General features: G+C 39.3%; 114 protein-coding genes, 1 tRNA gene and 1 riboswitch (1 of these 116 cut by a window edge). Of the genes, 15 read left to right on the top strand and 100 right to left on the bottom strand.

The genetic code is table 11. The features are described from left to right. Positions 1-90: 90 nt before the first annotated feature. Positions 91-180, top strand: a riboswitch (TPP riboswitch). A 144-nt stretch (positions 181-324) separates the two neighbouring features. The 4 genes from IAE53_RS02460 to IAE53_RS02445 are packed head-to-tail and all read left to right on the top strand — an operon-like array spanning position 325 to position 3,244. Beyond that, a complete protein-coding gene (locus tag IAE53_RS02460) occupies positions 325-903 on the top strand; it encodes an ECF transporter S component (RefSeq protein ID WP_200135897.1) in 579 nt (192 codons plus the stop codon). Beyond that, positions 900-1,193: a thiamine-binding protein gene (locus IAE53_RS02455; protein ID WP_010278420.1), complete on the top strand. Its 294-nt coding sequence runs from the start codon at positions 900-902 to the stop codon at positions 1,191-1,193. Before IAE53_RS02460 ends, IAE53_RS02455 begins: the two co-directional genes overlap by 4 nt. Before the next feature lie 36 nt (positions 1,194-1,229). Beyond that, positions 1,230-2,603: an ABC transporter ATP-binding protein gene (locus IAE53_RS02450; protein WP_148422897.1), complete on the top strand. Its 1,374-nt coding sequence runs from the start codon at positions 1,230-1,232 to the stop codon at positions 2,601-2,603. Then, complete coding sequence (locus IAE53_RS02445) at positions 2,603-3,244, top strand: energy-coupling factor transporter transmembrane protein EcfT (RefSeq protein WP_148422898.1); 642 nt, start codon at positions 2,603-2,605, stop codon at positions 3,242-3,244. The genes IAE53_RS02450 and IAE53_RS02445 overlap by 1 nt, the downstream gene beginning before the upstream one ends. Here the strand turns inward: IAE53_RS02445 and IAE53_RS02440 are convergent. From IAE53_RS02440 to IAE53_RS02370, 15 genes are all read right to left on the bottom strand, one after another. After that, positions 3,201-3,989: a ribonuclease HII gene (locus IAE53_RS02440; RefSeq protein ID WP_200135896.1), complete on the bottom strand. Its 789-nt coding sequence runs from the start codon at positions 3,987-3,989 to the stop codon at positions 3,201-3,203. The two genes, IAE53_RS02445 and IAE53_RS02440, sit on opposite strands and share 44 nt — an antisense overlap. Beyond that, positions 3,986-4,831: a ribosome biogenesis GTPase YlqF gene (ylqF, locus tag IAE53_RS02435; protein WP_139967958.1), complete on the bottom strand. Its 846-nt coding sequence runs from the start codon at positions 4,829-4,831 to the stop codon at positions 3,986-3,988. Before ylqF ends, IAE53_RS02440 begins: the two co-directional genes overlap by 4 nt. 18 nt (positions 4,832-4,849) lie before the next feature. Then, on the bottom strand, positions 4,850-5,077 hold the full coding sequence (locus tag IAE53_RS02430) for a YozE family protein (RefSeq protein WP_010278410.1): 228 nt from the start codon (positions 5,075-5,077) through the stop codon (positions 4,850-4,852). Then, positions 5,064-5,678: a YpmS family protein gene (locus IAE53_RS02425; protein WP_148422900.1), complete on the bottom strand. Its 615-nt coding sequence runs from the start codon at positions 5,676-5,678 to the stop codon at positions 5,064-5,066. The genes IAE53_RS02430 and IAE53_RS02425 overlap by 14 nt, the downstream gene beginning before the upstream one ends. Next, positions 5,660-6,565, bottom strand: coding sequence for an SGNH/GDSL hydrolase family protein (locus IAE53_RS02420; RefSeq protein WP_200135895.1), 906 nt, complete (start codon positions 6,563-6,565; stop codon positions 5,660-5,662). Before IAE53_RS02420 ends, IAE53_RS02425 begins: the two co-directional genes overlap by 19 nt. A gap of 98 nt (positions 6,566-6,663) precedes the next feature. Continuing rightward, on the bottom strand, positions 6,664-7,518 hold the full coding sequence (locus IAE53_RS02415) for a DegV family protein (protein ID WP_010278404.1): 855 nt from the start codon (positions 7,516-7,518) through the stop codon (positions 6,664-6,666). 9 nt (positions 7,519-7,527) lie between these two features. Then, positions 7,528-8,025, bottom strand: a complete 498-nt coding sequence (locus IAE53_RS02410) for a dihydrofolate reductase (protein WP_148422902.1) — start codon at positions 8,023-8,025, stop codon at positions 7,528-7,530. Then, positions 8,012-9,217, bottom strand: a complete 1,206-nt coding sequence (locus IAE53_RS02405; RefSeq protein ID WP_200135894.1) for a CCA tRNA nucleotidyltransferase — start codon at positions 9,215-9,217, stop codon at positions 8,012-8,014. The genes IAE53_RS02410 and IAE53_RS02405 overlap by 14 nt, the downstream gene beginning before the upstream one ends. A 37-nt stretch (positions 9,218-9,254) precedes the next feature. After that, complete coding sequence (locus IAE53_RS02400; protein WP_148422904.1) at positions 9,255-10,520, bottom strand: lipopolysaccharide assembly protein LapB; 1,266 nt, start codon at positions 10,518-10,520, stop codon at positions 9,255-9,257. Positions 10,521-10,534: 14 nt separating this feature from the next. Further along, the gene (locus IAE53_RS02395) at positions 10,535-11,635 is read right to left on the bottom strand and encodes an enolase C-terminal domain-like protein (protein ID WP_148422905.1); all 1,101 of its coding nucleotides are present in this window, start codon (positions 11,633-11,635) and stop codon (positions 10,535-10,537) included. Beyond that, positions 11,622-12,419, bottom strand: a complete 798-nt coding sequence (gene menH / locus IAE53_RS02390; RefSeq protein ID WP_148422906.1) for a 2-succinyl-6-hydroxy-2,4-cyclohexadiene-1-carboxylate synthase — start codon at positions 12,417-12,419, stop codon at positions 11,622-11,624. Before menH ends, IAE53_RS02395 begins: the two co-directional genes overlap by 14 nt. After that, entirely contained in the window at positions 12,413-14,047 is a 1,635-nt protein-coding gene (gene menD, locus IAE53_RS02385; RefSeq protein WP_148422907.1) for a 2-succinyl-5-enolpyruvyl-6-hydroxy-3-cyclohexene-1-carboxylic-acid synthase, read from the bottom strand. The genes menH and menD overlap by 7 nt, the downstream gene beginning before the upstream one ends. Next, positions 14,040-15,236 carry an isochorismate synthase MenF gene (locus IAE53_RS02380; RefSeq protein WP_148422908.1) on the bottom strand — a complete coding sequence of 399 codons (1,197 nt, stop codon included), beginning with the start codon at positions 15,234-15,236 and terminating at the stop codon, positions 14,040-14,042. Before IAE53_RS02380 ends, menD begins: the two co-directional genes overlap by 8 nt. 60 nt (positions 15,237-15,296) lie before the next feature. Further along, positions 15,297-16,097, bottom strand: coding sequence for a bifunctional hydroxymethylpyrimidine kinase/phosphomethylpyrimidine kinase (locus IAE53_RS02375; RefSeq protein ID WP_200135903.1), 801 nt, complete (start codon positions 16,095-16,097; stop codon positions 15,297-15,299). Further along, positions 16,097-16,567, bottom strand: coding sequence for a hypothetical protein (locus tag IAE53_RS02370; protein ID WP_148422910.1), 471 nt, complete (start codon positions 16,565-16,567; stop codon positions 16,097-16,099). Before IAE53_RS02370 ends, IAE53_RS02375 begins: the two co-directional genes overlap by 1 nt. Before the next feature lie 96 nt (positions 16,568-16,663). On the opposite strand from IAE53_RS02370, the gene IAE53_RS02365 reads away from it, so the two are divergent. Further along, positions 16,664-17,554: a YitT family protein gene (locus IAE53_RS02365; RefSeq protein ID WP_139967967.1), complete on the top strand. Its 891-nt coding sequence runs from the start codon at positions 16,664-16,666 to the stop codon at positions 17,552-17,554. A gap of 43 nt (positions 17,555-17,597) precedes the next feature. On the opposite strand, the gene topA is transcribed toward IAE53_RS02365, so the two are convergent. The 5 genes from topA to IAE53_RS02340 all read right to left on the bottom strand — a co-directional run bounded on the left by topA (position 17,598) and on the right by IAE53_RS02340 (position 25,782). Next, on the bottom strand, positions 17,598-19,706 hold the full coding sequence (topA, locus tag IAE53_RS02360) for a type I DNA topoisomerase (RefSeq protein WP_200135893.1): 2,109 nt from the start codon (positions 19,704-19,706) through the stop codon (positions 17,598-17,600). 42 nt (positions 19,707-19,748) lie between these two features. Beyond that, positions 19,749-20,618, bottom strand: a complete 870-nt coding sequence (gene dprA / locus IAE53_RS02355) for a DNA-processing protein DprA (RefSeq protein WP_148422912.1) — start codon at positions 20,616-20,618, stop codon at positions 19,749-19,751. A 54-nt stretch (positions 20,619-20,672) separates the two neighbouring features. Beyond that, positions 20,673-22,550, bottom strand: coding sequence for an ABC-F family ATP-binding cassette domain-containing protein (locus tag IAE53_RS02350; protein WP_148422913.1), 1,878 nt, complete (start codon positions 22,548-22,550; stop codon positions 20,673-20,675). A gap of 101 nt (positions 22,551-22,651) precedes the next feature. Further along, complete coding sequence (locus IAE53_RS02345; RefSeq protein WP_200135892.1) at positions 22,652-24,175, bottom strand: glycosyltransferase; 1,524 nt, start codon at positions 24,173-24,175, stop codon at positions 22,652-22,654. Between the two features lie 8 nt (positions 24,176-24,183). After that, positions 24,184-25,782 (bottom strand): glycosyltransferase, encoded by a 1,599-nt coding sequence (locus tag IAE53_RS02340; RefSeq protein ID WP_148422915.1) that lies wholly within the window; start codon positions 25,780-25,782, stop codon positions 24,184-24,186. Between the two features lie 266 nt (positions 25,783-26,048). Between IAE53_RS02340 and IAE53_RS02335 the strand changes: the two genes are divergently transcribed. Continuing rightward, complete coding sequence (locus IAE53_RS02335) at positions 26,049-26,987, top strand: dihydroorotate oxidase (RefSeq protein WP_200135891.1); 939 nt, start codon at positions 26,049-26,051, stop codon at positions 26,985-26,987. A gap of 30 nt (positions 26,988-27,017) precedes the next feature. Here IAE53_RS02335 and IAE53_RS02330 read toward each other — a convergent pair whose 3' ends face one another. Continuing rightward, complete coding sequence (locus IAE53_RS02330; RefSeq protein WP_148422917.1) at positions 27,018-28,274, bottom strand: acetate/propionate family kinase; 1,257 nt, start codon at positions 28,272-28,274, stop codon at positions 27,018-27,020. 250 nt (positions 28,275-28,524) lie between these two features. Between IAE53_RS02330 and IAE53_RS02325 the strand changes: the two genes are divergently transcribed. Then, a complete protein-coding gene (locus IAE53_RS02325) occupies positions 28,525-29,382 on the top strand; it encodes an N-acetylmuramoyl-L-alanine amidase (protein WP_148422918.1) in 858 nt (285 codons plus the stop codon). Further along, positions 29,382-29,681: a hypothetical protein gene (locus IAE53_RS02320; protein WP_010278267.1), complete on the top strand. Its 300-nt coding sequence runs from the start codon at positions 29,382-29,384 to the stop codon at positions 29,679-29,681. Before IAE53_RS02325 ends, IAE53_RS02320 begins: the two co-directional genes overlap by 1 nt. A 29-nt stretch (positions 29,682-29,710) precedes the next feature. Here IAE53_RS02320 and IAE53_RS02315 read toward each other — a convergent pair whose 3' ends face one another. Then, positions 29,711-31,894, bottom strand: coding sequence for a Tex family protein (locus IAE53_RS02315; protein ID WP_148422919.1), 2,184 nt, complete (start codon positions 31,892-31,894; stop codon positions 29,711-29,713). A gap of 161 nt (positions 31,895-32,055) precedes the next feature. Here IAE53_RS02315 and IAE53_RS02310 point away from each other — a divergent pair, with 161 nt between their 5' ends. Further along, complete coding sequence (locus IAE53_RS02310; RefSeq protein WP_200135890.1) at positions 32,056-32,631, top strand: phosphoribosyltransferase family protein; 576 nt, start codon at positions 32,056-32,058, stop codon at positions 32,629-32,631. Between the two features lie 2 nt (positions 32,632-32,633). Here the strand turns inward: IAE53_RS02310 and IAE53_RS02305 are convergent, their stop codons facing one another. From IAE53_RS02305 to xerC, 13 genes are all read right to left on the bottom strand, one after another. Continuing rightward, positions 32,634-33,809 (bottom strand): iron-containing alcohol dehydrogenase, encoded by a 1,176-nt coding sequence (locus IAE53_RS02305; RefSeq protein ID WP_148422921.1) that lies wholly within the window; start codon positions 33,807-33,809, stop codon positions 32,634-32,636. 153 nt (positions 33,810-33,962) lie between these two features. Beyond that, on the bottom strand, positions 33,963-34,850 hold the full coding sequence (gene aroD, locus IAE53_RS02300; RefSeq protein WP_148422922.1) for a type I 3-dehydroquinate dehydratase: 888 nt from the start codon (positions 34,848-34,850) through the stop codon (positions 33,963-33,965). 40 nt (positions 34,851-34,890) lie between these two features. Next, on the bottom strand, positions 34,891-35,445 hold the full coding sequence (locus tag IAE53_RS02295; RefSeq protein WP_148422923.1) for a hypothetical protein: 555 nt from the start codon (positions 35,443-35,445) through the stop codon (positions 34,891-34,893). A 4-nt stretch (positions 35,446-35,449) separates the two neighbouring features. Then, positions 35,450-36,250, bottom strand: a complete 801-nt coding sequence (locus IAE53_RS02290; protein ID WP_148422924.1) for a shikimate kinase — start codon at positions 36,248-36,250, stop codon at positions 35,450-35,452. A 13-nt stretch (positions 36,251-36,263) separates the two neighbouring features. After that, positions 36,264-37,115: a prephenate dehydrogenase/arogenate dehydrogenase family protein gene (locus IAE53_RS02285; protein WP_148422925.1), complete on the bottom strand. Its 852-nt coding sequence runs from the start codon at positions 37,113-37,115 to the stop codon at positions 36,264-36,266. Then, positions 37,112-38,416, bottom strand: coding sequence for a 3-phosphoshikimate 1-carboxyvinyltransferase (gene aroA, locus IAE53_RS02280; RefSeq protein ID WP_148422926.1), 1,305 nt, complete (start codon positions 38,414-38,416; stop codon positions 37,112-37,114). The genes IAE53_RS02285 and aroA overlap by 4 nt, the downstream gene beginning before the upstream one ends. A 45-nt stretch (positions 38,417-38,461) precedes the next feature. Beyond that, positions 38,462-39,640, bottom strand: coding sequence for a chorismate synthase (gene aroC, locus IAE53_RS02275; RefSeq protein ID WP_148422927.1), 1,179 nt, complete (start codon positions 39,638-39,640; stop codon positions 38,462-38,464). A gap of 1 nt (position 39,641) precedes the next feature. Next, complete coding sequence (gene aroB, locus IAE53_RS02270) at positions 39,642-40,706, bottom strand: 3-dehydroquinate synthase (protein ID WP_200135889.1); 1,065 nt, start codon at positions 40,704-40,706, stop codon at positions 39,642-39,644. After that, positions 40,703-41,695 carry a 3-deoxy-7-phosphoheptulonate synthase gene (aroF, locus tag IAE53_RS02265; RefSeq protein WP_200135888.1) on the bottom strand — a complete coding sequence of 331 codons (993 nt, stop codon included), beginning with the start codon at positions 41,693-41,695 and terminating at the stop codon, positions 40,703-40,705. The genes aroB and aroF overlap by 4 nt, the downstream gene beginning before the upstream one ends. Positions 41,696-41,726: 31 nt before the next feature. Then, positions 41,727-42,551, bottom strand: a complete 825-nt coding sequence (locus tag IAE53_RS02260; RefSeq protein WP_148422930.1) for a shikimate dehydrogenase — start codon at positions 42,549-42,551, stop codon at positions 41,727-41,729. Continuing rightward, positions 42,548-44,473 carry a transketolase gene (locus IAE53_RS02255; RefSeq protein WP_200135887.1) on the bottom strand — a complete coding sequence of 642 codons (1,926 nt, stop codon included), beginning with the start codon at positions 44,471-44,473 and terminating at the stop codon, positions 42,548-42,550. Before IAE53_RS02255 ends, IAE53_RS02260 begins: the two co-directional genes overlap by 4 nt. 357 nt (positions 44,474-44,830) lie before the next feature. Then, on the bottom strand, positions 44,831-45,709 hold the full coding sequence (locus tag IAE53_RS02250) for an aldose 1-epimerase family protein (RefSeq protein ID WP_010278297.1): 879 nt from the start codon (positions 45,707-45,709) through the stop codon (positions 44,831-44,833). 40 nt (positions 45,710-45,749) lie between these two features. Then, a complete protein-coding gene (gene xerC / locus IAE53_RS02245) occupies positions 45,750-46,652 on the bottom strand; it encodes a tyrosine recombinase XerC (protein ID WP_200135886.1) in 903 nt (300 codons plus the stop codon). A 155-nt stretch (positions 46,653-46,807) separates the two neighbouring features. Here xerC and IAE53_RS02240 point away from each other — a divergent pair, with 155 nt between their 5' ends. Beyond that, positions 46,808-47,248, top strand: a complete 441-nt coding sequence (locus tag IAE53_RS02240; protein ID WP_148422933.1) for a hypothetical protein — start codon at positions 46,808-46,810, stop codon at positions 47,246-47,248. Positions 47,249-47,280: 32 nt separating this feature from the next. Here the strand turns inward: IAE53_RS02240 and IAE53_RS02235 are convergent, their stop codons facing one another. The 23 genes from IAE53_RS02235 to IAE53_RS02125 form a co-directional block, all read right to left on the bottom strand. After that, a complete protein-coding gene (locus IAE53_RS02235) occupies positions 47,281-48,624 on the bottom strand; it encodes a PFL family protein (protein ID WP_010278305.1) in 1,344 nt (447 codons plus the stop codon). 44 nt (positions 48,625-48,668) lie between these two features. After that, positions 48,669-48,962, bottom strand: coding sequence for an ACT domain-containing protein (locus IAE53_RS02230; protein ID WP_148422935.1), 294 nt, complete (start codon positions 48,960-48,962; stop codon positions 48,669-48,671). A gap of 27 nt (positions 48,963-48,989) precedes the next feature. Beyond that, entirely contained in the window at positions 48,990-49,493 is a 504-nt protein-coding gene (locus IAE53_RS02225) for an ASCH domain-containing protein (protein ID WP_200135885.1), read from the bottom strand. 24 nt (positions 49,494-49,517) lie between these two features. Then, positions 49,518-49,961 carry a nucleoside 2-deoxyribosyltransferase gene (locus IAE53_RS02220; RefSeq protein ID WP_188352663.1) on the bottom strand — a complete coding sequence of 148 codons (444 nt, stop codon included), beginning with the start codon at positions 49,959-49,961 and terminating at the stop codon, positions 49,518-49,520. Positions 49,962-50,059: 98 nt separating this feature from the next. Next, positions 50,060-51,217, bottom strand: a complete 1,158-nt coding sequence (locus IAE53_RS02215) for a hydroxymethylglutaryl-CoA synthase (protein ID WP_200135884.1) — start codon at positions 51,215-51,217, stop codon at positions 50,060-50,062. 69 nt (positions 51,218-51,286) lie between these two features. Continuing rightward, a complete protein-coding gene (locus IAE53_RS02210) occupies positions 51,287-52,909 on the bottom strand; it encodes an ABC-F family ATP-binding cassette domain-containing protein (protein ID WP_139967569.1) in 1,623 nt (540 codons plus the stop codon). 141 nt (positions 52,910-53,050) lie between these two features. Then, the gene (locus tag IAE53_RS02205) at positions 53,051-53,488 is read right to left on the bottom strand and encodes a hypothetical protein (RefSeq protein ID WP_148422939.1); all 438 of its coding nucleotides are present in this window, start codon (positions 53,486-53,488) and stop codon (positions 53,051-53,053) included. Positions 53,489-53,538: 50 nt separating this feature from the next. Then, positions 53,539-54,279 carry a 16S rRNA (uracil(1498)-N(3))-methyltransferase gene (locus IAE53_RS02200; protein ID WP_188352665.1) on the bottom strand — a complete coding sequence of 247 codons (741 nt, stop codon included), beginning with the start codon at positions 54,277-54,279 and terminating at the stop codon, positions 53,539-53,541. Positions 54,280-54,430: 151 nt separating this feature from the next. Next, positions 54,431-54,504, bottom strand: a tRNA-Ile gene (locus IAE53_RS02195). A 228-nt stretch (positions 54,505-54,732) separates the two neighbouring features. Then, a complete protein-coding gene (gene prmA / locus IAE53_RS02190) occupies positions 54,733-55,623 on the bottom strand; it encodes a 50S ribosomal protein L11 methyltransferase (protein ID WP_148422941.1) in 891 nt (296 codons plus the stop codon). Beyond that, entirely contained in the window at positions 55,610-56,683 is a 1,074-nt protein-coding gene (locus IAE53_RS02185; RefSeq protein ID WP_200135883.1) for a zinc-binding alcohol dehydrogenase family protein, read from the bottom strand. The genes prmA and IAE53_RS02185 overlap by 14 nt, the downstream gene beginning before the upstream one ends. Next, positions 56,680-57,471, bottom strand: coding sequence for a GTP-binding protein (locus IAE53_RS02180; RefSeq protein ID WP_188352667.1), 792 nt, complete (start codon positions 57,469-57,471; stop codon positions 56,680-56,682). Before IAE53_RS02180 ends, IAE53_RS02185 begins: the two co-directional genes overlap by 4 nt. Then, on the bottom strand, positions 57,455-59,308 hold the full coding sequence (gene lepA / locus IAE53_RS02175; protein ID WP_188352668.1) for a translation elongation factor 4: 1,854 nt from the start codon (positions 59,306-59,308) through the stop codon (positions 57,455-57,457). The genes IAE53_RS02180 and lepA overlap by 17 nt, the downstream gene beginning before the upstream one ends. 145 nt (positions 59,309-59,453) lie before the next feature. Continuing rightward, a complete protein-coding gene (locus IAE53_RS02170; RefSeq protein WP_200135882.1) occupies positions 59,454-60,503 on the bottom strand; it encodes a Gfo/Idh/MocA family oxidoreductase in 1,050 nt (349 codons plus the stop codon). 51 nt (positions 60,504-60,554) lie between these two features. Next, positions 60,555-62,612 carry a glycine--tRNA ligase subunit beta gene (gene glyS / locus IAE53_RS02165; RefSeq protein ID WP_188352670.1) on the bottom strand — a complete coding sequence of 686 codons (2,058 nt, stop codon included), beginning with the start codon at positions 62,610-62,612 and terminating at the stop codon, positions 60,555-60,557. Positions 62,613-62,699: 87 nt separating this feature from the next. After that, positions 62,700-63,641, bottom strand: a complete 942-nt coding sequence (glyQ, locus tag IAE53_RS02160) for a glycine--tRNA ligase subunit alpha (protein ID WP_010278345.1) — start codon at positions 63,639-63,641, stop codon at positions 62,700-62,702. Positions 63,642-63,967: 326 nt separating this feature from the next. Further along, a complete protein-coding gene (locus IAE53_RS02155) occupies positions 63,968-65,086 on the bottom strand; it encodes a DUF805 domain-containing protein (RefSeq protein ID WP_200135881.1) in 1,119 nt (372 codons plus the stop codon). A gap of 67 nt (positions 65,087-65,153) precedes the next feature. Beyond that, entirely contained in the window at positions 65,154-65,699 is a 546-nt protein-coding gene (gene frr / locus IAE53_RS02150) for a ribosome recycling factor (RefSeq protein ID WP_148422947.1), read from the bottom strand. Continuing rightward, a complete protein-coding gene (gene pyrH / locus IAE53_RS02145) occupies positions 65,699-66,424 on the bottom strand; it encodes a UMP kinase (protein WP_004912275.1) in 726 nt (241 codons plus the stop codon). The genes frr and pyrH overlap by 1 nt, the downstream gene beginning before the upstream one ends. A gap of 154 nt (positions 66,425-66,578) precedes the next feature. After that, entirely contained in the window at positions 66,579-67,454 is an 876-nt protein-coding gene (gene tsf / locus IAE53_RS02140; protein WP_148422948.1) for a translation elongation factor Ts, read from the bottom strand. A gap of 107 nt (positions 67,455-67,561) precedes the next feature. Further along, entirely contained in the window at positions 67,562-68,338 is a 777-nt protein-coding gene (rpsB, locus tag IAE53_RS02135) for a 30S ribosomal protein S2 (RefSeq protein WP_004912281.1), read from the bottom strand. Positions 68,339-68,486: 148 nt separating this feature from the next. Beyond that, positions 68,487-68,759 (bottom strand): GIY-YIG nuclease family protein, encoded by a 273-nt coding sequence (locus IAE53_RS02130; protein WP_148422949.1) that lies wholly within the window; start codon positions 68,757-68,759, stop codon positions 68,487-68,489. Continuing rightward, positions 68,759-69,520, bottom strand: coding sequence for a tRNA1(Val) (adenine(37)-N6)-methyltransferase (locus IAE53_RS02125; protein ID WP_200135880.1), 762 nt, complete (start codon positions 69,518-69,520; stop codon positions 68,759-68,761). The genes IAE53_RS02130 and IAE53_RS02125 overlap by 1 nt, the downstream gene beginning before the upstream one ends. A gap of 61 nt (positions 69,521-69,581) precedes the next feature. Between IAE53_RS02125 and IAE53_RS02120 the strand changes: the two genes are divergently transcribed. Then, a complete protein-coding gene (locus IAE53_RS02120) occupies positions 69,582-70,220 on the top strand; it encodes a 1-acyl-sn-glycerol-3-phosphate acyltransferase (RefSeq protein WP_139967557.1) in 639 nt (212 codons plus the stop codon). A 9-nt stretch (positions 70,221-70,229) separates the two neighbouring features. On the opposite strand, the gene IAE53_RS02115 is transcribed toward IAE53_RS02120, so the two are convergent. Beyond that, complete coding sequence (locus IAE53_RS02115) at positions 70,230-70,463, bottom strand: YneF family protein (RefSeq protein WP_036067662.1); 234 nt, start codon at positions 70,461-70,463, stop codon at positions 70,230-70,232. Positions 70,464-70,721: 258 nt separating this feature from the next. On the opposite strand from IAE53_RS02115, the gene lexA reads away from it, so the two are divergent. After that, complete coding sequence (gene lexA / locus IAE53_RS02110) at positions 70,722-71,360, top strand: transcriptional repressor LexA (RefSeq protein ID WP_010280560.1); 639 nt, start codon at positions 70,722-70,724, stop codon at positions 71,358-71,360. A gap of 26 nt (positions 71,361-71,386) precedes the next feature. Here the strand turns inward: lexA and pyrE are convergent, their stop codons facing one another. The 24 genes from pyrE to IAE53_RS01985 all read right to left on the bottom strand — a co-directional run bounded on the left by pyrE (position 71,387) and on the right by IAE53_RS01985 (position 94,286). Further along, on the bottom strand, positions 71,387-72,022 hold the full coding sequence (gene pyrE / locus IAE53_RS02105; protein ID WP_148422951.1) for an orotate phosphoribosyltransferase: 636 nt from the start codon (positions 72,020-72,022) through the stop codon (positions 71,387-71,389). Next, positions 72,023-72,718, bottom strand: coding sequence for an orotidine-5'-phosphate decarboxylase (gene pyrF / locus IAE53_RS02100; protein ID WP_200135879.1), 696 nt, complete (start codon positions 72,716-72,718; stop codon positions 72,023-72,025). 18 nt (positions 72,719-72,736) lie between these two features. Then, complete coding sequence (locus IAE53_RS02095; RefSeq protein WP_200135878.1) at positions 72,737-73,654, bottom strand: dihydroorotate dehydrogenase; 918 nt, start codon at positions 73,652-73,654, stop codon at positions 72,737-72,739. Positions 73,655-73,703: 49 nt separating this feature from the next. After that, positions 73,704-76,883, bottom strand: a complete 3,180-nt coding sequence (carB, locus tag IAE53_RS02090; RefSeq protein WP_200135877.1) for a carbamoyl-phosphate synthase large subunit — start codon at positions 76,881-76,883, stop codon at positions 73,704-73,706. Further along, positions 76,876-77,964 carry a carbamoyl phosphate synthase small subunit gene (locus IAE53_RS02085; RefSeq protein ID WP_148422953.1) on the bottom strand — a complete coding sequence of 363 codons (1,089 nt, stop codon included), beginning with the start codon at positions 77,962-77,964 and terminating at the stop codon, positions 76,876-76,878. Before IAE53_RS02085 ends, carB begins: the two co-directional genes overlap by 8 nt. Continuing rightward, positions 77,961-79,238: a dihydroorotase gene (locus IAE53_RS02080; protein WP_148422954.1), complete on the bottom strand. Its 1,278-nt coding sequence runs from the start codon at positions 79,236-79,238 to the stop codon at positions 77,961-77,963. The genes IAE53_RS02085 and IAE53_RS02080 overlap by 4 nt, the downstream gene beginning before the upstream one ends. Beyond that, positions 79,238-80,137, bottom strand: a complete 900-nt coding sequence (locus IAE53_RS02075; protein WP_200135876.1) for an aspartate carbamoyltransferase catalytic subunit — start codon at positions 80,135-80,137, stop codon at positions 79,238-79,240. The genes IAE53_RS02080 and IAE53_RS02075 overlap by 1 nt, the downstream gene beginning before the upstream one ends. 176 nt (positions 80,138-80,313) lie before the next feature. Then, entirely contained in the window at positions 80,314-80,934 is a 621-nt protein-coding gene (gene lepB, locus IAE53_RS02070; RefSeq protein ID WP_139967549.1) for a signal peptidase I, read from the bottom strand. Positions 80,935-80,994: 60 nt separating this feature from the next. Continuing rightward, a complete protein-coding gene (locus IAE53_RS02060; RefSeq protein ID WP_200135875.1) occupies positions 80,995-81,345 on the bottom strand; it encodes a YlbF family regulator in 351 nt (116 codons plus the stop codon). Between the two features lie 25 nt (positions 81,346-81,370). Then, positions 81,371-83,446, bottom strand: coding sequence for a PBP1A family penicillin-binding protein (locus IAE53_RS02055; RefSeq protein ID WP_188352680.1), 2,076 nt, complete (start codon positions 83,444-83,446; stop codon positions 81,371-81,373). Between the two features lie 3 nt (positions 83,447-83,449). Beyond that, the gene (locus tag IAE53_RS02050; protein WP_010277521.1) at positions 83,450-83,920 is read right to left on the bottom strand and encodes an arginine repressor; all 471 of its coding nucleotides are present in this window, start codon (positions 83,918-83,920) and stop codon (positions 83,450-83,452) included. A gap of 36 nt (positions 83,921-83,956) precedes the next feature. After that, entirely contained in the window at positions 83,957-85,648 is a 1,692-nt protein-coding gene (gene argS / locus IAE53_RS02045) for an arginine--tRNA ligase (RefSeq protein WP_200135874.1), read from the bottom strand. 272 nt (positions 85,649-85,920) lie between these two features. Beyond that, complete coding sequence (locus IAE53_RS02040; RefSeq protein ID WP_148422959.1) at positions 85,921-86,187, bottom strand: hypothetical protein; 267 nt, start codon at positions 86,185-86,187, stop codon at positions 85,921-85,923. 53 nt (positions 86,188-86,240) lie between these two features. After that, positions 86,241-87,443, bottom strand: a complete 1,203-nt coding sequence (gene coaBC, locus IAE53_RS02035; RefSeq protein ID WP_200135873.1) for a bifunctional phosphopantothenoylcysteine decarboxylase/phosphopantothenate--cysteine ligase CoaBC — start codon at positions 87,441-87,443, stop codon at positions 86,241-86,243. 47 nt (positions 87,444-87,490) lie between these two features. After that, positions 87,491-88,111, bottom strand: coding sequence for an SdpI family protein (locus IAE53_RS02030; protein ID WP_200135872.1), 621 nt, complete (start codon positions 88,109-88,111; stop codon positions 87,491-87,493). Continuing rightward, positions 88,101-88,367: an autorepressor SdpR family transcription factor gene (locus IAE53_RS02025; protein ID WP_148422962.1), complete on the bottom strand. Its 267-nt coding sequence runs from the start codon at positions 88,365-88,367 to the stop codon at positions 88,101-88,103. Before IAE53_RS02025 ends, IAE53_RS02030 begins: the two co-directional genes overlap by 11 nt. Before the next feature lie 95 nt (positions 88,368-88,462). Beyond that, positions 88,463-88,963: an LURP-one-related/scramblase family protein gene (locus IAE53_RS02020; RefSeq protein WP_188352684.1), complete on the bottom strand. Its 501-nt coding sequence runs from the start codon at positions 88,961-88,963 to the stop codon at positions 88,463-88,465. After that, positions 88,960-89,775: an SPFH domain-containing protein gene (locus tag IAE53_RS02015; RefSeq protein ID WP_010277549.1), complete on the bottom strand. Its 816-nt coding sequence runs from the start codon at positions 89,773-89,775 to the stop codon at positions 88,960-88,962. The genes IAE53_RS02020 and IAE53_RS02015 overlap by 4 nt, the downstream gene beginning before the upstream one ends. A gap of 106 nt (positions 89,776-89,881) precedes the next feature. Continuing rightward, positions 89,882-90,235: a toxin-antitoxin system HicB family antitoxin gene (locus IAE53_RS02010; protein ID WP_080519032.1), complete on the bottom strand. Its 354-nt coding sequence runs from the start codon at positions 90,233-90,235 to the stop codon at positions 89,882-89,884. A 225-nt stretch (positions 90,236-90,460) separates the two neighbouring features. After that, the gene (locus IAE53_RS02005; protein ID WP_139967540.1) at positions 90,461-90,688 is read right to left on the bottom strand and encodes a CsbD family protein; all 228 of its coding nucleotides are present in this window, start codon (positions 90,686-90,688) and stop codon (positions 90,461-90,463) included. Between the two features lie 551 nt (positions 90,689-91,239). Then, positions 91,240-91,398 carry a hypothetical protein gene (locus IAE53_RS02000; protein ID WP_200135871.1) on the bottom strand — a complete coding sequence of 53 codons (159 nt, stop codon included), beginning with the start codon at positions 91,396-91,398 and terminating at the stop codon, positions 91,240-91,242. 202 nt (positions 91,399-91,600) lie between these two features. Beyond that, positions 91,601-92,260 (bottom strand): tRNA (guanosine(46)-N7)-methyltransferase TrmB, encoded by a 660-nt coding sequence (gene trmB, locus IAE53_RS01995; RefSeq protein WP_148422964.1) that lies wholly within the window; start codon positions 92,258-92,260, stop codon positions 91,601-91,603. A gap of 12 nt (positions 92,261-92,272) precedes the next feature. Continuing rightward, positions 92,273-93,556, bottom strand: coding sequence for an ABC transporter permease (locus IAE53_RS01990; protein WP_200135870.1), 1,284 nt, complete (start codon positions 93,554-93,556; stop codon positions 92,273-92,275). Further along, positions 93,546-94,286, bottom strand: a complete 741-nt coding sequence (locus tag IAE53_RS01985) for an ABC transporter ATP-binding protein (RefSeq protein WP_148422966.1) — start codon at positions 94,284-94,286, stop codon at positions 93,546-93,548. Before IAE53_RS01985 ends, IAE53_RS01990 begins: the two co-directional genes overlap by 11 nt. A 72-nt stretch (positions 94,287-94,358) precedes the next feature. On the opposite strand from IAE53_RS01985, the gene IAE53_RS01980 reads away from it, so the two are divergent. Genes IAE53_RS01980 through IAE53_RS01970 form a run of 3 tightly spaced genes read left to right on the top strand, consistent with a single transcriptional unit; the run spans position 94,359 to position 96,060 of the window. Next, positions 94,359-94,781 (top strand): HIT family protein, encoded by a 423-nt coding sequence (locus tag IAE53_RS01980; protein ID WP_188352686.1) that lies wholly within the window; start codon positions 94,359-94,361, stop codon positions 94,779-94,781. Between the two features lie 30 nt (positions 94,782-94,811). Next, a complete protein-coding gene (locus IAE53_RS01975) occupies positions 94,812-95,054 on the top strand; it encodes a hypothetical protein (RefSeq protein ID WP_148422968.1) in 243 nt (80 codons plus the stop codon). Positions 95,055-95,109: 55 nt separating this feature from the next. Then, positions 95,110-96,060, top strand: coding sequence for a peptidyl-prolyl cis-trans isomerase (locus IAE53_RS01970; protein ID WP_200135869.1), 951 nt, complete (start codon positions 95,110-95,112; stop codon positions 96,058-96,060). A gap of 47 nt (positions 96,061-96,107) precedes the next feature. Here the strand turns inward: IAE53_RS01970 and IAE53_RS01965 are convergent, their stop codons facing one another. The 17 genes from IAE53_RS01965 to polA all read right to left on the bottom strand — a co-directional run. After that, positions 96,108-97,070 carry a 3'-5' exoribonuclease YhaM family protein gene (locus tag IAE53_RS01965; RefSeq protein WP_188352688.1) on the bottom strand — a complete coding sequence of 321 codons (963 nt, stop codon included), beginning with the start codon at positions 97,068-97,070 and terminating at the stop codon, positions 96,108-96,110. A gap of 21 nt (positions 97,071-97,091) precedes the next feature. Further along, entirely contained in the window at positions 97,092-99,467 is a 2,376-nt protein-coding gene (locus IAE53_RS01960; protein WP_200135868.1) for an AAA family ATPase, read from the bottom strand. Next, on the bottom strand, positions 99,457-100,632 hold the full coding sequence (locus tag IAE53_RS01955) for a DNA repair exonuclease (protein WP_200135867.1): 1,176 nt from the start codon (positions 100,630-100,632) through the stop codon (positions 99,457-99,459). Before IAE53_RS01955 ends, IAE53_RS01960 begins: the two co-directional genes overlap by 11 nt. Before the next feature lie 95 nt (positions 100,633-100,727). After that, positions 100,728-102,254: a bifunctional phosphoribosylaminoimidazolecarboxamide formyltransferase/IMP cyclohydrolase gene (gene purH, locus IAE53_RS01950; protein WP_200135866.1), complete on the bottom strand. Its 1,527-nt coding sequence runs from the start codon at positions 102,252-102,254 to the stop codon at positions 100,728-100,730. After that, complete coding sequence (gene purN, locus IAE53_RS01945; RefSeq protein ID WP_188352692.1) at positions 102,251-102,841, bottom strand: phosphoribosylglycinamide formyltransferase; 591 nt, start codon at positions 102,839-102,841, stop codon at positions 102,251-102,253. Before purN ends, purH begins: the two co-directional genes overlap by 4 nt. Continuing rightward, positions 102,835-103,872, bottom strand: a complete 1,038-nt coding sequence (gene purM / locus IAE53_RS01940; protein ID WP_200135865.1) for a phosphoribosylformylglycinamidine cyclo-ligase — start codon at positions 103,870-103,872, stop codon at positions 102,835-102,837. Before purM ends, purN begins: the two co-directional genes overlap by 7 nt. Next, positions 103,869-105,476 (bottom strand): amidophosphoribosyltransferase, encoded by a 1,608-nt coding sequence (purF, locus tag IAE53_RS01935; protein ID WP_370568014.1) that lies wholly within the window; start codon positions 105,474-105,476, stop codon positions 103,869-103,871. Before purF ends, purM begins: the two co-directional genes overlap by 4 nt. Further along, a complete protein-coding gene (gene purL / locus IAE53_RS01930) occupies positions 105,476-107,692 on the bottom strand; it encodes a phosphoribosylformylglycinamidine synthase subunit PurL (protein ID WP_200135863.1) in 2,217 nt (738 codons plus the stop codon). Before purL ends, purF begins: the two co-directional genes overlap by 1 nt. Positions 107,693-107,695: 3 nt before the next feature. Further along, on the bottom strand, positions 107,696-108,361 hold the full coding sequence (purQ, locus tag IAE53_RS01925) for a phosphoribosylformylglycinamidine synthase subunit PurQ (RefSeq protein WP_200135862.1): 666 nt from the start codon (positions 108,359-108,361) through the stop codon (positions 107,696-107,698). Continuing rightward, positions 108,358-108,627 carry a phosphoribosylformylglycinamidine synthase subunit PurS gene (purS, locus tag IAE53_RS01920; protein ID WP_010277607.1) on the bottom strand — a complete coding sequence of 90 codons (270 nt, stop codon included), beginning with the start codon at positions 108,625-108,627 and terminating at the stop codon, positions 108,358-108,360. Before purS ends, purQ begins: the two co-directional genes overlap by 4 nt. A gap of 2 nt (positions 108,628-108,629) precedes the next feature. Then, positions 108,630-109,379 carry a phosphoribosylaminoimidazolesuccinocarboxamide synthase gene (locus IAE53_RS01915; RefSeq protein ID WP_148422979.1) on the bottom strand — a complete coding sequence of 250 codons (750 nt, stop codon included), beginning with the start codon at positions 109,377-109,379 and terminating at the stop codon, positions 108,630-108,632. Beyond that, positions 109,357-110,472 (bottom strand): 5-(carboxyamino)imidazole ribonucleotide synthase, encoded by a 1,116-nt coding sequence (gene purK, locus IAE53_RS01910; RefSeq protein WP_200135861.1) that lies wholly within the window; start codon positions 110,470-110,472, stop codon positions 109,357-109,359. Before purK ends, IAE53_RS01915 begins: the two co-directional genes overlap by 23 nt. Next, entirely contained in the window at positions 110,469-110,954 is a 486-nt protein-coding gene (purE, locus tag IAE53_RS01905; protein WP_148422981.1) for a 5-(carboxyamino)imidazole ribonucleotide mutase, read from the bottom strand. Before purE ends, purK begins: the two co-directional genes overlap by 4 nt. A gap of 244 nt (positions 110,955-111,198) precedes the next feature. Further along, entirely contained in the window at positions 111,199-112,545 is a 1,347-nt protein-coding gene (glnA, locus tag IAE53_RS01900) for a type I glutamate--ammonia ligase (RefSeq protein ID WP_148422982.1), read from the bottom strand. Positions 112,546-112,557: 12 nt separating this feature from the next. After that, positions 112,558-112,896 carry a MerR family transcriptional regulator gene (locus tag IAE53_RS01895; RefSeq protein ID WP_004915986.1) on the bottom strand — a complete coding sequence of 113 codons (339 nt, stop codon included), beginning with the start codon at positions 112,894-112,896 and terminating at the stop codon, positions 112,558-112,560. A gap of 154 nt (positions 112,897-113,050) precedes the next feature. Next, positions 113,051-114,043, bottom strand: coding sequence for a class A sortase (locus IAE53_RS01890; protein WP_200135860.1), 993 nt, complete (start codon positions 114,041-114,043; stop codon positions 113,051-113,053). A gap of 20 nt (positions 114,044-114,063) precedes the next feature. Beyond that, on the bottom strand, positions 114,064-115,343 hold the end of the coding sequence (gene polA / locus IAE53_RS01885) for a DNA polymerase I (protein ID WP_200135859.1). Its footprint extends 1,405 nt past the window's final position; 1,280 of the gene's 2,685 nt are visible here — the last part of the coding sequence; the start codon falls outside the window, past its right edge; the stop codon is at positions 114,064-114,066.

The following is a 115,343-nucleotide window of genomic DNA, read 5'->3' as shown; positions in this document are numbered from 1 at the left end:
ATTTTTGCAAGCCAAACGACTTTCACCGCTTGCAGGCAAAAATGGATTGTGGTACACTCTGTTTGTGAGTTAATCACAAACAATTGAAAACACCAAAATCTGGGGTGCCAAACGGCTGAGATAATACCCATATAACCTGATCTAGATTATACTAGCGTAGGGAGATTTACTTTAATATTGATTGTATACAGACAAACTACCAATTCAGTCTGTTGTAGTATTTTTAATTGATATGATATCAAAGCCAATCTTCCCACGAAGATTGGCTTTTTGTATGTCTAACCTCATGGCGGTGTTTTCACAACAAATTCGGAGGTGTGCAACATGCATACAAAATGGTCACTTCGTGACGTCATCTTTATCGCACTCATCGCGGTGTTTTTCGGCTTTATTTTCTGGGCTTGGGCATTTGCTTATAATGTTATTGCAGCAATATTAACACCTATGGGTTTAAGTCCATACGCTAACGATGGAACAATTGGTCCATGGCTAATGGCTGGTCCAATGGCGGGATACATTATTCGCCGTGCCGGAGCTTCGATTATTGGCGAAACACTTGCAGGTACTATTGAAATGATTTTTGGCTCACAATGGGGTGTCATGAATATCGTTGCTGGTGCCATTCAGGGGCTCGGAACTGAAATTGGATTTGCTATTTTTGGATATCGACGTTGGGATAAAACTAGCTTAACAGCTTCTGTCATTACCGTCACAATTGTCACCTTTGGTTGGGACTTGCTTCGCAATGGCTATGCCCAATATTCATTAGGTCTGTTAGTTGGTCTATTTATCACACGCCTGATTTCATCGGCAATTTTTGCTGGTGTCATTGTTTACTTCACACAGAAGCTAATTGCTAAATCAGGTATTTTGACAACGCATCAATCAGAGGTGATCTCATGATTTCAAGTATTGCAGTACAAGTTTTGCCAATGACTGCCAACGAAAATGATGTGATTAAAATTGTTGATCATGTCATTGCTTATATTGATGCTAGCGGTGTTAATTACCAAGTTGGTGCGTTTGAATCGACATTAGAAGGCGATTACGATCAATTGATGGCAATTTTAGCACAATTACCAAAAGTTGCGGCCGAAATCACAGACATACCTGTAATGGTTTATAGCAAAATCAATATGGCGACGACTAGCGATGTACTTACAATAGCAAAAAAAACAGATAAATACAGATAAAGCGGTTTTTTCCGCGTACATAGGATACCATAAACCATGATTGTTACTTTAGAACACCTTAATTTAAGCTATGGCAAAACAAAAATTTTTGACGACTTGACATTGACCATTCAAGAAAATAGTTTCAACCTTTTGATTGGACCATCGGGTATTGGTAAATCTACTTTGTTAAAAATTATTGCTGGCCTGTTTCCTCAACTTAAAGGCACTGTTTTGGTTGACAATACCGCCATCAGCCAGCTACCAGCTAATCAGAGAGCGCAGTATGTTGGTTTTTTATTTCAAGATCCCGACACACAGTTTGCGATGCCTACCCCTTTTGAGGAATTGACGTTTACACTAGAAAACTTGCAAATTCCGTCTGATGAAATAGCTGAACGTGCAACAGCGGCGCTTAAATTTGTCGGCATCAAACAACTAGCCAATCAACAAATGAACACACTATCAGGTGGTGAAAAACAAAAAGTTGCTTTGGCAATTATTGTTGCGATGAAAAGTAAATTGTTACTACTAGATGAACCTTTCGCTAATGTTGATATGACAGCACGGCAGGAAATTTTAAAAAAAATAAAAACATTGCAGGCTGATGGTGTTTCAATTCTTGTTGCGGATCACGATTTTTCAGGCTATTCAGATATTGTCAACAATGTGTGGGAAATTCATAATCATAAAATATCAGCACTTGATCATACTCAATTTATTCAACGACTTCCAAAGCCACAACATCATACTTTTAAAACAATCAGTGAAGGGGTTTTTGAACTAAATCATTTCAAGTTATTGAACGAAAAAAAGACTTTGATAACGGTGCCACAACTTCTTATTGGCGCACCCGGAATTACCCTCCTGACTGGCGCAAATGGTAGCGGCAAATCAACTTTATTTAATGCGTTAACTAAATTGAAATCTTTTGATGGGCAGATAACTTATCAATCAAAAAATATTCAAAAATTAAAAGTTGCACAATATGTTCAAGAAGTGGCACTATCGTTTCAAAGCCCAGAGCGCCAGTTCCTTAGAATGACTGTCGATGAGGAATTAACATTGAGTTATCAACATAGTCAACAACGCGCATTTTGGTCACCCCAAAAAATTGATCATTTTCTCACGCGTCTTAACCTCCTCCATCTGCGGCAACACGTTGTCTATCAACTGTCTGGCGGTCAGAAGAAAAAATTACAACTACTACTGATGCTAATAGTCGGCACGCCAATGTTGTTGCTTGACGAACCAATTGCTGGGCTAGATGTCGCCTCCGTACGTGTGGTCGCTGAAATATTACAAGAACTTTCAACTCAAGGTAAACAGCGTTTTATTATTATTAGTCACCAATTAGATGCCCTATTACCAGTTGTTAATTATCATCTACACCTTGATCATCAAACATTATACTATCAGGAGCAATTTTAATGAATTCCGGTGTTAAATTCGTCTTTATTTTAATCGTCAGTATTGAACTGACCTTTATATTGAATGCGCGTATTAATTTTATAGTAGCCATCATTGCGGCAGTTTATTTAATGTTATCAAGATTAACATGGCAACGCTATTTATTGCTCGTGCTAATGCCTATTTTGCCCGTTTTAGGGGCGTGGACATCATTTAGTACGTATGGCACTCACAACATGGCAATTGTTATGGCGACCCGTATTGTAGCTTACATTTATCTTGGTGCCGCCTTTTCATTTACAACTAATATGGTGGATTTATTAAATACCCTAGAGCAAAAGTGGCATTTACCAACGACCTTTGTCTACGGATTACGAGGTGCACTGACATTCGTCCCCCGCGTCAAACAAGAAATCAAAACAATCCATATCGCTGCTCTCATGAGAGGTGAACACTTATCATTTTATTCACCGCAATTATTTTTCAAAGCGATTTTGGTTTCTCTGCAATGGTCAACTCGACTATCAACAGCAATGGTTTCACATGGTTTTACAGAAAACGCACCACGCACTCATTTTCAGTCAGTGGTCATCCAAAAAAGAGACTGGCTAATAGCTGTCAGTCTCTTGGTGTTTTTGCAATTGATGATTGCATATCTTTAATGGGTGCAAACGTTTTGCGATGAATTGGCGTGATGCCATTCATTGCAATGGCTTGCAAATGTTCTTTTGTACCGTAACCGGCATTTCTTTCGAAACCATACCCAGGATATTTTAGACCATAGTCAGTCATTAAACGGTCCCTAGTGACTTTTGCCACGATACTAGCAGCGCCAATACTATTACTCCGTGCATCACCTTTAATGAGAAATTCTTGCGGGATATCAAGGTCCAACCGCATGGCATCAATCAATAGCACCTCGGCTTTCAGCTGTAATTTAGAAACAGCAATCGTCATCGCCATGCGAGCTGCTTCATAAATATTGATGTCATCGATGATGTTGGCATCAACCTCTCCAATGCCAACAGCCAGAGCCTGTGTCATGATTTTTTCATACAAATCTTCCCGCTTTTCAGCTGATAATTGTTTTGAGTCAATGACATCCATAACGTCGAAATGATGAGGTAAAATAACAGCTGCTGCAATTACTGGTCCTGCTAATGGACCACGACCTACTTCATCAATCCCTGCAATATTACGGTAACCTTGTGCCCAATATTGGCTTTCAATATCAAATCTGTGTAAAAATGCATCATGCTTTTCAGCCATCCTGTCTTGGTTTTTCTGCCAAGATTGGACGGCTTTTTGGACGCCCACACGTGAATCTTGCCGCCAAACTAATAACCGTTCATCATCAGGTAAAATTGTTTTAAGTTGTGTCTGAATTGCTTTTATTGTCTCACTCATACATCAATCAAATCCAGTGTAAATGCACCTAATTTATTTTTTCGCAAGTCGTTTAATAATCGTTCACTTGCCTTATCATAATCATCTTTGAAACCAAGTTTTGTCGTAATTGCTAGTAATACATCGACATTTTCTTGCTCGAAAATATCGGCCGACAAATGATAACGTTCAATCACGGCTTCAGGACGATACTGCCTGAAGAAAGCAATTAGAAAAAGCGCAGCGTCATCTTTGGCAAAAATTGTATCCTTGACAGCACCAGTTAAGGACAATTTCATACCGATTGTTTGATCTTCAAATTTTGGCCACAAAACACCTGGCGAGTCTAGTAATTCTAGCTTAGTTGGGGTTTTCAGCCAAGCCACTTTTTTGGTGACACCTGGTCGATCGGCAGTCGGTGCAACATTTTTCATCACTAAATGATTTAGCAACGTTGATTTACCAACATTGGGGACACCAGTAATCATTGCACGTATTGGTTGATCTTGGATACCACGTGCCAACTGGGCTTCTTTTTTTGCTTCAACAGCCCTTCTAGCCGCTTTAGTGACTAATTGCGGTGTGCGTGGATCACGCGTATCCAGCACCAAAACTGTATACCCCTGTTCTTCGAATCGCTTTTTCCAAGCCCGGGTTTGTTCTGGGTCAGCTAAGTCTGCCTTCGTCATAATCAACAATCGTGGTTTTTGACCAATGAGTTTATCAATCTCAGGGTTACGTGAGCTTTCTGGGATTCTTGCGTCAACCAGTTCAAAGACAACATCTACTAATTTTAAATTTTCTCGCATTAAACGGAAGGCCTTAGCCATATGACCAGGAAACCATTGAATAATTTGTGCCATTTTTGAGCGTGCTCCTCTTTATCGATCTGCAATATACATTGACCACGCTTCATCAAACGTCGTCATGCTCATCAAATAAGTCGTATTTTCTTCTAAATACTTAGAAATATCATCAAAATCTGTGCTTTGTTTAGGAAATGTAGAATCCAAAAAGGCGTTGTTAGCAAATTGCTGCACATCATCAGCAGCCACTGGATTACGATTGGTCATTAACCAATTATAAAAAGAGCGATCACTTTTTCTCATCTACTAAGCCTCCTTCAAATACAAATTGATCTGCTTTCATATCAATGATTTTGGCCCGAAATGTTAGCCCTTGTGTCGTTGGTAATTGACTCATATCAACAAATATTTCTTTTTTCTTAGGCATGATAGTCACATATTTTGGTGCATCATAACTTGACCGAACAAAGCTCATGACAGTTGATACAGGCAGCGATAAATTACCGATTGCTAATGATTTTGCTTTTAAAATAATATTCCCATTAGTGGTGACTTGCGGATCCAGCGCCATACCAAAGTTAAACTTTTGCCCTAAAAACTTGGTGCTGCCATACATCATAACTTGGTCTGAAACATCAAATGTGAAACCGCTATTGTCAGAATCGTTAAGGTAGTGGGCAACTAGGGCGTTAATTTGTTTTTTGTTTAATGTGATATCAAAGGTGGCATCCGATTTAGCAATTTTTGATTTACTATCAACATATTTAACCGGACCAGACGCTTGGTGAAAGAACCAAAGACTGGTCAGAACAAGCCCAGCTACTAATACCCAAAAGAGCCAAAACCAGATTGAACGGTTTTTTTTTGGTGTCATAACTGGTCGTTTTAGTGTTTGATTAACCAATGTTTTTCCTCTCGCTTCATAACATGAAATAATTGTGATGTCATATATTGATACCCTTTGTTATTCGGATGATAATTATCGTCCTTTGAAATCCAATTATTGTCAACGCCTGTTTGTCCCGTCAAAACAGCCGTCATGGTTTTCGTTGCATTTTTTTCTAAACTATCATTTTCAATTTGCTTAACAAGTTTTTGGCGTTGTGACTTTGTCTTGAATTGACCGTATGTCAAGTCAAACGAACTGACATAATAAGCATTACCATCTCGTGTTGCCAATTTAGCATTAATAGCATTGAATTTTTTAACATCATCATTGAAATCTTCACGATTAGCAAAGTGAACGTAGAGCGGATTATAGTTACCAAAAATAAAGATTGGCGCTTGTTTGTTATAACCACGAACCGTTTTTAGCAATTTTGCTAACCTGATTTGATAGTTCACTTTGCCTTTAATAACTGCTTCAGACAATGCTTTTGGCGAAGAAGCTGTTATATTTTTCAGTAACAATTGCTGTAAATCATTACCCCCCACTGTCATGACTAATACATCTGCATTTTTAAGACTGTTTTGAAAATCTGATTGTGACGCTAATCTTTTTTCAATTTGATCTGAGCGGTCACCTGCTTTGCCAAAATTTTTCATGGTCACAGAAATATCATATTTTTCACGAAGCTCTTTAGCAATTCTGCCAGAATAACCTTGCAATTTCTGTGTATCACCAACACCTTCTGTTAACGAGTCACCTAATGCTACCAAATTGATATGTGACACTTTTTTAGTTTTTGACAATGATTGATTGAGTGAATGATGTTGCCAGTTTTTAATACCAAAAAGTACGCCAGCACCAACAATCACGATGGCAATGAAGCTGATTAGTACCTTTCGCATTCGTAATTCTCCTGAAACTTTACTGGTAATTATTATAGACTAAAAAAGCGTTAGTTACAAAAAAAGCGAGTTAGACTCGCTTTTAAGATAATTATTCATCAACGGGCGCGATACAAAATTGCCAGTGCTCCTACACCTGTATGTGTTGATATAATTGGCGTCGTGTTCAAAACTGGAATTTCCAAATCCGGCCAAATTGCTTTTAATCTATCGGCTAATTGTGTCGCTTCCTCCGGAATACCAGCATGAGAAATACCAATGGCTACCATCTCTTTGTATTCTTGCATTTTTGCAATCACGTTATTATTGAATTTAGCAATAGTTTTCATGCCACGTCCCTTCAATAAAACGTCGACAGTGCCATCAGTATGTGTCACACCTGCACCGACCTTAATATTCAAGAGGTTACCAATAATACCTTGTGTTTTACTCAAGCGACCTCCGGCAACCATATTTGTCAAGGAAGTGAAGCTCAAATAAATATTAGACTCATCTCGAGCCTGCTCAATGGCTGGCACGATTTCTGCCATTGATGCCCCCTGTTTTGCCATCTCGGCAGCTTGCAACACAACGAATGCTTGCGCACGATCTGCAGCTAATGTATCAAATGTCGTAATTTTTGCACTTGTTAAAGCTGCTGCTTGTTCAGCGGCACGAACTGTCCCCGATAGTCCTGAAGACATGTGTATACTCAAAATTTCTGAATCGGGATATTTTTGGTGAATTTCATCGTAGGCGAGTTGAAACGCACCAATTGATGGTTGTGATGTCTGTGGCAAATTCTTGCTAACCGCCATTTTTTCTAAAAATTCATCACGTTGTATCGTCACGCCATCCTCATAAACGGTGCCGTCTATTTGGACGGAGAGCGGTACAATTTTGATATCATAAAAGGCTATTTCTTCAGGTGTCAATGCAACAGCTGAATCGGTTACTATTTTAATATTTGACATGTTCTTTCCTTACTTGCGTTTGTATCGTTCAACTACATACGCGTAATCATGATTGTTATCTTTGGGATGTGCCTCGCTAGCGGTCAGCTTAAATTGTGACAAATCAATTGGCGCAACAAATGTGTCACCGTCAATTATACCGTCAATTTTAGTGACGACGAGATCAGTAGCGTATGGCATAAATGCTTTGTAGACAACCGATCCACCAGCAATGGATATATCACGAGATTCTTTCTTAATGAGTGCTAACGCTTCATCAAGTGAACGCACAACCTTTACTTCAGAATAATTTGGCTGCCAACTTGGGTCCGTAGTCATCACAACACTCGTTCTGTTAGGAAGCGGCCGCCCAATACTCAACCAAGTTGGTCGTCCCATAATCATTAGTGTATTCATCGTTTCGTCACGGAAAAGTTTTAAATCATCAGGCATGTGCCATGGAATACTACCATTTTTGCCAATCGCATTTTTTTTATCCTGTGCCCAAACCATTTTAATTGTCGTCATTTACCTGCTCCTTGGCGTATTGTATCAGCGATTCACGGGTATTTTGCAGGTCACCATTGACCACTGCGTACTCAATTTTTTTCAGACATTGACCTAACTTAGGACCGGGTGTCATAACACCTTCACGAATTAAATCGCCGCCTTGAATAGCTAATTCTGACGAATTTGTAATCGGTAACATATCTATTATATGCCTTATCTGCCCAATTGTCCCGTTTGAAACACCCAGCATTGTTAAAAGTTCAAACAACGTTTTTTTGTAGGGAAATGATTGGTACAAATCAAAAGTGGAAACCTTATCGATTTGGCGAGCTAGTGGCACAACAGTCATTACCGTCACTATTGTTTCTCGGCTCAATTTCCAATTTCTTAAAAAACGATTGATTTGAGATGAAGTCAAATCTGTTTCAACCAATACCAGCGACCAAACTGCGAAAGCATCAGCAGGTTGATGTGTTGCTAAATGTTGAATGATGTTATCCCAAATTTTCAATGGATCACCTGGCAGGTAGTTGATAACATCATCATCTAAAGCCAATTTTAAGCTTTCAGCGGCATTGAAGCCCATTAACATTTTTTCAAATTCCACCCGAATACGCTCTACGGCAATTTTAGTTAGATTAGGTGCCAAATCACGTAGCGCTTGACGTGTATCATCTGCTATACGAAAGCCTAGTTGGGCACTAAATCTTAGCGCTCTCATCATTCTTAACGCGTCTTCAGTAAAACGTGTTTCTGCATCACCAACAGCGCGAATAATACCGTTTTTCATATCAGATAAGCCATCAAATAAATCGACAACTTCACCATCATGACGCATTGCCAAAGCATTAATCGTAAAATCACGACGCTTCAAATCTTCGGATAAACTACGCACGAATGTCACACTATCCGGCCGCCTGAAATCAGTATAGGTTGACTCCGTCCGAAATGTCGTAATTTCATAGCCTTCACCATGGTCAAGCACCATCACAGTGCCATGCTGAATACCTGTATCAACCGTCCGGTTGAACAAGGTTTTAACTTCTTCGGGAAAAGCACTACTGGCAATATCAACATCATGTATTGGCGCACCTAAAAGTGTATCTCTAACAGAACCACCAACAAAATAAGCCTCATAGCCAGCTTGCTCTAAGGTAGCTAAAATAGGTTGCGCTTGTACAAATTCTTGTGGTAATTTATCAATTTTCATATCATCTTATTTTATCAAATAAAAGACAATTGTGGGTTTAATATTCGACACTTTCAAGGCGCATTTGCATGTCGTCATCATCAGGTGCAATCTTTAAATATTGTTTCATTGTGACTAATTCTTGTTCACGCATCCCTTGCTCATGATACCAGTCAACCAAATCGTGCAAAAATGCTACGTCATCGTCATAAAACGGTGCTGCTTCTTGCCAGTATTTATTAGCCTTATCATCTTGACCTAAGGCTTGATACGCCCTTGCCAAATCCCAGTAAAACTGTGGGTCAACAACGTCCTCAGCAATATATTTCTCAATTAATTGGACATCTTCTTCATACAAATGCTGTGACAAGAGTAACTCAGAATACGCAATAATAGTCATCACATCATTTTCATCTAATGCTAGTGCTTTTTGATAATAGGATTGTGCAGCCGCTAAATCCCCTTGCTTGTCTGCCGCCAACCCAGCCAAACGGTACAAAAGTGTATTCGTCTCATCTTGGGCTATACCAGCTTGATATGTACGATATGCATGATCTAAATCTTGCTGATGTTCATACGCTTGTCCCAATAATGGGTATATAGAGGTATATTTAGGATCAGATTCCAAGATACTGTTAAACAGCTTAATTGCATCATTTTCACGATCGTTTTCTTGATATAGTACGCCTAACTGGAACTGTGTGTCTAACGTCATTTGCTCAGGTTTAATTTGTTCCAAATAACCCACTGCGTTTTCATAATTTCCAATTTGTGCATACGCAACCCCAATCCGAGCAACCAAATCAACGCGACTAATTTCACGTTCACCTTTCAGTAACAACGACCGATAGCGTGGAATGGCTTGATGATAACTCTGATTAGCAAAATAAAATTCGGCTAATGCAAATTGAATAATTACTTCATCTGGTGCGATTTTTTCTGCCTGCAACAGGCTTAACTCAGCCGATTCATTCAATCCCTCAGTTTGATAAATATCGGCTTTCACAAGAAGCGCTTGTAAATAAGACGGTGATGAGGGTCTGATTTGCGCTAAGTAGTCTTGGGCTTCATCAATTTGACCATCTTCAATGGCGATGTCAGCCAAAGCAGTACGAATGTCATCCTCATCGGGAAATTTATCTAATAATTTTTTGTAGGCTCTGCGCGACTGATTCAAAAATCCTAACGCGTATAATTCTTCGGCCAAACTATAAATCATTTCATCACTATCATGACGCAATGATTGTGCAAATAATTTTTGCGCCGTGTCTAGCTGTCCACTAGATAAGGCATCCAACATCTTTTCTGCATAATTTTCTGTCATAAGCGTTCTTCCTTTTAATATTGTACGTTAATTGTGTTGGCAGACTGCATATCAGCAATGGCATCAAAATCCATTGTCACACCAATGCCAAATCCTGTTGGCACTGTGATATAACCACGATCAACAACTAACTTTTCTTTAATGATGTCCCGTTCAAAATAGCGACTACTGTCGGATATATCGCTTGGAAAAGCAATGTTTGGCAAACTTGCTAGCGCCAAATCAACACTTCGTCCTAACCCACTCGTTAACATACCGCCAATCCAAGGCTTATCAACCATTTTGATCGCCATAATAGCATTTGAAATGCCCCCTATTTTGCCCTGCTTAACAGTTAGCGCGTCGGCGGCGTGTAAGTCAAGCATTGTGGCGATATCATCTATATTATTGACGGATTCATCTAGACTCAAGTGTTGTTGAATACGGGCTTGTAGTTGCGCATGTTTAACAAAATCGTTAGCGCTATAAGGCTGCTCAATAAAATCAACATTATCAGGCAACGCGGCTAAAAAGGAAAAGTCTTCATCACGAAAGCTACAATTGGCATCAATAGAAAAATGTTGATTGGGGTAATCAAGCAATAAATCAATCAACTTTTGCCAATCATTCGTAGCGCCATCAATTTTCAACTTATGACGTTGGTACTGCGCTTGCATCATAGCCTTAAAATCATCTGACAATCCAATTGCGACACTGACTGGTACTTTTGTTCCTGTGCCACCAATGAGCCTTTGCAAAGATTTCTTTTTCAAATGACCAACAGCATCCCAGATTGCCATTTCAAGTCCTGATTTAGCAAATGACCCGTACGCTGTTAGCGTATTTAAACGACCAGCAAACTCCTCGGGCGACTTAAACTGATAGTCCTGCAGCTGAGGCAATAAAATATTTTGGACAATTGACAAGCTCATGATTTGATTTTCTGGCGCATAAGTGAAATCATCAAACGATTGTATTTCGCCATATCCCATAACGTCTTGCTGTGTCAGATGATCAAATAATGTCACTTGTACAATCGTTAATGGTCGCCGTTTTGTTTCTGTATGGGCCGTTTTAAATGACTGTTTTAAGGTCAAAATAACCGGCGTGAGTGTCACACTTTTAATTTGATACATTTAATGCCTCAACAAATAACTTTGGTTGCTCAACATGAGTGTTATGTCCGGAATTAGGAATGACTGTTTTTTGAACGTGGGGAATTAATTGGACCATTTGATTGGCGATAGCATTAAATTTATTATCTAATTCGCCAATAATCACTTGCGTTGGTATTTCTAAATCCGACAGCTTCGACCAAAAATCAGGCTGTGACCCTGTTCCCATTTTTCGTAATGAATTAGCGACATTTGTTGGGTTTTGTGACAAGCGTTGTTGCCGAATATGGTCTTTTTTTGATGATGATAACAATTGTTGCGTTTCAAATAATGGGAGTTGAGACCACTCATCAACAAACTTTGCAAAATCCTCTAAAATAGCTTGCGCCTTAATCTCGTCCGCAGTTATTCTTGCTTGTCTTTCTGATACAGTTTTGAGTCCCGCTGTGGTGCTTTCTAAATAAAGATTTTTTACCAAATCGGGGTACATTAAAGCAAATCCTAACGCCAAGCGACCACCCATTGAATAGCCTAGCAAATTAACATTTTGCCAATGAAGTGAAACCAAAATTGATCTTAAATCATCAATTTGATTAGCCAGCTCAAAACGACTCACATCGACGACTTCTGGCACCCGACTACCAAAACCAAGTAAATCAACTGTCAAAACTTCACCGGGCAAATCCGATTTGATATCATCAAAGTCATGATGTGATCCCATAAAGCCATGCAATAGTAGCCACTGACATGGACGTGCATCATTTTTAGTTAGAAAAATCTGATAGGGATAGTTGTTGATCACCATAGGCTTTCTCCAATATATTTTTGATGATCACGCACATTTTGAGTGCGATTACTTGGATAAACAATTATTCTCGTGCCGTCTGTTGGTTGGTTAAGCACCTTTTGCAGATCTTCCGGTTGCTTTAATAATACGTACGACAGCTGATACAATGATGCAATTTTACTGATGTCTAATTCTAACGGTGTCCCAAAAAGTGTTTCAAAGTATTCTGTTGCTTCAGCCTGTGGCAAAAATGAAAAAATACCGCCACCATTATTATCAATGACGATAATATCAAGCGGTAACTGATAATTTCGGGCCATCATTAAACCGTTCATATCATGAAAAAGTGTCAAATCGCCTGTCAATAATAGACTACGTTGTTTTGTCGTAGCACTCATCCCCAAAGCTGTTGAAATAACACCATCAATACCATTTGCCCCACGATTAGCATAGATTGTTTGTGTATTAAAACCCGTAAAAAAATCATCCATATCGCGAATGGGCATACTATTGGCAACAAAAATCGGTGTTTTTGGCGATACAGCACGATCTAATACTGACACAATCGCCATTTCATGTACTAATTGTTTATCATTTTGGTTGATTAATTGCCAGTTTGTTTCGAACGCTTGTTGTTCTTCACTAAGCACCACTTTTGCTTGCCTCAAAAAGTCACATGGTTGCATTAAAATTGCACGAGAAACATGTCGTGAATGATCAGTTCCAGCATTTAAATCAACATGCCAAGTCTCAATATTGTCATGCTTTAGCCATTGCAAAACTTTCGCAGAAACTGGCGTTTTACCAAATCTAATGACTAAATCTGGTTTTAACTCGTCGGTCACTTGATCAAATTTCAACAAATAATCAATACCATGAATCGTTTCTGGGGTACGGACACGACTTAAAATATCCGCAATCACTGGCACATGGTAGGGTTGCGAAAATGTCAATAAAGCATCGCTATATGATTCTGCAACATTTGGACCGGCAAGAATTAACACACGCTTTGCTGTGATTGGTGGTATGTCAATTTTAATCTGAGATGGTTTTGAAAAGGATAGTTGCTTAACTAACACGTTATCCTGATTTCCTAATGTTGGCATCAAAGGTTTGCGTAACGGTAAATTAAATTGCACTGGCCCACAAGGTGCCGTATTCGCCAAATGAACAAACTTTTGTGTTGCAAAATCAATATATTCAGTTATGTCTTGGTGTGTCTCCTGCAAATTAAAAGCGAGATCTGCTTTCGTTAATTTTCCAAATATATTTTGCTGTGGTAATGTTTGTGGCGCACCATTATATTGTAATTCCTGTGGCCGGTCAGTTGACAAAATAATCAGTGGTACTTCTGACACTGATGCCTCTGCTACTGCCGGTGTATATTCTGTAATAGCAGTCCCTGAAGTACCTAGTAGAACCACGGGTGATAATGTCGTTTTAGCAATTCCTAGCGCAAAAAAGCCTGCTGATCGTTCATCAACATCAACATAGAGTTTCACATTTGGATGATACTTGACATACTCAGCAATTAATAATGCAACTGGCGTACTACGTGACCCCGGAGAAAGGACAAAATATTTAACACCTCCAGCTACTAAAGCGCCAATTAAGTGTTTGGTATTGTATGTTAAAGCATCAATCATGCGTTAATTCTCCTAACAATTGTAGCATTGGCTTAAATTTCAACGCCGTTTCGTCATATTCTTTTTGTGCTTCTGAACCGGCAACAATACCGGCGCCAGCAAATAAACGTGCACGGGTCTGTTCACAATACATTGAACGAATACCCACTACTAACTCACCCGTATTATCGGCTGTGACATAACCAATTGGTCCTGCAAATAAGCCACGAGGTTGTTGCTCATGCTGCGCAATGTATTGTAAAGCTTCTTTTTGTGGTACACCACCTAAAGCTGGCGTTGGATGTAAATTATCAACTAGGTCTTTGACAGACATATTTGCAGACAATGTGCCACTAATCGGCGTGTAAAGATGCTGAACCTGTTTATTTTGTAACAGTATTGGATTAGATGGTACATTTAACTGCGTTGTTATCGCTTCTAATTTCATTTTGATACTATCAACAACAAACTGATGTTCACGCTGATTTTTTAAACTATGTAATAATTTGTTGCCGAATTCGTGATCACGTTTTGGATCAGGATCGCGAGGTGCAGTACCGGCAACAGCCGCTGTTTGTATTTCACCCTGAGAGACGAATACGAGACGTTCAGGTGTGGCAGTGACAAAAACTTCATTTTCCCGCTTCAAGATGACATGATATACGCCGTGTTCCTTTTTTAGTGCTTCTAGCAGAGAAGAGATGCGAATTTGTTCGGACAATTCAATCATTTCCTGACGACCAAACACTACTTTATCCATCGGACATCCTATATCGTTGAGATTTTTAATTAAGTCAGCTACACGCCCAACCCAATCTGTTTCAGACACGATATTTTTAATTTTCACCCTTTTCGTAGTGCTGATTTGCTGGTAATTTACTAAGATATTATCCAGATTCAAATCGTTGGATTGTATACGACCATTACTGATTGAGACAATAATCTCAGGTTCAAACCAAAAACCATTCATTAGTTCGCCCTTTGAATGCTGACCATCAAAAGTATTAGCACCGAACACCAACGTATTAACTTTTTGAGGCAATGTTTGCCACGAATTTTTTGATCCAAAAGCGTAAAAAATTTCTGTCCCTGTGTTATTTTCGAAAAAAGCGCTCACTTGAAAATGATCAAGCATTTGGTTTAACACTTGATAATCATTTGAAGTTGCTTCACGTTCAAATTTAAAAAAATGATTCTCGCTCTTTTGCATGTTACTTCCTTACAACTAGATTAAAAAGCAACAGACACTCGTCTGTCGCTTAGCTATACCTTATCCCAAACGTCTTGCCGCTTGCCAAACATTGCCAACATTGAATTCATCATTCAACGCAACACCATTTTTGATACCCGCCAAAACAAATGCTTTAGCATCTTGTATCGTCTCTCGCATATCGTTTCCTATCATATTGGCAGCGATACTAGCCGAAAACGTACAGCCAGCACCATTATTATAAGGTAGTGATGTTATAACTTTCTCATTCTGGAAAATTGTAAATTCTTCACCGTCAAATAAAACGTCAACCGCAACATCCCCAGACAATCTCGCACCACCTTTAATAACAACATTTTTAGCCCCTTCGCCAACTAAACGACGCGCAGCCTGCTTCATATCATCGACGTTATGGATTTCAGTATTGGTGAGTAGCCCTGCTTCGTTTAAATTAGGCGTCAGAACTGTTGCCAATGGCAATAATCGATCACGAATTACCTGAGTTAATTCACTTTTACCATCTTTTAAGGCAGTCTCTTTAAAAATCATCACTGGATCAATGATGATAGGAATACTAATTGTCGATAAACAATCGGCAACCACATTGATAATGTCTACTGTAGGTAAAAGACCAACCTTAATCGCAACAATTTGATTCAATGACATAACAGAAGCCAATTGAGCTTTTATTACATTAATGTCAATTGGAAAAATTTGAAAACTATCAGCTTGTACAGTGACAATACTTGTAATGACACTCAATCCAACTACACCATACTCTTCAAAAGTAGCCAAATCAGCCTGAATACCACCGCCTGATAAAGAATCCGAACCGGCAATCGTTAAAACCTTGTTCACCATCATTGAGTGCTCGACGCTACAAAACTGATGTTATGACCATCATCAGTTACTTTCGTAACAATATCACTATCACTGCCAACCCATGAATAATAGCGATTATGGGCAATTGCCCATTTTTTTGCCTCAGCTAGCGTTTTTCCTTTCAGTTTGGCTGATTCCTTTATTTCGGCAGCAGTATCTTGGCTACTCGATGAAGCACTTGACGACGATGAAGATTCGCTCGACGTTTCACTGCTACTACTTGAATCATCTGAAGAACTACTGTTAGAATCCACTGTTTCCTCAACCGTACTGCTCTTTGACACTTTTTGTTGAATGGGTGTTGTCGTTTTCTGAGAATCAGAATAACCAATATAAACAAAAGCGCCTAAAGCAACAACAATTAATAAGGCTAACACAATAAAAAAATTGCGAATAGGATGCTTTTTTTTATAAAATCTTGGTCTTTGATAATAATTATAATCTGCCATATCCACCTCTTACTATTCTATATTATACCAAACATAACAATGTTTTTACTAGCAATATGTTATCATGGAAATTGAACAAATTAGCGAGGTTTTACGATGAATGTTACAAATTTAGAACGCATTTCTGTTCGTGATCTTGGTATGATTGCACTGGGAACAGCCCTTTATGGTTGGGGATTAATCAACATCAATATTCCAAATCAACTTGCAGAAGGTGGCGTGTCTGGTATCACGTTAATCCTACGCGCACTTTTTGGTTGGAACCCAGCCTACACCACACTATTGCTTAATGTTCCGCTTGTATTTATTGGTTATCGTGTGCTTGGTAGACGGTCTTTAATTTATACAATTTGGGGCATTTCTTCGCTTTCATTTTGGTTGTGGTTATGGCAAGTTGTTCCTACCCCACCGGCGCTTGATCACGACATGCTAATCGCTGGTCTGTTGGCAGGTTTTGTTTCTGGTTTAGGATTAGGAATCGTCTTTCGATTCGGCGGCACATCGGGCGGTACAGACATCGTTGCAAGAATTACAGAACAAAAACTAGGCATCCAAATTGGTCGAACAATGTTTGCGCTCGACGCAGTTGTTCTGATTATTTCTTTAATTTATATCGACATAGTACACATGATGTATACTTTGATAGCCTCATTTGTATTTGCGCAAGTGGTTAATTTTACACAACAAGGCGCTGCATACTCAGCAAGATCATTTATGATTTTCACACAATATCCTGAAGAAATTTCCCATGCGATTATGTCTGAACTCGACCGTGGCACAAGCCTGTTAAAAGCAGAGGGTGGCTACTCACACATTGATCAGCGCGTTGTTTACGCTGTTGTCGATCCTTCCGAAGTCAACATGGTCAGACATATCATTAATCAAATTGATCCGAAAGCATTTGTTTCCGTATTTGACACCCAAGAACAACTAGGTGAAGGCTTTTCCTACTTGCGCCCCAAAAAATCAATATTTAAGTTCAAATAAAAAGCGACCAATTTTTTGAAATAACGCACGTATTTCAAAAAAATTATTCGGTCGCTTTTTGTTTTGCCGTTGATTTGTTCGTCTTATCAGTTGATTCTTTAGGGGTTGTACCATCAGCCAACGTTTTCTCTGTTGGTTTATCCCATGTCACAAAATCACAATCAGGATAACGAGAGCAACCATAGAACGTCCGACCACGCTTTGTCTTTCGAGAAACGACCTGACCTTTGTGACACTTAGGACATGTCAAACCAATTTCTTGCACAATTGTTTTGGTATTTCGGCAATCAGGAAAACGAGAACAAGCATAAAATTTGCCATATCTGCCCATCTTAATCACCATCGGAGCACCACAAATTTCACAGTCCATACCTGCTAGTTCATCATGCATAATGACTTTTTCAAGAGATTTTTCGGCAGTTTCAACTTCTTTTTGGAAAGGTTTAAAGAAAGAATCAATTACCGGCACCCATTTTTTATCGCCTGTCTCTACTTCATCTAGTTCATGTTCAACAGCGGCCGTAAATTTGGTATTAGTAACATCTGGGAAGCTATCTTCTACAATCGTCTGAACGATCTCACCTAGTTCGGTCGGCACAAACTTTCGTGCATCAATACGCACATAGTTTCTTCGTTGGATTGTATCTAATGTTGGTGCATAGGTTGAAGGACGACCAACACCATTTTCTTCTAATGCTTTAATTAACGCGGCTTCCGTATATCTTGCTGGTGGCAATGTGAAATGCTGTTGCGGATCAGTTTTCGCTAATTTAACTTTGTCTCCTGAATTTAAGTCAGGCAAAGCATTATCCTTAACTTTGGCAGCTGGATAAGCTTTCGTAAAGCCCTGAAATTTGGTCTTTGACCCATTAGCTCTAAATATCACACCATTTTGCTCAATCGTGACCGCCATTGTATCCAAAATTTCTGGCGTCATTTGACTGGCTACAAAGCGTGACCAAATCAATGAATATAACTTAAATTGATCAGGTGTGAGTTTGTCCTTAATCAATTCTGGTGTTCGCGTTACATCAGAAGGTCTAATGGCTTCATGGGCATCTTGTGCGCCTTCAGGTAATTTACCTTGAATTGGTTTATGTTGAGAGTATTCCTCGCCCCATGTATCATGAATAAATTGCGCCGTAGCATTTTTAGCAACAGAAGAAATTCGGGTTGAATCAGTACGCATATAGGTAATTAAACCGACTTGTCCCAATCCGCGCCCTAAATTAATACCTTCATACAACTGTTGAGCAGCCATCATTGTCTTACGTGTTCTAAAATTAAGCTGTGTATTGGCGGTTTGTTGCATCGTTGACGTTGTAAATGGCGGTTGTGGTTGACGTTTCCGCTCCTTTGCATCAACTTTAACAATATCAAAATCACCATTTTTATCAATGCGTTTCAAAATTGACTGAACACTGTCGTTATCTGGTAATGGTTGCTTTTTACCATCGAATCCATAAAAAACTGACTTAAACTTACTTCGTGCTTTTTTAAACTCGGAATCCAGGGTCCAATATTCTTCTGGCTCAAAAGCTTGAATCTCACGCTCACGTGCAATAATCAAACCTAAAGCAACTGATTGCACACGTCCGGCCGACAGTCCCCGTTTCACAGTTTTCCAGAGAATTGGTGAAATTGAATAGCCAACTAACCGATCCAAGATGCGGCGTGCTTGTTGCGCATCCACCAAATCTTGGTTAATTGTACGTGGTGTCTTAAAAGCGTTCTTAATTGTATCTTTCGTAATTTCATTGAAGACAACTCTGTTAGGCTTTTCCGGATCAAGGTCTAAAATATGTTGCAAATGCCACGCAATTGCTTCACCTTCACGATCCGGATCGGAAGCCAGATAAACGGCTTTCGCAGCCTTGGCTTCTTTGCGCAAGCCTTTAATAATATCACCCTTACCACGAATGTTGATATATTTAGGATCATAGTCATGTTCAACATCAACGCCTAAAGTTGATTTTGGCAAATCCCGAATATGCCCTAAACTGGCAACAACTTTGTAAGTGCTGCCCAAATACTTTTCAATTGTCTTAGCTTTTGATGGGCTTTCCACAATAACTAAATTTTTTTTAACTTTTGATGTTTTTCGTTTTGTTGTTTTTTTCTTTGATGTTGTCTTTGTTTTTGTATCTGCCAATGAGATATGCCTCACAATTTGTTTTCTATAGTATATAGTGTATCAAATTGTGTCAAATAATTGTATGCTTTCCATGATATCAGTTGATTTTGTGACCATTTTTGCACCAAATCTTAATAGTTCATTTGCACCTAAGGAATTTTCAGAAAAAATTGAACCTGGCACAACCATCACTTCTCGATTATTTTGAAGGGCAAGGTTTGCAGTAATCAAACTACCTGATTTTTGTTGTGCCTCAATGACAAGTGTCGCTGATGATAGCCCTGCAATAATACGATTTCTCGCTGGGAAATGTGACCGTTGTGGACCAGTGCCAGGTGGATATTCACTCAATAACAGTCCTTGTTGCCCTATTTGATGTTGCAGTGACTGATTTTGTGCCGGATATGTCATATCAATTCCTGTACCAATAACTGCAATTGGTACACCTGAATTGGCAAAAGTGATTTGATGTGCCATCACGTCAATACCTTTAGCCAGACCAGAAACCACTGCAATACCTGATTTGACTACTTCGGGTAATAGATGCCTCATTACTGCTAAACCGTATGGTGTCGCTGTTCTCGTACCAACAACAGCAACATTAGGCAACCTTAAAGCTGCTAAATTCCCGACGTAAAACAATATTAATGGCGGCTCATAGATTTCTCTCAATTGCGGTGGATATTCATCATCAAAATATGTCAAAAAGTCAGATGCCATTGTCTCGGCTTGATTACAAGCCAGATGATAACTAGATTTGATATTATCAGCTTGCTGATAATTTTCAATAACTGAAAAGACCTCATCCAAAGACCAAGGGTAATGAGTGGATGCTAAATCATTCGCAATTGCATATATAATTTTTGCTTCTGCAGCACGCCCTATACCACGAGTTAAGTGTATTGCTAATAAAAATTGTTTTAACTGCATTTTGTCTCCCTCTTTTTTATGATACGAAATACAAAAAGAAAGCTCATAAATTAATTATGAACTTTCTACGATATCACTTAAATATTCCCAACGATCCATTTTGTTTTCAAGAGCCTTGTTCAATTGATCTAATTCTTGTTGTAGATCACCAAGCTTGACATAATCCGTGCCAAATGTTGCCATTTCATCAGGAATTTCGTTAATACGATTTTCTAATTTTTCAATATCTGTTTCAATCGTTTCCCACTCTTTTTTTTCATTATATGTGAGCTTTTTTTTGTTGCTTTGGTTGACTATTATTGGCTTTGGCTTGTTAACTTTAACTTGATTTACCGTTTCGTGAGTTGCTAGGTAGGCACTGAATAGGCCATCAAATCTGTTGACCACACCATTACCCTCAAACATGTACAATTGATTAGCCACTTTATCTAGAAAATAGCGATCATGAGAAACTGTGATAACTGCGCCATCAAAATTTGACAAGAAATCTTCTAGTACTGTTAACGTTCCAATGTCTAAATCATTCGTTGGTTCATCAAGCAATAACACATTAGGCTGCTGTAATAATAGTTTAAGTAGGTATAATCGGCGCTTTTCTCCCCCAGATAATTTACGAATTAAAGTGCCATGCATAAAGGGTGGGAACAAAAATTGTTCCAGCAATTCAGAAACACTGATTTGATTGCCATCTTTATCTTTAACCGAACCAGCAACATCTGTCAAATAGGCAATCACACGTTTGTCATCTGGAATTTTTTCAGTCATTTGTGTGTAATAAGCCATTTTTACCGTATCACCAAGCTCAATCACACCACTCGTCAATGGTACAAGACCAGCTATCGCATTTAAAAATGTTGATTTACCAGCGCCGTTAGCCCCTGTAATTCCGATGCGATCACCAGCAGACACACGCAAATTAAAATCATTCAAAATAGTTTTATCGCCAAACTGAATACCAGCGTGTTCTATAACAATCACTTTTTTACCAAGGCGCTGTTGCCCTAGATTGACGGTTACATCTTCGTCAGTTTGTAATGTTCCCACTTGTGACGCCAATTCGGCAAACGCGTTTTCACGTCCTTTTTGCTTCGTTGTTCTTGCCCGAGCTGACTTTCTCATCCATGCTAATTCTTGTTTATATAATTGTTGTTGCTTGTGTTCTGCCAATTGATTTTGGGCAACTCGCTCAGCTTTTTTTTCCATGTAATCTTGATAGTTGCCTTGATATTCAAACAAATCGCCAAATGATAGCTCAAATATTCTTGTGGCAACTGCGTCTAGAAAATACCGGTCATGCGTAACAGTTAAAACTGCCCCTTTGTATGAACTTAAGTACTTCTCTAACCAAGCAATTGAATCAAAGTCTAAGTGATTGGTTGGTTCATCTAAAATTAACAAATCAGGTTCTTCAATGAGCACTTGCGCCAATCCAACACGTTTGCGCTGACCACCGGATAAATCACTAATTTTATGATGTAAATCTGGCATGTGCAATTGTGTTAGAATGGTCTTAATTTGTGACTCGGTTGTCCAAGCATCATCACGATCCATAGCATCCTGTGCTTTTTCAAAATTTTGCGCAATTACTTCGTCAGTCGGTTGATTGCTAAATTTCCGCAAAGCAGTTTCATAATCGCGAATAGTCTGAAAAACAGGCTGTTCGCCCGATAAAATAGCATCCATTACTAAAGCATTATCGTCTAAAATTGGACTTTGAGTTAAATAACCAATGCGATAATCATTTTGGGTTGTAATAGTACCAGAATCTGCCGGCATCACGCCAGATATCGCGTTCAATAATGATGTTTTACCACTGCCATTAACGCCAATCAATCCAATTCTATCACCCGCCGTTATTAAAAAAGAGATATCTTTGAATAAGACTTTTTCGCCATACGTACTGTTTAAATTTTCTACTCTAAATTGTTTCATGGTACTATTTTACCTTTTTTACCCAAAATAAACTGATCAAATAGTGACAAGCGCGTTAAAAAATTATTGGCACTAGAAAGATCAGAGTAATTAGGTGTTCGTTAGTTTTTAAACACTTGTTGCCAAACATTGTAAATTTTTTCGGCTGAAAAGAACTTGGCTTTTTGATATGAAGCAGTGCTCATACTTGCCCATTTTGATGGATCATTCAAAATGCTTGCTACTCGCTGAGCCATAATATTTGCCGACGCAGTTGGTACCACATAACCATTACGATTATTCTCGACAATTTCATGAGTGGTCGTTGTATAATTTATCCGATATGAAACAATTGGCAAACCAAAAGCCAGCGCTTCAACCAAGTTCATCCCGAATCCCTCACCATGAGACGTTTCAATAATGACCTGCGCTCGCGACAGAGCTTCTTTTACGGCTTCGTAATTACCATACGGTGTAAAAATAACTGATGATTCAACTCCCAAATCACGCGCTAATTGTTGTAATTTTTGCACGATCTCTGTATTTGCGGGATAACCCATGAATTCTAAGGTTGCATCGTTGACATAACGTCTTGTCACTGACAAAACTTGTACCGCCGCTTCAGGATTTTTTTCTGGACTTAGGCGTCCTAAAAACAAAATACGATGATTCACGCGATCTCTAATACTTGTCTGAGATTGTGTCAGCATTGACTGCGATATGAAAGTATCGGGTGCAGTTTTCACATTAAGATTAGGATAACGTGCTTTAATGTCATGACGTTGTGCGTCAGTTGGGACTAAAATTGCATCAAACAACTGATTTTTTTGGGACAAAGCTATTTCATAAACTGGATAAGGCTCTCCGAGACGTGGCTGAACAACGTCCGGTGTATGTATATCATGAAAATAAGCAAATTTTTGTTTAGCACCACTCACTTTACCAACAGCTTCATCAAGCGTACGTCGATCAGAAATCAGTGTCGCCTCTTGATATTTTTTCACAATTTCATTGAGAAAAAATGTCAATAATTCATTTTCTGAATTGAATCGATAATGATGCCCTCGATAATTTAATAGTTGCCACATTGTTGGTTGAACGAGGCCATTTATAGCCATGTGTGTTATCTCAAGGACCACATCACCATTTAAGTTCAAAAAACGTTGTGTGGCTAAACTACCATCCGGATGGAAAGTATCCACACTAGACTTAAATCCACGCCAATCCCAATTTTCGCGAATGGTAGGATTGCCAGCACGATCTTCAAAAATGACTTCATTAACTAATCCCACTGTCTCAGGCATTACAGTAATGGTGGCAATTCGACGTCCATTATGATTTAAAAAGCTTTGATTAGGCCCATCAGCTACAATGTGATATGTATCCAAAGGTAACATTTTGAGCAAACGCAAGTTTTGCTCTACTCTTTTAATATCAGTCGTACCTTGAAAAAAATCATACATATTTAACACCACATCTGGTGTCAAGCCAACCGCTTTAAGATCGCGATCAAGTAGGCGATTATAGTTACGAGTCACATATTTGGCAGCATCATTAAATGCATTGAATAGCTTCGTTCGTTTAATTTGGGCGTGCTCAGTGCCAGAGTTAAATGAAAAGATATTTTCACTAATAAAAAAGTTCATGTTGTCACCTACCTCCCTAAATTAGTCGCCGCTATTTTGTGCTGCCATTTTTGATTAGCATCATCAATTAATTTTTGCCAGGCAGCCATAACATTGGTTTCACTATATCGTTCAGCCGATTGATAAGCACCGTCAGAATAGCGTTGTGCCAATCTGGGGTCGCGTAGCACAGTTAGCACAGCATTGGCCATAGCTTGATAATCACCATAAGGCACAATTTTGCCATTAATATTATCTTGGACAATTTCATTTGGTCCGTAATTGACATCATAAGTCAATGCAATCAAGCCATGAGCAATACCCTCCATGATTGCCAAATTAAAGCCTTCCATTCTTGAAGTTAAGCCATAAATCATGGCTTGATTTTCAACTGCATCAATATTGGTTGTATAGCCTCTCATTGTGACAGAATCACCGAGATGGTATTTGTCAATCACTGCTTCAACAGCACGCTTTGCTCGGAAATCATCTGTCGGATCGGCATAACCATACAAGTCCAAACTGACCTCAGGAATTTCTTCTTTTACAATTCCGACAGCTCTTACTAAGTCATCCAAATGCTTTTCCCAAGCGATTCTTGCAAATGCGACAACCTTACCAAATTGCCGCTCTCCAACACGTACTCTTTTGGCATGTAGTAGCGTATCTTTAACAATACCGACAGGAATTGTGAATAATGGGACACTAGGTTGAAAACGTAATTTAATATCACGCGTTTGTTGCGGCGTAGCTGAAACGACCGCATCGTATTGATTCAAAGCATTCATGGCAAATTCATAATTGTTATTCAAAACAGATTGCATTGGTTCCTGTGCATCACCAGCATGTGAATTGTGTAAGTGCAAAACTGTATAGGCCGGATTTTTAAGGTGTAACAGGCCATAATCAGCTAAATGACTGCGGTCTAAAATAAAGATATTAGGCTCTAAAGTATTAAAAAAAGTTTGATTAATTGCGTCTAAAAAATAGATAGTTAAGTCTTCTATTGTATCAAAGTCATAACTAATTTCGTTAAAAGTCAAATGCCAATTGGTTCGAATCAATTCCGACTGATGATTAACTGTCTTAGTGGTTTTAAAAAAGCTTTCCAAAACTGGCTGTCCATGAACGTCTAACCATGTTTCTGATTCAATTTTGTTATCCGGGGTATACCATTGTTGTAGCGACTTAAAGCCTCGAATATCATAGTGATCAACACGGTACAAATTACCAAAACCATCAAAAAGCTCGACGGATTTCACTCGCTGTGTTTCTGCGTTATTATAGTTAACACGAGCCACCAGCTTTTTACTGTTATCAACTACTAAATATCGATTATTTTGTGGCTCATCATTAAATTCTAAGTCAACAACACCAAAATCAAGATCTTTAATGGTCAACTTTTGCGTTGCAACAATCGTCGCTTTTTGAAAATAATCAAACATATTGATTAAGTCATCATCATCAATGCCGGCTGCTCTGGTTTGCCGGTGACATTCAGGATCCCAATCTCGTAAAATTAGTTTTTGAGCGATATGATTTTTTTTGAATAACATAAATCGCTGAATTTCAGCATGCTCAATGCCTGATTTTTGTTCTGGCATGGTCGCATTAATGTGAAAAATCATGATTCACTCTCCTTTTCTGGGCACCTATTTTAAACAGAAATGTCAATTCATTGTGCCTTTCAACGAACTAAAAAGTCACAGATCGTTCAAATTGTATCTTTATTTGATATCAAATATCTATTCTTAAGTTTAGCAAAATCAACCTTAAATTGCGAATAACTGCCATTAATCATTACAAAAATATCATTATATTGAGGGTTTATATTTTTGATATTTTCAGCTATAATTAAATAAATATTTCACAAGGAATGAAGGGATTTTCTACTATGAACTTAACTGCTACAATTGCTGGTTTTAACTTTGAACACGTTATGCTAAACGCCGCTGGTGTGATGTGTCAAACCGCCGAAGAATTAGACAGCGTGCTGGCATCAGCTCATACAGGTGCTGTGGTGACCAAATCGGCTACCTCTAACTTACGTCCCGGAAATCCCGCACCGCGCTATTATGAATTGCCCAACACACTAGGCACTATCAATTCAATGGGACTTCCTAACGAAGGCTTTAACTACTATATGGACTATGTCACAAAAAAGCAGAGCCAAAAGCCTATTTTCTTTTCAATTGCTGGATTATCAAAGCAAAAAAATCTTGATATGTTGCATCAATTACAAGATTCAGAATTTAGTGGTTTAGTTGAACTCAATCTTTCTTGCCCAAATGTTCCTGGAAAACCACAAACTGCCTATGACTTTGAAGCTACTCAAGCGATTCTGACTGAGGCGTTCGCATTTTTCAAAAAACCTTTAGGTGTTAAGTTACCTCCCTATTTTGATATCGTGCATTTCGATGACATCGCCAACATTTTAAATCAATTCCCATTGGCATTTGTCAATACAATCAATTCAATTGGTAATGGTTTGGTAATCGACGATGATACCGACACTGTTGTCATCAAGCCAAAAGGCGGATTTGGTGGTATAGGCGGAACGCTGGTCAAAGCGACTGCGCTTGCGAATGTTCGCGCTCTTCGATTGCGTTTAAATCCTGAAATCAAAATTATTGGGACAGGTGGCGTTACTTCTGGGCGTGATGTTTATGATCATATTTTATGTGGTGCTGATTTAGTAGAAGTTGGCTCACAGCTAGCCATTGAGGGTGTTGCCGTCTTTGAGCGACTCGAACATGAATTGGCCGACATCATAACCAAAAAAGGTTATTCATCCCTTGCGGAATTCCGCGGTCAACTAAAAGTGATTGCATAAAAAAAGTTGCCATTCATTTGGCAACTTTTTTTATGAGTTATTTTTTAAATGTTCAACATCACGTGCAATCATTAATTCTTCATTTGTTGGAATCAACAAGCCAGTAACCGTCGACTCGGGCTTTGTTATGACTGTTTCCTTACCACGAACATTGTTTGCCGTCTCATCCAAGACAACACCAGCAAATTGCAAGGCATTCAAAACTTTCGCACGAGTGACTGGATCATTCTCACCAATACCAGCAGTAAATATGATAGCGTCAACACGTCCTAATTCAGCAAAATATTGACCAGCATATCGAATCACGCGATCATAAAACATATCCAATGCCAATTTGGCGTGAATGTTTGTTTCTTGAACGTCTTCCAAATCACGCATATCGCTAGAAATTGTTGAGATGCCAAGTAATCCAGATTTTGTGTTTAGCACTTTCAACATTTCCTCGTTAGAAAGACCTTCACGTTCTTGAATGTAATAAATCAAAGATGGATCAACATCTCCTGAGCGAGTTGCCATTGTTAATCCAGCTAATGGCGTGAAGCCCATCGACGTATCAAATGATTTACCATTTTTGATAGCTGTTACAGACGCACCGGCACCAAGATGAAGTGAGATGGCGTTGAATTCTTTCAAAGGTATACCTAATTTTTCAGCCGCACGTTCCATGACATATCGATGTGAAGTCCCATGAGCACCATATTTTCTTGCGCCATAACGCGCATAGTATTCATAAGGTATGCTGTACAAATAATTCTTTTCAGGCATAGTCTGATGGAAAGATGTATCAAACACGGCCACAGAGGTGGCGTGAGGTAATAGCTTTTGGAATGCTCTAATCCCCATTGCGTTGGCTGGATTGTGCAATGGTGCATAAGCTGCCAAACGATCAATTTTAGCCAAAACTTCTTCTGTCACCACTACCGACTGATTAAACCACTCACCACCAGCAACTACCCGATGGCCAACCCCAGTGATTTCCTGAAAATCTTTAATAATACCCAGATCAGACAACTTTTGTAACATGATATCAATGGCTTCATGATGATCTTTAATAGCCAAAACATGCTCGTATTTTTGACCACCATTTTTAGTGAGCGAAATCTGTCCTTCTTCGGCGCCAATCAAACGAACAGGTTCAATATCTGCACCATACTTAATAGTAATAACGGCATCAGGCATTCCAATCCGTTCAACCATACCTTGTGTAATTACTTTTTCTTCGGGCATTTCTAATAATTGAAATTTCAGTGAAGAACTACCGGCGTTTACTGCCATTGTTTTTGACATCTGCGTCTACTCTTTTAATCCTTTGTTTATACTATTGTTCCTAATTTAGGAATTATGCTTATTTATTGTAACATATTTCAACAATAATGAAAACGTTTACACAAAACTTTCTTAGCAAAGATTTTTTATGTGTCAAATTAGTTTGTAGTGGTGCTACTACCTACATGAGATTTTAAAACTTCTTGGTACGTTTAAAAAGAAATATGATACAATTATTAGCGCAAGCAAAGAAGCATATTTTAGGATAATTATGGTAAAAAAGTGGCTACTTAGTAATTTAATTGGTGTGATTATCACCACAGTTGTCCTATTAACGACGGTGGGATTAATTGTATCGCTTATCTCAAAAACTGAAACTTTCACACGACCCGATAATGTACAATTACGAACCGGCCCCGGTCGTCAATATCGTTCAACTGCTTCGCTCAAGCGTGGCACAAAATTGATTATCTTGGACAAACAAAACGGTTGGTGGCACGTCCGACGCTCTGATAATGAAAAAACTGGCTGGGTAGCGAGTTGGGTTGCAAATGCCGTTAACCTGAAACGTGCTACGGCATTGAGTGAAGCTACCATTGTGTTAGATCCTGGTCACGGCGGCACAGATACCGGCGCCTTATCTAAGAATGGCAAGTATAAAGAAAAAACTTATACATTAAAAACGGCTAGACTAGTCCGTTCCGCCTTAGCGCCAAGTGGTGCTCGCGTTTTGATGACCCGAGACAGTGACAATATTGTGCCTCTACTCAAAATTCCCTTGGTTGGTGAAAAATATAAGGCAGATGCACAAATTTCGTTTCATTTTGATTCCTCCACAGTGAGTGCTTCAGGTATTTCTCAATTTTATTATCATAAAAATGGTCAAAGCCTAGCTCAAGCATTAAGTGACAGTCTCAACAATATGCCTCTGACTAACCGTGGTGTTGACACAGCACCATATATTGTCCTCAAAGATACGACCCAACCTGCCGTTTTGTTGGAAAATGGTTTTATCAATAATAACAAAGATCTCAAGTACATTCGCAAAACCAGTTATCAAAAGAAAATCGCAAAAAATGTTGTTGCTGGACTCACGACCTACTTCACCAAAAATACGGAGATGAAATAATGGCCCTATTCAAAAAAACACAAACAAAAATCGAACAAAATGCAACTACTCAGGCAACGGAACATGTCGAAGAAAAGCTTGAAGGCATGATTGTACAACCATTCGCCTATAAAAAGCTATTGATTATTTATCGTATTGAACAATACCCAAGCACTAGTAATCACATCGACAACAAAATTTTAACTTTCGATCAAAAAGAACCGCTATCCGAGCGCCGCTATAACGAAATTATCGAACGATTGAAGAACGATGAAAGTGATCGTATTTCAATCGTCAACATTTTACCTCTAGTTGACTAAAAAAATCGCATCAAAATGATGCGATTTTTTTATTTGGGTGCTAACATCGTCAGTGCTATCCTTTGACGTTTTTCATCAACAGATAGTACCCAAACATCAACTATATCACCAACTGAAACAACTTCTGCCGGATGTTTAATACGTCTCTTGCTCAAATGAGAAATATGAACCAAACCGTCCTGTTTTACTCCTAGATCCACAAATGCACCAAAATCAACCACATTGCGCACTGTCCCTTGTAGTTTCATGCCAGATTTTAAGTCTGCTATATGTAATACATCGGACTTTAATAACGCACTAACCATTTCAGATCGGCCATCACGACCTGACTTTTGCAAACTGATAATAATGTCATGTAGTGTTTGAACACCAACACCTAATTTAGCAGCAGTGTCTGAGTTATCCAAAAGACTTAAAGTTTTATTGGCTGTTGAAGATGATAATTCATGAATTGACAACCGCCCCATATCAATGATTTGAGTCGCAATGTGATAACTTTCAGGATGTATATCTGTATTATCCAATATGTTTTTGCCATCAACAATTCGCAAAAATCCTGCCGCCTGCTCATAAGCCTTAGGTCCCAAACGCGGCACGTCCTTTAACTGTGTACGCAACGTAAATGGTCGACCGTTTTGACGATAAGCCACGATATTTTCTGCTAATTTTTGATTAAGCCCAGCTATATGCGTCAATAATTTTGCTGAAGCTGTATTTAAGTTAACACCCACTTGATTAACCGCTGTTTCAACAACAGCGTCAACTTGCTCATCAAGTGCTTTCGCATTCAAATCATGTTGATATTGACCAACACCGACGGATTTCGGATCAATTTTGATTAGTTCTGCCAGGGGATCTTGAACTCTTCGAGCGATTGAAATCGCGCTTCGTTCTTCAACATGTAGATCTGGAAATTCTGCTCTGGCGGCCTCAGAAGCCGAATAAACAGATGCTCCAGCTTCATTAACAATTGTGTACTGAACACCCCTTATCAGGTTTTCAGCAACAAATTCTTCCGATTCACGAGATGCTGTGCCGTTGCCAATGGCTACCAATTCAACATTGAAATCTTTTAACAATTTTTTAAATGTTGTCGCGGCTTGATCTCGTTCGTGTTTACTTGCAGGTAAGTGAGGAAAAATCACTTGCTTAACCAAAAAATTGCCATTACCATCTATAATGGCTAATTTTGATCCAGTTCGAAAGCCCGGATCAAATCCCATCACAATTTTATTTTTCAACGGTGCTTGCATCAATAAATGATACAAATTATTACCAAAAACTTGAATGGCTTGTTGCTGCGCAATTTGTGTTAATTCTTGTCGAATTTCCCGTTCAATGGCTGGCTGAATAAAGCGCTTGTAGGCATCCTCAATAGCAAAATTGATTAGCTCAACATTTTCCTTGTCAATCTGTTGATGACCAATAATTTTAATTTTCATAAAATGCAATAATCGAGCGGCTGGGAAATCAATTTTAATAGATAATACGCCAACCTTTTCGCCACGATCAATTGCCAAAATTCTAAATTTATTTTCTTTCAACGATTGAATTGATTCATCAAAATCATAGTATTGTTCGTAAATTTTTGTATCATCTTTTGCCTCACCACCTCTTTTCAAAGTTGACAAGACATGCCCATCACGCATCATTCTAGTCCGAAGCCATTGACGATAACTCTGATCTTCACCAAACTGTTCCGCCAAAATTTCATGTATACCAGCAATTGCATCCGCGTCACGCTTTATAGTTTCATTAAAGTATGCGTGTAAGCGTTCATTCACAGACGTACCTAAATGGTTCAATAACCAGTCAGCCAGCGGCTGTAACCCATTTTCACGAGCAACCATTGCTTTTGTGCGTCGCTTTTGCTTATACGGTAAATAAATATCATCAACTTCACGTATATTTTCTGCAGCAATGATACTTTTAGACAGTACTGGCGTGAGCTTATCTTGCTCATCTATCGCACGTAAGACTGTATTTTTTCGTTCGGACAGTTCTTGAATTTTTTTGCTTGTAACCTGTATTTGACGAAGTTGCACTTCATCTAAGTTACCAGTCATTTCCTTACGGTATCTTGCAATAAATGGTACGGTTGCCGCATCATTCAACAAGGTCAACGTTGCGCTAATTTGCCTAGGTTTAATGTTTGGTAATGCGTTATTAATTTGTCGAACTAATTCTTTCTCTGTTAATTCATATCTTGTCATGCACTTGTGGATAGATCTCTTGGATCTAATCTGTTCTCCTCAAAAAATTGTCTAAAATTGTTATTATTGCCCAATGGTTCGTAAAATGATAAAATTTGAATATTAAAAATATAAAATTTTTTTCGTAAAAACGAACATTAATAGGATTGGACCGATATATTATGTCTGAAAGCTATCAAATCAGCATCTCTAAGCTAAAACGTGACCTCCCAATTGTTCCTATCAAATCAGACCTAGCAATTGCGTCTTTTGTGCTGCTAGGTGACGCTGAATTAGCACACGTAGCTGCCGTTGAATTGTCTAAAGCAATTGATTTTGAATTTGACTATATTGTGACCCCTGAAACTAAAGGTATCCCACTTGCTCAAGAAATGTCTAGGCAAACAGGAAATAGCCACTACATTGTCATACGCAAAAATCTGAAGTCATATATGACTTCACCACTCGTCGTTAAATCGTCAGCAATCACCACAGCCACACCCCAGACACTAGTTTTGGATGGTAAAGATGCTAAAATAATACACAACAAAAAAGTGTTGGTGGTTGACGATGTGATTTCAACTGGCGGTTCTTTAAAAGCTGTTGAAAAGATATTATTTCAAGCAGGTGCTCACATTGTTGGCAAATTTGCGATTCTAGCTGAAGGTCAAGCTGAGCAGCGTGATGACATTACTTTTTTAGCAACGCTGCCGCTATTCAAATTAGATGGTGATGGTCATTGGTCAGTTTCTAATTAGAGTTAAAAGCCATCATTATTCATTGAAGCTTCAAATAAAGCAACAACATCTTCACTATTAAGGCTAACATAACCATTCGTTGTTAGGTTACCAACGGCAACAGCACTATCTGCCATTGCTTTGAAATTTGTCGTGTCGGTAATGCCAACACCAGGTAATGTCGTTGGCACTTCTAGTGATTTAATCCAATCAAATGTGGCCTGGATTGCCTCGCCTGCAACTGATTCATCATCTCCCGACAATCCCCAAACATGGCGCCCAAATGCTGCAAAACGAGGAAGCGTCTTCGCAGAAAGCGCTTTTTTCATCCAGCGCGGTGTTAATATGCCTAATCCGACACCGTGTGTAATGTCATAGTACGCTGACAATTCATGCTCAATTGGGTGTACTGTCCAGCCATTAACATTACCAAGTCCAACTGTGCCATTCAATGCCATGGTTGACGCCCACATCAAGTTAGCGCGTGCCTCATAATTTTCAGGTTCTGTCAGCGCAACAGGTGCCCATTTGATAACAGCACGGTAAATACCTTCAATCATGCCACGTGAAATGTCACTATCTTCCGACTGATCAAAGTATTGTTCTGATAAATGACTAAAAATATCAATCGCTCCAGCGGCAGTCTGCCATTTTGAAACTGAAAATGTCAAACTTGGATCTAAAAATGATACATCGGGCTGGCGTAATGTTCGCGTACCCAATTTTTGCTTTGTTTCAGGGTTACTAATCACAGCATTTTTATTCATTTCTGTTCCGGTAGCAGAAAGCGTTAAAATATCAATTATCGGCATTTGCGCTGTCGCTTTTTTGGAATCTAGCACCAAATCCCATGCATCCCCATCATAACTTTTGGCGATAGAAATAACTTTGGCTGCATCAATCACTGACCCACCACCAACTGCGATAATCACATCAATATCATTTTCTTGGACCAGTTGTTGACCCTCACGTACTGAGTCAATTTTAGGATTAGGTGCAATGCCTGAAAGTTCGAAAATCTCGTAATCTTTCAGCGCACGCTTAACACGGTCATACAGACCATTCTTTTTAATTGAGCCGCCACCATAAGCCAGTAGTACTTTTTTACCAAAAGGTGCGACTACACCTGCTAACTCAGTGTCCAGTCTATTTTCTCCAAAACGGATATCTGTCACATTTTTAAAAGTAAAATTATTCATGATTTTCAAATCCTTTACTATTTTGTACATCAATTATACCACGCGATTCACGTGCCAATAATGCTATCAATTGACACAAAAAAACGCCGCTTCCGGAGAAGCGGCGGGTAGGTAGATAGATACTACCCAGTTGGTCAAGACAATTATAGCAAATTACTGCCAAGCTTGCAACAATTTGCTTATCGATATCTGTCCTGGTGCACTAATTGGCGTCCCGTCTAACGTAGCAAACGTTAATTCAGAGCCAAATTGATAACCAATAATCCGAGTTTTTTCACCTAATTGGCCCATACTCATTGTAATCAATGGCTTATCTTGTGATTCTGAGAAAGCCCGCGTTGCCAACAGTAGGCGATCAACGTCGTTGGCATTTTGTGGCATCACTGCTAATTTGATAATATCAATGTCAGGCTTAGCCATATCTAACAGCTGCGCGTGCAAATCATCAGGAGTTTGATTCATGTCATGATACGACAAAATCACGGGTACCTGCTGTTGTCGTGCAGTCGTAATCACCTTCGCGCGCAGTTCTTCAGGCATTGTATATTCAATATCCACGGCAGCAAAAGGGTAACCAGATTGTAAAGCAAAAGTTAAAAATGTGGCTACTTCAACTGGTGACATTTCACCTTTTCCACCTTGAGACTGAGTGCGATAAGTTAACAATACTGGAAACTCACCAACACTGTTAAATACGGCAGCAGTCAGTTCCTTGATTACTTGCTGATTCATCATCGGCCAATTTGCCAAAAATTCTTGTTTAGCGTTGTCAATTTCTGCCAGCATTTTAGCTTCAGTCATTGTCGAGACATTTTTTTGATTCAGTTCCGCCTGCGCACCAGCTTTTACCTGCTGCCACATCACTGCTTGACTGAAATCATCAGCAATATAATCAGCTCGCCATTCAACAATATCTGGGTTCTGTGCCTGCAATTTTTGGGCAAAAGGTGTTAGTTTGCCAGTTGGTCCCAACATCAATGGGACTGCAATGAGTGGTTTGTCAGTAGTTGCTGGAATATGTAGTAGTTGTCTTAGTGTCATGCCTTCAATCCTTTTTTGAGTCATTATTCAAAATGACTTACTAATTAATATGATACACCACCCAAATCATCGGTGGTTTTAAAGTTTGTCGCACGACGTAACGTGAATCACGACTCTCAGGTAATTTATTAAACTGATCGGCAGAAATAATAGTCAAACGGTCTTGGTCATGGATAAAATCAGTCATCGCCACCATTTTACTAGGAGAAAAGATAACTGATGGTCCCCAAGCATCATCTAACCTAACATTAGTTAAATAGCGCTTCATCAAACCTTCCGTTGCTGCGTGTGTTAAGGCGATATTTCGCTGATACGCCAAATTTTCCACAACAATTAATGGCATCAATGGTAATGAAAATGTGGCTTTTATTGTTATATTTTCCCATGATAGATAATTGAAATCAACCCAGTTTAGATTTTGCTCCTGATTGGACCTAAAAGCCACTGGCATGATGAGTTCGTCCCCACTAAAATCGGATAAATGTGTCAATATTTCTTCAAAAGTATCATGCAAAACTAGAGTTTGATTCGTCATATAATGTGTTGCAGCAACTTGTGAATCTGTGCCAATTGGTCCCAAAGTATGTAGTTTCATATTTTTACCTATCTAATTGACGATTTTCTTTGTCAATAGCCGCCTGCATGAGAATCGCCATCACAGCGTCAATCATATCATCCGTAATGTCCTCTGATAATGCGAAATCTGCTTTTAAATCATTTCGCAAGCGAACCATTCGATTTGTTTGAATAGTTGCTAATCCAAATTTTTCTTTATATCGTGCTACTGACGAGACTACCTCTAATCTCTGGGCAATGATTTTAAAAATTTGACGATCAAAGGCATCAATTTGTGAGCGAAGTTCCAGCAGAGCTAACTCATCCTCATTTGCACTAAATAATGCAATGATTTCAGCTGCAATTCGTGCTGGTGTTTTTCCAACCGTTTCTACCGTCATGTTGGCAACACTTTGATATTTTGGATCACGTTCTTTCCAGAGTGCAAAGAATTCTGCGGTGGACTTTTCTTGCAGTAATGGCCTCTGTCCTTCAATGATGAGCCGACCAATTGTACTCTCTAAGTTACCATGTAAATAAATAATCGTTGCGGGTGAATTTTTTAAAACAGCTATATTTTCAGGTCGTTCAACGATACCGCCACCCGTTGCCACCACGCCATTAAAAGTCTGAACTGACGCCAAAACCTGCGTCTCAAGCGCTCGAAAGCCAATCTCGCCACGTTCTATAAAGATTTCAGGAATTGTCTGTCCTGCAACACGTTCGATTTCTGAATCAATATCGATAAATCGTGAGTGATGTTGACGCGCGATTTCCTTGCCAACAGTCGTTTTACCGGCACCCATAAATCCCACTAACATCAGTGTATCTGGTTCTTTAATCATGATTTTTCCCTAATTATCTGTCTAATAATGTTTCTCGTGACGCTTTTGCTTCAGTAATCATTGCCATCAGTTTAGAACGATCATTAGCAATAATGGCCGTATTAAACTTTTCTAATTCAACTATTAGTTGTTTTTGACTAGCTAAAACAGCAGCACTATTACTTAATAAAGCATCTGTCCATAATTCTGGATCGCTGGCAGCAATCCGTGTTGTATCCTTGAAGCCCCCCGCCACATATTGTCCGAACATGTTTGCTGCGCCCAAACGGTTAGTGGCGGCGTTAACTAATGAAAAAGCAACAATATGTGGCACATCACTGATCATAGCCATTAAATCATCGTGTTCATCAACTGACATCGTTTTAAAATTTGCGCCTAGTGGCTTGAATAAATCAATTAAGGGCTCACTTGTGCTAATGGTACTTGCCATCAAAAAGTAAGTAACATGATGATATAGCTTTATATCTGCCGCGTACACACCACTTTTATGCGTGCCAGCCATGGCATGACCCCCAATAAAAGTGATATTTTGTGGCGTTAATAATTTTTCTGCTAACGCCATAATCTCACGTTTTGTTGACCCCGTATCAGTAATAATCACGCGCTTTTTCAACGTCAAATGACTCAACTGAACGATTAGTTGGCTAATAATATTCACTGGTGTTGCTAGAATAATAACGTCCATTTGCGATGCTATTTGTTCGATATTTGACGCTTTTTTAGTTATAATCCCTGTTTTTAAAGCGAAGTCTACTGCTTTAGTATCTGAATCAACACCAGTTACTTCGTGATTAGCATTTTGAGATAATACAGCCGCTATTGAGGCGCCCATCTCACCTAAACCGATTATTGCTATTTTTGTCATTTTTTCTCTCTCATTAAGGCGTTCATATCTTCCAAAAAACCTGGATATGACACGCTCATCGCATCCTCACCCATCAATACAACGTCACCTTTAGTAATTAAGGCAGCAATGACATTCATCATACCAATGCGGTGATCGCCGTGAGAGTCAAGCAATGCCGACTCATTAAGCGCGTGTAATGGTGTTTTACCATGTATAATCATGCCATCTGGCGTTTCTTCAATATCTGCACCGATTTTGCTTAGCTCCGCTACCACTGTGGCAATTCGATCCGTTTCTTTGACACGAAGTTCTTCAGCCCCAGTAATAACGGTGTCACCAATCGCTTGCGTAGCAGCCAATGCTAAAATTGGCAATTCATCCACAGCGCCGGGAACATCTTCAGCTGTGATTTCAATCCCATGGAGTGTTTGTGCTTTAACCATGATATCAGCCATTGGTTCGCCTTGATTTTGTATCTGATTCACGTTGATGCTCGCACCCATGCGTTTTAGCAGTTTCAATACACCATCTCTCGTTGGATTAACACCAACATTTTTAAGGATTATGTCTGAATTAGGCGTAATTAGACCCGCCACCATGAAAAACGCCGCACTTGAAATATCGCTCGGCACGATGACGTTTTGCCCGAATAACTCTGGTTGTTTTGTCACTTCAATAACACCATTTTTACTGTTAATTACACCACCAAATTGTTTTAACATTCGCTCTGTGTGGTCACGAGTTGGCAACTTTTCAATCACTCTAGTCACACCGTCAGCCTGCATACCCGCAAGTAATATAGCACTTTTTACTTGCGCAGAAGCAATCGGCATGTCGTAGGTTATCCCTTTTAATGTCTTGTTCGAATGAAGTGTAGCTGGCAAAGTGCCATTCTCAGCTAACTCGATGTTGGCATTCATTTGTAGTAGAGGGGTTGCGACGCGCTTCATAGGTCGCTGACTAAGAGAATCATCCCCAAATAATTTGATATCAAAAGGCTGGCGACTGAGTAGTCCCATTAACAATCGTGTTGATGTCCCCGAGTTTCCCATATCAAGTGCTTGTTTTGGTGCCTTAAATTGCTTACTCCCGCGTCCAACAACATGCAATTGTCGGCCATTTTGTGTAATCGAAACACCCAAATGTTGAAAAGCTCTCATTGTATGCATCACGTCATCAGACGGCAAGAAATTTTCAATACTTGTTTCACCAGTTGCGATTGCGCCAAACATCAACGCGCGATGAGAGATAGATTTATCGCCAGGCACGATAATTTCACCATGAAGGCCAGATTTAGGGGCTTGTGTCAATTTAATCATTGTTATGTCTCCAATTTTTATGTACGCGGTGAAAACCGCTTATTTTTAAAATGATCTGATTTCGTCGCGATAGCGCTCAACTTGTTCTTTCATTCGATCAATATTATCTGCATCAAACTTTTCTAACACCGCTTTGGCCAATTCAATAGCAACCATCGCCTCAGCAATAACTGCTGCAGCTGTCACGGCCGTCGTATCTGAACGTTCAATTGACGCCTTGTGGTCTTGATGTGTATCAATGTCAACTGATTGCATAGGACGATAAAGTGTTGGAATTGGTTTCACCACACCTCGCACAATAATCGCCTCACCAGTCGTCATGCCGCCTTCAAAACCACCCAGATTATCAGAACCACGATAGAAGCCACGCTTTTCATCCCAAAAAATTTCATCCATAACTTGGTCGCCAAATTTTTCAGCATTATCAAAACCACCACCAAATTGAACACCCTTAAAGGCATTGATACCCACAATTGCGCGCGCAATTTTAGCATCTAATTTAGTGTCAGCCGATACATATGATCCTAAGCCGACTGGCATGCCAGTGGCAATTACCTGAACTTGACCACCCACCGTGTTAGCGTTACGTTTTGTTTGGTCGATTACTTCGCGAATCGCCGCGTCAGCTTCAGCAGATAACGCTCGTGTTGGAAAACTCTCTGTTACTACGCGTAATTCGTTTAAATCATGGTACTTTGTTAAGTCATTCAAATCCGATTTAGCGGGTCCAACATTAACCACAAAGCCATGAACATCGACACCAATTTCTGATAGTAACTTTTTGGCGACTGCACCTACTGCGACTCGCATTGTTGTTTCTCTGGCAGATGATCGTTCTAATACATTACGCAAATCATCATGATGCCGATACTTCATGCCACCGACTAAATCAGCATGACCAGGACGTGGACGTAAAACTTTTCGCAGTGTATTTTCTGATGTTGCTGGATCATCTGGCGCCATAATTTTGGACCAATTATTATGGTCGTCGTTATGAACGTTTAATGTGATTGGCGAACCTAAGGTCAGTTGATGGCGAACACCGGTGAGAAAAGTAACGGTGTCTGTTTCAATTTTTTGTCGTTCACCACGACCATATCCCTGTTGGCGGCGCGCCAGTTGCTCATCAATATCAGCTTGTGTAATATGTAATCCAGCCGGAATACCTTCAATGACGGCAATTTCTTCCGGTCCATGGCTTTCGCCAGCAGTTGTATAACGCATATTAATTCTCCATAAATGCCGGCATATCGGCTATATTTTTCTTAACAATAATTGGTTCACCAATCTTAGCAAGTGCAACTAAATTTAACATACCGCCATGATTTTTTTTATCGTTCACTAAATGTTTGAAAAAATTAGGTGTGCCAATCAACGGTGAGGTTGTTGGTAATCCTACTGCTATCAAACGCTCACGCAATGAATCAGTCAGTCCAACGCGGGTTATTCCGTCGCGCTCAAATCGTTGACTAATGGCAATCATACCAATGGCTACTGCTTCACCATGACGGAGTTGACCATGTGCCAGTAACTCAATCGCATGCCCTAACGTATGACCAAAATTCAAAAACTGACGTTGCCCAGATTCTTTTTCATCAGCCATTACCACTGATGCTTTGTAAGTAATTGCTCTCTCAGACAAAGTCTGTGCTTGATCACGTATGTCTGAAACACTCTTGAGTGTACCGGTCAATTGATAAAAATCACCACCAGACAGCGCTGATGTTTTGACCACTTCCCCATATCCTTCGACTAAATCACGATCAGACAACGTGTCCAAATAAGTCGCATCAACTAATACAAGATCTGGCTGGTAAAATGATCCCACAATATTTTTTGTGTCACCTAAATTAACAGCTGTTTTGCCACCAACAGACGAATCAACTTGCGCGGTGAGCGATGTGGCAATTTGTACAAAGGCAATGCCTCGCATATATAAGGAAGCGACCACACCACCCAAATCACCAATGACACCACCGCCCAGAGCAATGACACCATCGCCACGTGTGAAGCCTGCCACAGCCATTTTTGAAATCAATTCACCAACAACAGGCAATGATTTTGATGATTCTCCAGCTGGAACAGTCAGCGAAAATACTTCATAACCTGCAGAACGTAATTGCGTTTCAGTGTCTGATAAGTAAAGCGGTCCAACATTACTATCTGTCAGCAATGCTATTTTACGTTTGCTCCAAACTTGACTCAGTTCTTCACCAATGTGCTTGTGTAGTTGTTTATCAATCTTAACTTTGTAAGTTTTTGTTGCTAATTCAACAATTACTTGACTCATTTAATTGCCTCCCGAATTTGACGTATCCTGTCTGCTAACAGCTTAAATTCATCTGGCGTCAAAGCTTGCGCACCGTCAACAAAGGCATGTGCAGGATCATCATGAATTTCTGTCATAAGGCCTTGAGCACCGGCAGCCACAGCAGCTAATGCTAGGGGTGCCACAAATTTAGAGACACCAGCCGCATGAGAAGCATCAGCTACAATCGGATAGTGCGTCAACGATTGCAAAACAGGAATTGCAGAGACGTCTAAGGTATTGCGTGTGTATTTATTATCATAAGTACGGATACCGCGCTCCATCAAGATAATTTGATCATTGCCACCTGCAGCAATGTATTCTGCAGCGTTTAACAAATCGTCAATCGTAGCTGACATACCACGTTTTAAGACAACTGGTTTCTGCTTCTTTCCTAATGCTTTTAACAATGCAAAGTTTTGCATATTGCGTGTACCAACTTGGAAAATATCAGTATATGAATCTACCAAATCAACATCTCGGGTATCCAAAATCTCGGTCACCATATCCATCTCGAGGGCATCAGCGGCAGCGCGATGGGCTTTCAACCCTGCTTCACCATTACCTTGGAAAGAATATGGCGAGGTTCTAGGCTTAAATGCGCCACCGCGTAGCACGGTAGCCCCAGCTGCTTTAACTGCTTTTCCCATCGCCTCAACGTGAGCTGGAGACTCAATTGAATCAGGTCCTGCCATGAATGTGAAATGTTGTCCACCAATGACACTGTGAGGTGTTTTAATGATTGTATCTTCGGGATGAAAGTCACGTGACGACTTAATTGCTGAATGATGGTTGGTAATAATCTCCACAATTTCTGATTTTACCTCCTTTAACTCAGTTTCAGGTAAAGTCTTGACACCTGCTAAAGCAACACGGTTATCATGAACAAACACTGGTTTAATTGGATTTTGATGATCTAACACCTGAGCAATATGTTGAGCAGCTACTGTTGATTTTGCAATAATTATCATGTTTTATTCTCCACTTTTTATAATAATGTTTTTAAGATGTAATGGCTTTTGCCATTAAGAGGCGATCGGCTGGCTGGTCAAACCAATATTCAAAACTTAGTGCGCCTTGATTAACTAACATCGGTATGCCATTCATCGTTAGTAATCCACGTTGCGACGCTGATTTTAAAAGAACAGTCTGCTGATTGCGGTAAATGATGTCAACTACCAGACTATGCAAAGGCATGAGTGATAATTGATAATCTGTCAGCAAAGTTCGCGCATCATTCATGCCAACAGTTGTTGCATTGACCAACATATCTGTTTGAAGTAATGCTTGCGTTAAAGCCTGATTGTCAGCCAAATCTTCCAAGTGTCCGATGCCTTGACTCAAATAAGCAATTTCAGTCTCGCGTTGCGACCAATTTTGATGCGCACGATTGAAAACAGATATATTTCTGACCCCATATTCTCGTGCACTGGCAATAATGGCACGAGCAGCACCACCAGTACCGATGACTACAATATTTTCTTTAGGCTGTTGACGCTTAATACTTTGCCAAAAACCATCACCATCAGTATTTGTGCCCACTAGTCTGTTTTTTATACGTTTCACGGTATTAACAGCCTGTAATCTTTGTGCCAACGGTGAAATATCATCCAAGTAGTTGATAATTTGATTTTTATATGGCGTTGAAACATTAAATCCATTGATTTGTAACGTTTTTAAACCAACAATCGCCTGCTCAAATAATTGTGGTGCTACATCAAACGCTTGATAATAGGCATCAATCTGAGCTGCATTTATCATTGTATTTTGCATTTTTGGTGATAATGAGTGTCCTGCTGGATAAGCCAATAAACCATATAAAGTCATTTTACGTCCTCAATAATTCGTGCACTGATTGCGTGAGCGTCAAATCCCAATTCGCGTAACGCAATGTCTGGTGCAGCGCTCATACCAAAATCATCAAGCCCAAAAATCAGCCCATTATCCTGCGCAATTTCACGCCACCCCAGACAAGTTCCTGCTTCTATTATGACATTTTTTGCAGTATATTCGTCGACAATGTTATTTCTTTTAGATTTTTCTAATGACTGAAATTTCCTTAAATTGGGCATACTGATGACATTTGCAGGAAATGGCAATAATTCTTTGACTTTTATGGCAATTTGAACTTCTGATCCCGTAGCTATCAAATTGATTTTGGCCTGTTCGTTATGAATAATTTCTGATGCGCCATATTTCTGAGCATTACTGGCTTGTACTTCATTACCTTGGGTGCCTAAATTACCACGACTCAAAATCAAGATTGTTGGTTTGTCAATTGAAGTCAAAGCTTGTTGCCAAGCTAATGCTATTTCATTGGCCGTCCCTGGTCGAAGAACCTCGACATTTGGAATAGAACGTAACGCCATTAGTTGTTCGACAGGTTGATGTGTGGGACCGTCCTCGCCAACCGTTATGCTATCATGAGTGAAAACATAAATCACAGGTACTTTTTGAAGTGCACTCAATCTGATTGCGGCCTTCATATAATCAGAAAAAGCTAAAAATGTTGCGCCAAATATTTTTGTGCCACCATGTAACGCAATACCATTCATCACTGCGCCCATCGCAAACTCCCGAACACCAAACGCAATATTACGACCGGCACGATTTTGTGCATTAAACAAATCTGCTCCAACAATTTCAGCGTTCGTGGAAGCTACTAAATCAGCTGAACCGCCCCACAAATTGGGTAGTTGCTTGGCAAATTGTTGCAAGACATGCTTAGAAATTTTACGACCAGCTTGTTGTTTCAAATCATCATCAATTGTTGGTACTTTTAATTTATTAGTTGCTGTTGTCGCCTCATAAACTTGCATGGCCGAAAGAGATGGTTGTTTCTCTCGATTTAAACGTCTCATTATTCTGTCTTTCATATCAGCCAGTAGGTTAGCTGATACGTTAAAGTTATCAATGTCCACATTCAAATTATGAGCCAAATCCAGCAATTCACTTGATTTAAGCGGTGTGCCGTGCGCTTTATTGGAACCAGCAAATGGTCCAAAATCACCAATAACTGTCTGAACTGCAATTAAGGACGGTTTGTCACTTTTTTTTGCCATTTCAATTGCGTCATGGATTGCGTTTAAATCATTGCCATCATCAACTAGTAACGTTTGCCAACCATAGCTTTGAAATCGGACAATGTTATCAGTCACATCAGCACGGTTTTTTGGTCCATCTAAGCTGACGTTATTGTCATCGTACAAAACAATTAAGCGTTCTAACTGTTGTTGTCCGGCTAGTGACGCTGCTTCATGACTAACACCCTCCATCAAATCACCATCACCAACCAAAGCATAAGTATAATGATTAATTACCTCAGGGTGATTAGCCCGCAAATGTTCCTCCGCCATCGCCATGCCAACGGCCATTCCAAGACCTTGCCCCAAGGGACCAGTTGTTGCTTCCACACCTGGCGTTACGCCAACTTCTGGATGCCCCGGAGTTATTGAATAAGGTTGCCTAAAAGACTGAAGATCATCACTAGAAATATTAAAACCGGCGACATGCAGGGTTGCATACAGTAATGCGGCACCATGTCCAGCAGAGAGGACAAAACGATCTCGATTAATCATCTTCGGATTCTGTGGATTAATGACGAGTTGATTAGCATACAATTCATATAAAATAGGTGCTGCTCCAAGCGCTATACCAGGGTGCCCTGATCCAGCCTTGCTAATCATTTGATTCGACAATAGCCGTAGCGTGTTAATTGTCTGCGTTTCAATGCTATTATTTGTTGTCATATTATTCTCCGTATTATAAAAAACCGAACTAAGTGCATAACACTTAGTTCGGTTTAACAGAAAATTCATTATCTGAAAAAATAGAACGTCACTAAGTGTTTATTACAACTTAGTGACTCAACCTTCAAAAGCTTCTGGTCGCTAAGTGCGTCGTTCCCGACACACTAGGCGTGCGACGGGTTTACATAAACCAGAAGTAAAAATAGCTATTGTTATTTAAGATTGTATTGTTCATTTTTTCCTAACCTTTAATATTTGATGTTATTTATCATAACGGAATTTAATAAAGTTGTCAACAACTAATTAAATTCTCATAAAAAAATAAATTAACTCTACCTGCTAAAACGTCTTGATTTTTTAAAAGAATTGTAGACTGTAGGTACCTTCAAAAGTATCACCTGCTGCCAAAACATTAACGCCAAACTTTTCTTTGAAGTTACCACTAGCGTCAACAGTATCAGCAATACCCCACCATGGTTCAAGTGCAATGAACGGTGCTTGTTTGCCGGCTGGTGTCCACACACCAATATATTGTGCATTATCCAAAACCATGCGTAAACCGTGCTGATTAGCCAATCGCGCTAACAAAAATGATGTTTTCTGACGATCTAGCTTCAAAATAATCGCGTCATCATGATAATCCTCTTGTCTTAAACGAAGCGGAATACTTGCATTAAACGGCGTTGGATTATTAGGATTTGAATATGGTCCCACAAGTCGAACACGATCATATGTGACTTCCGGTTCAATTGACAAATAATAGTCGGAAAATTTACCGCCGTCAAGTGGTAAATTGAAAGCTGGATGTCCACCAACACTGAAGAACAACGATTCCTCAGTGTCTGGATTGTGAACAATATAAGCAACATGTAATGTATCATCATCGCTTAATTCATAGCTAATATCTAACTGAAATTTGAAAGGAAAAACACGATGCGTTGTTTCCGTATCTACAATCCGGAAAACAACTTTATTCTCGCTTTGCTCAACAACGTCAAACACCATGTTACGGGCAAAACCATGTTGATTCATGTAATAAGTTTCACCTGCCACTTTAAATTGATCGCCACGCAGGCGACCAACAATTGGAAATAAATTAGAAGCGTGACGCCCCCAATATTTAGGATCAGCAATCCAAATATATTCCAACTCAGCATCTTTATGCCAAACACTAGTTAGTTCGGCACCTTCTTCATTGATTTTTACAATTAGGTTTTTATTTTCAAGAGTTATCATAACTATAATTCTACCTTGTTTTTTGTCATTTGTGAAGCGTTTACTTTTTTGCGCGCGGAAAAAAATTTTGATAATTTTTCTGCAAACTTTCTCGAGTAACGTGTGTATACATTTGCGTCGTAGAAAGATTAACGTGACCTAATAATTCTTGCACTGTACGCATGTCCGCACCGTGATTTAACAGATGTGTCGCAAAAGTGTGTCGCAACATGTGAGGATGAATTTTGCCGGTTAATGATGATTGTTTCATGAGTTGTTCAAGAATATAAGTGATGCCTGCGGTTGTGATGGGTTGTCCACGATGATTAACAAAAACGACACGGTGGTCCATGCCTGCTGTTAACTCTGATCTTAAACCATCAATATAAGCTGAAAGCGCTATTGCTGCAAAATGACCAAAAGGTACATATCTGTCTTTATTACCTTTTCCATGAATTAGAACTAACCGTTGTGAAAAATCGACTTGTTCCAGTTGCAAATTAGCAATTTCAGCCACGCGAGCACCCGTGGCATATAAAAATTCCAATAAAGCGGCATTTCGTTGCCAAAGCTTATCTGAATGGTCATAGGCCACATCAAACAACTCCTGCATTTCATTTTCATAAAAAAACTCAGGTAAATGATTTTGATGCTTTTTTAAAGCCACATTATCAAATGGATTATCCAAAGCAAACTTATTTGCAATCAAAAATTGATAAAACATACGAAGACTACTAATCTTACGCGAAATGGTTGTTCGTGCTAAATTATGTTCGTAAAGATCATTTAAAAAAACACGGACATCGAGTCCCTGAACTTCTTTGAATTTTGTAAATCCGCCATTTTCAGACAAATATGTTTCAAATTCAGTGATGTCAGTAAGATATGCTTTTAAGGTTTGCGGTGAGTATTGCCTTTCCGCTTGTAAATAATCATGATAAAGTTCTATTTCTCTAGTTGTCATACCTCAATTATACCCGCCTTTGAATGTTTAAGAACATTTTAATTTGTTTAGGATATACAAAAATTACCCAAACTCTAAATGAAATATCGTATAGTGAAAATAGAAAACTATAAATACTAATCATCTAACTATACTTTGTGAACGGAGACTTGCTGATGAAAGTACCAATGACAACCCCATTAGAACAGTTACGTAGCGGCTTAATGGCTTTACAAAACAAGACACTTATTGTGATTGCTAATTTTCGCAACAACATTTTGCACAACCGTGACTTGCGCCGTGAGCGTCCTACCAAAATGTCAGATACACGAGAATTGACAATTGTCCCTTATGAAGAAAAATCTAAAGTAGTTGATAATGCAAGTTTTGCTTATGCACTTGAAGCTTCTATCACAGAAAGCAACCAAACACAAAATCGACCTCATAGTAAACTACTGCGTGGCATAAAAAACTTTTTCTATCATCCCTTGCGTGTCTTAGCGGCACTAATTATCATCATCTTATCCGTCTATATTGCGTTAATGTTTGTGAAAGCAACAGATACTAATCAAAATCCAATTTCAAATTCTCAACCGCAATACAAAACCAAAAATTAAAAAGATGAGAACCAATTAAGGTTCTCATCTTTTTAGTTTTTAAACGAATGAATTGGCGCGGGAATATGCCCACCGCGATTAATAAAATCGGCACTTGATTTTTCAACAACTGGCATAACTGGTGCCGTACCTAAAAGACCACCATAGTCGACCATGTCACCAACGTCCTTGCCCAACGTTGGCAGGATCCGAACGGCCGTTGTTTTATTATTTTGTACGCCAATTGCCGCTTCATCAGCAATCATAGCACTAATCGTCGTAGCAGGTGTGTTTCCTGGAATAGCAATCATATCCAAGCCGACAGAACAAACTGAAGTCATAGCTTCAAGTTTGGCCAATGATAATACCCCCGCTTTAGCAGCATCAATCATGCCAGCATCTTCAGAAACCGGAATAAAAGCACCTGAAAGACCACCAACGCGCTGTGAAGCCATCACACCGCCCTTTTTGACAGCATCATTAAGTAACATCAATGCCGCCGTTGTGCCATGGGCACCTACTTGCTCAAGACCAATTTCTTCCAGTACTTCTGCCACAGAATCCCCGCGCGCTGGGGTCGGTGCTAGACTTAGATCTACGATCCCAAATTCAACACCAAGACGTTGGGCAGCCAAAGCACCAACCATCTGACCAACACGTGTAATTTTAAACGCGGTCTGTTTGACAGTTTCAGCAACAACTTGAATCGACTCACCCTTAACTTTTTCGATGGCACGTTTAACAACACCAGGGCCTGAAACACCCACATTAATGACTACATCAGGCTCGCTGACGCCATGAAAAGCACCTGCCATAAACGGATTATCTTCAACCGCATTGGCAAAAATAACCAACTTAGCATTGGCGGTATCCGACTTCTCCGCGATTGCCATCACCGTTTCACCCATTAATTTAATAGCATCTAAATTAATACCAGCTTTGGTTGAGCCAATGTTAACACTTGACATGACCAAATCAGTTTCAGTTAAAGCACGTGGCATTGACTGAATAAGGGCTAAGTCACCGTTAGCAAATCCCTTTTGAACCAATGCCGAATATCCGCCAATAAAATCAACCCCGACAGCTTTGGCCGCATCATCCATGGCATGAGCATAGTACAGCATCTCATCAGGTGTTGCGTGACCAGCAATCAAAGCAATTGGCGTGACACTGATTCGTTTATTAGTAATTGGTATGCCGAATTCACGTTCAATTTGTTCAGCTACTGACACCAAATTTTTAGCGTAAGTTGTAATTTTATTATAAATATTTTGGGCGGTAGCCTTCGGGTCACCCGCCACAGTATCTAATAAAGAAATGCCCATCGTGATAGTACGAATATCAAGATGTTCTTCTTCAACCATCTGAATTGTTTCCAGTATTTGCTTTGTTTCCATTTTTTCTCCAGTAAACTGTGCTGAGATAGACGCAACTATCGTACTCAGAAAGATTGGTCTTGCGTCGAAACACGTGACATTGTTTCAAATATTTCTTCACGTTGTGTATGGATTGTCACACCCAATTCATCACCCAGTTGATTTAACTCGTCTTGTAAGGCGTTGAATTGTTCATCCAATGTTTCCAAATTGACTAACATACTCATGGTAAAAATATTTTGCATGATAGTTTGAGAAACATCTAAAATATTAATATGATGTTTTGATAAATTGCTAGCCACAGCTGCAATAATACCTGGCTTGTCTTGCCCCACAACTGTTATAACCGCTTTACTCATAATGATTCTCCATTTCATATAATTATTCTAATAACGATGTTGATGGCGAGTTTGCCATAGCTTATAAAGCTCGTCTAATCCTGAATCCGCCAAAACTTTAGCATAAGTTTTTGGCATCTGTGACATGGCGATTGCAGATAGTTGTTTCTCAAATGGTGCAATCCGACTTGATACGATTTTATCACATCGATAGGATTTCAAATCCGCTAGCACAGCGGTATTTCGATAAATTAAACGATCATCAATTGACAACCAACCTAGTTTACCTTTGACCAAAAACGGCTTAACCCAAGATGTCACTGTTAAATGCCAAGCATAAATATCGCCATCCTGACTAACTCGATCAATATGTACCGTTGCTAATGCAGTACGTTTTGGCAACATCAAGTCAAAGGTTCCTTTTTGTGATTTTGCAGATGAAACAACTAGAAAATCTGTGACGTTACCAGGATGCCAAGAGCGATATTCTATTTTTTTGGAACCAACCATAATTTGTGAAGCGTATGGCTGTCGGATAACTAATGCTTTCATTTGTATTCTATGTCAAGACCAAATCTAAAAAATTTCACCAGTAAAAGGAATCTCTGTTACGGCATCAAAATCATAAGTGGCTAAGTCGTCAACACTTGTCAAGTAAGCAGTTAATGGAATACCCATCATCAAATTGACCGCTCCTTCTTTTTCTTTAACAACAATTACCGGAATATTGTTCGCAACTGCATATCCGAATTCCCATGCTGTTCCAGGATCTACTTCCTGCCCAACATAGTCAATCACAGCCACCATGATATCAGCATCATTAATAGCGTCAACATCACCATCATACGTAGCGATTCGCCATTCATGAGAAAACATTTCAAATTCTTCATGTTGATGTTCTCTAGGTGAAAATACTGAGGATGCTGTCTCATTTTTGGCTAAAGCAGATTCAGCTCGCGATACACGATCAATTTGTTCTTCATCGAAAAAGGGACTCGCCAAGTAGATTTTTTTTGCCATTTTTTTGCTCCATTTTTATTGATAATACTAGTCTAACAGATAGCTAAGTATTCGACTAGTAATTCTTTTAACAAAAAAACGTGTTCAAAAACACGTTTTTAGCTATATTGTCGTTCACCGTTTTGCCAGCCCAGGAATTGAAAATGATGCTTTTTGGTAGCTGAACTTATCACGTCGACATGAGAATCGAATAGCTGTGATTGGAATATTTTTTCATATTGTGCCACAGACACTTGTTGTCTTTCAGACAATTGTTTTGCAACTGATGCTGCAGAAATCGAAGACCTGAAATCTGATTGCAGTGTCATTGAATATAACTCAGCTTCAGCCCCAGAACCATAACTAAAAATGGCAATTTTTTCACCTGGCTTCAAATCTTTCGAATGACTGAGCAGAGACAAAAAGCTGAGATAAACTGAACCAGTATACAAATTACCAACATGCCGGCTGAATTGTTGACTCGCAATTAGGTTATTGAGCAAACGCTTCTGTTGTAACTCATCAGCCTCTAAAATAATTTGATCTAAAGCTTTTTTACCCATTTTAGTGTAAGGCAAATGGAATGCAAATCCAGCAAAATCATTCAAACTATGCTTTGTTTGATTTTTATAACGCTGCCAAAGGGTCAAAAACATTTCTTTGTATACTTCAGTAGACAGATGACCATCGACAAGTGCTTCAGTCCTGTCAACGGGTCGCCAAAAATCCGCTACTTCTCGACTCATGTAGACAGAGTCACCGTTAATCAACGTAATATTCGGATTAGTAGCCACGATCATTGCCACAGCGCCGGCACCTTGTGTGACTTCTCCAGCAGTTGCTAAGCCATATCGCGCGATGTCTGAGGCAATAACAAGAACTCTTTTATCTGGATGAGCAGCTACATAATCACGTGCTTGCATCAAGCCAAAGGTTCCAGCATAACAAGCCTGTTTAAGTTCAATCGTTCGTACAAACTCAGATAAATGTAGTAATTTTTGAACATAAACAGCACTCGACTTTGAATTATCAATACCCGATTCTGTGGCAAAAATAACCATATCAATAGTTTTTCTTTCTTGATCGTCAACGATTTGTCTCGCTGCATTAGCTCCCATTGTAACGACATCTTCATCATTAGGTATGATAGCTTGTTCATCTTGACCGATACCAATCGTATATTTATCCGGTTCGTCACCTCTTGCTTTCGCCAATGTTACTAAATCTAGCACATATTCTGGTGTATAAAAAGCAATTTTGTCAATTCCAATATTCACTTTAAATTACCTCGATTACAATTTTAACGACTACATTCTTTTTAACAATGATTCTTCAACAGAGATACCTTAGTACAAGGCTTTGACTTTATCTTGAATGCTATCGTTATTAATAAATTCATCATAAGTTGTGTCCACGCGATCAACAGCACCTTTTGAAGATACTTCAATCACATGGTTAGCGGTTGTTGCCAAGAACTCATGATCGTGTGATGTCATAATGATTGAACCCTTAAAAGCAACGACCGCATCGTTAAGTGACTGAATTGATTCCAAATCTAAATGATTTGTCGGATCATCCATCAGCAAAACATTTGCTTTAAGCAACATCATTTTGGCTAAGACAATGCGAACCTTTTCACCACCAGACAAAACATTAATTTGCTTCAATGAATCATCTCCTCGGAACAACATCTGCCCTAACATGCCACGTAGACTTGTATTATCTTTTTGTTCTTCTTCGGCGAAATCACGTAACCAATCTAAAATGGTTAAGTCTTGATTTTCAAAATTATCGTTCAAATCTTTCGCAATGTAGGACTGAGATGTGGTCACACCCCAAGTAACAGTTCCCGCATCCGGTTCTAAAGTGCCTGCAATGATTTGCATCAAAGTCGTGGTTGCTAAATCAGAGCGAGACAAAATAGCAATTTTATCTCCCGGGCGACCAATGAAAGAAATATTATCTAATACTTTTTCGCCATCAATTGTCTTGGAAACATTTTCAACACGAACCATATCATTTCCCAATTCTCGATTTAATGGGAAATTGATGAACGGATATTTTCGTGATGAGGGCTTGATATCATCCAGAGTTATCTTGTCCAGTTGCTTCTTTCGAGCAGTCGCTTGTTTAGACTTTGAAGCATTCGCAGAGAAGCGCGCTACGAATTCTTGTAGCTGCTTAATCTGTTCTTCTTTTTTTGCATTCTGTTGTGAGGCTAGGCGTTGTGCTAATTCAGAAGACTCGCGCCAGAAATCATAGTTACCAACAAATGGTGTGATTTTACCAAAATCAACATCCAAAATATTAGTAGAGACCGCATTCAGGAAATGACGATCATGGGATACAACGATGACCAGATTAGGAAAATCAGCCAAAAAATCCTCTAACCAATTAATTGTTTGAACATCTAGTCCATTAGTTGGCTCATCTAAAACTAGGATATCCGGATTACCAAACAACGCTTGCGCCAATAATACCTTGACTTTATCGTTTTCAGTCAGCTCACCCATTAATGTGTACTGCATGTCATCGCCGATGCCTAATTTACTGAGTAATTGTCCGGCTTCTACTTCAGCATTCCAGCCATCTAGCTCTTCAAATTCCGCACCTAAATCAGCCACTCGAACACCATCTTCATCGTTAAAATCGGGTTTGGCATAAATAGCGTCCATCTCGGTTTTAATTTGATAAAGTCTTTCATGACCCTGAATAACAGTATCTAATACTGTAAAGTCATCAAAAGCGAAGTGATCCTGCTGTAAAGAAGACATTCTTTCGCCATCACCAATTGTAATAGTTCCTTCGGTAGGCTGTAACTCACCTTGAAGTAACTTTAAGAAAGTTGATTTTCCAGCACCATTAGCACCAATAATGCCGTATGTATTGCCAGGCGTCAACTTCAAGTTAACATCTTGATATAATTTTGGTCCTGAAAAACTAAAACTCATATTTGCGACTGTAATCACGTTAAGATCCTCCAATTTAAAAACTTGATAAATCACATGCTCTTGCATGATCTTTACCAAATTACCTTATTTTAGTGTAACAGAAAAAGCGCTAATTATCGCGCTTTTTCTAAATATCATATGAAAAATGTCTCTAACCAATTAGGATTTAAAACCGCCGTCAACGGGTAATTGAATATCATCCCCTGAATCATCAGTCAAATTGTGGAAGCCAGCCTCAACAGGAATTTGGTTTTCATCAGGGTCGTCACGAGTATCTCCAAAGAAAGTGAATAAACTAAGGACAATATACATTAATCCAAAGTAAAAACCGTACTCATGTGATACTAAGTCCAACAACAATGTCGAAATCGCTGTAAATAGCACCGGTAAAAACAGCAATACAAGCGGTGAGTATCCGCGTTTGCGAACTTGATAGCCTAAATACAAAGTGTAAATACTATTAAGTATCAGGTAGAAAAATATCACTTTGTGCAGACCACTCATACTAGTAACTTTGCCTAAAAAAGGTATTACAATGCCCAACACAATTGCTGCGAGCCATTGATAGCCATAATATTTTATAAATTTTTCCATCATTATTGCACCCGCCTTAAAATAGTCTCATCTGTTTATTATATTGTACGCTATTACTGCAACTCACGCAAGACACTAATAGCGGACAGAGCGTAGAGTGGTGCAGTTTCAGCGCGCAGTATCCGCGGACCTAATCCAGCAGAAACAAAATCTAGCTGAGTTAACGTCAGAATTTCATCTATTGTCAATCCACCTTCTGGTCCAAATACCAAAACGACGTGACCACTATTGGGCACATGCTTAACCGAATTGATAAAAGCAGCTGTTTCCCCCTCTTTTGCCGATTCTTCCCAAGCCACTATACCTACATCTTTTTGCAAATGAGCTGCCGTTTGCCATGTCAAAAAATCAATTTTGGGGATGCACAGGCGGTGTGACTGCTCGGCAGCCGCTTGCGCAATTTTTTGCAACCGAGACATCTTTTTGTCCCGTTGCTTGCCCCAATCAACAACAGTGCGCGACATCTTTGTAAAAATAATGCGCGCAACACCTAATTCTGTAATTTTTTGAACGAACCATTCTGAGCGATCATTTTTTAATGGCGATACAATTACTGTCACATTAATCGGCAATTCAACAGTTTGATTAGGATGTGCAATTACCTCAAGGGCAATATGATTTGTATCAATATCTGTCACTTGACCAATGACAAGTTGTTGATTATTATCCACAAACTCAGCTTTTGTGCCAATACGTGCCCGTAACACACGACCAAAATGATTAAATGCGGCATCCTCACGAGTCAATTTAATTATCTCGTCATTGATAGAACGTTTTAGAAAATATCGCTGCATTAATAATTCCTTTTTAGATTTAATCGTCTTGAATGTCTCGCGCTTTGTACCGCCACAACAAAATATGTACCGAGTTAGGTCACCCCTATTATCTGAATAACCAACTTATTCAAAAGAACAAGCTAAAGCCTATGTTGACACTTGCTTACAATGGACCATGTTGGACTCGAACCAACGACCGGACGGTTATGAGCCATCTGCTCTAACCAACTGAGCTAATGGTCCAATATAATTATTGTACCAAAATTCTACCAAATCTGCCATCCTGATTAGGCAACAAAAAAAGCGCCGTGTGGCGCCTCTTCGCTGCATTTTGACTCGTGTTCTACTTATAGTTTGTAAGTTAAAGTATGTGATTATCACGGGAGAATAATTATGAGTGTCAAAATACATTATTGTACATCAATCCAATCGTACAATAATAGTATAACACTAAATAGTAATGATTACTCTTTAATTTGTTTGTTGGGTGGCAATAAAGGCATGCCATTTTCCCATAATCATATGCTCACAAATCTCAAAATGAGAGATATGTAATTGGTCAATGATCTGGGGTGCTATATCATCATAGATACCTGAAACTAAAAAGTAGCCATCTTTTGTTAAATGGTTAGCGACTTGCGGTATCAGTCTCTCAATGACATCTGCCAAAATATTAGCCACCACTAAATCAACTTTTACAGTACTATCGACAGACTCAAGTAAATCACTCACCGTGACTGTCACATTTTTAGCCACTGGATTTAAGATCAAGTTGGCTTGTGCAACCTCGACGGCAGATTCATCAATATCAGTGGCTAACACAGTATCTGCCCCCAATTGCTTGGCTGCTACGGCTAAAACACCTGATCCTGTACCCACGTCAATCATGCTTTCACCACCACGAATGACTGTTTCCAATGCCTGAAGCATTAATCGTGTTGTCTCATGCGTGCCCGTGCCAAAAGCCAATTTTGGATCCATAATAATTGGATATTCATCTTGTTGTTCTGGTAAATACTGTTCCCATGATGGCACAACCGTCAAATGGCGTGTAATACGTGTCGCGTGGTAATAGCTTTTCCATTCATTTTCCCATTCAGATTGCGCAACACCCGCAACAGTAACAGTGCCTGGTGTTGCATCAATATCATAACGTTGTAACTCATTTAGCTGAGACTGAATTTTATTTAAGGTCGCCGACAACTGCTCGTTATTCTCAAAATAAGCGATAACTTTGACAGGTACTTGATCATCAACGATTTGTACACCATCAGCACCAACAGTCCTCAAAATATCTGCAACAGATTCGACTGCTTCATTTTGGGTGGCAATTGTGACTGCTTGCCAATTATTTTTCGTCATCGTATACTACCACAACTTTCCCAATTGTACGGCCTTCCTCGACGGTTCGAGTAGCAGTTCGTATATTTTCTACTGTAAAGCCATGGTAAGTGGTTGTAAGTGTTGGCTTGAGTTCTCCATTATCAAGTAGTGCAGCAATTTTTTCAAGTGCCAAACCTTGAGACAACATGTCCACATGATAGTTACCTTTAGCAAACATGAATACCCAGCTAAATTGGGCACCAATATTTTTTAACGGTCCCATATCAATTGGCGCTGTTGTTTCAACAATTGAAGCAATCGTACCAAATGGCTTAATAATCTGTGTTACTGTCGACCAATAGGCATCAGTACTTTGTAAAATTGCAACATGATCAACTTTTGGATATTGAATATGCTTTAATTGCTCAGCCAAATCCTGATGGTAATCTAAAATAAAGTCGGCCCCTAATGATTTTACCCAAGCAACTGATTCTGGTCTTGAAGCTGTTGTAATGACTGTCAAGCCAATGTACTTTGCTAATTGAATCAAAATTGATCCAACCCCTCCGGCACCGTTGATAATTAAGATAGAACGATTAGAAACACTATCTTTTTCTAAGTCGTAACCAAACGCATCATGTAAAATTTCAAAAGCGGTAATAGAAGTCAACGGCATTGCCCCAATTTCAGCGATTGATAAATGATGTGGTGCATGACCTACTAAATCAGCTTCAACAACTTGAAATGCCGCGTTTGATCCTTGTTTCATTTGTGAACCAGCGTAATAAACACGGTCCCCAACATTAAATCTTGATACTGCCGTACCAACCTTAACCACCTCACCAACTGCGTCAAATCCTAAAATTCGAAATTGTCCTTCGTTGGTGTAACCAGCTCGCATTTTTGTGTCAACTGGATTAACAGAAGTTGCCAGAACTTTCACTAAAATTTCTGAGTCATTTGGAGTGGGCTGTTTGACTTGTTTGGATATGAAGACTTGAGGATCCTCAATACTTCTTGCACGATCAAAACCAATCGCCGTCATTTTACTTTGACGCCCAATTGCCCATATACTTTTAATTTTATCTAATATATTCATTCAGCTAACCCACTATTCAAAATATTATTTAAAGTGTCTTTGGTGATTTGATATTCTGGCTTGAAATTTTTTGTGCGATACAATAAATCAATCGTCGCAATTTTGTCTGATGAAGTCGGCATCTTATCCTTTAAGACGCGATCCCAATTATTGGCGACCATCGCATATTCAACCAATCGCAACTCTTCCTGTGTTAATTTGCTAGCAGCTGTTTCATTCTTTTTAATTTGTTCATCCACATACTTTTGTACCAAAGCTTGACCTGCTGGTAAGTCAATGGGCTTTACCTGATAAGTCACTTTGGCGTTGTGATACTTATCAAATTTTACTGAGGTTACCTTAAAATCACGATCACGTTGTAAGGTTTCCAAGTAGCGTTGCGATAGGTCTTTCATAACCGATGATTTTTTGTACTGAGTACCAGAAAAAGTCACTGAACCTGCTACTTTTTGATCTGATTGTAATGCCGTTTGAATACTACTTGCAATTTCAGCTTGCCATTTTTTTGTCGTTAAGTTAACGATACTTTGTGTATTACTAGCAGATGAATCACCTGTTAGTCCAAATTCTAAAGCCGTTTTTGCATCTTTTTTAACTAACTTTTGACGTGTCGATTGTGAAACACCATCGACACCAAAAGCGATTCTAGCCACCACACCACTCACAACTAAAATCATCACGACAATTGACATCGCTGCCAAAATTATATTGGGTTTTAATAGTCGACGCTTTTTGGTAGACCAATTACGCTCGACACGCGAACGCTTTTGTTTAGTTTCCTCTGGCATATTGGGCATCGTCCTCCGTTTTGAGTACGGCCATGAAGGCTTCTTGTGGTACATCTACCGTACCAACAGATTTCATTCGTGCCTTTCCACGTTTTTGCTTATCGAGCAATTTAGCACGTCGGTCTGGATCACCAGTGTGGATTTTGGCAGTAACATCTTTACGATAAGCCTTAATATTAGTTCTAGCTAAAATTTTGGCGCCAATGGCCGCTTGAACAGGAATTTCAAAATTCTGACGCGGAATAATACCTTTTAGCTTTGAAGTGATGATTCGTCCACGCTCAGCCGCAAAATCACGATGAACAATGAAACTCAAAGCATCCACTTTCTCACTATTTAACAAAATATCAATTTTAACCAAATCAGATTGGCGATACGCTGATAGCTCGTAGTCTAATGAGGCATACCCTCGTGTACTTGACTTTAGTTTGTCAAAAAAATTAAAGATAATCTCAGACAATGGCATGTAGTATTTAACATTCACACGAGTCTCATCTAGATACTCCATCGTGTCAAATTCACCACGTTTTCGCTGGGCCAACTCCATGACTGCACCAACGTAGTCATTGGGTACCATGATTTGAGCGTGCACATAGGGCTCTTCAATCGTTTTGATCTTTGAAGCCTCTGGCATTTCAGAAGGGTTTTCAATAGCCACCGTTTCGCCTTCTGTGGTGGTGACTTTATAAGTTACTGACGGTGCAGTCGTAACAAGATCAAGTCCAAATTCTCGCTCCAGCCGCTCTTGAATAACGTCCATGTGTAATAGCCCAAGAAAACCAACACGATAACCAAACCCCAAAGCCTGTGATGTTTCTGGTTCAAACGTCAATGCGGCGTCATTCAGTTGGAGTTTTTCCAGCGCTTCTCGTAAATCAGTGTACTTTGCATTATCTGAAGGATACAACCCTGAATAGACCATTGGCGTCATTGGTTTATAACCGGCCAATGGTTCGCTTGCCGGATGGTCAACTAACGTAATCGTATCACCTGAATGTGTCGTATGAATATCTTTAATTGCAGCAGTCAAGTATCCCACATCACCTGCCATCAAATAATCACGCTTTTGCGCATTTGGCGACATGACACCGACCTCTGTGACCTCATATTCAGCCCCAGTATTCATCATCCGAATTTTGTCGCCTGGCTTAACGATTCCCTCACGAACACGCATGTTGACTACCACTCCGCGATAAGCGTCATATGCAGAATCAAAAATTAAAGCCCGAAGTGGTGCATCAATTTCACCTTCTGGCGCTGGTAAGTCTGTCACAATTTTTTCCAATAATTCTGGAATGCCAATACCTTGCTTTGCTGAAGCTAAAACTGCATCAGAGGCATCAATACCAATGACATCTTCAATTTCTTGTCGCACTTTTTCAGGATCAGCAGCAGGCAAATCGATTTTGTTAATAACCGGTAGAATTTCTAAATCATTTTCCAACGCTAAATAGACATTAGCAAGCGTTTGTGCTTCCACGCCTTGTGCTGCATCAACTACCAAAATGGCGCCTTCAGCAGCAGCCAAAGCACGCGAAACTTCATAAGAAAAATCGACATGCCCTGGCGTATCAATCAAGTGAAAAATATAAGTCTCACCGTCGTTAGCATCATAATGAACTTCAACGGCATTTAATTTAATCGTAATGCCGCGTTCACGTTCCAAGTCCATTGTATCTAACAATTGATTTTGCATATCACGTTCTGCTACTGTGTGTGTTTGCTCTAAAATCCGATCGGCAATGGTTGATTTGCCATGATCAATGTGCGCAACAATCGAAAAATTACGGATATGTTTTTGTCGTTCTTTTAGTTGTATTAAATCTAATTCTGTCATAATTGGCATTTTTCTTTCAGTTTTATGTCTATTTAATTTTACCATAAAGGTTGCAATTACTTTCGACTCACCTTTGATATCTTTAGTGCAATACAACCAATTGTAATGAAAAAAGACTCAATTTAATTAAGTCTTTGCTCATATATTAAAATTTTAAAATATGTGGTCCAACAGTCTGGACACCACCGGATAACAGCCTCATAACAGTAATCATTGTTTCATCGGATACTAGCTTTGGTTTGCCACTAACTAGTGTTTCATAGACCGTGTCATAAATACGACCATAATCGCCTTGAACGCTAGGTAGATACTTATCAATGCGATCGCCACTCTGATTATAATATACCAAGTGACCAAAGTTTTGTGGTGCATCACTACCAAACCTTGGACTACCAGGCATAATGCCTGTCTTTAGATCGTTTTCTTGTTCATCAACGGTATATTTAATGAATGTACCTTGCGTACCTCTTAATTGCCACTTTGGATATTGAACCGTAGCTAATTCAGTCGTTTGAATTGTTGCTTTAAAGGCTTCTGGGTAAAACAAATTGACTTCAATTTGATCATCTAAATGACTTTCAAGCACACGTGTTGCGCGTAAATCATATACAGCCGCTTGTGGCGACCCAAACAAACTTACGACTTGGTCAATTAAGTGAACGCCATGACCAAACAAAGAGCCGTCAATCGCAGCACCTTCCAATTGACCATCTAAAGGACGGTAGTGATCCATGTGAACTTCTAGGTCCGTCAATCGCCCCAAGTAACCGTTAGATATTACTTGCTGTACCGTCAAAAAATCGCTATCAAATCTTCGGCTTTGAAAAGGCATTAAAAATAAATTATTTTCTGTTGCCAGTTTTACAAGTTCCTCTGCCTCTTCAACACTAGCAGCCATTGGTTTATCAACTAATACGTTTTTGCCTGCTTGTAATAACTGTTTTGTAACTTGATAATGACTTTGTGATGGTGTCACAACAACCACTAAATCCAAACTATCATCAGTCACAATGTCTTCAATATCTGTCGTAAATATTGTGCCAGTTGCTTCAAGTTCAGCTTGTTCAGTTGGCCTTTTTCCAAGCGTTGGCGTTACGACACGTGTAACCCTAAATTTATCTTGTCGTAACTTTAAATAAGGTAAATGGTAGCGATTGGTACTTTTTCCGAAGCCTACAAAAGCAATATTTATCATCATGAACCTCCAGTCATTTTATACTTCACTATAACACATAACAAAATATATTTACTTGATGACGATTTGCGTTAAATCTCCTAATCCGTTGGTTAGTCGTTGTATGACGTTCAGCTGCGCATATCGATTATCTTTAACAGATTCATCTTCAGCGTTAACCATGGTTTCATCAAAATAAGCCGCAATTGGTTGTTGCAAATTTGCCAAGGCCATGTAGAGATTTTCTGCACCGTCATGCATCAAAGTATTTAAATCAAGCGTTAACGTTGCTTGATATAGGTCCTTTTCAGATTGATTTTCAAACTTAGTAGGATCAACCGTTGTATTAGTTACTTGCTTTACGGCTAAGCGGTCCACACGAGTCAGCGCCTCAATTACATCTCGGAAATTACCATCACCACTATGTTGGGACAAAACTTCGACTCGCTGACTAATATATACGATATCAGCCATATCAACGTTGCCTAATCCAGCAGTGACAATATCTTGACGTATTCCAGCATCCAACGATAATTTACGAACACGATCCAACATGAAATCAACAACTGTCGTTAAATCGGTGTCAGTTACTTTACCTTGCTGTTGCACAAAATCAGCTAACAAAGGCAGCAAATCAATATGCCATTTTTTATCTACCAATGTACGCACGATGCCAGTAGCCGCACGTCGTAAGCCATAAGGATCATTAGAACCACTTGGTATTAATCCAGCAGCAAAAAAAGTCACAATGCTATCAAGTTTATCCGCAACGGCCAACAAAGCACCAATTTCAGATCGCGCAACCTCACCATTAGCTGAAGTTGGCATATAATGCTCTCGAATGGCTGTTGCAACCGCATCATCTTCGCCAAAAAGCTTAGCATAATGCTCACCCATAATGCCTTGAAGTTCATCAAACTCACCAACCATACCGGTCATCAAATCAAATTTATAAATTTCTGATGCACGGCTCAAATCAGCCTGTTGTGTTTCATCAAACATCAAGGCAGCCGCCATTGCTGAAGCCAAAGCACCAGTGCGTTGCATGTGTTCATACACCGTACCGATTTTTTCATGGAAGACTAACTTTTTAACTTTAGTCATGTAATCGGAAATTGATTTAGTCTGATCCTCGTGATAGAAGAATTCGGCATCTTCTAACCTTGCTACCAATACTTTTTCATTTCCAGCAATAACGTTGTTTAGATGCTCACGATTACCATTTCTTATTGACAAAAAGTGTGGCAATAATTGTCCTTTTTCATTCGTCACAAAGAAGAAACGCTGATGTTCGCGCATTGATGTAACCAAAACTTCATCTGGTATTTCTAAATATTTCTCATCGAAACTGCCAGCAAATGCTGTGGGCCACTCAACAATATTATTAACTTCTTCCAACAAATCTTGCGCCGCATCGGTCTCAAGTTGCAGAACCCAACCATTAGCTTCAGCAATTGCATTCAACTGCGATCGAATTTCATTTTTGCGCACTGTAGCATCAACAACCACGTTAGCACCCTGCAAAGTCGTTACATAATTATCTGCAGAAGCGATTTCAACATGTTCTGAAGACAAAAAACGATGACCACGTGTGAAACGATCTGTGGTAATATCTAACACATTGAAAGAAATAACTTCACTATCAAGAAGTGCTACAAGCCAACGAATAGGTCGAACATACAAAAAGCTGTGATTAGCCCACTTCATATAAGTTGAAAATTTCATTTGGGCGACAACTTCATCACCAATTTTAGCTAAAATTTCATTTGCTGCTACACCAGCAGTATGTTTTGTTAGCCAAACATATCCATCTTTAATTTCAAATGCTTCAGGATTAGCACCTTGACCACGTGCAAAACCTAATGCTGCCTTTGTCCAATTACCGTTTTCGTCTTGTGCACGGTCAACAGACGGTCCGCGCTTTTCTTCGCTCAAACTTTCTGATGTTTCAGCAACATCTGTCAAAACGACAGCCAGACGTCGAGGTGTTGAATATGGTTTAATATCACCTACTGTTAAACGATGCTCTGATAAGAACTTTTTAGTTCTTTCAATTAACTGATTCTCTGAACTGGTTACCAAATGAGCTGGTATTTCTTCAAGTCCAATTTCTAATAAAAATGTTGACATTAATTATTCTCCAATTTAAATTGTACGACAACCATCTTTGATAAAAGTTTTAGGATGGGAGTACATGGTTTTCAACACTAACTTTCGTTAAGCTTTTTTGATTGCATACTTACCATTTTCACCTAAGTACTTGTCACGCAGCTGCTCATCTTTAAGCAATGGAAAGCCCAATTTTGCACGCTCTTCAATAAATACTTTTGAAACCTTACGAGCCATAGTCCTAATTCTGTGTAAATAACCAGCACGTTCAGTAACGGATACCGTACCTCGCGCATCTAACAAATTAAACGTATGCGATGATTTTAAGATATAATCATAGGCTGGATGAACAAGTCCTAACGCAAGTAAACGAGTGGCTTCCGCTTCAAATTCATCGAAATGCCTGAGTAACATAGCTTGATCAGATTCCTCAAAAGCGTACTTTGAGTGTTCATATTCGGGTTCTTTAAAAATATCCCCGTACAAAACGCCATTTCCCCATTCTAAATCATAAACTGTTGGCACATCTTGAATGTACGATGCTAACCGTTCCAACCCATAAGTGACTTCTGCAGTAACAGAATCAACTTCAATACCACCAACTTGTTGGAAATAAGTAAATTGGGTCACTTCCATGCCATCTAACCAAACTTCCCAGCCAATTCCAGCAGCACCCATTGACGGATTTTCCCAGTTATCTTCAACGAAACGAATGTCATGTTCCAATGGTTTAATGCCAAGTGCCTCCAATGATCCCAAATAAAGCTCTTGAATGTTTGCAGGTGAAGGCTTCATCACAACTTGAAATTGATGATGTTGAAAAAGACGATTTGGATTGTCACCATAACGTCCATCAGCCGGTCGCCGTGATGGTTGTACATAAGCAGCATGCCATGGCTCTGGACCATTTGCGCGCAAAAAAGTATAAGGCGACTGTGTTCCTGCACCCACCTCATTATCATAGGCCTGCATTAAATTTGCACCCTGTTTTGCCCAATATTGTTGCAATGTCAAAATAATATCTTGTAATGATAACTTTGTATCTGTCATGTCTTAATCCTTTGTAATTTTCAATATGAAATGCTGTCTAACACATTATACGAGTCAAATCGGTGTTTTACTTTTATATTTTGAAGAACCAGCTAAATTAATTCTTCCTGTGAACCTCTTTCTGATCAGGACACAAAAAGCGTCCTAATGCCAAAATTAATTGACATCAGGACGCTTACGCGCGGTTCCACCTGATTTCCGAGTTATAACTCGACTCTCGATAGTTATTGTCGCTCCACCAACGCCACTTGGTTTCCTCACGACTCAAACTTAATACTGTTATTATGACACGTCGCGAGAGTATTCGTCAAGTGAATTTCAAAACATTATTGTGATTGATATGTTTCACCAATTGTTTTAACAATCAGATTAAGCAATGCCTGACTTGGCGCAATCACGTATACGACGCGAATATGTCCATCAGACATATGCCATTCAAGATATGCCATATTCTTGACCGTATCACTATTATTCGACTTATAGGTCCCATCAATACGCAAAGCACTGATAGCCGGAAAATTAGACAATGTTAGCTGTGATTGCCCTATGATTTTTTGAAATGAAAAACTTGAAAAGTCAACACCCCATCCTTGACCCTGAGTGCTGGTTAAAATCATAATTTGTTGGGTTAGCTGTAGCCATTGTAATGATGACGTGTCTTGTTGCCAATTACCCTTGACCTGAAAATGTCCAAAATCCGAATCTCCTATGACATCAACAGACAATTGTCGATAGGCCTTAGTAACAGAATCATCCGGCACATCCACTATTGATTTATCAGGAATTTCAGATGAGGCTGATGACGACGATGACGGTATGCGCTCTGCAGATGAGGATAATTCGGAACTACTACTAGTGTCAGATTCTGTGGTTTGCACTGTATCTTTTTCGATTTTCTGCTGTTTAAACACAGCATGCACTAATACTTTTTTAACATCCTGCCTAATCACAGAGCCAGCAGCCAATTGCAAACCAAAGGACAAACTAACCATAACGGCAAACCCAATACCATAACCTATTTTTTCTTTTCTCGATAACCATGGTGTCCAATAAGCTGAACGCCTAGAAACCAGAAATAAGAGCCATCCAAAATATATCAAGATGACAAGTAAAGCTAATACTATGCTACGTAATTCAGCTGAAATATCAATGGCAATCCAAAGTAACGACGGACTTAGCAGAACAAACATAACCTGATTAATTGAAAACCCTGTATCGCGTAAACGTCTAATGAACAACGAAAGGCTTGGGACAAACAGCACAATAAAGACGGCTGCATCAACTTTCAGCACAAACCAAAAAGAGTTGCTGACTGTTAGTGTTGCGAAACCGATAATCGCTAATATTAAATCGTTAACGACATGAATCCAAAAAAAATCTAATCGATAGGCACCACTATGAAAATCAAGTGCCTCTCGCCAAAATTTAAAATAACGCCTAAACATTTTCCCTCCAAACAAAAAAACTTGGTAAGCTACCAAGTTTAAAAGTTATTTTAGTATAACATAAGAATTAAATTGTTAATAATTCTTTTTCTTTTTCAGCTGCAATGCCATCAATTGCTTTGATATTTTCGTCAGTCAGCTTTTGCGTTTGATCTTCTGCCTTGCGAGCATCGTCCTCAGGCATTTCTTTATCCTTTTTAATGTCATCCATGATGTCACGGCGAACATTGCGGACTGAAACCTTGGCTTTTTCTGCTTCAGCTTTAACTTCTTTAGCTAATTCTTTACGGCGCTCTTCTGTCATTTGCGGAATCGCCAAACGCACAATGTTGCCATCTGACGCAGGATTCAACCCCAAATCTGACACGTTAATTGCATGAACAATTGCTTCCAAAGCACTTTTATCGAAAGGTGTAATCAGCAAAATGCGCGCTTCTGGCACCGAAATTGACGCCACTTGATTTAGGGGTGTCATGGCACCATAATACTCAACTTCAATACGATTTAAAATATTTGGATTAGCTCGACCTGTACGGATATTAGCCAATTCACGTTGTAAAGCTTCCTGTGCCCCTTGCATCCGCTCTTGAGCATTTGTTAAATCAAAAGTCATTATTTTTCTCCTGTTACTGTGGTTCCAATTGGTTCACCAAGCACAACACGCTTGAGATTACCAGGTGTATTAAGATTGAACACGACCAATGGCATATTATTATCCATTGAAAGAGAACTTGCCGTTGAATCCATTACCTTCAAACCTTTTTGCAAAATTTCCAAGTGAGTCAATTCTGTAAATTTAACAGCATCAGCGTTTTTATTAGGATCTGAATCATAGATACCATCAACGCCATTTTTACCCATCAAAATAGCATCAGCATTGATTTCGTTAGCACGCAATGCTGCGGTAGTGTCGGTAGAGAAGTATGGTGATCCAGTACCAGCGGCAAAAATAACAATGCGTCCCTTTTCTAAGTGACGTATGGCACGCCCACGGATATATGGTTCTGCAATTTGTTGCATTGTAATTGCTGTTTGAACACGTGTTTGAACGCCAGAACGTTCTAAGGCATCTTGCAACACTAGGGCGTTCATCGTAGTGCCCAGCATACCCGTGTAATCAGCCCGTGAGCGTTCCATACCAACCTTAGAAGCTGGTTCGCCGCGCCACAAGTTACCACCACCAACAACAATTGCTATTTGAGTTCCCAAATCGTGAACTTCTTTCAGCTCTTCGGCAATAGCTGACACAACGGCAAGATCAATGCCCTGTCCCTTTTCACCAGCCAAAGCCTCACCTGACAACTTAATCAAAACACGTTTGTACTTAATATCAGTCATGTCTAACCTCTTTTATTTGCTTATACAATTATATCAAAAATCAGGCAAAAATTCCGAAAAAAAAGTGCGTTATCAACAATAACGCGCTTTTCATAGAAATAATGGTACAGATTAATCAATACTAGATAACAATCATCCCACACTGAAAAATCAATTATCCTAGTTGCTTAGCAACTTCTTCAGCCAAATCTGTCACTTTTTTCTCAAGACCATCACCGACTTGATAACGGACAAATGACTTGACTGAACCATTTTGTGAAGCAATAAATTGTGCAACTGTTTGATCACCATTTTTAACAAATGGTTGATCCAACAATGAAATTTCTGCCAAGAACTTTTTGATACGACCATCAACCATCTTTTCTTTGATGTTGTCTGGCTTGCCTGCCAAATCTTCAGAAGCCAATTGCACTTCTTTTTCCTTAGCCACAACTTCTGCAGGTACTTGATCATCTGAAACATATTGTGGTGCAATAGCAGCAACATGCATTGCAATGTCTTTAGCAGCTGCTTCCGAAGCACCATCAACGACAACTAATGCAGAAATTGAACCAGCCAAATGTGAATATGAGCCAAAGTTTTCAGAGTCAGACTTTTCCACAACTGTAAAACGACGCAAAGTGATTTTTTCACCAGTAATTTGTGTCGTACCAACAATCTTGTCGTTCAAAGTTTGACCAGCTTCAACTTCAAGCGCCAAAGCAGCTTCGACATCAGCTGGTGCAAATTCAACAATCGCATTAGCAACAGCACTCAACAATTCGTTAAATTCTGCGTTGCCAGCAACAAAATCTGTTTCTGAGTTCAATTCAATAATTGCAGCACGATTACCTTTAACGGCAACAGCTGTCATACCCTCTGCAGCGACACGATCGCCCTTTTTAGCAGCTTTAGCCATCCCTTTTTCGCGCAACAAATCAATTGCCTTATCTAGGTCGCCATCAGCTTCGACCAATGCTTTCTTAGCATCCATCATACCAACAGATGTCTTATCACGTAGTTCTTTTACTTGTGCAGCAGTAATTGCCATTATAGTGCTCCTCTAAAATAATTTAATGTATTTTAATTATAACATACTAAAATACCATTCCGCGCCCCAAACAGGTCCGCAAGGAACGGTATTTTTAAATCAAATAATTAGTTATTGCCTTCTTCAACAATGTTAGCAATTTCTTCGATTGATTCTGTATTTTCATCACCTTCGACAAACGCATCTTCTGGTGCTGAATCTTGACCTTGACGACCTTCGATAACCGCGTCAGCCATCTTCGCAGTAATCAAACGAACGGCACGAATAGCATCATCATTAGCTGGGATTTTAACATCAACAACATCAGGATTAGCGTTTGTGTCAATCATTGCTACTACAGGAATGTTCAACATGTTGGCTTCCTTAACAGCGATTTCTTCCTTCTTAGGGTCAACGACAAACAAAACATCTGGCAATCCAGGCATGTCTTGAATACCACCCAAGAACTTTTCCAACTTTTCACGTTGCTTGTTTAACAAAACAACTTCTTTTTTAGGTAATTGCTCGAATGTGCCATCTTCGGCCATTGCTTGCAAATCCTTCAAACGTTGGATACGTGTCTTAATCGTGTTCCAGTTAGTCAAAGTACCACCCAACCAACGGTGGTTGATGTAATATTGACCGGCACGTGTTGCTTCTTCAGCAATAGCATCAGAAGCTTGCTTCTTTGTACCAACAAACAAAACATTTGCGCCGTCAGTTGAAGCGTTACGGATGAAGTTATAGGCTTCATCAACCAACTTAACTGTCTTTTGCAAATCGATGATGTGAATACCATTACGTTCTGTAAAGATGTATTCGTCCATCTTTGGGTCCCAACGACGTGTTTGGTGACCGAAGTGTACTCCTGCTTCGAGGAGTTCTTTCATTGAAATAACTGCCATGATATGGCCTCCTAGGTTTTTCCGCCGACAAATTCGTGGTTCACGCTGACATCACTGCACCTACGCGTTCTCGTTTGTCGTGTGTATTTGTTGTTTTCCACAACAAGTTAAATTATACGGTATTTTTATATGTTTAGCAAGGACTTTATTACCATACTTTGGTTACTTTGTGTGCCAATAGAAACGTTTCTTTTTGAGGTCGCGTCAGCTTTTTAAAAGCTGCCTCTGCCTTTAATGCATCACTTTTAGTTTCAAATGATTCCTGATAAATCAATTGAAGTGGATGACGAGATTTAACACGTGTAAATTTAGCTCCCTTTCCTGATTCGTGTGTCGCTAAACGACGCAAGACATCATCTGTAAAACCACCATAAAAATAGCCGTCAGCAGTATATAAAACGTAAAAAAAATATGCTTTCATTATGACCAAGCCTTGCCATACAAAATGTTATTCATTTCGGGTGTGTAATCATTTTTTTCATCATAAGCAATTAAAGCTGGTAAAATTCGTACGCCACCCGGACGTCCTGATTTAATCGCTTCGACCAAAACCATATTTGCCTCACGATCTGCCTTACCATAGACGAATTGAATCCGCTTAATCATAAGTTTGCGGTTAGCAAAAGCTGCAAAAATATCTGCCAAACGGTCTGGTCGATGGACCATATAGAATTTACCGTTATTTTTCAACAGTTTATTAGCAATTTGAGCTAAATTTGGTAAGTTGATTGTTAATTCGTGGCGCGCTAATTCATAGTGATGATCATGATTAGTTTTAGTGGTGTCATTTAAAGGAAAATAAGGTGGGTTACTCAACACGGTCTCGACCGATCCCGGTTTGATGTCCTCAAAAATATTTTTCATATCCTTTTGCAGTACACTAACACGATCAGACATCCCATTCAAATCAATACTGCGCTGTGCCATGGCTGCCAATTCAGGCTGGATTTCGACTAATGTGACGCGGCCACTCACTTTTGGCGCATAAAATAACCCCACCGCCCCGGTGCCGGCACCCAAATCAACAGCATGTCCCCGTCCTTTACCTTTAACATCTGCAAAATGTGCTAGTAAAATGGCATCAAGTGAATAAGAAAACATATCTGGACTTTGAATAATTCTAATATTTTGAGATGGTAAACCATCAATCCGTTCGCCTGCTGTTAAACTTGGCTCTGTCATTTGCGTTTCTTCCCTTTTCTCGGTAAAATTAAATTTGATTTCGTTTATGAGGTGAATAAATATGAAATTTTACGACTTTCTTCGTGGTGTTGCCGTGGCTATTATTTGGACAATCAACGGTCGCATTACATATATGAACCGTGACAAACTACCTAAAGATGATAATTATGTCTTAGTTGGCCCACATCGTACTTGGTGGGACCCTGTATGGTACGCTGTGGCTGCGTATCCCAAACATTTTATTTTTATGGCCAAGATTGAACTTTTTAAATTTAAACCACTGGCCTGGCTTATTAAATCAGCAGGTGCTTTCCCTGTTGATCGTGAAAACGTTGGTCCTAGTGTCATCAAATATCCAGTTCGTGAGCTGAAAAGTGGTCAAAGATCATTAATCATGTTCCCGTCTGGTTCGCGCCACAGCGATGATTTGAAGTCCGGATCATTGCTAATTGCGCGTATGGCCGGAAAACCAATTGTACCGGCGGTATACCAAGGCCCAGTGAAGTTTAGCCACCTCTTTAAACGCCATAATACCACAATTAATTTTGGAGAGCCAATCTACATTGATCGCGCCGATAAATTGAATGCTGAAAACATCGCCAAATATACAGACATCATGCAATCAGCGTTCGATAAATTAGATGATGAAATTAATCCTGATTGGCACTACATTGATCCTAAAAGAATACAAAAAAAATAAGCGCTAAGCTTATTTTTTTTGCGCATTTGCACTTTGTTGTTTCATTTGAGCCATCATTTGATTCAACTTTTTTTGTGATGGCTTTTGACCCATTGACATCATCATTGACTTCATCATTTCTTCAGAAATTGGTGGATTCTTAGCCAAATAGTTTTTCATTGAACTACGTGCCAAAAAGAAACCACCAGCCAAACCAATCGCCAAGGCCAAAACCGCAATCAAGATTACAAGTCCTGTACTCATGTTTTTTCTCCTCATCGAATGTCTGATAACAATTATATCACAGCCGGTTAGTGCATGCCATCAAAAAAGTGAAGTTAATAAGTTCAAAATTCCAGTTCTTTATACACAGAAAACAAACAGAAATCACGTGGTTTCTACAGAATTTATAAATATTCTTGAATACTTATTTGGTATTTTATAAAATCACGAACACGTGTTTGATTTGTTCGTGTTTTTTGGGTATAATTGAGTTACTAATTATTAAGTAGGAACCCCATCATGGCAATTATTCAAGAAAGCAAACAAATACAAGTCTTAAGATTTATACATGAGGCCCAATCAACTAACGGTTTTCCTCCCACAGTCAGGGAAATTGGTGAGGCCGTTGGATTATCTTCGTCATCTACCATTCATGGCCATATTGAGCGTTTGGTTAAAAAAGGATATCTCTTAAAAGATGCTTCAAAACCAAGAGCACGCGCCATTGAAATCACAGACGCTGGGTTAGAAATGCTAGGTGTTTCAATTACGCCTGGTAAGATTCCTGTTCTCGGTGTTGTGACAGCAGGAACACCAATTTTGGCCGTTGAAGAAGAGGCAACAGAATTTTTCCCCATTCCTGACAATCTAATGCAATTTGATGGTGATTTGTTCATGCTTAATGTTCATGGCGAATCAATGATCAATATTGGTATTTTGGATGGTGACAAAGTCATTGTTCGTCGTCAAGAAAATGCTGATAATGGTGACGTCGTTGTCGCAATGAATGACAATGATGAGGCAACTGTAAAACGCTTTTTCCGTGAAGCAGATCATTATCGATTGCAACCTGAAAATGATGCAATGGCGCCAATTATTTTAAAGCAAGTTACCATTCTCGGTAAAGTTATTGGTCTTTATCGAGACGCAATCTATTAAAAAAATCGACAATATTGTCGATTTTTTTAGTTTACTTGCCATTTTTCAGGTTGCTTTTTCCATTCATTTAATGTTTCAATCTGATCTTCAGCCAAGTCTCCTCGACTAATAGCCAATGTCATCAGCTGTGAATAGGTTGTCAATGATTTAAAAGTTAAATTAGCACTCTCAAAATTTTTTACGCCAGCTAACAGTTCGTATGAAAAAATTGACACAATGCCCAAAACATTACCACCCTCTTTTTCAACTGCTTTTGCTGCAGCCAGGACTGAACCACCCGTTGAAATCAAATCATCAATTAGCACTACTTTGTGATTCGCTACGTTTGCACCCTCTGTCTGGCGACCCGCTCCATGATCTTTTGGTTTTGACCGGACATAAATCATTGGTTTTTCTAATTGATCCGCCACCCATGCTGCGTGCGGAATCCCTGCTGTAGCAACGCCGCCAATAATTTCAACATCAGGGTATTCAGTTTTGATTAATTCTGTTAAACCACTATAAATGTTTTTTCGAACATTTGGAAAACCAATCGTCATGCGATTATCAGTATAAATCGGACTTTTAATACCTGACGCCCATGTGAATGGTGCCTCCGGTGAAAATTTAACTGCACCAATTTCTAGTAAATCATTAGCAACTGCATTTGCATAATCTGTCATTTAAAGACTCCATTCATTCAATACTTGTTGATATGCGGCAACTGGATCACTAGCTTTAGTAATCGAACGACCAACAACCAGTCCCGTTGCACCTAATTGTTTTGCTTTGGCTGGTGTTGTGACACGTTTTTGATCGTTTGCGTTATCCCCAGCTAAACGGATACCAGGCGTAATGGTTAAGAAATCTGATTGCGTGTTAGCTTGTATCATACCAGCTTCTAAAGGTGAACTAATCGTGCCATCCACACCTGCGTTGTCAGCCATTTTTGCTAAGTACAACACACTTTCTGCCAACGTTACTGTCGATTGGGAAATTTCTTGAACGTCAGCTTCAGAAAAAGATGTTAATTGCGTCACTGCTAGTATTTTTAAGTTTTGACCTTTATTAGCAACTGCAGCAGTCATCATCTTAGTCCCGCCGGCCGCATGTAACGTTAAATACTGAACATCTAATTTTGCAATATTGGCAACTGCATGGCCAACAGTGTTGGGAATGTCATAAAGTTTTAAATCTAAAAAGATATCAAATCCCTTTTGGCGTAAATCTCTGACAAAATCCGGTCCTTCTGCAAAAAATAATTCCATACCAACCTTGATTGCCGGCTTTTTGTCTATTTTTTTAAAAGGTTCTAAAAAATTTAGTGCCGTGTTACCATCTGGAAAGTCCAGTGCAATAAAAACTGGTCGATTTATCATGTTTTTTCCCCTTAGTGGTCATCTTTTCTTGAACGTTCGCGTTACTTCTGTCACGTCCGTAAATCCATATTTATCAAGTGCTTTTGGTAATGCTGCAATGATATCTGTCATGATTGTTGGATTTGTCGCAATTGCAGACCCGACTTGCACGGCTGACGCGCCCGCCATCATAAGTTCTAAAGCATCGTCAACCTGCGTAACGCCGCCTACGCCAATAATTGGAATATCAACAGTCTGAGCCGCTTCATAAACAAATCGTACAGCAATCGGATGGATAGCTGTACCTGATAGACCGCCAATTCCTCTTACCAAACTCGGCGCACGCTTAGCCAAATCAAGACTCATCCCGACTAATGTATTGATTAAGACCAATCCATCTGCACCAGCCAATTCAACTGCTTTGACGATTGGTTTAATATCAGTAACATTAGGCGACATTTTGGCATAAATAGGTTTCTTAGTAACTTGGCGCATGGCAGCAATCACTTCAGCAGCAGATTCGGCACTAACACCAAATTCCATACCACCACGATCGACGTTTGGACAAGATAAGTTAACTTCAATCGCTGAAACAGTATCAATGGCATCAAGATATTCTGTTAATCTAACATAATCTTGCACTGTTTCGCCGGCAATTGAAATCATCACCGGTAAATTGCTGTATTTATTCGCTATTTTTGGTAAAAATTCTTTAATGACTTTATTCACACCAGGATTTGCCAAACCGACTGAATTCAAAATGCCAGCTGACGTGTTTACAATCCAAGGTTGAGGATTGCCTATTCTTTCATCCAAAGTGGTTGTTTTAGTAACCAAAGCGCCCAAACGCTCGACTTCGTAGACATCATCAAGTCCATAATACACTGAACCAGATGATGGCATAATGGGATTTTTAAGACTTAAACCAGGTAAGTTGACTGTTAAACGATTATTCATGTTTTCTCCTAATAACAGCTCTCAGGCTGTTTTTATTAGTCCTTTATTATTATTGCATTTCTTTAACTGTAAAGCTACGTGACTCTAGGACTTCCAAAAACGCTTTAACTGTGTCCAGTGCCGTAAACAATGGCACGGCATTTTCGATGGCTGCATTTCGAATCAACCGGCCATCGCTCTCTGCACGTTCATCAGCTTGGGTAGTATTGATGACAATTTGCAACTTTTGTTCACGCAATGCAACAACTGAATTGTTATCAGATTCTGAAATTTTATCTAAGACTTCGACTGGTAACGCATTAGCTGCGAGGTAACTACCTGTACCGGCGGTAGCAAAGATTGCAAATCCAAGATCATTAAATCGTTGCGCTAAGGTCAGCGCCTCTTCCTTGTCAGCATCTGCGACTGTGAAAAGCACGTTACCATACTGCGGTACCTTAATATTTGAAGCAACAAAGGCTTTATACAATGCTTTTGGCAAAGTTGTATCCGACCCCATGACTTCCCCAGTTGACTTCATTTCAGGTCCAAGTAGTGAATCAACATCTGGCAATTTAGTAAATGAAAAGATTGGCGCTTTGACATGAACCATGTCATCGGCTGGCACAAGACCTGTTTCAAATCCCATATCAGCCAATTTTTCACCTAGCATCACACGAGTAGCTAATTGTGCCAATGGCAGATGAGTCACTTTTGAAATAAATGGTACTGTACGCGAGGCACGGGGGTTAACTTCAATCACATAGGCTGTATTTTCGTGGATGACAAATTGCACATTCATTAAGCCAACTGTGTTCAATGATTTAGCTAAGTTAATGGCCGCGTTAACCATTTCATGCTGCACTTTTTGTGACAAATATTGTGGCGGATATACTGACATTGAATCACCAGAATGTACACCGGCACGTTCAATATGCTCCATAATACCAGGAATTACGGCAGTGTCACCATCTGATAAGACATCTACTTCGGCTTCCTGACCAACGAGGTATGAGTCAATCAATACTGGATGATCATTAGAAACTTTGACCGCACGCTGCATATAGTCTTTTAATTCGTCGTCAGATGACACAATTTCCATTGCTCGACCACCCAAAACATAAGATGGTCGGATGAGAACTGGATAACCAATTTCTTGAGCTGCACTCAAAGCATCAGCAACAGTTGTAGCTGTTTTACCCACTGGTTGTGGTAATGCGAGTTGTTTAATCACTTGATCAAATGCTTCACGATCTTCAGCACGATTTAAATCTTCAACCGTTGTCCCCAAAATCTGAACACCATTATCAGTGAGAGGTTGCGCCAAATTAATAGCAGTTTGCCCACCAAATTGCACGACGACACCAATAGGCTGTTCTAAATCTATCACATTCAAAACATCTTCTAATGTTAAAGGTTCAAAATACAATTTATCAGACACAGAAAAATCCGTTGAAACCGTTTCAGGATTAGAATTCATAATAATCGCTTCATATCCTGCGCGCTGAATTGCTTTCACCGCATGTACAGTTGCGTAATCAAATTCCACACCTTGACCAATTCTAATGGGACCTGACCCTAAAACAATCACACTTTTTTTATCAGAAACAACTGATTCATTTTCTTTTTCATAGGTAGCATAGTAATATGGTGTTTTCGATTCGAATTCAGCCGCTACGGTGTCAACCATTTTATACACAGGTAACAAGTGATTTGAATGGCGAAGTTGTCGTATTTCTGACATTGACTGGTGCCAAATTTTTGCAATCGTGGCATCAGCAAAGCCATTCTTTTTAGCATACTGCAAGTAATCAACATCATTGACATGCTCTGCCAATTCTTGCTCAATTTCAATAATATGCAATACTTTATCTAAGAAAAATTCATCAATCAAGGTTTTATCATGAATGGCTTCAAGCGAAATACCGCGACGTAATAGTTCGGCAATCATAAATAAACGATCATCTCGCGCTGGCATAAGTGCTTGCATCAACGCTTCATCTGACAAATTATCAAATGTCACATCATCGAGTCCAACAGCACCAATTTCCAAAGAACGAACAGCCTTTAACAAAGCTTCTTCCATGTTACGACCAATAGCCATAACTTCTCCTGTCGCCTTCATTTGAGTGCCAAGTCGACGATCAGCTGAACTAAATTTATCAAACGGCCAACGCGGAATTTTCACAACGACATAGTCTAATGCTGGTTCAAATTCTGCTTTCGTTGTACCAGTAACAGGATTGATAATTTCATCTAGTGTCAAACCAACTGCAATTTTGGCAGCCATCTTAGCAATAGGATAACCAGTTGCTTTTGAAGCCAAAGCAGATGATCTTGAAACACGTGGGTTAACCTCAATGATGTAATATTTGTAGGACTTCGGATCTAACGCCATCTGAATATTAACGCCGCCCTCAATTTTTAGAGCACGAATAATTTTCAAAGCTGCGTCACGCATCATTTGAACTTCACGGTCCGATAAAGTTTGAACTGGCGCCGTCACAATTGAATCGCCCGTATGAATACCGACTGGATCAAAATTTTCCATTGAAGCCACTACCAACGCATTGTCATGTGCATCGCGCATCACTTCAAATTCAATTTCCTTGAAACCAGCAATTGAGCGCTCAATCAAAACTTGTGTGACTGGAGACAACTCCAAGCCATTGGCCGAGATCGCTAGTAACTCTGAATGGTTTTCTGCAATTCCACCACCAGTTCCGCCTAAAGTATACGCAGGACGGACAATAACAGGATAACCATGTTCATCAGCAAATGCGATAGCTTCGTCAACCGTTGTAGCAATTGTTGATTCTGGAATTGGTTCATGAAGTCGTTCCATTAAATCTTTAAATTCTTCACGATCTTCAGCTTCTTCAATAGCCGACAGCTTGGTGCCCAATAGTTCAATATTTAAGTCATCTAAAATGCCCGCTTCGGACAGGTCCTTAGCCATATTTAAGCCTGTTTGACCGCCTAATGTTGGTAAAATTGCGTCTGGTCGTTCTTTACGCAAAATACGTTCGATAAAATCTAGTGACAATGGTTCGATATACACTTTATCAGCAATTTCTGAGTCAGTCATGATTGTTGCTGGATTAGAATTTACCAGAATAACATCATAACCTTCCTCTTTCAAACTCAAAGCAGCTTGTGTACCCGAATAGTCAAATTCAGCTGCTTGCCCAATCACAATGGGACCTGAACCAATGACCAACACTTTTTTGATGTCGCTACGTTTAGGCATTTTGAGTTGTCTCCTTTTTTGCATCTGCAATCATTGTTAGAAAATCGTCAAACAAGTATTCTGCATCATGTGGACCAGGTGCAGCATCAGGATGGAACTGAACCGAGAAAGCGTGATGCTTTTTCAAACGCAAACCTTCGATCGTGTGGTCGTTAATTTCTTCATGCGTCACCACTAAATCAGTATTAGCAAGGCTATCACGGTCAACGGCGTAACCATGATTTTGCGAAGTGAAGTCCAGACGTTCTTTTGATAAATGACGGACAGCGTGGTTAAAGCCCCGATGACCAAATTTTAATTTATAGGTTTCTGCACCGTTTGCAAGGGCAAATAGCTGATGTCCTAAGCAAATTCCCATCAACGGTACCTTCTCTTCTAGCGCTTGAATCGTTGGAATAGCATAGGCAGCATCCTGCGGATCTCCAGGCCCATTTGACAACAAAATGCCATCCGGATTAGCTGCTAAAACTGTTTCAGCGGCCACATCAGCTGGAAAAACCATCACATTTGCACCACGCTTCGCTAAAGACCGTAAAATTGAATTTTTTAAACCAAAATCAATTAGTGCAATTGATACACCATCAGTTGGATTTTGGTATTGCGTTTTGGTAGTTGCATCAGCGACCATGGTTTTTGACGATTGAAAATTTTTCAGAGCACTTAATGTTTCTTCAGTGACTTCATCTACTAAAGCAGCCTTCATGACACCAAAATCGCGTAATTCTTTAGTTAAAGCTCGGGTATCAACACCACTAATGCCTGGCATACCACTTTTTTCTGCCCATTCAGGTAAACTCATCATTTGACGCCAATTACTTGGTCGCCGAGCAATTTCATGCACAACAATTGCTGAGGCAGCTGGACGCAGGCTTTCGAAATCATCACGATTAACACCGTAGTTGCCAATCAAAGGATAAGTGAAAACAATCATTTCGCCGCGGTATGATAAGTCAGTAATTGATTCCTGATAACCGGACATACCTGTGTTGAACACTAACTCAGCCATCACGTCAACATCCGCACCAAAAGCTTCACCTTCATAAATTGACCCATTTTCTAAAACTAAATATCTTTTTGTCATTTTGTTTGATCCTCGTAAACTATTTCGCCATCAACCCAAGTTGCCAACGTTTTACCAAATACTCGCCAACCAACGAAAGGTGAATTTTTGCCTAATGATTGAAAATCATCAACGGTAATGTCACTTTCATGGTCTAAATCAAATAAGGCCAAATCCGCTACTTCACCAACCGCAATATTAGTTGGTGCTTTCAGTTGAAAAGCTTCTGCCGGTGAAGATACCATGCGTTTCATTAGCGTGGCTAAAGTCATCACACCACTTTTAACAAGATGCGTATAAAGCAATTGAAAACTTGTTTCGATTCCGGTAATCCCAAATGGGGATTCACGGAATGATTTTGATTTTTCCTCGCTCCCATGCGGTGCATGATCAGTGGCGACCATATCAATGGTGCCATCCAGTAATCCAGAGATTAACGCCTCTCTATCTGCTTGGGCACGCAGTGGCGGATTCATTTTAAACAAAGCATTGTCACTTTTAATATCATCATCTGCTAACAACAGATGATGTGGCGACACTTCAGCAGTCACGTTTACTCCTGCTGCTTTTGCCATACGAACCAAGGCCACTGATTCTTTCGTCGAGATATGGGCAACATGATAATGTACACCCGTTGCTTTTGCCAGAACCAAATCACGCGCTAATTGTGTACTTTCAGCCAATCCTGTAATGCCTGGCAGTTCTAATTTTTTTGCCGTTGCACCAGCGTTCATAACGCCACCGTGTAATAAACTATCATCTTCAAGATGAGCTGCTAACGGTTTATTGACTGACGCGGCTGCTTGCATCGCTTGTAACATGGTATCAGCTGTCTGAACACCTTTGCCATCATTAGTAAACGCGGTTGCTCCCGCATCAGCCATCCCTTTAATATCAGAAATTTTAGTTGCCGTCAAATTAGCAGAAATAGCGCCATACTGCGCAATATGAATCAAACCGTTGTCGGTATTTCGTTGAATTTGATCCGCCAATAGTTTCGGATTATCTGGGACTGGATTGAGATTGGGCATCGCAATAACTGTTGTAAAGCCACCACGCGCAGCAGCCTTAGAACCAGTGGCAATGGTCTCCTTATACTCAAACCCTGGTTCCCGAAAATGGACATGAACATCGATTAATCCTGCGGATAAAAACGCTTGTTTCGCGTCAAAATACCGATCGTTGGTATCATCGATCAGTTTCGAAACAGCAACGATTTTGCCATCTTTAAACTGGACATCGCGTTGTACTAGTTCATCATTTAGCAAAACCCTAGCATTTTTGATAACTGTCATTAATCATTCTCCGTTACATATTCTAAAATAGCCATTCTAGCAAACACGCCATTTGTCATTTGTTCAAATATTCTAGATTGTGGTGCTTCAACCAGTTCATCAGCAATTTCTACATCACGATTAACTGGTGCTGGATGCATGATAATCGCCGTGTTTTTTAATCGTTCATACCTATCTTGTGTCAACCCAAACTGCTCGTGGTATTGTCTACTAGAAAAGGATTGATTTTCTGTTTGCGTAATTCTTTCATGCTGTACACGCAAGAACATGACGACATCTTGATTTGACCAATCATTATCAATGTCTGTATATGACCCAAATGTTGTGAAATCGTCAGGTCGCCAACTATCTGGTCCACTAAAGGTCAGCGTTGCGCCCAAATTATTCAAAATTTCAGCATTTGAGCGTGCAACTCTTGAGTGGGCCAAGTCACCAACAATTCGAATTTTCAATCCTTTGAATCGACCAAATTCTTCATAAATTGTGACTAAATCCAATAAACTTTGGGAAGGATGTTGCCCGCTACCGTCACCAGCATTAACGAGCTGTGGCAAATCATGTCCAGTGGCAGTCAATAGATTTTTATACCACGCATTCTGAGAATGTCTAATGACTGCTACATCAACACCAATAGCTTTTAGCGTTTTCAATGTATCAATGAGACTTTCACCTTTAGTCATTGAACTTGTCTGAGGATTAATGATGATTTTTTGCCAATTAAGACGATTCTCAGCCATTTGAAAACTGCTATACGTTCGTGTTGAATTTTCAAAAAATAAATTCACAGCCGTTATTGGCAACCGCTTGGGTGTATCCCCAGACTTCAACGCAATCGCTCGTTTAACTAATTGAAACACATTTTGTTCACTTAGTGTATTTATATTCAAAAAGTTACGCATATTTCCCCTCTTTATACAAAAAACCAAGCAAGTTAGTCACCTGCTTGGTTCTAGAAAATTTGGGTAAAAGCCTACACTTCACCAATCGTATCTATCATCCTTGCAGGCCTCTCTGGACCTGGTTAAAGGTTTCATTTGTTGTTAATATATTAACATTTTTCTACTCGGAGTGCAAACTACTTTGCAAAGAAATTTTTATCCCCTTGATTTACATTTGATTTGGCTACTTTATTGCTGTTCCAGAAGGGTACAATCACCTTACCAGTGATATGCTTCTTATCTACGAAGCCAAAATAACGACCATCATTAGATACCGAACGGTGATCTCCCATTACGAAATACTCTCCCTTGGGCACAGTTGTATGATTACGATCTTTAGCTTGCCAAGTATTGCCACTTGATAACGTTTTGAGAGACCAAGTAGTACCAAAGGACATTTCTGTTCCTTCCTTACGTTCACTGGCACTGATGAAGTCCTGGTTTACCTGTTTGCCATTGACGTACAGATTACCATTTCGATATGCTACTGTATCGCCAGGTATGCCAATAATTCGCTTAACATAATCTTTCTCGCCATCTGCTATTCTTGGATCTTCTTGACGAGCATCAAACACAATCACATCCCCACGCTTGTAGGATGCAATTTTATTCAAAAAAACAAATTCTTTATTCTGCAAATTAGGTTGCATCGATGGTCCACTCACGCTAACGCCAGTAAACAAAAATGTTCGAATCAATACCACAAATAAAACAGCAAATCCTATTGGGAAAACCCACTCTTTAATAAACTTCATCATTTTGTTATTGTCCCCTATACAAAATACACCAGCAGATGACTGCCGGTGAAAATATTTTGCTTAATTTAGCTTAGCATATGCCTCAGCAACTGGCTTTGTCACAATATCGTTAATTTCCGTCAAAAGTGTGTTGAGCGCCTGTTCAGCGTTCATTAAAGCCTTGATTTTATCATCATTTTGAACCTGAGCTGCCACAGCATCCCATTCCTTTTCTTTTTCTGGATCAGGTTGTTGCTGTGTTTGCATCATTTGCTGCACCGCGTGTTGAATCTGTTGAAATTCACCAAACAGTTGCTTTGACGTTGCATCTTCTTGTACATCGCTGAAGGCATTTTGCCAAGCAATATATTGTTGTGTTTCAGTTAGTACTTTAGCCATTTCATTGGCATTATCATAAATATTTACAGTCATTTTTCTATCCTTTTTTATTTTGTAGTTACTGTCCAAAAAGTCCTGTTACAGTATCCCATAGTTTGCCAGCACCATCAACAGCTTTCTTCACTCCAGTATTGAAATCTTTTTGAATAGTACCCCAGATATCACTAGATGAAGAACTATCACTACTGCTCGTACTTGTATTAGGATTAGTTACTGTAAATGTTGACTGACTCGTATTTGGCAATATCTGTTCAAGGGACGTTTTAACTAATGGCCCCATCGTTGATGTTAGGCCAAGTGGCAAAGAATTTGATTGTGCATTTTTACCTTCAAGTCCCATCCAAGTCGCTTCAACAATGTCTTTGGTATAAGCCATTGCCCAAGAATCTTTTGACGAGTTAGCATTATTTTGATCGAGTGAATTTTCGGTCGTACCTGTTTTACCAGCAATCGTATAGCCACTTGGTGCCGATCCAACACCTGTACCGTTCGTATACGTGCCCAACATCATTCTAGTCATGTTATCAGCAACTGTGCTACTAATGACCCTTGTTTGTTTTGCCTTGGGTGTATTGACAATGACTTTACCTGTGGCATCAACGATCTTTGTAATATAGTGTGCCTGACTCATAACACCGTCATTAGCAAATGCGGTATAGGCCTGAGCCATTTGCTGCGGTGAGACACCACTCGACAAACCACCTAAGGCTAACGACAATGTTTTATCACTTGAAGTCAATGGCAAACCAAATTTGATAGCACTATTATATCCTACCGACACGCCCATCTTGTTTAATAAATAAACTGCGGGAATATTGTAAGAATGCTCAAGTGCTGAATACATTGGTACATCAGCTGTTTCGACATTGCCAGCATTGTTTGGCGTAAAATTGCCGTTGACACCAAACGACATGACTTTGTTTGGTAATTCAGAATCAATCGAATAGCCACGTTGCAAAGCAGGGGCATATACAACAATTGGCTTAATCGTAGAGCCAGGTGATAGAAGCGCTTGGTTAGCACGATTGTAGCCACGGAAAGTGTGCGTCTCTTCACGACCACCGACGATGGCCCTGACGCCACCATTTTTTGCATTTAGAACAATTGAAGCAGCTTGGGCATTGTTCACATAATTGAACATAGCATCGTTGTCAAAGTCATTTTGTAAATTAGTTTGATCTTCTTGATTGAGCGTCGTATAAATTTTGTAGCCGCGATTCATCACATCGCTTTCGGTCAAACCGTATGTTTTGATAGCTTCGCTGATAACTGAATCAAAAAACCATGGATATTTATACTCACCCGAGGCATTATAAGTGTCGTGCAGAACTGTCGTTGTTGCTTGTGCAGCACTTGCTTGAGCTTTGGTCAGCTTTTTATTTGCCACCATTGTCGAAAGTACAACATTTCGCCGTGCATCTGATGCTTTTGGATGATCAATCGGGTTGAACTGGGCCGGGCTTGTCAGCATGCCTGCTAATGTGGCTGCCTGTGCTGTCGTCAATTGACTAGCATGAACACCAAAATATTTCTGAGCCGCATCTTCGACACCCCATACCCCGTTACCAAACCACGCATTGTTTAAATACATGGTGAAAATTTTATTTTTAGAATAATCTTGTTCAACTTGCATTGACAAAAATATTTCTTTGGCTTTACGGGTAAATGTCTGTTCTTGCGTTAAATAGGCATTTTTTACCAATTGTTGGGTTAACGTTGAACCACCACCGGAAATTGCGTTAGAACCAGTTACTTTATTTCGCACATACATCAGTGCTGCACGGGCAATCCCTTTAACCGAAAAACCGTGTTCATGATAAAAATTCCGATCTTCAATTGATAAAACCGCATCACGCATGTTTTGTGAAATTTGATCGTACTTTACATAAGTTCCCTTTTGTGAGTACAATTCACCGGCTTTTTTACCCTCATCATCATATATCTCAGTGGTTGCTGACAGAGTAGCTTCTAAGTTTTCAACGTTTGCGGTTTTGGCCAAAACAACCAAATACACACTGGTTGCAAGAAACAGAGTCATGAATAACACAATCAAGAGTCGCCCAAATTGCCAACGGCGCCAGATTGGACCAAGTTTATCCCAAATTTTTTTAATTGTAGATTTTAACCAAGTCATGCATCACCCTATCAACGCCGCCCAATGATTGGCCAATTGTTCAGCGGACTGGGCAGTCGTACTCGTCACATAGATTGTATTAAATCCCGCTAGTGTCGCGACCACTTCAGGCAGATTCGCGTCGTCAATAATACCGGCAACGGCATTGCCACTACCATCAGTTGTCTTAACAATCGTCATAAACGCAACGCTCTTGGCAAAATACGCGTATTCTTTGATTGCTTCATCAACTGCTGTGGTTGAACCCTTTTCGGTTTTTTCAACTGTGGTCTCCTGCAATTGCTGATAGCGCAATTGACCAACGCTATCCTTTTGACGAACAATATTTAAAGCACGAATGTCCCTTGAAATAGTAGTTTGTGTCGTTTCAACACCACGGCCGTTTAATTGTGCCAATAAATCCTCTTGATTTGAAATCGTTTGATGCTGAATAATATCAAGAATCATTTCTTGACGTTTTTGTTTTGAAATCATAGATTTCTCCCTTAAAGACTCGCGTCAATCCACTACTTACATTTCTTCCGGTGCTTTAACACCCAGCAAGCGCAGACTTTCTGTCAAAACAATTGAAACAGCTTGAACTAATGCTAGGCGTGCATTAAGTTGATCATCTACTGTTAAAATTTTAGAATTCGCATAATATTTGTTAAACGCTCTTGATAATGTTAATGCGTATTTAGCAATAACGCTTGCTTCGCGTTGTTGCCACGCTCTTTCAACCGTTTGTGGAAAGTTATTTAACGTCGTCACGATATCCCAAGTGTTATCATCATTAAGATTTAAAATGGTTGGGTCAATCTCAGTATTTGCTTTACGCAAAATAGATTTTGCACGCGCGTTCGTATATTGAACATATGGACCAGTATCTCCCTCAAACCGAACAACTTCTTCTAAGTTAAAATCAAAATTGTTTGTACGGTCATTCATCAAATCATGGAAAACAACCGCGCCAGCACCAACTTGTTCCGCAACAAGGGGTTTATTTTGCAACTCAGGATTTTTCTCTTTAATTTGCTTCAAAGCGAGTTCATGAGCATCATCCAAAACATCTTTCAGCAAAACAACATCGCCCTTACGAGTTGACATTTTTTTACCATTAAAAGTAATTAATCCAAAGGCGATGTGTTCCACGTCATCGGCCCAATCGAATCCCATTAACGACAAAACAGCTTTCATTTGAACGAAGTGCTCACGTTGCTCGCCACCGACAACATACAGTGACTTGGCAAAGTCATAAGTCTCTTTACGATAAATGGCTGCAGCTAAATCTCGAGTCATATACAGCGTCGCCCCATCGGACCGCTTAATCATAGCAGGGGTCAAATTAGGATTAATGGCTGATAAATCAACAATTTGGGCACCTTGAGATTTGACCAAGATATCTTTTTCAGTCAAGATATCCACCACTTTATCCATCTTGTCGTTATAAAAGGCTTCCCCGTTAAATGAGTCAAATTCGATATCCAAACGGTCGTAAATTTGTGTAAATTCTTTCAATGACTCGGCTCTGAACCATTGCCATAATTGATGTGCTTCTTCATCACCATCTTCTAATTTTTTAAACCAAGCACGTCCTTGATCATTTAAGCTATCATCTTCTTTTGCCTTTTCATGAAATTCAACATAATAACGCAAGAGCGTAGCGATAGGATCTGCTTTAACTTCAGCTTCTGATCCCCATGTTTTGTAAGCATAAATTAATTTACCAAACTGTGTTCCCCAGTCCCCGAGATGATTAATTTTTACTGGATTAAAACCATTTTTTTTAGTGATATTAGCTAACGCATTACCGATCACAGTAGACCTTAGATGTCCCATTGACATGGGTTTTGCAATATTTGGACTAGACATATCAATGGTAACATTCGCGCCGTTGCCATTTGTATTATCACCATAAGCACCTTTCAAGTCAATAATGGTCTTAATTGTCTGATTCGAGGTTGAATATTTATCCAAAAAGAAATTGACATATGGTCCAGTAGCAACGACTTTTTCAAAACCATTTTGATCAATCTTAGCAACAATATCATTGGCAATTTGTTGTGGTGCCTTGTGTAATGTCTTAGCTAAAGTAAAAGTTGGAAAGGCGACGTCACCAAGCTCAGATGACTTCGGAGCTTCAAGTTTTTCTACAATTTGCTCGGTTGACAGATCAGTTAAAACTGCGGCTAAAGCCGCAATGACGGGTTGATTATTTGACATCATATTATCCTTATTTATTAATAATTTATTGCCTACAATCATGCTTATAGGCACATAATGACACATATTTGTTCTTGAATTAATAATCTTTCAGCAAGATAGGCCGCACATGCGCATTGTATAGTACTTATATTATACCGTATTCACAGCATTATTTCGCCGAAAAAATAAAAAAACCATTTCTAGTCATATACAAGAAATGGAAATTCAATCAGAATTGCCTAATGTTTGATAAGCTAGCAAAAACACAAGACATTCGTCACGGCAACGCTTTAAGCCTCTTCTTCAGCTTTCTTTTCTGGTGCTGGAGCATGTTTAATTACTTCGACTTCATCCATGCGCACCACAGCGCGGTGGTTCATCTCGTTAACAGTTGGCTGATCAACAGGATCATTTTCAGTAATTTCGACTAATAGCGCGTTATCATAAATTTTTTCAACTTGACCGGTAAATGGTTTTTCTAAATTCCCATACGCTGGTGCCAGTAAGACATCCCCAACATTAAAACCAGAAGTATTTTCTGCAACTTCTTCTACCATATTGACCTCCATACAACGTTATTTAACAGTTTATTTTAGCACATCCAGCCTTATTATGCGAATATTTGTCCTATTCGATCAATGATTAAACGGGCAATTTCAATTTTTGGTAATAGCATTGTCGTTTCAGGTTTTTGGTTTGGGACCAATATTGTAACGGCGTTGTCGTCTGAATTAAATCCAACATCACTATCACTCACATCATTTGCAATGAGCATATCTGCTTGTTTGGTCTTTAATTTTTTTTGCGCATAGGCCATCAAATTATTCGTTTCTGCAGCAAAACCTACTACGAATTGATGACTTGATTTTGAATGACCAATTTCTGACAAAATATCAACATTTTGAACTAACGATAAATTCAACCCATCTGATCCTTCTTTTTTGATTTTTTGGCTCGCTTCATTAGCAGGTCGATAATCAGAAACCGCGGCTGCACTAATGAAAATATCGGCGGTTGCAAACAAGGATTGCACTTTTTGATACATCTCTGCAGCTGTACTGACATAAACTACGTCCACACCATATATTTGTGGCGCTTTTTGAGTTGATATTAAAGTGACCTTGGCCCCCGACTCAACCGATGCTTGCGCCAAAGCAAATCCCATTTTACCACTAGAGCGATTAGTAATATAGCGTACAGGGTCAATTGATTCTTTGGTCCCACCAGCCGTAATAATGACCTTCTTATTTAGCAGTTTTGCCTTACGTGCTCGTAATCGAATCGCTGTTTGTGATAGTATTTCAATCGGTTCTGGTAAACGTCCTTTGGCATCATAACCTTCTGCTAGAAAGCCAATCTCTGGAGAAATGATAAGCCAACCATCTTGCTCAAGTCCTTTTATATTGCGTTGAACAGCAGGATTATTTAACATCACATCATTCATAGCCGGTGCAATAATCTTGTCAGCGTCAGACGCCATAATTGTCGCGGTAACAGCGTCATCAGCAATGCCATTAGCAATTTTACCAATTAAATTTGCCGTCGCGGGTACAACAAAAATCTGATCCGCCCATTGTGCCCATTCAATGTGCAATACTGTTGCATCTTGTTGGGCAAAAAGATCTGTTAAAACGTCATTTTGCGACAAAACAGATAGTGTCTTAGCAGTGATAAACTCTTGTGCAGAGTTGGTCATTGCTACACGCACATGTGCACCAAATTTAATCAACTCGCGAACTAAAATAGCTGATTTATAAGCCGCCACGCTACCTGAGACTATCACTAATATATTTTTTTTATTATAATCATTCATGCCCTACATTATATCATGAACAGTCTTTCTCGTTACAAATATCAATTTTATTGATGATGACCTAGCCAAATAGCATAAATAGTTGGCACTACGATAATCAGCACCATTGACAGAATTAATCCTATTACTGCAATAGTATTACCGATTATTCCAGTAATAATTAATATAAACCCGGCAAATACCATTACAAACCCACCTATTCGATTGGTTTTCTGCCAATTTTCACTATTATGTAGTGTTTCGGGCAAACGAATTCCGATCATATAATTTGGCGTCGTTTTAGGCAAGTAATTACCCAAAACAATAAGCAAAACACCAATTACTGGTAAAATGATAGAAATGATATTGAACGGATGATTGAGCGCGTACATAAAAGTCACAATTTGAACGACATTTAAAAGTAAAGGCAAACTCCAAATAATGACAGTAAATACCTTTTGATTATCACTACCTTTATGCTTCATTAACCTAATAATAACGTAATTCATAACAATTATTAGCACTGGTAATCCAATCACCGCAATTAGCTTTGATGCATACTGATCTGGCTGTCCATTGATGCCAAAATGGATTGGTAATCGTTGTGGCAAATATTGCCATAACAGACCGCCATAGACAATGGGTAATAAACTAATTAAACTGGGCAACAATATCTTGCTATTTTTCATTTGTAAATCCTTTCAGCCAAAGCGTGGCTTCTTCAAATACCGATAAGTTCAATTCATAATAAATATAATTTTTGTACTTTTGTTCTCGAACCAAGTCCGCATGTTTCAACAATGCCAAATGTGCTGAAATTGTGGCTTGACTCAATTCAAAATGTTGTGCTATATCGCCTGCTGGCTGGGCACCAGTTTTAAGCATTATTAAAATTTCTCGCCGAACTGGATTAGATAAAGCTTTCATCGTTTCCTGTAATGCCATATCAACTCCTATTATTGTTTTAAACTATTATATCACCTATTTAGGTTTTTAACGAAATAGGTTTTAAAATAAAAACCGTGTTACCACGATTTTTATTAGTTTGCTGAACTCGCCGAGCTCGCCCGCTCTTGTGCTTTCACATAATCAATTGCAACAACCAAAGCAATCACAAGTGTTTCAAACTGTTCATCTTCAATATTGATGTCATATGTGCTCGACATGGCCAACCACCGTTGATCAACTCGACCAATCTCAAATCCATCTTTTTGAATAGCAAAATTCATGTCCCAAAAATTACCCGTTACATTAATACCTAATCCAGCGATATCATATTTTGGTTTTAAAATACTAAAGCGTTTAGCAATTTCTATGCTTTCGGGAAATCCATTAATTTCAAGAGAAAATTTGGGCAACAACTGCCAAACACGATGTGTTAACCGCGCAATGATTTGATTTTGTTTGTCATAAATTTCAAAATACTTTGGGATTCGCCAAAAACTACCGGCCACAGTGTACTCAATCTGATCATACTCATTCATGATTGAAAATTCACCTTTGAGCGAAAATAGTTTTTGTTGCATCAATAAGTGTTTCATTTTAGACCTTTGCCTAATAGTTTGCCAGCAACTGGTAATTTACCAAGGGAATCAATTTCTTTGCCATCGACAACGACTAGGTTAGCTGATGATTGTGCCAAGGTTGAAAAGGCATTGATTGATTGGTTTTGGAAATACTTGTCATCGGCGCCAGCCAAACCAGCTTGCACTGTGTCAATTCGATATCGCTCGGCTTCAGCACGCGTCTTTGTGGCATCAGCTTCAGCCTTCGCTGTTGCCATTAAAGCATCATTTTTGGCTTTTGTTGTCAATTCTATTGAACGTGCCTCACCTTCAGCTTTTGCAATTGTAGCTACACGCTCACGATCAGCAGTCAGCTGCTTGTCCATGGCCTCTTGAATCGAAACTGATGGTCGTAGTTCATCAATGTTGATACGATCGACATTGATACCATAAGTATTAGTTAAATCACCAATTGCATCGGCCAGCTGTACATTGATTTTGGTAGTTGAGCCCAGCGCTTCATTTAATTCCATACGACCAATGATATCACGCAGATGGCCTCGAACCAATTGCGCCATCGATTCAACTGAATCAGTGTTTTCATACATGTATTTGACCGCATTGGTAACGTGGTAGTTTAACGTCACACTTGCCTTAATATCAGCATTATCAGCCGTAATAACCGAATAATCTGGTAAACGTAATGGTCGCATTGCTAAGCTCACATTGCGAATTGTTTGCAAAAATGGAATGTAAAAATGCAAACCAGCTTCTTTACGAGACTTGTATTTCCCCAATGTTTCAACTAATCCTGCATTGTTTTGCGGTACGATTCTAAAAAATAACATTTTGTTTCTCCCTATCTACTCTCTTGGCTGTCGTGCGTTGTGTTAAAAAAACACACTGCACAGTCAACCCCCATTTTAACGTTGTTCACATCAGTACTGGCAACAGCTAGTGAAGCTCAGCAACTAATTCACGTAAAGTCAAAATATTGCCATTAGCCTCTAAAATAACGTAATTGGCATCATATTTCGCCGCCGAAGCATTATCTATCAAATAACGATAATAAATACCTGACACTTTAACCAGCCGGTTGTCCAAATCAAAATCATGTCCTGAAATCACATGCCCTACAAACTGCCGATCTTCAAAAGATTTAGGCTTAACACCATCTTCTAAAATCTTGGTCAAATAATTATTTAGTGATCGGCCTTCTAGTTTCGCTTTTTCAGCCAAAACCTGATGTAACTCTGGATCAATACGCAATGGAATATTTCCTGATTTAGTTGTTTTTTCTTTTGCCATATCTTTATGATATCACATTTAAATCAAAATGGCTAGCATCAGTGAATAAAATCACAAAATTAGTCTTAATTTTCGTTAAATATTGGTCTTGGATAATAGTGTCACATCACCCCTGCTAACTTTGTTATCAGGGGTTTGTCTATGTCTTGGTATACTTTTTCTTATATTTATTATTTACGTTTAAAAGTCAAAAAAAAAAAACGGCTACAAGCCGTTTTTGAATCATTACTTTTTAAGATTATCAATACCGTCTTTTACTGCGTCAACGGCGTCTTCGGTTTTGTCTTTTACAGCATCTGCTGCATCAACAAACTTATCTTTGGCTTTACCAAAGAGGTTTTGTGCTTTTCCTTCTGCTTCGCGACCTTTGTCACCGGTAACCTTGCCTTCAACTTCTTTTGCTTTACCAGCAACCTTGTCCTTAGCATTATCAAACTTTTCTTCAACTGACATAAGATGATCTCCTTGAGGTTTATTTGATGTTACAATTACATTTTACCGTAAGTGTCCTAAATTGTAAACGATTTCACCTTGAATAAATTACTTTCGTTATATTGAGATGCATCAATATTTTTCAAATCGTACAAAAAAAACGGTTCGTTGTAATCGCTTACAACGAACCTATTATGTCTTCTTTCAGGGAGAAATTGACATTTTAACCAGCAGCGCAGATTATAATACAGGACGGTAGGATATAATACTGCTGGTCGATAACAATGTATACTAACACATTGTTCTTTCATTCTATCAACCTTTTGTATATAAGACGTCAATATTTTGTTTTGATTCTGCAAAGAAAGCATAAAAAAACCTAACAGGGAAGATAATGGACGTTAAAAAACCTGTTAGGCTGGCAATGCTTGGTAACATTACTTTTTTAGTATATAACACAACATCATGTTAGGATTAAAATATGTTAGGTTTCCTACTATGATTTCTATTTTTCAACCAACATTCCATAGCTAATATTTTTTTATAAAAAGCCCTACACGCCTAAATATGATCTACTTAATTATTTTTTCCATCAAGGTACTTCCAATTAACACAGTAATTAAGACTATAAATATTGATTTACCTAAATCAAGGCTTAACCATTCTGTCGCAAGTAGTGTGACTGCTGTTAAGATTCCCACATAAATTCCGATGATATGTTTTCGTTTCATTTCACCCCTCCAATAGCAGTAATTATACTACTAAGAATACGTTAGATCGATTAAAAATTTGGAAAGAAAAGAACACAAAGAGGACGAAATAGCGTTGGACTTTTTATCCGCAAGTCCCTCAAAATGTCCCCAGAAAACAAAAAACAACGTCTAAATTAGACGTTGTTTTTTGTTTATATAAAACGCTGTAACCCTTGCGGATCTAAAAGTGAGCCCTTACTTTATAAATTGGTTGTCCCTTTGCCATGAACTTCTGTTCATACTCGGTTTCAACATTTCCCATTACTTTATCAGGGTCAGCGTGCAAATCAAGTGTGTAATCTTCTGCAGACCAACGCATGCCATAGGTCATAAAGCTAACTAATGAATACTCAAATAAATGACGATTATCTGTTTTGAATTCAACTTCACCCTGATCAGGCAAAACCGCTTCGTATGATTGTAAAAATGAACGATACGTCAAACGTCGTGCCTCATGACGCTTTTTTGGCCATGGATCAGAAAAATTCAAATAAATTTTATCGATTTCTGACTTTTCAAAGTAAGTTTCGACACCATTACCGTTACCGTAAATATAACGTAAATTTGGTAATTTACCGACTTGATCAAAGCTCTTTCGAGCAGCAATTGCAATCGCGGTCTCTTGTATCTCCATACCAATATAATTGATTTCTGGATGCGCTAAAGCCATCCCTAAGATAAATTGACCTTTTCCAGAACCAATTTCTACATGAATTGGTTGCTCTTGGTCAAACAATTTTTGCCATTGACCTATTTGATCTGTTGCTCTGTCTTGATCAATCACAATATCTGAGTGATTAGTTAACCATTCGTTAGCCCAAGGTTTCGCACGTAAATGCATGTTTTCTCTCCATTATTTTTTATTTTTGTGACTATTTTTTGGAATATAAAATTTTAGCATGATAAATTCAACTATCAACATAGTCACTAAAATCACTGGTGTCTCATTCAGTGGTCGGATAAATAATACAATGATAAACATCATCAAAACAACTGGTATCGCAACAATCATTTGTACTCTAGCAAAAGATTTTAATCTTTCTACTTTTGAAATAGGTATCAATCTTGTCCACAAGTTTTTTTGCGTATCATCATATAGTGGTAACATTTGAAACGTGATTAAATACAATACTGCAGCAGCAATAATCATAATTAACCATAACGGTGCCGACTTCAATGCAATAACTAGCACAACTCCAACTAAAAATAACCGTATAATGAGGGGCAATATTTCCGTGTCTCTGGCTAATCGTGTCAAAAATAGTTGAAATAGACTTCCCTGTCCTTTAGTCAATCGCTTCAGCAAAGGATCCAAATAACGACGACGTTTAATTGTCTTGGGCTGATGTGGCACTTCAGCAAATAACGCAAAAAAATGTAACGTTCGCTGCTGCTGGGCTTGTGCCTGAGCCGTGGCCCGCAACCAATCAATTGCGAATAATTCTGATTTGCTATCAGTCACTGCAAAATATCGCACAACTATTCCTGCAAATAGTAACCAAATAATTACCATGACATTTGATTGATCCGTCGATAATCCAATGATAAAAGCTAATAAGGTGCCCGGTACTAAAAACCTGAACAAGATTTTTTCAGCAATCGCATCCGGCTCAAAAATAGCAATAGTTAGCCGACGAGATTTCAAAAAAAGTTTATCCCGTTCATACATCAATAACAAAATCTTGTAACTAATCACAAAGATAATCAAAAAAAATAGTCGTGACCAATTATCAACATCCATTCGCCACAATATCGGCGCAATCACAGCGATAAATATCATTTGCCAAACTGATGCATAGAATGCGCTCAATCGCATAGCCATAGCCAAATAAGATTTAATAATATCATGATCATTCGCAAACAAATAAAGACGATCGGCAGGTTTAAAATAAGTAACAAGGTTACCAAATTGCAAGCCAACTAGCAACCATACAATGCTTATTGCCTGCCACCAAATTGAATGCCAATAGGTCACAGAGTGATGTGCTGTAAGCAGATCACGATAGCCTAGTATACCAGCACCTAAAGCAATCATCAAAAAGAGAATGAAATGATCATTAAACAATAAACGTAGATATCTAACATTTGTTTTCTGCGCACGCCGTAATCGTTCCTGAAACAAACTATCAATTCTCATCGGCTAGCTCCCGCTGAACAAGATCAAAAAAATCATCTAATTGATTTAACTGTAACTGGTTTTCTTCAGCTAAAGCTTGTGGCGTGCCTATAAATCGTGACTTACCATCATGCAATACTACGAATTGATCCACAAATTCAGCGGCTGAGGCTAATAAATGCGTCGTCATCAAAACACTATTTCCTTTGTTAGCTTGCTCATGAATCAATTTGACAACATCTTTTTGTGCAACCGTGTCTAAACCTAAAAAAGGTTCATCAATAATAATTAGCGGTGCATCTAGCATAAAGGCGGATATCAACATGACTTTCTGTCGCATCCCTTTTGAAAAATGAACTGGCAACCAGTGTAGCTTATCATCTAATCGGAAGCGTTTCAATAACTGTTCCGCACGCTGCCAAGCTATTTCATCATCAATGTTATGAGCAGCCAGCATCAAATGTAAATGTTCGCCCAATGTCAATTCATCATACAAAATGGGTTGTTCTGGAATATAAGCAATTTGTGATTTAAAGCCAGTTGGATCTTGAACCAAATTAATCCCATTCAACTCAATTGTGCCCATTTGCGGTTGAAGCTCGCCGATAATGTGGTTGATTGTCGTTGATTTTCCAGCGCCATTTAAACCAATTAATGCCACAATGTTACCATCAGGCACATCAAAGGTGACATTTTTTAAAACGTTATTACCGGCATAACCACCAGATAGATTGTTAATTTTAAGTCCCATAGCTTCTATTATAACAGGCACCAGTCAATATTTGATATAATAAAGTCAGTAAATTGAAATGGAGCAAGATAAATGGATATTTTTGACAAAATTATAGCAGGTGAAATCCCAAGTTACAAAGTTTATGAAGATGAAGACGTTTTAGCGTTTCTTGACATCTCTCAAGTGACACCCGGTCATACATTACTTGTGCCAAAAGCTGATGTGGCTGATATTTTTGATTACACAGATGACATCGCCAGAAAAGTATTGTTGAAATTACCAGTTATCGCTGCCGCAGTAAAAGCAAGCAATCCTGACATTACGGGCATCAATATACAGTCCAATAACGGTGTTTCTGCTGGTCAAACCGTTCGCCATTCTCACTGGCACATCATTCCAAGATTTGATAATGATAACTTAAACAGCAAACTAGCACCAACAATTGACAACAGCGCACAATTTTCATCAGAACGTTATCAAAAAATTGCGGACAGTATCGCTGCCCAATTTTAGAAATGCAATAACTAACCATTGGAGGTCAATATGAAGCTGTTTAATCAATTAAAGTCGTTAATAGCTGATCTTAAAGAAATTTCAGCTTTATTGAAACAACTCCAACAACAGCAAGCAACTTTAACTGAGCAATTGAATCATGTTCAAACTGTTGGGGAGGAAATTCAAATAGATATTGAAAAAATGAATTTCAAAAATCAGCCACATCTTGATCGTATCGCCAAAAGCCAACAACACATTGACCAGGAGTTGTCTAAATATAGAGCGCGATAGTTCATTTTATGGTAAAATATTTAGTATTGTATTTAGAAAAGGAAAATAATCACTCATGAGAAAGTTTATTTGGGGATTGCTCGTTGTCATTTTCGTCGGCGGGCTTATCTTCCTAGGGTTTAATTCATCCAAAACGTTGGTCACAACTAACGTCGGAAAGATCACACAAAAAGAATTCTATAATGAATTTAAAAAGTCATCAGCTGGGCAGCAAGAATTCGCTAATATGGTCATCAATAAAGTGTTAGCAGCCAAATATGGCAACAAAGTTTCAAAAAGCGATGTTCAAACTGCCTATGATACTCAAAAAGCACAATACGGATCCTCATTTAAAACAGTTCTGGCATCAAATAATTTGACCGAAGATCAATTTAAAACAAATGTGAAAAATAATTTGATTATGAATGCAGCCATCAAAGCTAACTACAAGGTCACACAAAAACAGTTGAAAAAGGCTTATGCTAGTTACCATCAAAGTACAACTATTTCGATGATTACCGCTAAAGATGAAGCTTCTGCTAAAGATGCCATTGCAGCTTTAAAAAATGGTGACAAGTGGGCAACGGTCTATAAAAAATACTCGACTGATACCACATACGCTTCATCAAATGGTCAATTACCAGCATTTGATTCAACAAGCTCAACAGTGGATTCTGCCGTTCAAACCGCAGCATTCAAATTATCAAAAGTTGGTGACTATTCAACAGAACCTGTTGCTGGTAGTTCTAGTGGGTACTACGTGATTCAATTAGACAAAACAACTACGAAACCTACAATGAGCAAAGTTCGTAGTAAGTTGTCAAATAAGATTGTCAGTGACTTCATCAGTGATTCAAGTAACACGACAGAAATTCAAGCCATTATTGGTAAAATTTTGCGCAAAAACGATGTCAATGTGAAAGATACTGATTTGAAAAATTCATTGAGCAGTTATCTTACAGCCGGCATTTCTTCAAGTTCTTCAAGTTCTTCAAGTTCTTCAAGTTCTTCAAGTTCTTCAAAGTAAACATAAAAAGAGCGATTCCAATGGGATCGCTCTTTTTATGTTTACCGTCACAAAGTTGTTTGGTCACGGCTTTCGGGTTTATAGAACTTGCGATTATCTAAACCAAAAACTCTATCTGAAAAGGAACCTTCAGCCGTCTTTTCCAATACCCCAGTCATCATCTGAATACCAGCATCAAGCTCGTCTAATTGATGTAAGACTTCTGCTTCCATAACGACTGGTCTAACTGGCGATCCATATTCTAGGATACCATGGTGTGATAGTACCACATGGCGCAATAATATCAAATCCTCATCCTGCAAATCAAACTTTAATTCTTGCGCTGCCAAAACAATTTGTTCATCAATCAATGTAATGTGCCCAATTAAATTACCTGACAAAGTGTATTGTGTGGCAACTGGCCCAGATAATTCAATCGTTTTCCCTAAATCATGCAACAAAGCCCCCGCAATCAGCAATTCTTGATTTAACTGAGGATATTGTTTCGAGACACTTTTAGCTAATCTAGCAATAGATAAAGAGTGAAACGCTAAACCACCAGCAAAAGCATGATGGTTGGATTTAGCAGCTGGATAACGTAAAAAAGCATCATGATATTGTGTGAATAAACGCCGCACTAGACGATTCCATGTCGGATTAACAATCAACAGAATATAGTCATTTAAGGCATCATTCATGTCTGATTCTTTAATTGGTGCATGAACCATGAAGTCAGACGGATTTTCAGGTTCACCAGAGTCAGTTAGACGAACACTGGTAATTTGGACTTGTGGCTGATCGTGATATGAACCACGCACACCCTGCAATTTTACAATTTTACCAGGAATAAAGCGCGCTATCTGATCCTCGGTAGCATCCCATAAATTTCCAGGTAAATCACCAGACCTATCAGAAAACACTAACCCAATATATGTTTTCCCATTTTTGGTTAATCGTACATCTGCACTTTTAATCAATGCAAAACTATCAACATGCTCTGAATCTTGATAATTTGCTAATAATTTAGTCATATTCTTGCCTCACAGGTTAATTTACTTCAATTCTATCACACTTTGAAAATCATCGGTTTCCACTCGAGTTGTCCAATAAATAATTTGTTGTTTATCTGACACTCGGCCTAAAATATCAAGTACTACAGCACGCCTCTGCGGGTCAAAATTGACAAAACCATCATCGATTAACATAGGAAAATTAATGACGTCGGCAACGACGTGGGCCAATGCAAGACGCATCGCAACATAAAGTTGTTCCTGAGTACCAGTAGATAATGAGATTATGTTGAATGACTCATTATTTTCAGTCGTAATAATAATTTCGTCTTTTTCAAAACTAATGTGACGGTAACGTCCTATCGTTAATTGATTAAAATAATCTGTCGCAAATTCAATCATTTTTGGAAATCGATTTTGTGAAGCAGCGTGTAAAGCACTATAAATCCAACGATTTGCTAATTTTTGAGCCAAATAGTCACTAAATTGATCGATAAGCTCAGTTTTTTGGTCTGCAACAGTTTGTTGCATTATCATGAATTGATCATCACTAACTCTTTGCATCTGTTTTGCCTGAATACGCGCTAATTTTGCTTGTTCTTCAGCAAAGCGCTGTTTTAAATGTGTAAGATTGCTTTGTTCAATTTGCAATGTGTTTGACAGCGCTTGTTCATTCTTAAACGTTAAAAGCTGTTCCTGATCATAAGCGGATATTTGCTGAACGATTGCTTGATAACGTTGATTATTTGCCATTTGCTCGTGATAAACAACAGCCAAATTTTGCAAATCCGTTAATTTTTCAACCTCATATTTCTTGAAAATTCTCTGTAAATCAAACATTTTTTGTTTTAATGAGATACTCGAGGCGTCAATCATATTGCTTAGCTGTGATTGTTGTTGCTGCCAAAGAGCTTTTTTGTTGTTTTCTAGTAAATCACGATTTTGAGTAATTTGTGACAGTTGATCCACTGACTCTTGAACCGACTGCAATACTATCTCCACATTTAAGTCCCTAGCTAAGGACTGTATTGCTTTATTAACGTGATTCATTTGTAATTCAATTTTTTGATTAATAGCTTTTAAAGATTGGTCACGCTTTAGGTACTGTTCAATGCTTGGCTGTACAGCACGTATTTGTGTCTCATTTAAAGGATAGTACTGCTTTTTAATCTCATTCGTCACATGATTGGCGTGTGCTGCAAACCTGAATATAAAAATGACAATTGCTACTAAAAACAAGAGCCATAGCCAAATGGGTGTCACTATCGTATAAGTTATTACGACCAACAACAATGCTGCACTGATCAAACCAATCAATCGCATTTTGTAATTTGACAGATGATGGTCATCATTTATTGATAATAGTTCTGGCACTTGATTACTTGCAAACTGCGCTTGAGTCGCTTTTTGTTGTGTCAATAATTCATCGCGTTGTTGCTGATCACTCACTAATTGGCTGACCATCATTTTTAATATCATCAACCGTTTATTGCTGTCTTCAATTTCGATTACAAATTCTGGTTGTAATTTTAAATGATCCATCTCTTGTTCTTGACGACGAATATTGCCCACCAAAAGATCAATTTCAACTTGTAATTGCTCAGCGTGTTGTAAATCTACCTCTGAGACTGAACGAACATGCTTTTTGTCAATTTGTTGCGCCTCAGTAAAAAGCTGATATTGACGTTGCAATTGTGTTAAATGATTAATGGCTTCTTGCGATTTATCTATTTTTTCTTCTAAAGTAGCAACTGATTTCGTCAATTCTGAAACAGTCTGTTGATCATCTAAAAATATTTGTAATGCTTCAGATTGCTTTGACAGTTTGCTTTCACTTAATTCGTATGCACGGACCGCTTGATTAAGTGGCCGTTTCCCACTAGATCGTTGCGCAAATAAATTATCCGCTTGCTTATCAAAGTTTATTGCAGCCTCCAGCCATTTCGTGCTGCCAACTGCGCCGAGATTTAATAACAATTTTTGTAAATCGAAGGCACTAATTTGTTTAATTTGAGCCAAATCCTGCTCACTAAAGTTAAAAATTTCATCAAAAGATTGCCTTGTTAACGGTGATAAATTATTGCTTAGCCACTCCTCTGGATTAGCTAACTCGTGCTGGTCTGCGAGCCGAGTTATAGTCAAAGTGCTTTGCGTTCGACCAAATCGTGCGATACAAAAATCACCATCTGCGGTCTCGACCACTAAATCGCCACCGTATCGGCTGCCATCTCGGGGGTCATAAATATTATTGGACTGTTTTTTGCTAGGAAAACCAAATAAAATCCCAACAATAAATGCACGTAAGGTTGATTTACCGGACTCATTCTGACCAACAATTATCTGAAATTGTGTATCAAAATCAAACGCAACCTGAGACCACCTGCCAAAACCACTGATATGAACTTGTTTAATTTTCATGTGAGCGTCGCCTTTCGCTAATTAATTCTGTCATTCGTTGACGCAACAACTGCTTACCAGCAGATGTCGTAAAATAATCACGCACAAAAAAAGGCACTTGATTTGGCAAATAATCATTCACTTTAAATGAAGACATCAGTTGCACAAGCGATTCTTCCCAAAATTGCTGGTCAATTGTATCGCTAATTTGTGCTGATTCATAATCGTCAATCAAATTTAGACGAACAATCCACACGTTTGGCGCCATATTAGCACGCAAGCCTTCTAGGGCTAAACCACTAGCGATACGTGAGGTAAATTCCGGATGATTTTTTTGAGAAATATTGATTGTCCAAAATCCAACTTCATCATCACACAATTTTTGGGCACGCTGAATCAAATCCAATTCATCTACAACATCATTAAATGTCACTTCATGCCAAACGACAGGTGCCACGTCAACAAATGTAGGCACCAAACGACCAGTCTCATCACTAACCAAATAATACCCTTTTGGCCCAGTTTCAGTGAGATTCAATCCTTGCAAATTTCCTGAATAACCAACAAAGGGCCGCTGATTCAGTGTTTGTCGCTTATGAATATGACCCAGTGCCCAGTAGTCATAGTTTTTAGATAATAAACCACCAACAGAAAACGGTGCATACGGCGAACCATCCGCACCGACAGAACCATGATACATCCCAATTTGATAATCAAATTGATGATTTTTTTGAGGAAAATCATCAATAATACGAGTAGCCTGTCGCTGTGTCTGATAACTAAAACCAGTAATAGCAACATGTTGACCGCCCTGTACTGTTAGTGATTTGGTTTCAACCTGCTGTGAGAACACAATGACATTAGCTGGCCAAGGTAAATGTTGTCGTCGATCTGCTTCAAAATCATGATTACCAAAACTCAAATAAACCGGTATTTTTGCTGCTAGCAACCGATTAAACTGTTGATTCACAATACTTTGAATATGCGCACTATTTTCCGCAGCATTGTACAAATCACCCGGAAACAAGACAAAGTCTACAGATTCAGTAATTGCACCATCAATCAACCTAATAAAAGCAGTGATAGTTGCCTCATGAACCATCTGTTTTAACGCTTCAGGTAACCGCCCTTCTAAACCAGAAAACGGATTACCTAAATGTACATCCCCTGCATGAATAAATTTCATTGTAACTCCTAAGCGAATATTTGTTCGTATGATTAGTATACCGAAATTTCAAAATGACTTCAATAAAAAAACGCTCGTCTGAGCGCTTTTGATTTTTAATGTTTGAAATGTCGTGTTCCACTAAAGACTAAGGCAATGCCTAACTCATTGGCTTTGTCGATTGAATCTTGATCTTTGATCGATCCCCCTGGTTCAACAATTGCCTTAATACCATGTTCAGCAGCATATTGCACCGAATCATTCATCGGGAAAAAGGCATCGGATGCTAATACGGCATCGCTAAGATCTGACTTGTTAGCAGCCTTTTGAATTGAATAAACGACAGAATCAATACGATTTGGCTGTCCTGCGCCAACACCCAAAGTTTGACCATCTCTGGCAACAACTATTGCGTTAGACTTGACATGTTTGACAACTTTTTGCGCAAAAATCATTGCCTTTAACTGCTCCTCTGTCGGTACAACTTGTGATACCACCTTGAACGAATCCGCTGACTCTTCCACCAAATCGCGTTCTTGAACGACTGCACCACCAAGTACAGATGTAACTTCAAGCGCTTGCGGAATTGCAGTAGTAAATGGCAACGTCAGCAAACGTAAGTTTTTCTTAGCAGACAAAATTTCAAAAGCCTCTGGTGTAAAGCTTGGCGCAATGATAATTTCCAAAAATATCTTGTGCATTTTTTCAGCAGTTGCGGCATCAACTTCTCGATTTAATGCAACGATTCCACCAAAAATTGAAATATCGTCAGCAGCAAAAGCCTTATCCCATGCTAACTCAACTGTTTCACCCTGCCCAATGCCTGCTGGATTCATATGTTTAACTGTCACCACAGTTGTTTCATCAAACTCTGCAATAATGCGCAATGCAGCGTCAGCATCACGAATGTTGTTATATGACAATTGCTTCCCATGCAATATTTCTGCATTCAACACTGAATATGACTCAGGCAAGGCAGTCCGATAGGCTGCGGCAGATTGATGAGGATTTTCACCATAACGCATATCATCAAATTTTTCAAATGGCAGTGTCAGGTTTTCTGGAAATTCCGTTTCTGTCAAATAATGAGCGATTAAGGCATCGTATGACGCCGTATGTTGAAATACCTTGGCTGCTAGGTTACGACGATAGGTTTGGTCCACTGAACCAGACTTCAATTTGTTAATAACATCATCGTAATCAGCTGGATCAACAATTGGTAAAACAGCGGCAAAATTTTTAGCAGCTGAACGTAACATTGATGGCCCACCAATATCAATATTTTCGATAGCTTCTGCTTCTGTGACCCCGTCTTTTTGAATCGTTGATTTGAACGGATATAAATTCACAACCACAATGTCAATTGGCGTAATGTCATATTCGGCTAATTTAGCCATGTGTTCAGGCAAATCACGACGTGCTAGTAAACCAGCGTGCACACGTGGATGCAACGTCTTGACACGACCATCTAACATCTCAGGAAAATCTGTGACTTCGTCAATTGCCAATACTTCCAAGCCAGCCTCTGCTAACACTTTATGTGTCCCACCTGTTGACACTAACTCATAACCTAATTCCACCAAACTTTTAGCAAATGGTACCAAATCTTTTTTGTCGGAAACACTTAGTAATGCACGGGTCATTTTAAAAATACTCCTTCTTTCAATAACTTTTCTAGTGTGTTCGGGTATAAAACGTGTTCCACATGATGGATACGCGTTTCCAATTGTTCAAGTGTATCGTCTTTTTTAATTGGCACCGCTTCTTGCGCAATGATTTCGCCAGTATCAATGCCATTGTCAACAAAATGGACTGTGACGCCAGTCTTATCGACACCTGCTTCAAACGCATCCAAAATACTGTGCCGCCCAGGAAAACTAGGCAACATCGCTGGGTGCAAATTGATGATTTTACCCAAATAACGATTGATTAATAATGGCGTCAAAATGCGCATGTAACCTGCCAATAAAATACCATCAACTTGATCTGCTTCCAGCTGGTCAATAATCGCTTGTTCAGCAGCTGTTTTGTCAAGATAGTGACTGTAAATAATTGTCGTTGCTGGCACGCCAAATACTTTTGCTAAGTTAAGCACACCAGCTTTGGAATGATCAACCACTAATCTGACAATTTCAGCATTTAGATTGCGTTGTATAATGGCGTCATTTAACGCCTGAAAGTTTGTGCCAGTACCAGAGGCAAACACTGCTAATCGAACTTTTTTTACCATGGTGCCACTCCTGTAAACACCACAGCTTCTTTTTGACGGTCAGTGATTTTACCTAATAGATAAGCAGGTTGTTCATTTTCAGTCAACATCGTCATGGCATCCGCTAATTGACTAGGCTTGACTACCAATACTAACCCTAAGCCGTTGTTAAAGGTCAATAGCATATCGGATAGAGAAACATTGCCACGTTTTTGTAAATCATCAAAAATTGGCAGTATGGGCCATGATCCCCAACTAATTTCAGCTGATAGATGTTTTGGTAAGGCGCGGGGCAAATTTTCAACTAACCCACCACCTGTGATATGCGCCATTGATTGTACAAGACCTGCTTGAACTAACGGCCATACCGATTTGGCATATAATGCTGTTGGCGTCAGCAAAGTCGTTTGCAATTGCTCATCAAGCTGTTGAAAGGCTGATTCATTATCAATATGATAAATGTGGCGAACTAATGAGTAGCCATTTGAATGAATGCCTGACGATGGCAAACCAATTAAAACATCATTTACATCAACATTTTCTGGTTTCAATAACTGATCCCGCTCTGCTATACCAACAGCAAATGCAGCTAGATCGTAGTGATTTTTAGCATACAATCCGGGCAATTCAGCACTTTCGCCACCAATAAGAGCCATACCAGATTCTTTGGCTGCATGTGCTATGCCTTGTACGATTTCAGCGACCACTTCCGGTCGCATTTTATCAACTGCCAAATAATCCAACATGAATGCCGGTTTGGCACCTTGAGCTAAAATATCGTTAGCCACCATACCAACTAAATCTTGTCCAATGGTGTCGTGCTTATTCGCTGCAATCGCCAACAATAACTTTGTTCCGACACCATCTGCGCCGGAAATGAGCACTGGATCTTTGTAGTTTGTCCCAAGTGCATAAGCTGCACCAAAACCGCCAATACCACTCAAAACATTATCGTTATATGTTTTAGCGACTTCATCTTGCATTAAATTAACAGCTTCTTCACCGGCTTTAATATCAACGCCAGCCTTCTGATAGGCATTTTCGTTGGTCATCTTTCTCCTCCCATAATTGGTTGTGCGTCAAGATGAACAGTTCCATCTGCCAAAATATCTTGATTACGCAAAGATCTGACTTGATGTGGATGATAAGTTGTGGTTGGCTCTGGTGCAAAATCAACCTCACGGCGTGCCTCGAAAGCCGCTAATCCAGCTTGATAGTCATATATTGGGCTAGGATAATGTCCATCAAAATACGCTGTGGTCAACCCTGTTCCATCACCATAGTATGGCAAATTAATCGCTGATACTAAGCCATCTACCGACAAGAATCCTAATGAATCGGCTTCTATCATCTTGGTCATTTCAGCCAATGAATGGTTCGCGCCCATTAATTCTTTAGTGGTTTGCATATCAATACCATAAAAAGAGGGAAATTTGAAAGTTGGGCTCGCAATGCGCACATGAACCGACTTGGCGCCTGCCTCTTTAAGCATGCGAACGATAAACATTGATGTCGTGCCACGAACGATTGAATCATCAACCAAAACAACATTTTGTCCGCGAACAACATCACGAACCGCACTTAATTTCATACGTACCGCGCGCTCACGTTTATCTTGTGTTGGCTCAATAAATGTTCGAGCAATATATTGATTTTTTACCAAACCCATTTCGTTTGGTAGGCCAGTAGCTTCTGCAAAACCAGCTGCCGCGCTCAAACTTGAGTTGGGAACACCGACCACAATGTCGGCATCCTTCACAGGCTGCTCAGCTGCCAAAGCTGCTCCCATACGCTTGCGGGCTTGATGAACATTGACACCATATATTGATGAATCAGGTCGAGCAAAGTAAATATATTCCATCGCATCGATATTTAATGTCGTTTTATCAGTATAATGGTCAATCGTGAGTCCGCTATCATCTATAATCAGCAGCTCACCAGGTTGTACATCTCGCAAAAATTTGGCACCAACAACGTCTAATGCTGCAGTTTCCGAAGTCACAATGTATTGGCCATCCGGCATTTGACCAACCACAAAAGGTCGAAAAGCATGGGGGTCAAGCGCCGCGTATAATCCGTGCGGGGTTAGCAGCAAATAGGCAAATCCCCCGCGGAGAACATTGAGTGAAGCTTTAAGTTTGTCAACAAATGTTGACGCTTTGGAACGACGAATCAAATGCAATAAAATTTCTGAATCAGCCGATGACTGAAAAATAGCACCTTCTTCTTCGAGCTTTTCACGCAATGTCAAGGCATTAGTCAAGTTACCATTGTGTGCAAGTGAAATTTGCATATCATGAAAATTGACCATGAGTGGTTGTATATTTTCTATACCGTGAGAACCGGCAGTCGCATAACGAACATGTCCAATTGCACTGTTTCCTTGTAGGGCATCTATTCTACTTGGATCCCGAAAGACGTCACTTAATAAGCCAAGTCCTCTTTCCTGCCACAAATGCCCCTCTCGATTAGAGACAATTCCTGCCCCCTCTTGCCCACGATGTTGCAATGCATGTAAACCATAATACGTGAGTTGTGCAGCATCACTACGTCCCCAAACACCAAAAATACCACACTCTTCATTGAGGCTTCGAACATTGACGCGCGATTGCTCAGCGACTGGCGTCTTATTGGCCTGTGTATTAATACCTGTCATTATCCTTTTAATCGCCATGAAATGCTCTCCTGATAGATGGTTTGGGTCTCTTGTCGTGATAACTGCAATAATTGGTCACTTGATTGAATCGTCATTTGATCCTCAGCAGATACCTCACCAATTTTTTTAGCTGAATCACCGGCAAGTGCTTCAAAAGCTTCGCGATTTTGAGGCGCTACGGATACGATGAAACGACTCGGGGTTTCAGCAAATAAAAACTCTGCAGTCATGTCAATAATAACATTGAAACTGAATTGACCAGCAAAAGCGCTCTCCAACAAACCGACAATTAAGCCGCCTTCTGACAAATCGTGCACGCTAGCTAATAAAGACTGATCCGTTGCTGCTAATATCAGCTTCTGATTGGTAATTTCATCATGATCATTAAGGTCAAAAAGTTGCCCATCAATATCGCCAGCTTGCATTTTTTGAATTTCAGTACCGTTGAAACTGGCGTTCGTTTCTCCGATGATATAAATGCTGTCGCCGACATTTTGAAATCCAATCTGTGTCGCTTTTGACACATCAGTTAGCAGACCAACCATACCAATCATTGGTGTCGGATAGATGGCTTGACCATCCGTTTCATTATAAAGTGATACGTTACCAGAAATAATTGGTGTATTGAGTTGTTTTGCAAGGTCATTAATGCCGTCAACTGCTTGAGATAATTCGTAATATACTTCCGGATTATCCGGTGAACCAAAATTCAACCCATCTGTGATGCCAATTGGTGTTGCTCCAGTCGCCACGATATTACGAGCTGCCTCGGCCACAGCCATTTTGGCGCCTACTTTAGGATTTAAGTACAAATATCGTGCATTCACATCAGTCGTCATTGCTAATGCCTTCTTAGTCCCACGAATTCTAACTAAAGCCGCATCGCCACCAGGTTTAATGACCGTATCAGCACGAACTTGGGAATCAAAATGACGGAATAAATCACTTTTTGAAGCAATCGTCGGTTGACCAACTAAATCAAGGACTGTTTGCTTTAAATCAGTTACATCTGGTACGAATTGATCTGCTTTCAAAATAGCCAAACGTTTAGGCGCCACCATTGCCAAATCTTGTTTAGGGGCATGCGTCAAAAAGTCAACGGGCACATCAGCCACTACTTGATCATTGAAACGTAAACGATAGCGACCATCATCCGTCACATGACCGATAATGACAGCATCCAAGTTGGCTTTTTTGAACAAATCCAATATAACTTGCTCTTCCCCTTTTTTAACAACAAATAACATGCGTTCTTGGGATTCAGACAACATCAGTTCATATGGTGTCATCGCTGTTTCACGTTGTGGCACTTGGCTTAAGTCTAAATCAATTCCCATACCAGCTTTTGAGGCCATTTCTGAACTCGAAGATAACAACCCAGCGGCACCCATATCCTGTATACCAACAATAATATCTGAATGGTCGCGAACCGCTTGCAAAGTGGCGTCCATCACTAACTTTTCTAAGAATGGATCGCCAACCTGAACAGCAGAACGATCAGACTCATGTTCGGTTGAAAATTCGGCCGATGCAAATGATGCCCCGTTGATACCGTCACGTCCTGTTTTGGCACCTACGTAAATAATTGAATTGCCAACACCCTTTGCTTGACCGACTTGCATACCTTTTTGATCCATTAGTCCAACGGCCATAACATTAACCAATGGATTACCGGCATAAACGGGATCAAAACCAATTTCACCACCAACTGTGGGAATCCCAATCGCATTACCGTAACCAGCAATACCAGCAATCACGCCATCAACAATGTGGCGAGTATGAGCGTTATCAAGTTCGCCAAAACGTAGCGAATCTAGTACTGCAATAGGCTGCGCACCCATTGAAAAAATATCGCGTAGAATACCACCAACACCAGTTGCCGCGCCTTCATAAGGCTCAACAAATGATGGATGATTATGACTCTCGGCCTTGAATACTACTGCTTGATTATCACCGATATCCAATATGCCGGCGCCTTCACCCGGTCCCTGCAAAACACGTTCATTTGTTGACCAAAAATGTCGTAAAATTGGCTTGGACTTTTTGTAAGAAACATGTTCTGACCACATGCCAGAGAAAATGCCTGTTTCAGTGTAATTGGGTAAGCGATCAAGCGTGTCAACAATAAGTTGATACTCTGCATCAGTCAAACCCCATTGCTGATAAATTTTACTATCACGGACCATTTCGGGTGTTATTTCATTATCACTATGCATGTCCTAATCTCCCGCTATTATCTCTGACAAAATGCTTTTGAAAAATGGTTGTCCATCAACATTGCCTGTTACTGGGTCTACTGCGCGTTCTGGATGTGGCATCATGCCAAAGACATTGCCCCGTTCATTCATAATGCCAGCGATGTCATGTGCCGAACCATTAGGATTTTGAGCATAACGGAAAACAATTTGATGATTATCTTCCAGTTGTGCTAATGTTGCGTCATCAGCATAATAATTACCTTCACCGTGAGCAATTGGAATCATAATTGATTCTGTTTCATAGGCATTTGTGAACGCTGTATTTGGATTTTCAATCAACAGCTCAACATCTTCACAGATAAAACCTGGTACCTTGTTGACTTGGAGTTGACCAGGTAACAAACCAGCTTCCGTCAAAATTTGGAATCCGTTGCAGACACCCACCACTAATTTACCATCGTTAGCTGCCTGAATAACGGCCGCCATGATTGGCGAAAACTTTGCAATGGCGCCAGTTCTCAAATAGTCACCATAGGCAAATCCACCTGGTAAAAAGACGGCATCAAAGCCATTAAGGTCGTTATTGTCAGCTGAGATAATTTCGGCATCAATACCAAAATCTTGCAAAGCATAGAACATATCAAAATCACAATTTGATCCTGGAAATCTAATCACTGCTGCTTTCATAGGATTGCCTCATCTTCATTGACGATAGATAAATCAAACCGGTAAGTCTCTGTATTTTGATTAATCAAAAGTGAATCGGTAAAACTTTTCACTTCAGCATTGGCTGCTTCAACATCACGTGCATCTAATTTCACTTCGAAGTACTTACCTTGTGATACTTGTGAAATACCAGTGTAATCCAGTCTAGTCAGAGCTGATTTGATAACTTCCCCTTGTGGATCAAGAATCGATGGCTTATAGGTAACATAAATTTTGGCTAAGTACATATTTATTTCTCCAATTTTTCTAAACGCTTCAACACTTCGCGATAACCAACAGTCAAATCACCTTTGTTTTGTCGGAATATATCTTTATCAAGCGATTGACCACTGGTTTTGTCAACCAATCGCATATTATCTGGTGACAGTTCATCGGCGAGAATCATATCGCCGTCAGTTCGTCGACCAAATTCAAGTTTGAAATCAATTAACTCAATGTTAATTTCCGCAAATCGACGTCTCAATATGTCGTTGATTTTAGCGCTCTTCAAGCGAAGCGACTTAATTTCTTCCGCCGTTGCGTAGTGCAAAGCAATGAGTTGTGAATCATTGATAAATGGATCATCCAAAGCATCTGATTTAAAGTAAAATTCTTGGACAATTGGTGTCAACGCAGTCATACTCGCGACACCGAATCGACTGACGAAATGACCTGAAGCAAAATTTCGCACCACGACTTCAACGGGAATGATATCTAATTTTTCAACCAACTCATCCGTTTCTGAGATGTGTTTTAAATAATGTGTTATAACGCCATGTTGTTGAAGGTGCTTGAATAAGAGATAGGAAATTGCACTATTAAGGCGGCCTTTATCAGAAATATTTTCATGTACTTTACCATTTAAAGCAGTTGCTTGATTTGTATCATGTAGCCACAAAATGTCTGCTTGATTTGTCCAATAAACAGATTTAGCTTTTCCTTGATACTTCAAATCACCACGTGTTATCGTTTGATTGTTATAGTCTGTTTCGTTGTTCATGTTGTTTACCCCATGCGATTAAAGCTTGCCCGTTTTTATCACCTAGCACCGTAATGTGCCCCATTTTACGATCCGATTTGATTGTTGCCTTACCGTAATCATGAAAATGCCATTCTGGATGATTTTTAAAATCGGCTTTTGCCTGCGTCAATTCATCACCTAATAAATTCAACATTGTTGCTGTCTGCGTTAACGTAATCTCTGGCAGTGGCAATCCTACGACGCTTCGAATATGACCTTCGAATTGCGAAACATTAGCTGCTTCAATGGTAAAATGTCCTGAATTATGAGGACGCGGGGCCAACTCATTTACCCAAACTTCCTCATCGTTGACAAATAATTCAATACCCAAAATACCTCGCAAATTAATTTTTTCAGCAATTTTATGGGCAATTTCAATAATTTTTTTGCTGAGTGTACTAGAAATTTTAGCAGGAACAGTTGTGTACTTCAGAATATGATTGTGATGGACATTTTCAGCGATTGGCCATGTCGTAATTTGCCCATCATTGGAACGGGCAACCATGATACTGACTTCTTGTTTAAAATTGACAAGTGTTTCTAAGATTAGTCGACCACCAGGAAAATTATCAGCTAATTGTGATGCTTCAAATGGTGTATCAAGTTGCCATTGACCATGCCCATCATAACCACCACTCACCGTTTTTAAAATTGAAGGCGTTGTTCCCGTTTTCAACTGTTCAGCCGAATCAATTATTTGAAATGGGGCGACTGGTACACCTGCTTCATCTCGAATAAACGTTTTTTCTGCTATACGGTCACTGGTAATTCCTAACAAATCTACCCCTTGAGGCAAAATTTTTGAGGCATACTTTTTCAAAACATCGCGATCAACGTTTTCAAATTCATAAGTTAGCACGTCGCTAAGATTAGCTATTTTTTTTAGGGCATCAACATCATCATAATTTGCGATAATTTGATCATCTGCTACCTGCCCTGCTGGAGAAAGTGGTGTTGGATCAAGCACAATGACAGTGTAACCCATTGGTTTTGCTGCCAATGCCATCATACGCCCAAGTTGCCCACCACCAATGATACCAATGGTTGCTGGCGGTAAAATAATGTGCGTCATCTTAGCTCCTTTTCGCTATCAATCGATTGTTGCGTTTGTGCTTGCCTAAAGTTAACCAAATTGGTCAATACTTCATTATCTGATAATGCGATTATTTGAGCAGCCAAAATCGCGGCATTTTTCGCGCCAGCATTGCCAATTGCCACTGTTGCCACGGGAACACCTGCCGGCATTTGAACAATTGACAACAATGAATCAAGACCGTTCAAAGCGTGTGATTTCATAGGAACACCAATAACAGGTAAGGTCGTGTTGGCAGCTAGCATCCCTGGTAAATGTGCAGCCCCGCCCGCACCAGCTATAATAACTTGAAAGTGGTTATTGCGCGCTTCCTCAGCAAAATTTTGTAGATGTACGGGCATACGGTGGGCCGAAATCACGTGTTTTTCGTAACTAACACCCAACTCTTTTAAAAGCATGACTGTTTGCTTCATGCTTTCCCAATCACTGGTTGACCCCATCACCACAGCTACTTGTGTCATTTTTTCTCCATTTCTTTTAGTTCCGCATCACTAATTATTCGTTTATGATACTAATTTAACAAATATTTTAGCAGTTGTGTTCGTTTTAAAATAAGAATTTTCACACTTTATAGTTTATAGTTCGCTTTTAAGTGGATTTTTGCGGATTTTAATTTAAATAACCGAATGTTAGGTTTATGAGCGCTTTCAAAACAAGAATTTTGACCACAAAAAAAAAGCGACGGGCGCTTTTTTAATGTAACTATTAGTAATTTTCAAGATAAGAATCTGTTTCCCATTCAGAAACAAACTGACGATATGATGTGTATTCAATCTTCTTTGCTTCAATAAACTTATCAGCAATATGTTCTCCAATGGCTGCACGAACAACATCATCAGCCGCCAACTCACGAACTGCAGCCAACAGAGTATCTGGTAAGTCTGTAATGCCTGCCTTTTCCCGTTCGACCTCATCCATCAAATAAATATTTTTATCAACTGAGGCCAAAGGCTCTAATTCACGCTTGATTCCATCCAGTCCTGAAGCCAAAATGGCTGCCAATGCAGTATAAGGATTAGCTGTTGGGTCAACTGAACGTAGTTCCAAACGTGTTGAATTACCACGTGAGGCCGGAACTCGAACCATTGGTGAACGATTTGATGCTGACCATGCAACATACACAGGTGCTTCGAATCCAGGTGTTAAGCGCTTGTATGAGTTAACTGTCGGGTTTGCAAGCGCTGTGAACGCAGTCGCATGTTCCAAAATACCACCCAAGAAGTTATATGCTGTTTTTGACAAGCCCATTTCATCCGATGTATCAACAAATGCGTTCCCATCTTTTGTAAATAATGACATGTTTGTGTGCATACCCGATCCGTTAATACCTGCAACAGGCTTTGGCATAAAGGTAGCATAGTAACCATTCTTGCGTGCGATGGTTTTAACAACCAACTTAAACGTCTGAATGTTGTCAGCGGCTTCAAGAGCTGAAGCGTATTTAAAGTCTACTTCATGCTGTCCTTCAGCAACTTCGTGGTGAGCAGCTTCAATTTCAAAGCCCATTTTTTCCAAAGTCAAAACAATTTCACGACGAACATTTTCACCCATATCCAATGGTGCTAAGTCAAAATAACCACCTTTGTCGTTTAACTCTGTGGTTGGGTTGCCTTTTTCGTCAAGTTTAAACAAGAAAAATTCAGGTTCTGTCCCAACATTAAACGCCGTAAATCCAGCTTCACGCGCATCAGCGAGTACCGAACGTAACGCATGACGGGGGTCTCCAGCAAATGGTTCACGATCAGCAGTATAAATGTCGGCAATCAAGCGAGCCACTTTACCACCATGACCATCCGTTGCCCATGGGAAAATCATAAATGTTGATAAATCGGGGTAAAGATACATATCTGATTCATTGATACGAACAAATCCCTCGATTGATGAACCGTCAAACATTAAATTGTTGTCAAGCACCTTATCTAATTGAGAAGTTGGTACTTCAACGTTTTTAATCGCACCTAAGACATCAGTGAATGTTACACGAATGAATTCTACATTTTCATCAACAACAATTTGTTTAATTTCTTCTTTGGTAAATGTTTTACGAGCCATGATTTTCCTTCCTTAACGAGCCCCAAATCGCCCGATTTGGGCGAATTCTTTTTGTAATGAACGACGTAATGCTGATTCTGAATCTTGTTTTTCTTGTGCTTTGCGGTGTTGTTTGGCGAATATTTCTTGAATATCTTTGATTGAATCGCCCGAATCCAAAAAATCACGAATGGCTAATAATCGATCAACATCATTTAATGAAAATCGACGCTGACCACCTTTGCCACGTCCTGGTGTGATTAAGTTTTGCTGCTCGTAATACCGTATCTGACGGTCAGTCAGTAACGTCAATTCACGAACTGTACCAATTGTTAAAATTGATAAATTGCGTCTTAACTCACGTTCGCTCATCACAATACCCCTTCGCTTAAGATACTTTTATTTTATACGAAATTTTCATCGTTTGCAAATATGTGTCAGGAAACCTAACATGATATTTTGCGTTATACCAATTTATTCACATTATGAAAAAAAGATAAGGCTGAATACAGCCTTACCTTAAAAATTATTTTGTACCACCCTGATCACCATTAGCACCCTCTTCAACACCTGGGTTCCACCAACTGACACGAGCATTAGTATTATAAACTTGTAAGTTGAATCTTGAAACTACACTTTGTGGCGCATTTTCCCAAGTATAAGTGTGCTTCAAATCCGCGTGAGTAATAATACGATACTGAGTCGACGGGAACAGGCAGCTAATGATTGTTAATTGCGCATTTTTTGTTGGATCCAACACTGAGACATCTGTGTTCTTAACAGTATCTTGTCCAGTAATCTCATATTGGTACAGACCTTTATTATTTGCTAATAGAACTGATGTGCCATTCAACCATGATGATCCCTTTAATTGACCATTACTGATATATGGCGCGTTTTGATTAATCACTTGCTGTAACCCACTAAATCCAGTTACACCATCGTTAAAATTATGCGCTGCCAACCCATAATTTCCCTGCCCCATCACTGGTATTTTAGTGCCATCTGGATTTTGACTAGAGCGGTTGGCGTAATCAGCCCCCAAATTCAATCCAGCATTACTATAAGCATCATTATAAATTGGCAACAAAATATTACGACTTGGAATTGACACAAAGCCTTGCTTTTCAAATCCCTTAGCCGCATTTCGCATCACCATTTTTCTAATTGTGGCGCGAGAAATAGTAGACGACGATGCTTTTTTAGCAGCCACCTGTCTTTCATGTTGCTGAACAGGCTTCAATATAGCTGTTTTAACTCCTAGCATATTTTGTTGATAAACATAAGAGCCACCGAGGTATGCCAGTAAAATAATGCAGGCGCCTATTAAACCATCATAGATAAGTTGACGTGGTTTGAACTTATGATGTCGCAAACGTGTTATCAGTAAGCGACAAATAGCAACCAGCAAGAAAGCAACCACAAAAACAGCAACATAAGTCGCAATTTGATGTGCTAACTGATGAGGCACTTGACTGTCATTTAGCGTAGCTGCTATATTATTTGGTAATATTATCATGATAATCCTATACTTTTCTGTTACTTAGCATCATACCATGTGGCGCCAGAATGACTTTCCACTTTTAAAGGCACATCTAACGACACAGCTGAGTCCATCACGCTTGTAATAATTTCTGATAATTCATCAATTTCACTAGATGGGGCTTCAAAAATTAATTCATCGTGTACCTGTAATAGCATGCGTGCTTGGAAGTGATTCGCTTTTAACGCATCATTAACTTTAATCATAGCAATTTTGATGATATCAGCAGCTGATCCTTGAATTGGTGAATTCATGGCAGTCCGTTCAGCAAAAGAACGCAAATTAAAGTTCTTCGCATTGATATCTGGTAAGTAACGTCGACGATGAGCAATTGTTTCGACATAGCCATGATCGTGCGCAAATTGTTTGATTTGATTCATCCAATCATGGATTTGAGGAAATTCTTGAAAATAAGTATCAATAAATCGCTTGGCTTCAGCTCGAGAAATGCCCAAATTATTAGCCAGACCGAAGTCAGATATACCATAAACGATTCCAAAATTAACTGCTTTGGCAGTTCGTCTCATAAGTGGATCAACAATGGCATCATTTGGCAAACCAAATACAGCTCGTGCGGTTTCTGCGTGAATATCTTCGCCATTCAAAAATGCTTTTTGCATATTGGCATCCCCTGTCACATGTGCCAACACACGAAGCTCAATTTGAGAATAGTCGGCACCAAAAATTTGCCAATTTGGTTCACTTGGAATAAACGCCGTGCGAATTAAGCGCCCTTCTTCTGAGCGCATTGGAATATTTTGAAGATTGGGGTCCACAGACGATAATCTTCCTGTTTGAGTGAGTGTTTGCAAGAATCGGGTGTGGATTTTACTATCTTCTGGATAAATGACTGACAACAAACCATCAATATAAGTAGATTTAAGTTTAGCCAACTGGCGGTACTGCAATATGTGATCCACAATTGGTGCTTGTGGTGCCAACTTTTCAAGAACATCAATGGCCGTAGAATAACCTGTTTTCGTTTTTTTGATAACTGGCAATCCCATTTTTTCAAATAATAGCACACCGAGCTGTTTAGGTGAGTTTAAATTGATTTTTTCTCCTGCTTCAATGTAGATAGCGGACTGAATATCTTCAATACGTTGCGCTAAATAACGTCCTCTTTCTTGTAAATATTCTGGGTTAACTTTAATTCCTTGAAACTCCATATTAGCTAATACATGTGCCAATGGTAACTCAATGTCCGTATATAAGTGAGTCTGCTGATGTTCATTTAATGCTGAAAAAGTTGGCTCTTCTAATGCCATCAAGGCAT

The organism is Leuconostoc sp. S50 (genome assembly GCF_016624925.1).
In the GTDB taxonomy this organism is placed as follows: domain Bacteria; phylum Bacillota; class Bacilli; order Lactobacillales; family Lactobacillaceae; genus Leuconostoc; species Leuconostoc pseudomesenteroides.
This window is presented reverse-complemented; position numbering and strand designations above follow the sequence as displayed.

Bases quoted from the DNA above. Each gene is read 5' to 3' on its own strand.
- IAE53_RS02460 (WP_200135897.1), top strand. From the start codon at position 325: ATGCATACAAAATGGTCACTTCGTGACGTCATCTTTATCGCACTCATC.
- IAE53_RS02455 (WP_010278420.1), top strand. From the start codon at position 900: ATGATTTCAAGTATTGCAGTACAAGTTTTGCCAATGACTGCCAACGAA.
- IAE53_RS02450 (WP_148422897.1), top strand. From the start codon at position 1,230: ATGATTGTTACTTTAGAACACCTTAATTTAAGCTATGGCAAAACAAAA.
- IAE53_RS02445 (WP_148422898.1), top strand. From the start codon at position 2,603: ATGAATTCCGGTGTTAAATTCGTCTTTATTTTAATCGTCAGTATTGAA.
- IAE53_RS02440 (WP_200135896.1), bottom strand. From the start codon at position 3,989: ATGAGTGAGACAATAAAAGCAATTCAGACACAACTTAAAACAATTTTA.
- ylqF (WP_139967958.1), bottom strand. From the start codon at position 4,831: ATGGCACAAATTATTCAATGGTTTCCTGGTCATATGGCTAAGGCCTTC.
- IAE53_RS02430 (WP_010278410.1), bottom strand. From the start codon at position 5,077: ATGAGAAAAAGTGATCGCTCTTTTTATAATTGGTTAATGACCAATCGT.
- IAE53_RS02420 (WP_200135895.1), bottom strand. From the start codon at position 6,565: ATGCGAAAGGTACTAATCAGCTTCATTGCCATCGTGATTGTTGGTGCT.
- IAE53_RS02415 (WP_010278404.1), bottom strand. From the start codon at position 7,518: ATGTCAAATATTAAAATAGTAACCGATTCAGCTGTTGCATTGACACCT.
- IAE53_RS02410 (WP_148422902.1), bottom strand. From the start codon at position 8,025: ATGACGACAATTAAAATGGTTTGGGCACAGGATAAAAAAAATGCGATT.
- IAE53_RS02405 (WP_200135894.1), bottom strand. From the start codon at position 9,217: ATGAAAATTGATAAATTACCACAAGAATTTGTACAAGCGCAACCTATT.
- IAE53_RS02400 (WP_148422904.1), bottom strand. From the start codon at position 10,520: ATGACAGAAAATTATGCAGAAAAGATGTTGGATGCCTTATCTAGTGGA.
- IAE53_RS02395 (WP_148422905.1), bottom strand. From the start codon at position 11,635: ATGTATCAAATTAAAAGTGTGACACTCACGCCGGTTATTTTGACCTTA.
- menH (WP_148422906.1), bottom strand. From the start codon at position 12,419: ATGGTGATCAACAACTATCCCTATCAGATTTTTCTAACTAAAAATGAT.
- menD (WP_148422907.1), bottom strand. From the start codon at position 14,047: ATGATTGATGCTTTAACATACAATACCAAACACTTAATTGGCGCTTTA.
- IAE53_RS02380 (WP_148422908.1), bottom strand. From the start codon at position 15,236: ATGCAAAAGAGCGAGAATCATTTTTTTAAATTTGAACGTGAAGCAACT.
- IAE53_RS02375 (WP_200135903.1), bottom strand. From the start codon at position 16,097: ATGGTGAACAAGGTTTTAACGATTGCCGGTTCGGATTCTTTATCAGGC.
- IAE53_RS02370 (WP_148422910.1), bottom strand. From the start codon at position 16,567: ATGGCAGATTATAATTATTATCAAAGACCAAGATTTTATAAAAAAAAG.
- IAE53_RS02365 (WP_139967967.1), top strand. From the start codon at position 16,664: ATGAATGTTACAAATTTAGAACGCATTTCTGTTCGTGATCTTGGTATG.
- dprA (WP_148422912.1), bottom strand. From the start codon at position 20,618: ATGCAGTTAAAACAATTTTTATTAGCAATACACTTAACTCGTGGTATA.
- IAE53_RS02350 (WP_148422913.1), bottom strand. From the start codon at position 22,550: ATGAAACAATTTAGAGTAGAAAATTTAAACAGTACGTATGGCGAAAAA.
- IAE53_RS02345 (WP_200135892.1), bottom strand. From the start codon at position 24,175: ATGAACTTTTTTATTAGTGAAAATATCTTTTCATTTAACTCTGGCACT.
- IAE53_RS02340 (WP_148422915.1), bottom strand. From the start codon at position 25,782: ATGATTTTTCACATTAATGCGACCATGCCAGAACAAAAATCAGGCATT.
- IAE53_RS02335 (WP_200135891.1), top strand. From the start codon at position 26,049: ATGAACTTAACTGCTACAATTGCTGGTTTTAACTTTGAACACGTTATG.
- IAE53_RS02330 (WP_148422917.1), bottom strand. From the start codon at position 28,274: ATGTCAAAAACAATGGCAGTAAACGCCGGTAGTTCTTCACTGAAATTT.
- IAE53_RS02325 (WP_148422918.1), top strand. From the start codon at position 28,525: ATGGTAAAAAAGTGGCTACTTAGTAATTTAATTGGTGTGATTATCACC.
- IAE53_RS02320 (WP_010278267.1), top strand. From the start codon at position 29,382: ATGGCCCTATTCAAAAAAACACAAACAAAAATCGAACAAAATGCAACT.
- IAE53_RS02315 (WP_148422919.1), bottom strand. From the start codon at position 31,894: ATGACAAGATATGAATTAACAGAGAAAGAATTAGTTCGACAAATTAAT.
- IAE53_RS02310 (WP_200135890.1), top strand. From the start codon at position 32,056: ATGTCTGAAAGCTATCAAATCAGCATCTCTAAGCTAAAACGTGACCTC.
- IAE53_RS02305 (WP_148422921.1), bottom strand. From the start codon at position 33,809: ATGAATAATTTTACTTTTAAAAATGTGACAGATATCCGTTTTGGAGAA.
- aroD (WP_148422922.1), bottom strand. From the start codon at position 34,850: ATGACACTAAGACAACTACTACATATTCCAGCAACTACTGACAAACCA.
- IAE53_RS02295 (WP_148422923.1), bottom strand. From the start codon at position 35,445: ATGAAACTACATACTTTGGGACCAATTGGCACAGATTCACAAGTTGCT.
- IAE53_RS02290 (WP_148422924.1), bottom strand. From the start codon at position 36,250: ATGATTAAAGAACCAGATACACTGATGTTAGTGGGATTTATGGGTGCC.
- IAE53_RS02285 (WP_148422925.1), bottom strand. From the start codon at position 37,115: ATGACAAAAATAGCAATAATCGGTTTAGGTGAGATGGGCGCCTCAATA.
- aroA (WP_148422926.1), bottom strand. From the start codon at position 38,416: ATGATTAAATTGACACAAGCCCCTAAATCTGGCCTTCATGGTGAAATT.
- aroC (WP_148422927.1), bottom strand. From the start codon at position 39,640: ATGCGTTATACAACTGCTGGCGAAAGCCATGGACCGGAAGAAATTGCC.
- aroB (WP_200135889.1), bottom strand. From the start codon at position 40,706: ATGAGTCAAGTAATTGTTGAATTAGCAACAAAAACTTACAAAGTTAAG.
- aroF (WP_200135888.1), bottom strand. From the start codon at position 41,695: ATGATAATTATTGCAAAATCAACAGTAGCTGCTCAACATATTGCTCAG.
- IAE53_RS02260 (WP_148422930.1), bottom strand. From the start codon at position 42,551: ATGACTTTATATGGTTTATTGGCTTATCCAGCAGGACACTCATTATCA.
- IAE53_RS02255 (WP_200135887.1), bottom strand. From the start codon at position 44,473: ATGACAACAAATAATAGCATTGAAACGCAGACAATTAACACGCTACGG.
- IAE53_RS02250 (WP_010278297.1), bottom strand. From the start codon at position 45,709: ATGATAACTCTTGAAAATAAAAACCTAATTGTAAAAATCAATGAAGAA.
- xerC (WP_200135886.1), bottom strand. From the start codon at position 46,652: ATGACAACTAGAGAAATAGAACTTTATCATGATTATTTACAAGCGGAA.
- IAE53_RS02240 (WP_148422933.1), top strand. From the start codon at position 46,808: ATGAAAGTACCAATGACAACCCCATTAGAACAGTTACGTAGCGGCTTA.
- IAE53_RS02235 (WP_010278305.1), bottom strand. From the start codon at position 48,624: ATGGAAACAAAGCAAATACTGGAAACAATTCAGATGGTTGAAGAAGAA.
- IAE53_RS02230 (WP_148422935.1), bottom strand. From the start codon at position 48,962: ATGAGTAAAGCGGTTATAACAGTTGTGGGGCAAGACAAGCCAGGTATT.
- IAE53_RS02225 (WP_200135885.1), bottom strand. From the start codon at position 49,493: ATGAAAGCATTAGTTATCCGACAGCCATACGCTTCACAAATTATGGTT.
- IAE53_RS02220 (WP_188352663.1), bottom strand. From the start codon at position 49,961: ATGGCAAAAAAAATCTACTTGGCGAGTCCCTTTTTCGATGAAGAACAA.
- IAE53_RS02205 (WP_148422939.1), bottom strand. From the start codon at position 53,488: ATGATGGAAAAATTTATAAAATATTATGGCTATCAATGGCTCGCAGCA.
- IAE53_RS02200 (WP_188352665.1), bottom strand. From the start codon at position 54,279: ATGCAGCGATATTTTCTAAAACGTTCTATCAATGACGAGATAATTAAA.
- prmA (WP_148422941.1), bottom strand. From the start codon at position 55,623: ATGACGAAAAATAATTGGCAAGCAGTCACAATTGCCACCCAAAATGAA.
- IAE53_RS02185 (WP_200135883.1), bottom strand. From the start codon at position 56,683: ATGAATATATTAGATAAAATTAAAAGTATATGGGCAATTGGGCGTCAA.
- IAE53_RS02180 (WP_188352667.1), bottom strand. From the start codon at position 57,471: ATGCCAGAGGAAACTAAACAAAAGCGTTCGCGTGTCGAGCGTAATTGG.
- lepA (WP_188352668.1), bottom strand. From the start codon at position 59,308: ATGACAGAATTAGATTTAATACAACTAAAAGAACGACAAAAACATATC.
- IAE53_RS02170 (WP_200135882.1), bottom strand. From the start codon at position 60,503: ATGATAAATATTGCTTTTGTAGGCTTCGGAAAAAGTACCAATCGCTAC.
- glyS (WP_188352670.1), bottom strand. From the start codon at position 62,612: ATGTCAACATTTTTATTAGAAATTGGACTTGAAGAAATACCAGCTCAT.
- glyQ (WP_010278345.1), bottom strand. From the start codon at position 63,641: ATGACAGATACAAAGTTATCATTACAAGATATTATTTTGACATTGCAA.
- IAE53_RS02155 (WP_200135881.1), bottom strand. From the start codon at position 65,086: ATGTTTAGGCGTTATTTTAAATTTTGGCGAGAGGCACTTGATTTTCAT.
- frr (WP_148422947.1), bottom strand. From the start codon at position 65,699: ATGACTTTTGATTTAACAAATGCTCAAGAGCGGATGCAAGGGGCACAG.
- pyrH (WP_004912275.1), bottom strand. From the start codon at position 66,424: ATGACTGATATTAAGTACAAACGTGTTTTGATTAAGTTGTCAGGTGAG.
- tsf (WP_148422948.1), bottom strand. From the start codon at position 67,454: ATGGCAATTACTGCTGCACAAGTAAAAGAACTACGTGATAAGACATCT.
- rpsB (WP_004912281.1), bottom strand. From the start codon at position 68,338: ATGGCAGTTATTTCAATGAAAGAACTCCTCGAAGCAGGAGTACACTTC.
- IAE53_RS02130 (WP_148422949.1), bottom strand. From the start codon at position 68,759: ATGAAAGCATATTTTTTTTACGTTTTATATACTGCTGACGGCTATTTT.
- IAE53_RS02125 (WP_200135880.1), bottom strand. From the start codon at position 69,520: ATGACAGAGCCAAGTTTAACAGCAGGCGAACGGATTGATGGTTTACCA.
- IAE53_RS02120 (WP_139967557.1), top strand. From the start codon at position 69,582: ATGAAATTTTACGACTTTCTTCGTGGTGTTGCCGTGGCTATTATTTGG.
- IAE53_RS02115 (WP_036067662.1), bottom strand. From the start codon at position 70,463: ATGAGTACAGGACTTGTAATCTTGATTGCGGTTTTGGCCTTGGCGATT.
- lexA (WP_010280560.1), top strand. From the start codon at position 70,722: ATGGCAATTATTCAAGAAAGCAAACAAATACAAGTCTTAAGATTTATA.
- pyrE (WP_148422951.1), bottom strand. From the start codon at position 72,022: ATGACAGATTATGCAAATGCAGTTGCTAATGATTTACTAGAAATTGGT.
- pyrF (WP_200135879.1), bottom strand. From the start codon at position 72,718: ATGATAAATCGACCAGTTTTTATTGCACTGGACTTTCCAGATGGTAAC.
- IAE53_RS02095 (WP_200135878.1), bottom strand. From the start codon at position 73,654: ATGAATAATCGTTTAACAGTCAACTTACCTGGTTTAAGTCTTAAAAAT.
- carB (WP_200135877.1), bottom strand. From the start codon at position 76,883: ATGCCTAAACGTAGCGACATCAAAAAAGTGTTGGTCATTGGTTCAGGT.
- IAE53_RS02085 (WP_148422953.1), bottom strand. From the start codon at position 77,964: ATGACAAAAAGATATTTAGTTTTAGAAAATGGGTCAATTTATGAAGGT.
- IAE53_RS02080 (WP_148422954.1), bottom strand. From the start codon at position 79,238: ATGACAGTTATCAAAAATGCTAGGGTTTTGCTAAATGATGAACTAGTA.
- IAE53_RS02075 (WP_200135876.1), bottom strand. From the start codon at position 80,137: ATGCGTAACTTTTTGAATATAAATACACTAAGTGAACAAAATGTGTTT.
- lepB (WP_139967549.1), bottom strand. From the start codon at position 80,934: ATGATGAAGTTTATTAAAGAGTGGGTTTTCCCAATAGGATTTGCTGTT.
- IAE53_RS02060 (WP_200135875.1), bottom strand. From the start codon at position 81,345: ATGACTGTAAATATTTATGATAATGCCAATGAAATGGCTAAAGTACTA.
- IAE53_RS02055 (WP_188352680.1), bottom strand. From the start codon at position 83,446: ATGACTTGGTTAAAATCTACAATTAAAAAAATTTGGGATAAACTTGGT.
- IAE53_RS02050 (WP_010277521.1), bottom strand. From the start codon at position 83,920: ATGATTTCAAAACAAAAACGTCAAGAAATGATTCTTGATATTATTCAG.
- argS (WP_200135874.1), bottom strand. From the start codon at position 85,648: ATGTCAAATAATCAACCCGTCATTGCGGCTTTAGCCGCAGTTTTAACT.
- IAE53_RS02040 (WP_148422959.1), bottom strand. From the start codon at position 86,187: ATGGTAGAAGAAGTTGCAGAAAATACTTCTGGTTTTAATGTTGGGGAT.
- coaBC (WP_200135873.1), bottom strand. From the start codon at position 87,443: ATGAATGATTATAATAAAAAAAATATATTAGTGATAGTCTCAGGTAGC.
- IAE53_RS02030 (WP_200135872.1), bottom strand. From the start codon at position 88,111: ATGAAAAATAGCAAGATATTGTTGCCCAGTTTAATTAGTTTATTACCC.
- IAE53_RS02025 (WP_148422962.1), bottom strand. From the start codon at position 88,367: ATGGCATTACAGGAAACGATGAAAGCTTTATCTAATCCAGTTCGGCGA.
- IAE53_RS02020 (WP_188352684.1), bottom strand. From the start codon at position 88,963: ATGAAACACTTATTGATGCAACAAAAACTATTTTCGCTCAAAGGTGAA.
- IAE53_RS02015 (WP_010277549.1), bottom strand. From the start codon at position 89,775: ATGTTATTTTTTAGAATCGTACCGCAAAACAATGCAGGATTAGTTGAA.
- IAE53_RS02010 (WP_080519032.1), bottom strand. From the start codon at position 90,235: ATGGCAAAAGAAAAAACAACTAAATCAGGAAATATTCCATTGCGTATT.
- IAE53_RS02005 (WP_139967540.1), bottom strand. From the start codon at position 90,688: ATGTCAGTTGAAGAAAAGTTTGATAATGCTAAGGACAAGGTTGCTGGT.
- IAE53_RS02000 (WP_200135871.1), bottom strand. From the start codon at position 91,398: ATGAAACGAAAACATATCATCGGAATTTATGTGGGAATCTTAACAGCA.
- trmB (WP_148422964.1), bottom strand. From the start codon at position 92,260: ATGCATTTACGTGCGAAACCTTGGGCTAACGAATGGTTAACTAATCAC.
- IAE53_RS01990 (WP_200135870.1), bottom strand. From the start codon at position 93,556: ATGAGAATTGATAGTTTGTTTCAGGAACGATTACGGCGTGCGCAGAAA.
- IAE53_RS01985 (WP_148422966.1), bottom strand. From the start codon at position 94,286: ATGGGACTTAAAATTAACAATCTATCTGGTGGTTATGCCGGTAATAAC.
- IAE53_RS01980 (WP_188352686.1), top strand. From the start codon at position 94,359: ATGGATATTTTTGACAAAATTATAGCAGGTGAAATCCCAAGTTACAAA.
- IAE53_RS01975 (WP_148422968.1), top strand. From the start codon at position 94,812: ATGAAGCTGTTTAATCAATTAAAGTCGTTAATAGCTGATCTTAAAGAA.
- IAE53_RS01970 (WP_200135869.1), top strand. From the start codon at position 95,110: ATGAGAAAGTTTATTTGGGGATTGCTCGTTGTCATTTTCGTCGGCGGG.
- IAE53_RS01965 (WP_188352688.1), bottom strand. From the start codon at position 97,070: ATGACTAAATTATTAGCAAATTATCAAGATTCAGAGCATGTTGATAGT.
- IAE53_RS01960 (WP_200135868.1), bottom strand. From the start codon at position 99,467: ATGAAAATTAAACAAGTTCATATCAGTGGTTTTGGCAGGTGGTCTCAG.
- IAE53_RS01955 (WP_200135867.1), bottom strand. From the start codon at position 100,632: ATGAAATTTATTCATGCAGGGGATGTACATTTAGGTAATCCGTTTTCT.
- purH (WP_200135866.1), bottom strand. From the start codon at position 102,254: ATGACCCGTGCATTACTAAGTGTTTCCGACAAAAAAGATTTGGTACCA.
- purN (WP_188352692.1), bottom strand. From the start codon at position 102,841: ATGGTAAAAAAAGTTCGATTAGCAGTGTTTGCCTCTGGTACTGGCACA.
- purM (WP_200135865.1), bottom strand. From the start codon at position 103,872: ATGACCAACGAAAATGCCTATCAGAAGGCTGGCGTTGATATTAAAGCC.
- purF (WP_370568014.1), bottom strand. From the start codon at position 105,476: ATGACAGGTATTAATACACAGGCCAATAAGACGCCAGTCGCTGAGCAA.
- purL (WP_200135863.1), bottom strand. From the start codon at position 107,692: ATGCATAGTGATAATGAAATAACACCCGAAATGGTCCGTGATAGTAAA.
- purQ (WP_200135862.1), bottom strand. From the start codon at position 108,361: ATGAAAGCAGCAGTGATTAGATTTCCAGGATCAAATTGTGATTTTGAT.
- purS (WP_010277607.1), bottom strand. From the start codon at position 108,627: ATGTACTTAGCCAAAATTTATGTTACCTATAAGCCATCGATTCTTGAT.
- IAE53_RS01915 (WP_148422979.1), bottom strand. From the start codon at position 109,379: ATGAACAACGAAACAGACTATAACAATCAAACGATAACACGTGGTGAT.
- purK (WP_200135861.1), bottom strand. From the start codon at position 110,472: ATGACGCACATTATTTTACCGCCAGCAACCATTGGTATCATTGGTGGT.
- purE (WP_148422981.1), bottom strand. From the start codon at position 110,954: ATGACACAAGTAGCTGTGGTGATGGGGTCAACCAGTGATTGGGAAAGC.
- glnA (WP_148422982.1), bottom strand. From the start codon at position 112,545: ATGGCTCGTAAAACATTTACCAAAGAAGAAATTAAACAAATTGTTGTT.
- IAE53_RS01895 (WP_004915986.1), bottom strand. From the start codon at position 112,896: ATGAGCGAACGTGAGTTAAGACGCAATTTATCAATTTTAACAATTGGT.
- IAE53_RS01890 (WP_200135860.1), bottom strand. From the start codon at position 114,043: ATGATAATATTACCAAATAATATAGCAGCTACGCTAAATGACAGTCAA.